We start from the raw sequence: 111,196 nt of genomic DNA, 5'->3' as shown, positions 1-111,196 counted from the left end.
CGCAGGGCTGGCGCATGGTGGTGCACCACGCCAGCCCCGGCACGCAAGGCGAGGTGCAGGAGATCGAGCAGCCTCCCAAGGTGCTGCATTGAAGGTCAAATAGCGTGGAAACCCTTGTTTCAATTGCCTGAACAGCTATGCATTACGTAGCGCCACGCTGGCTGCCCGGCGGTAACCTGCAGACCATCTGGCCGGCACTGTACGCCCGCCGGGTGTCGGGCCCATTGCCGGTCTACCGCCGCGAGCGCTGGAGCACGCCGGACGCCGATTTCATTGACGTGGACTGGCTGGAGGATACGGCCCCCACGCCCCCCGAGGGGGCTGGCCTTGCTGGGGGCGACCCGACGCGGCGGCCGCAAGCGTCCTGCACAACGGCGGCCGGCGCCCGACCGCTGCTGGTGCTGTTCCACGGCCTGGAAGGCTCCTCGGCCAGCCACTATGCCCAGGCCTTTGCCGGCTACGCCCGCGAGCTGCGCATGGCGTATGCGGTGCCGCACTTTCGTGGCTGCAGTGGTGAGATCAACCTGGGGCCCCGCGCCTACCACTCGGGCGACTTTGAGGAAATTGGCTGGGTGCTGCAGCGCCTGCGCCAGGCGCACCGTGGCCCCATCGTCGCCGTGGGCGTGTCGCTGGGCGGCAATGCGCTCCTGCGCTGGGCGCAGGAGATGGGCGATGCGGCCGCGCGCACCGTCAGCGCGGTGGCCGCCATCAGTGCGCCCATCGACCTGGCCGCTGGCGGCCATGCCATCGGCCGGGGCTTCAACCGGCTGGTCTACACCCGCATGTTCCTGCAGACCATGAAGCCCAAGGCGCTGCAAAAACTCGCCCAACACCCCGGCTTGTTCGATCGTGCGGCGCTGCTGGCCGCCCGGGACCTCTACGCCTTCGACAACGTGTTCACCGCGCCCCTGCATGGCTTCAGGAACACGGAAGACTACTGGCGCCGGGCTTCGGCCAAACCCCATTTGCACCGCATCCGCGTCCCGGCGCTGGTGGTCAATGCCCGCAACGATCCCTTCGTGCCGGCCGGCTGTCTGCCCTTGCAGCACGAGGCCGGCACGCACGTCACGCTGTGGCAGCCGGCGCACGGCGGCCATGTCGGCTTCCCGCAGGGGCGCTGGCCCGGCCATGTGCGCGCCCTGCCCGACACGGTCGGCCGCTGGCTGCTGCAGCATGTCTCTCCTTCATTGAAAGAACACCATGGATGACATCGTTCGACAGGCCATGGCCAAATGGCCCAACGTGCCCGATTGCTACGGCTGGCTGGGGCTGGATGCGCGGGGCAACTGGTTCATGCGCGACGACCCGGTGCAGGCGCTGGGCGCCTTTGCCAGCGGGCGCCCCGGCGCCAAAGGGTCCCAGCTGCGCCACGAGAAGCTGATTGACTTCATCCAGCGCAACTATGGCCGGGACGACCAGGGGTGCTGGTACTTCCAGAACGGGCCCCAGCGCGTGTATGTGGAGCTGGAGGCCACGCCCTGGGTGTGGCGGGTACAACCCGACTTCTCGCTGCACGCCCACACCGGGCAGGCCACCACGTGCACGGCCTGCCTGATGGACGAAGCCGGCTGGCTCTACCTGGAGACCCCGCTGGGCCTGGGCCTGGTCCACACGCAGGACGTGGGGCAGGCTGCGCTGGCGGTGGAGTCCGGCGCCTGGACGGTGCAGGAAGTCCGCCGCGAGGACCTGCCAGCCCGCTACGGCTATGTGCCCAGTCCGGCAGGGTTGCGAGCGGCGACGCTACAAAAACAGTAGCTATCTGCGCAATGTTGGCGGGAGCTATGCACTGTTTTTAGCCTGAAAAACGGGGCGGCAAGGGCCCGCAAACAGGCAATAAAAAAAAGCCGACGGTACCGTCGGCTTTTTTGGGGCTGGGGGCCAGGGCGCGCTTACTTGGCAGCGGGCTTGGTGGGCTCGGGAAACTTGGCGCCGCCAGCGTTGGCCATGTAGACCACGGCGCGGGCAATTTCAAAGTCGTCAAAATCACCGCCGCTCTGCGCGCCCATGGCGTTCTTGCCTTTCATGGCGGAATTCAACAGCGCATCAAAGCCGGTCTTGATGCGAGAGCCCCAGGCTGCGGCATCGCCGAACTTGGGCGAGCCCGCTGCACCGGTGGCGTGGCAGGCCGAGCACTGGGCCTTGAAGACCTGTTCGCCAGTCTTCATTTCGCGGTTGGCGTCACGGATTTCCACCATACCCACCTTCTGGATGCGTTCGGCCAGTGCCTTTTCCGGGTTCACGGCGCCGGCGGCGGGCTTGTTGCCCGACGTCACGGAGTACACCAGACCAATGATCACGAAAATGGGCACCACAAACGCAAAGAATGCGGCTGACAACAATTGCTTGGGGGTTTTGATGGGGCCGCTGTGTTCGCTCATGGTGTCCTCGGAATGTCTGGGGCTTTGAAACAGCGGCTGATTATAGCGGCCGGCAACCCAAACCTGCAGGAGCGGGCGCGCGCCGGCCAGCCCGTCGCGCAGCCCAAGTCCGCGATAATCCCCGCAGACTCTTCCTGTGGCTGCCAGCGGAACACCCGGCGCGCCATGCCCCCCTTTATTCCGGTGCAAAAAATGACTGCTTCCCTGTGTGCTGCCGATCTCTGGTCCGATGTGGAGGCCGTGCGCGAACGCGCGCCGCTGGTCCACAGCATTACCAACCTGGTGGTGATCAACCTCAACGCCAACGTGCTGCTGGCCGCCGGCGCCTCACCCGTCATGGCCCACGCCCACGAGGAGGTACCTGCCATGGTGGGCATTGCCCAGGCACTGGTGCTCAACATTGGCACGCTGGACCCCTACTGGGTGGACAGCATGAAGCTGGCACTCGCCGCGGCCGCACAGCGTGGCATTCCGAGCGTGCTGGACCCGGTGGGCGCGGGTGCCACACCGTACCGCAACCAGACGCTGGAGGCGCTGCTGGCGGTGGCCTCGCCCACCGTCATCCGCGGCAACGGTTCCGAGATCATGAGCACTGCTGGCGCCGCCATCCGCACGCGCGGAGTCGACAGCAGTGCCGCCGCTGGCGATGCGCTGGGTGCCGCCCAGGCGCTGGCGCAGCGCACCCAGGGCACCGTGTGTGTCAGTGGCGCGGTGGACCACATCCTGGACGCGCGCAAGCGCTGGGCCCGCCTGTCCAACGGCCACCCCTGGATGACCCGGATCACCGGCGTCGGCTGCTCGGCCACGGCCCTGGTGGGCGCGTTTTGCGCCGTGCAACCCGATGCCTGGCGCGCCACCACGGCCGCCATGGCCTATCTGGGCGTGGTCGGTGAAGTGGCGGCCGAACAGGCCCAGGCACGCGGCCTGGGCGTGGGCAGCATGGCGGTGGGCCTGCTCGACACCCTGCAGCTGCTTGACCAGGCCAGCTTCGAACAGCGGCTCAAGCTCGAAGTGGCCAGCTGGTAAAGCCGGCCTGCACAGTGAGCCGATTCAATCCCGACCTCTTGCGCCTGTACCTGGTCACCGACCAGTCGCTCACGCGTGGCCGCCCGCTGGCCGATGTGGTGGCGGCCGCGGTGCAGGGGGGCGTCACCTGCGTGCAACTGCGCGAGAAGCAGCTCGACACCCGCGCGTTTCTGGCGCAGGCGCAGGCGCTCAAGGCCCTGCTGGCGCCGCATGGCGTGCCGCTCATCATCAATGACCGCATCGACATCGCGCTGGCCTGCGGCGCCGAAGGCGTGCATCTGGGGCAAAGCGACATGCCGGTGCACGCGGCGCGCCAGCTGTTGCCGGCGCACGTGTTCATTGGCTGGTCGGTGGAGTCCATGGACGACGTGCGCGACAGTGCCGCCCTGCCGCTGGACTACCTGGGCGTGAGCCCGGTCTTTGCCACCCCCACCAAGACCGACACCAAGACGGCCTGGGGCCTGGACGGCCTGGCGCAGGTGCGCGCGGCCACGGCCTTGCCGCTGGTGGCCATTGGTGGCATCCATGCCGGCAACGCCCAGGCGGTGCTGCGCGCCGGAGCCGACAGCCTGGCGGTGGTCAGCGCCCTGTGCGCGGCCCCCGATCCCCGCGCTGCGGCCGCCGATTTGCGGGGCGTGTGCGACCGGGTGACTTCTTCTGTGGAAAAAAAGACATGACCGAATCCATTGTGGGCGGGGCGTACCGCTATGTGTATCCCCGCGTGCTGTCCATCGCCGGTTCCGACAGCGGGGGCGGCGCTGGCATCCAGGCCGACCTGAAGACCTTCGCCGCGCTGGGCTGCTATGGCATGACGGCCATCACCGCGCTCACGGCGCAAAACACGCTGGGCGTGCGTTCCATCCACGGGGTGCCGCCGCAGATGCTGCGTGACCAGATCGACGCCGTGGTGGAGGACATCGGCCTGGAAGCCGTGAAGATCGGCATGCTGCACGCGCCCGACATCGTGCAAACAGTGGCCGACGCCATCGACCGCCATGCGCTGCAGACCGTGGTGCTGGACCCGGTGATGGTGGCGACCAGCGGCGCCGTGCTGATCGACAACCCGGCCATTGCCGTGCTGGTGCGCGAACTGTTTCCCCGCGCCACCGTGGTGACGCCGAACCTGGACGAAGCCGCCCTGCTGGTCGGCCGGCCACTGGTCAGCGAGCGCGACATGGAAGCCGCCGCGCACGAACTGCTGGCCATGGGCGCCCGGGCCGTGCTGCTCAAGGGCGGGCATCTGGCGGGCGATGGGGTGAGTGATTTGTTGCTGACGTCCTCCAGTGCGTCGCACTGGATGCGCGCGAGCCGCATCGCCACGAACAACACCCATGGCACGGGTTGCACCTTGTCGTCGGCCATTGCCGCGCATCTGGCCTTGGGGGCATCGCTGCTGGAGGCGGTGCAGGCCGCGCGCGCCTTTGTGCGCGGCGCGCTGGAAGCGGGAGCCGAGGTGCGTACCGGTGGCGGGGGCGGCCCCCTGAACCACGGCTACGCGCCGGTCGCCATGCGGCTTAAGCCGCTGCGTTGACACCTTCCGGGGTCGCCTGCCCGCGCGTGAGCCGTGCCAGCACCCAGGTCAGTACCAGGGTCGGCAAGGCGGAGCCCCAATCGGGCGCGAATTGGGCGCACAGGTGGTAGCAGGCAATGCCCAGCAGCCAGATGGCCACGGCACTGGCGTTCACCTTGCGGGCGCTGACCAGCGCCACCACGTTGGGCTGGCCCGCTAGGCGCGCCAGAATCACGCCGTAGAGCGGCACGAACACCGAACTCAGCATCAGCAAGAAGGGCTCCAGGCTGTGCATGGGCAGCACCAGCGCTAGGGCGGTGCACAGCACGGCCAGCGCCATGCCCCAGCCGCGCACGCCCCAGCGGGGCTGCAGGCTGTGGCCGGCCACCGCACCCGAGTAGAGGTCGCCGTAGGCGTTGTCCACCTCGTCCACCAGGATCAGCCCCAGTGCAATCAGGCCTCCCTGGGCGAGCAGCAGGGCCGCCACCAGGTCGGTGCTGGGGGTGGTGAGCGCCACCAGAACACCCAGCGCGTAGCACCAGATGTTGGCCACGGCGTAGCCCAACCAGGTGCCGCGCAGCGCACTGCTGCCGCTGCGTCCATGGCGGGCGAAGTCGGCCACCAGCGGCAGCCACGAGACGGGCATGGCCATCACCAGGTCCAGCGCCGACAGAGTGCTCATGCCGCCTTCGCCGGGGCGGTTCCACAACGCGGCCAGCCCCTGGGCGTCGGCCTTGGCCAGGAACTGCCAGCTCAGCCACAGCAGCGACAGCATGACCAGCGGCAGCCCGTAGCGGCCGATGAACTGGCGCACCAGTTTCACCATGGAGCCGGACAGCAGGGCCAGCAGCACCCCGCCCCACAGCACGGTGGCCAGCAGCGGCCAGGTATCGCCGGCAAAGTGGCCGGACTGGCGGGCAATGGCGACCGTGCCGTCCCGCATGATCACCAGTTCGAACGTGGTCCAGCCAATGAGCTGCACGATGTTGAGCAGCACCGGCAGGCGCGCAAAGTGGCTGCCGTAGGTGGCATGCATCAACCCGGCGCTCGACAGGCCGCTGTCGCAGCCGATGCGCGCAGTCCAGGCCAGCAGGCCGGCGCCGAGCACCGAGCCGGCCACGATGACGGCCAGCGCGGCCTGGGCGCCCAGCGCGGGCACCAGGTAGGCGCCAACCTGTATGACCAGCAGGCCCACGCCCAGGCTGAGCCACAAGGCCGCATGGTCGCGCCAGCCAAAGAGCCGGTCGCTGGCGGGTAGGGGGGTGAGGGCGGTGTTGGCGGTGCTGCCGCCGGTATAAGATGGAATGCTCATGGGCCGAATTGCTCAGTAAGGCAGGTCGGCCGGTCGAGAGTGCGGGCAGCGGCGGCTGCGCCGGACTCTGGAACATGCTTCCCTGCGCGAGGATTACCTCTATCAGGTTCAAAGGGACTTTCTCAGTCGCTGCCCCATGCACATTGCACGGAACAGCAACACCCCTAGCGGAGGCGTTCTTGCGAACACCGAATTCGGTTGGTGCGGCTGGCGGGGATCGAACCCACGACCCTTGGCTTCGGAGGCCAATACTCTATCCACTGAGCTACAGCCGCACTCGCTGAAAACAGCGACAGCGCGTATTTTCGCATATCTCCACGCAGGGGCTGTTTTACGGTGCGCACGCCCCGGTCACGCGCCGCCTGCGCAGGCATCCGGGCTCACCGTCATCCAGCGCAGAGATGCTACGGATTTGATAGCTGTCTGCGCAATGATGGCAGGGCGTCTTGGTCTATCGGGCTGGATTTTTGACGACCTCTGTGGCACGGGGCAGCACCGCGTGTCGCGGTCTGTGGCCGGGTTGAGGGGGGATTGGATGACAGCAATATGTCAAAATATGTCAAAATGTGTTTAAATAAATCGAAATTTGCGATCCCCAGACTAGTTGTTGAACACCATGAAAAGTACCGCCAGGAAAGTTGAAAAAACTTTTTGCACCACACGCGAGGCTGGCCAGTTGCTGGGCGTGTCCGTTGGCACGGCGCAGTTGTGGGTGGAAAACGGGCTCCTCAGTGCCTGGAAAACGCCCGGCGGCCACCGCCGTGTGACGCGCGAATCGGTTGAAAAGCTGCTGCGCTCCAAGAGCGAGGCGCCGCCCGCCGCCCCCGCCGCGCGGAGGGAGGTGATCCGGCGCCTGAAGGTGCTGGTGGTGGAGGACGACACCAACCTGCTGCGCCTCTACGAAACCACGTTGGCCCTGTGGCCCATGTCGCCCGAAGTAATCGTGGCCACCAACGGCATCAATGCGCTGTTGCTGATCGAGCGCGAGAACCCCGACCTGCTGATCGTCGATCTCAAGATCCCCGGCATTGACGGATTTGAAATGCTCAAGATCCTGCAAAGCACGCCACGTTACGCACACATGGCCCTGGCGGTGGTCAGCGGGCTGGATGCCGACGAGATTGCGCGCCGGGGTGGCGTGCCGCCGGGCGTCTTTGTGCTGCCCAAGCCGGTTCCGTTCACGCGGCTGCTGGGCATTGCCATGGACATCGAGGAGCGCAAACTTGCCACGGTGGGTGGGGAGGCCGCATGAATCTGGAACTCGACATGCGCCTGGTCGAGCAGATGGTCGAAGGGGTCATCCAGCTCAACCCGGACGGGCTGGTCACCGATTTCAACCGGGCCGCCCGGCCCTGGATCCGCCTGTGCCTGGCGGCAGCGCCCAAACTCCAGCAGCTGATCCGCCAGGTGGCCGACGGCTCGCTCAAGGCCCCGGTGGCAGTGGACATAGGCACGCTCCCGGATGCCGGAGCCGTGGCCATTCACCTGTGCAAGCGTGAGCCCAAAGGCTATGTCCTTTTTGTCACGCCGGTGCAACCGTCGGCCGCCCCGCCGGCACTGGAGGAACGCGACGCCGACTTCTTCCGGTTGCTGGACCAGGAAACGCGCCATGAATTGAGTGTGTTGCGCGACCAGCTTGCCGGCGCGCAACGGGGCGAGCCGGCGCGGGACGATGCCGTGCGGCAGGCCACCGACCGGGTGAGCCGCCTGCTGGTGGCGTTTGACCAGCTGGCCCAGTTGCACCAGATCGACGCCTTCAACCAGGGAGCCCGCCTGTCGCTGCCGACCCTGATTGAAGACGTCTTGCAGGAAATGCCCCGCCAGAAGTGCGATTACCGGGTCCGCACGGAGCCCGCAAGCTCGCCGCAGGCCACCGGCGTGCTGTACGGCGATGCCAACTGGCTCAAGTGCGCGCTGAGAAGCCTTCTGGAGGGCTTGGGGGACAGCGCCCCGCTCCATAGCCAGATTGAATTGCGGGTGCGCCAGAACGGCGGCTATACCGTGTTGAGCAGCCATTTCTTCCACGCCGCGGGAGCCGGCCGGGCGCAGGCCGGTGCGGCAACGGGCGCCAGCACCATCCTGCGGCTGGATGCCGGTATCCGGACGCAGATTTGCCGGCGCATCCTGGAGCTGCACGGCGGGCGCTTGTCCGTCACCCATACCGGCACCGCACTGGAAGGCGGGCAGGGCGAGGGCATCGAGTCGTTCGACCTGGTGTTGCCCATCAGTGCCCCGGGTCAGGCCGGCAGTCTGGCCGCGTGTGCGAATTGCCCGGCGGGCAAGCAGGCCGAAAAGTACGCACAGGACCTCGCGTTTCTCATACCGAACCCACCGGCCAATTCCAATGTATCGGACGCAGAGATGGAGCTGCTGGCGCAGATATCAGCGAGCAGTCCGGCCCCCCAACAGAACCCGAAGAGCTCGACATGAAAAAAATTCTCATCGTGGATGACCACCCGGACATCCGGCGCCTGCTTTCCATCACCCTCAGCCGGGAGTACGACCTGGCCGAAGCCAGTGACGGAACCAGTGCGCTGGAAGCGTGCCGAACCCACCGGCCGCAAGCCGTGCTGCTCGACATCATGATGCCCGGAGAGATCGATGGCCTGCAGGTCCTGCAGGCCGTCCGGGCCGATCCCGAACTCAAGAACACCCTGGTGGCCATCATCACGGCGCGGGGGCAGGCCGCGGACTACCGGCTCGGGCAGGACCTGGGCGCGGACGCATATTTCATCAAGCCATTCAGCCCGCTGCAGGTGGTGAGTTGGCTTCGGGAGAAACTGAAATGACCAGCATTGTTTCACCGCGGCTGGCGTCCGACGCGCAAGCGGCCGCGGCGCCGGTCGTCCACGACGAGTCTTCCCTGCAGCGGCAGCTGGCCCAGTATGCGGAAGACTTCCAGGAGCTTGTCGGGCGCCACCACGACCTGGCGCGCCGCCACGAAAAGCTGAAGGCCTCCCATGCCCAGCTGGCGCAGGCGCGCGAGGTTCTGGGGACCCTGAATCCGACGTCCCACGAACTGTGCCTGGTGATCAACCGCCACGGGGAAATCCTGCACGCCACCGATGCGGCACGCGCCCTGTTCCTGCTGGACAAGGGCACGGTCTGGCAGCTTCAGCAGGTGGTCGCGCCGTTCCACCTGGGACACCTGGAAATCATGCTTTCGGGCCTGGCTGATGGCAGCCACAGCCCGGCCTTTGAACAGGCCCAGTATTTTCTCTATCCGGGTGGCGATCCGGCCAGGGCGCGCCTGTTTGCGGTCAGCTGCCTGTCCCTGCCGGATGGTGACAACACCTGCATGTGCTGGATCCTGCGCGACCTGTCATCGGGCGCGCAGACCGACATGGATACCGATCACATGTTCAAGCTGGTGATGCGGCGGCACCAGGGGGCGCTGGTGACCGACCCGGACGGCCAGATCATTGCGGTCGACGGCGTGTTTGCGGGCCATGCCGGCCGCGCCAGCGAGGAGCTCCTGGGCGTCATGCCCGCCATGTTCCGGGTCGGCCACGAGGACCTGATGGGCCACAGCGCGTTTTGGGACGATCTCAAGTCTCACGGCCACTGGCAGGGAGAAGTCGTGACCGTCGCTCCAAACGGCCAGTCGCTGGGCCAGTGGATGTCGGTTACGGCCATCCGGGACACAGCGGCCCAAACGGTGGCCTACATCGCGTTGCTGTCGGACCAGGACATGATGCTCAGCGCCGAGCGTTCCATGCTGGACGCCGTCTACCACGACACGCTGACCGGTTTGCCCAACCAGGCCCTGTTCCGGGATCTGGTTGAAAGAAAACTGTACGCAGCCAGCCGGACCGGCACGGGCGCCGCTTTGTTGTCCATCGCCCTGGACCGGTTGCAGTGGATCCATGACACGGAAGACCACGGCATGAGCGAAGCCGTTCTGCTGGCCGTGAGTGAGCGCCTGCAGGAGGCCATTCGCGGCTGTGACATCCTGGCCCGCACGGGCCATGACCGGTTCGCCATCCTGCTGGCCGGTCTGGAGCATGAGCCCGACCTGACCCTGATGACCTCCAGGGTCGTCAAGGCACTGTCAACCCCGATCCTGCTCAGGAAACAGAAACTGGTCATGGGCGGCAGTGTGGGCTGCGCCCGGTTTCCGCAGGATGGGAGCGATGCGCCCCAGCTGGTCGAACACGCCGACATGGCCCTGCTGCTGGCACGCAAGGAGGGCGGCAATCGCGTCCACCTGTACAGCGAGAAGGCGTATGTGCAGGGCATAGAACCGCTGCAGACGCCGCAGGCGGGCTTGCGCGGCACCTTGTAGGGCGGATACATACATGGCACCCCCCTGTCCGATTTTCGGCCTTCTGCACGCTCCGCGTGCGGCGGAGGGCATGCGTTGATGTTCGAGGTCAGCCGCACTGCGCTGGTGCTGCTGGTGGCCCTGCCGGTATTCCTGTTGCTGGTGATCGCCGGCGCGCTGTGGTTTCACACCCGGCGCCTGAAGGAGGAGCTGGCGCAGCGCCAACGCATCTCGAACGAATTGCGGATCAGCGAAGAGCGCTGGGAGATTGCCTGCGAGGGCTCCAACGAGGTCATCTGGGACTGGAACGGAGGGGCTGACGACCTCTACATTTCCGCGCGTCTGATGAGCATGCTGGGGTACGAAAGCAGCACCCCCATCGTGTCGTTCAAGCTCTGGGTCAAACTCATACACCCGGACGACGTGGACCGGATCAGCCACCAGTTTCTGCTGCATCTGCGCCGGGAGACGGATTTCTTTCAGACCGAACTGCGGCTGCGTTGCTACGACCACAGTTACCGCTGCTTCCAGATTCGCGGGCGTGCGCGCCACGACCACACGGGCAAGGTCATCCGCATGGCCGGGTCGGCCACCGATATCACGGAACAGCAGTTCATCCGGGCCCAGGTGAAAGACCGCACCGAGCAGCTGGATGCCATTTTTTCCCTGAGCACGGACGCCTTCGTGACCTTTGACCAGCAGTTGCGGGTGAAGTATGTCAATCCGGCGTTCCAGCAGCTCACCGGCATGGCGCCGGAGACGGTCCTGGGGCTGACGGACGAGGCGCTGGGTGAAAAGATCAACGCGCTGTGTGTGTCAACACGACCCTTCCCGGGTATGCAGGCCCTGCGGGCATTGGCCATATCACCCGGCAAGATCGGCGGTGAGCTGATTGAGCTGGTGTTCCCGACTCGATGCATCCTGCACGTCAGCCTGAACACCAACAGCGCGGTCACGGTGTCGCAAATCCTGTATCTGCGCGATGTGACCCATGCGGTCATCGTGGAGGACATGAAATCGGAGTTCCTGTCGACGGCGGCGCACGAACTGCGCACGCCCATGGCCAACATACTGGGTTTTGCCGAGCTGCTGGCGACCCGCGAATTCGAGGAAAGAGAACGCAAGGAGTTCCAGAACATCATTCTGGCCCAGTCCCAGCGGATGGCCACCATCCTGGATGAACTGCTGGACCTGGCCCGCATCGAGGCCCGCAAGGGCAAGGACTTTGTCTTTACCCGCGTGAACCTGAAGTCGCTGGTGCAGGAGATTGCCGACAGTTTCAACCTGCCGGAGGGGCGCTCGGCACCCGTCATTTCCCTGCCCGACCTGTACTGCAAGGCGGACCAGGGCAAGGCGCGGCAAACCATCCTCAACGTGCTCTCCAACGCCTACAAATACTCGCCGACCAGCAGCGCGGTACAGATCTACCAGGCGGAACCGGCGGTCACCAACAACCGTCCGCTGGTGGGCATCGTGATCCGGGACCATGGCATCGGCATCGAGAAGCAGCATCTGCCGCGGGTTTTTGAACGCTTCTACCGGGTGGATACCTCGGGCAGCACGCCGGGCACGGGTCTGGGCATGAGCATTGTCAAGGAGCTCATGGGCAATCTGGGCGGTGAGGTGCTGATCGACAGCACACCGGGAAAAGGAACTTCGGTCACGCTGCTGTTTCCCCTGTACGGCGACAAGGAAATCCGGCAAGCCCTGCCGGCTTAACACACAGGCTGCAAATCTATGGATCTGTTTCCCAATACCAAACCCCAGGCCGTGATGCTGGACAACCCCGGCGCCCGTCTGGCGTGGGTGCCGTCGCTGTTGCGGGACGTGTGTGCCATCTCCGTGGTGCACGATGAAGACCACCTGCTGCAATCGGCGCGCGAGCGACGGCCGCTGGACCTGGTGCTGCTCAGCGCCGACCCGGAGGACGGCAACGCGTGCGAGCTGTGCCGCCAGCTGAAATGTTCGATGACGACCTCGAATATTCCGGTCCTGCTGTTTGGTGGCGGGCGCACCGCCGAGGAGGAACTCCAGGGCTTCCAGAGCGGGGCCAACGAATACATTCCGCTGCCCATCCACCCGGAAATCTTCAAGGCCCGCGTCAAGGTGCAACTGGCCCACCACTCCAGCGTGCACCTGGTGCGCATGATCAACGAGCGGCTGGAGGAAGTGGTCGACCACCGGTCGGAGGAAATTGCCATCACCCAGCACGCCACCATGCTGGCGATGACCTCGCTGGCCCAGACGCGCGACTTCGAAACCGGCAACCACATCCGCCGCACGCAGCAGTATGTGCGCGCCCTGGGGGTGCACCTGAAGAGTCACCCGCGGTTTTCCCGTTTCCTGACGGCGCACAACATCGAGCTGCTGTACAAGTCAGCCCCCCTGCACGACATCGGCAAGGTGGGCATCCCGGACCGCATCCTGCTCAAGCCCGGGCGGTTCGAGCCGGACGAGATGGAAATCATGAAGACGCACACCACGCTGGGGCGCGACGCCATCGAATACGCCGAGAACCTGCTCGGATGCAAGCTGGATTTTTTCTCCATCGCCAAGGAAATTGCCTATTCCCACCAGGAGAAGTGGGACGGCACGGGTTACCCGCAGGGGTTGGCCGGCGAGGCCATCCCGATTTCTGCCCGTCTGATGGCCCTGGCAGATGTCTACGACGCCGTCATCAGCCGGCGCGTGTACAAGAACGGTATGTCCCACGAAAAGGCGGTGGAGATCATCCTGGCGGGCAAGGGGCGGCACTTCGACCCCGACGTGGTGGATGCCTTCCTGGCCATCGCCAACGAGTTCCGCGATATTGCCGAGCGTTTCGCGGACTCCGACCTCGATATCGCCAAGAAGGCGGAGTACATGGCCATGGCCGCGGCTACCTGAGGGCCGGCACGCCCGCCACCTCCACCAGACAGTCGTAAAACGTGGGGCCCTGGCCCATGTCGGTCAGCGCCTGGCTGGTGAGCTGGTTGACATTGGTGCCGGCCAGTCCCAGCTTGCGCCACCATACGCCCAGGCCGTTGACCACGCCGGGGCGGGCGCGTGCGGACACCACGGCCTTGCAGCGGTACTCGCCGCGCCGGTTGAATACCCGCACCACGTCGCCGGACTGGATGGCCCGGACCTGGGCGTCGCTGGCGTGCATCTCCAGGATGGGCTCACCCTCGCTCTCCTGCAGACTCGCCACGTTGACAAAGCTGGAGTTGAGGAAGTTGCGCGCCGGTGGCGAGATCATGGCCAGCGGGTACGCGGCCGACGTGCCAGCGGCTTCATGGTTGGGGACATAGCTGGGCAGGGCGTCGAGCCCCTGGGCCTGCAGGCGCGTGCTGAAAAATTCGCAACGCCCTGACGGAGTAGGAAAGCCGCCCTGTGCGAACGGCGCTTCGGGCAGGGACTGGGGGGCAAAGCCCTGGCGCAGCAAAAGTTCAAAGTCGACCGACGCGCCAAATGCGGCGCGGCATAGAGCTTCGTCCGTTTCCGCAAAGCAGGGGTCGGTCAGCCCCATGTGGGCGGCCAGTTCCCGAAAGATCTGCGTGTTGGGCTTGGCCTCGCCCCGCGGAGCGATGGCCGGGCGGTTCAGCAGTACATCGGTGTGGCCGTAACTGGTGTGGATGTCCCAGTGCTCCAGCTGGGTGGTGGCGGGCAGGATGTAGTCGGCGTAGTCGGCCGTATCGGTCTGGAAGTGTTCCAGCACCACAGTGAACAGGTCTTCGCGGGCGAAGCCGGCGGCCACCTTGGCGGATTCGGGCGCCACGGCCACCGGGTTGCTGTCGTACACCACCAGGGCCTCAATGGCCGGTCCCCAAGCGGGGGAGGCCGGGCGCAGCAGATCGTCGCCGATGGTGACCATGTTGACAGTGCGCGGCATGCGCCCGGCCAGCAGGTCCGGACGCTGCAGCGCCGTCTTGTCGGGTGCGAAACTGCCGGAGCTCGACAGCAGGAGTCCACCAGCACGGTGGCGCCAGGCGCCGATCAGGGCCGGCAGGCAGGCCACGGCACGGACTGCGTTGCCCCCGCCGTGCACGCGTTGCATGCCGTAGTTCAGGCGGATGGCGGCGGGCTCCCCGCGCTGCTGGCAGGCGCCGTAGTCCCGTGCCAGCGAGGTGATCTGTTCCACGGAAATGCCGCACACGGCGGCGGCACGGGCGGGAGGCCACTGCAGTGCGTGCTCCCGCAGGGCGTCCCAGCCCAGGGTGTGGCGCTCCAGGTAATCGTGGTCGAGCCAGTCGTGCACGATGAGCTCGTGCATCACCGCCAGGGCCAGTGCGGCGTCGGTGCCGGGCAGCAGCGCAATGTGCTCATGGCACTTGTCGGCCGTCTCCGATTTGCGCGGGTCGATGCAGATCAGCTTGGCGCCGTTGCGCTTGGCAAGCTGGGCGTAGCGCCAGAAATGCAGGTTGCTGGTGATGGAGTTGCTGCCCCAGATCAGGATGAGCTTGGCTTCGGCAAAGAATTCCACCCGCATGCCCACCTTGCCGCCCAGGGTCTGGGCGAGCCCCTCGCCGCCGGCGGTGGCGCAGATGGAGCGGTGGAGAAAAGACGCCCCCAGCGCGTGGAAGAAACGCGAGGCCATGCTCTCGCTCTGCACCAGTCCCATGGTGCCGGCGTAGCTGTAGGGCTGGATGGCCTGCGCGGCGTCCGGACCCCGGGCGGCAATGGCGCCCAGCCGGCGGGCGATGTCGGTCAGCGCCGCTTCCCAACTGACGCGCTCGAACTGCCCCGACCCCTTGGGGCCCGTGCGCTTGAGGGGGTGCAGGACGCGCTCAGGATGGTAGGTGCGCTCGGGGTAGCGTGACACCTTGGTGCACAGCACGCCACCGGTGTGGGGGTGGGCCGGATTGCCGGCGACCCGGATGGCGACGCCGTCCTGCACAGTGGTCACCAGCGAGCAGGTGTCGGGGCAATCGTGGGGGCAGGCACCCAGGACCTCCCGGGGGGCTCCAGACGCTGAAGTCGGGTTTGAGTCATGCATGGCAGCAATGGTAAAGCCTGCAGCGCAATAATGTGGCATGAAACCGATAGCCATGAACCTGATTGAGGCCATTGTGGCCGCGGCGCCCGAAATGGCCGCGATCCGCCGCGACCTGCACGCACACCCCGAGCTGTGTTTCCAGGAAACGCGCACGGCCGACGTGGTCGCCAGCCGGCTCGCGCAGTGGGGCATCCCGGTGCACCGCGGCTTGGGGACCACCGGGGTGGTGGGCGTGGTCAAGGCCGGTACCTCGGACCGTGCCATTGCCCTGCGGGCCGACATGGACGCGCTGCCGATGCAGGAGTTCAATACCTTCGCCCACGCCAGTCAGCACACCGGCAAGATGCACGCCTGCGGCCATGATGGCCACACCGCCATGTTGCTGGCCGCCGCGCAGTACTTGTCCACCCACCGCCATTTCGACGGTACGGTCTACCTGGTCTTCCAGCCGGCAGAGGAAGGCGGCGGCGGTGCCCGCGAAATGATCAAGGACGGCCTGTTCGAGAAGTTCCCGGTCCAGGCGGTGTTCGGCATGCACAACTGGCCGGGCGGTGAAGCGGGCCAGTTCGCCGCCAGCGCCGGGCCGGTGATGGCGTCCAGCAACGAGTTCACCATCACCCTGCGTGGCAAGGGCGGGCATGCCGCCATGCCCCATACGGTGCAAGACCCGGTGCCCGTGGCCTGCCAGATGGTGCAGGCCTTCCAGACCATCGTCAGTCGCAACCTCAAGCCTATTGATGCCGGTGTGGTGTCCGTCACCATGATCCATGCGGGCGAGGCCACCAATGTCGTTCCCGACAGCTGCGAGTTGCGCGGCACGGTGCGCACCTTCACGCTGGACGTGCTGGACCTGATTGAGCAGCGCATGCGGGAGATCGCGCAGCACACCGCCGCCGCATTTGGCATGGTGTGCGAATTCGAGTTCGTGCGCAACTACCCGCCCACCATCAATTCAGAGTCGGCGGTGGAGGTGGCGCGGCGCGTGATGGCCGGCATTGTGGGCGAAGCCCGCGTGCGGGAGCAGGAGCCCACCATGGGGGCCGAAGACTTTGCCTACATGCTGCAGGCAAAACCGGGCTGCTACGGTTTCATTTTCAATGGCGACGGGGCGCACCGCACCCGTGGCCACGGCGGGGGCCCCTGCACACTGCACAACCCCAGTTACGACTTCAACGACCAGCTGATTCCGCTGGGAGCCACCTATTGGGTGCGTCTGGCCGAGACCTGGCTGGCGCCGGTCGCCGCGTAAGCCGGTTCAGCGGGCAAACCGGCGCGCGGCCAGTTGCAGCAGGCCGTCAAAGATCAGGTTATCCACCAGCTCGAACGGCCCCACCATGCTGGGGGCCATCTTCCAGCCGGCGCCGCCGGTCATGATGCATTTGGGATCGGCCCCACAGTGGGCGCGCACATGCTGCACCATGCGCTCCACCGCGCCGGCAATGGCGTAGGTGCCGCCGCTGGTCAAGGCATCGCTGGTGTTGGTGGGGAATTCCCGCACTTCGCCGGTGGGAACGTGCAGGCCGGCGGTGCCCGATTCGAGGGCACGCAGCATGATGCCGTGCCCGGGCAGGATCAGGCCGCCCAGAAATTTGCCTTCGGCACTGACGGCTTCCACGGTCACGGCCGTGCCGACCATCACCACCACCATGGGGCGGGGTGCGCCCTGCGACAGCATGCGGTGGTAGGCGCCGATCATGGCCACCCAGCGGTCCGCACCCAGGCGGGTGGGGTGGTCGTAGCCGTTGCGCAGGCCGGCCTCGGCTTCGCTGGCCACTACCCATTGCGGTGCCACGTCCCACAGTTCCATCTGTTCCTGCAGGCGGCGTTTCACGGCGTCGCCGGCCACTACGCACCCCAGCATGTGGGTCGGGGCGCGCAGGCTGCCCCAGGCGCCTTCGGCCAGCTTGTCGATGTTCTCCAGGAACTCCGCGCCCTGGGCCAGCAGGGCGGCCTCGGGGTGGGGGGATGCGTACTGCGCCCACTTCAGGCGCGTGTTGCCAATATCCAGGGCCAGAAAAGTCATGCCCGATTATCCCTGTCGCCATGGCAGGCCGCGCATGCGCCAGCCGCCCTTGTTGCCGCGGTGCGCGTGCGTGTCGGGGTCGCCTTCAAACCCTTCCAGGATGTTGTAGGCCTCCAGGCCCAGTTCCGTGGCGCGCCTGGCAGCGGCCACCGAGCGCACACCGCTGCGGCATAACAGCACGACTTTCTTGCCGGCGGGCACGGCGGCGCGGAGGCCGGCGTCGAAATCGGGGTTCATCGCCATGCCGGGCCACTGCTTCCAGGCTAGTGCCACGGCGCCCGGCACAAAGCCGACCCACTCGCGTTCGGCATCGGTGCGCACATCCACCAGCACGGCGTCCCCGGCCTGCCACCACGCATACGCCAGCGCCGCCGGCACATCGCCGGCGTAGCCGGTGGCGGCCTGCACGGTGGGCGTCTGGCCTTCGTGGGCGTCGTGGCGCAGGCCCGACAGCCGGTTGGCCGGCACGGCTTCGTCGATGCGCCGGGGTTTGGGCAGGTTCAGCGCCTGCATGGTGGCGATGAATTCGGCCAGCGTCTTGCCGGCCACTCGGCTGTTGCTGCTCTTCTCCGCCCCGATGCTGGAGTGGGTGCGGCCATGGTAATCATGGCCCGGCCATACCGTGGTGGCGTCGGGCAGGGTAAAGAGAACCTGCGTGAGGCTGTGGTACATCGCCTCGGCGCTGCCCGACTGGAAATCGGTGCGGCCGCAGCCATTGATGAGCAGGGTGTCGCCGGTGAACACGTGGTTGCGCCACAGGTAGCTCATGCTGCCGGCGGTGTGCCCGGGCGTGTGCAGCGCCGTGAGCACTTCGGAGCCGAAGCGCAGGGTGTCGCCGTCGGCCAGCTGCACGGCGGCGGTGTCGATGCCGCAGGCCCGGGGGGCTGCGGTTCTGGCGCCGGTATGTTCGGCCAGCTGAGCCGCGCTGGTGATGTGGTCGGCGTGGGCGTGGGTCTCGACGGCCCACAGCAGCCGCAGCCCGTATTGGCGCAGGACGGAGAGGTCGCGCTCAAGCTGCTCGTCGACCGGGTCAATGATCAGGGCGTCGCGCGTGGTTTCATCAAAGAGCACGTAGGTGAAGGTGCTCGACGCCGGGTCAAAAAGCTGTATCGGTTGCATGGCATCCTCGCTGGAACGGCCTTGACTGTAAAGGATTTGGCCGGCGTAAGCCGGCGTTGGGCTAAATGGTTTAAAGTTGACGTTTACGTAAACGTCAACCGCGCAGGCCTGCGTGGTGAAGCAAAGGAGACGCCATGACCGACCTGTCCGCTGAATTCAAGGCCCTGGCCAACTACCGGCCCACGCACAAGGTGCGTTTTGTCACCGCCGCCAGCCTGTTTGACGGGCACGACGCGGCCATCAACATCATGCGCCGCATCCTGCAGGGCATGGGGGCCGAGGTCATCCACCTGGGCCACAACCGCAGCGTGGACGAAGTGGTCACCGCCGCCCTGCAGGAGGATGCCCAGGGCATTGCCATCAGCTCCTACCAGGGCGGGCACGTGGAGTACTTCAAGTACATGGTGGACCTGCTCAAGGCCCGTGGCGGCGCGCACATTCAAGTGTTCGGCGGTGGCGGTGGCGTGATCGTGCCCAGCGAGATTGCCGATTTGCAGGCCTATGGGGTAAGCCGCATCTACAGCCCGGAAGACGGGCAGCGCATGGGCCTGGCCGGCATGATCGGCGAAATGGTGATGCGTTGCGACCGGGACCTGACCCCGCTGGCGCCCAGCACGGTCGATGCCATCGTGGGGCAGACCCCGCAGGCGTGGCGCGCGCTGGCGCAACTCATCACGGGGCTGGAGGCCCTGGGGGCGCAGCACCCGCTGAGTCCCGTGCTGCGCGCACAGGCGGCGGGCAAGAAGATTCCGGTCCTGGGCATCACGGGAACCGGCGGTGCGGGCAAATCCTCGCTGACGGATGAATTGATCCGCCGTCTGCGCCTGGACCAGGGCGACCGCCTGCGGGTTGCGGTCATCAGCATCGACCCGTCCCGACGCAAGAGCGGTGGCGCCTTGCTGGGTGACCGTATCCGCATGAATGCCATTGGTCCGTGGGCGCAGACCCCACGCACCGGCGCCGACGACAACGGCCAGCGCATCTTCATGCGCAGCCTGGCCACCCGGGACTTCGGTTCCGAAATCAGTGCTGCCCTGCCCGATGTCATTGCCGCCTGCAAGGTGGCGGGCTTTGACGCGATCGTGGTGGAAACCTCGGGCATCGGTCAGGGCGACGCGGCCATCGTGCCGCTGGTGGACGTGCCGCTGTACGTGATGACCCCCGAGTTCGGTGCCGCCAGCCAGCTGGAAAAGATCGACATGCTCGACTTTGCCGAGTTCGTGGCCATCAACAAGTTCGACCGCAAGGGCGCCAGCGATGCGCTGCGCGATGTCTCCAAGCAGGTGCAGCGCAACAAGGAGGCCTTCACCACCCCGCCCGACCAGATGCCGGTGTTCGGCACCATGGCCGCGCGCTTCAACGACGACGGCGCGACCGCCCTGTACCAGGCCCTGCTGCCACGGCTGCAGGAGCTGGGTCTGCCCGTCAGCGGCCCGGGGCAGTTGCCCGTGGTGTCCGTGCGCCACAGCAGCAACCAGACGCCGGTGGTGCCCGCGGCCCGCACCCGTTACCTGGCTGAAATCAGCGACACCGTGCGCGGCTACAAGACCCGTGCCCGCGCTCAGGCGCGGCTGGCCCGCGAGATTCAGCAACTGCGCGCATCCGGGCGCATGCTGCAGGCGTCGGATGCCGCGCAGGCGGGTGCCGTGGAGGCACTGGACGGCCTGGCCGCGCAGCGCGAGCAGAACCTGGGCACCGCCGAACGCCATTTGCTGACCCAGTGGCCCGCCATGCAGCAGGCTTACGCTGGCGCAGAGTACGTGGTGAAAATCCGCGACAAGGAAATCCGCACCGCGCTCACCACCCAGTCCCTGAGCGGCACGACCATCCGCAAGGTGGCGCTGCCCACCTACGAGGACCACGGTGAAATCCTGAAGTGGCTGATGCTCGACAACGTGCCTGGCAGCTACCCCTACACCGCCGGCACCTTCGCCTTCAAGCGCGAAAACGAAGACCCCACGCGCATGTTCGCCGGCGAGGGCGATGCCTTCCGCACCAACCGCCGCTTCAAGCTGCTCTCCAGCGGCATGGAGGCCAAGCGCCTGTCCACGGCCTTCGACTCGGTCACGCTCTATGGCAACGACCCCGACCCGCGGCCGGACATCTACGGCAAGGTCGGCAACTCGGGCGTCTCCATTGCCACGCTGGATGACCTCAAGGTGCTGTACAGCGGCTTCGACCTGTGCCACCCCGCCACCAGCGTGTCCATGACCATCAACGGCCCGGCGCCGAGCATCCTGGCCATGTTCATGAACGCGGCCATCGACCAGAACCTGGAGAAGTTCCAGGCCGACAACGGCCGCGAACCCACGGACACCGAGACCGCCAAGATCAAGGAGTGGGTGCTGGCCAATGTGCGCGGCACGGTGCAGGCCGACATCCTGAAAGAAGACCAGGGCCAGAACACCTGCATCTTCTCCACGGAGTTTTCACTGAAGGTGATGGGCGACATTGCCGAATACTTTGTGCACCACAACGTGCGCAACTTCTACTCGGTGTCCATCAGCGGCTACCACATTGCCGAGGCCGGTGCCAACCCCATCAGCCAACTCGCGTTCACGCTGTCCAATGGCTTCACGCTGGTGGAGGCGTATCTGGCGCGCGGCATGCACATTGACGACTTTGCACCCAACCTGAGCTTCTTCTTCAGCAACGGCATGGACCCCGAATACACCGTGATGGGCCGCGTGGCGCGGCGCATCTGGGCCGTGGCCATGAAAGAGAAATACGGCGCCAACGAGCGCAGCCAGAAGCTCAAATACCACATCCAGACCTCGGGCCGCTCACTGCACGCGCAGGAGATCCAGTTCAACGACATCCGCACCACGCTGCAGGCGCTGATCGCCATCTACGACAACTGCAACAGCCTGCACACCAACGCGTTCGATGAGGCCATCACCACGCCGACCGAAGACTCGGTGCGCCGTGCCATGGCCATCCAGCTCATCATCAACCGCGAGTGGGGCCTGGCCAAGAACGAAAACCCCAACCAGGGTGCCTTCATCATCGAAGAGCTGACCGAGCTGGTGGAAGAAGCCGTGCTGTCCGAGTTCACGGCCATTGCCGACCGCGGTGGCGTGCTGGGGGCGATGGAGACCGGCTACCAGCGCGGCAAGATTCAGGACGAGAGCATGACCTACGAGATGCTCAAGCACACCGGCGAGCTGCCCATCATCGGCGTCAACACCTTCCGCAATCCGCATGGTGACGCCGTGCTGGACAAGCTGGAGCTGGCCCGCTCGACCGATGAGGAAAAGCAGAGCCAGTTGCAGCGCCTGGCCGACTTCCATGCCCGCCATGCCAGCGCATCGCCCGCCGCGCTCAAGCGCCTGCAGCAGGCTGTCATCGACAACCAGAACGTGTTCGAGGTGCTGATGGACGCCGTGCGGGTGTGCTCGCTGGGTCAGATCACCAATGCCCTGTTCGAGGTGGGTGGCCAGTACCGACGTAACATGTAAGGGGCTCGTCGCCAGTTCCGCGGCTGTGCTGGTGTTGCTCCTGAAAAAGGAGCAAGCTGCGCAGCCTTATTGAGGGCTGGCGAGCAATTTCTCCAATAATTTGACCAACCTGCCATCGTTGGGCGTGGTCAGACTGGAAAAACTGTCCACGGCTTGGCCCGAGCGGTCCACCACGTACTTGTAGAAGTTCCACTTCGGTGTGGTTCCGGTGGCGCGGGCCAGTTCCACGTAGAGGGCATTGGCGTTGTCGCCGCGCACGTCGGATTTGGCGAACATGGGAAACTTCACGCCGTAGGTGTTGAAGCAGAAGTCGGCAATCTCTCTGGACGAGCCGGGCTCCTGGCTGCCGAACTGGTTGCTGGGGAAGCCCAGCACCACCAGCCCCTTGCCTTGAAAACGGGCGTAGAGCTGCTCCAGCCCTTCGTACTGGCTGGTAAAGCCGCAGTAGCTGGCCGTATTCACCACCAGCAGCACTTTGCCGGTGTACTGGCACAGGTTCTGCGGCGCATCGTCCTGCAGGCGCGGGAAGGTGTGGCGCAGCAAGGCGGGGCAGGCTGGGGCTGCCGCGGCAGGGGGCTGTGCGGGCGCCGCAGCGGGTTTCGGATCGGCCGCCTGGGCGGCACTGGCCCAGGTCAGGCAGGCGCACAGGGCCAGTGCCAGGGCAGGTCGTTTGCTGAGGGTGGAGCGGTGTTGCATGCCTCCAGTGTCGTGCGATGCCGATAACCCTCGGGGCAGTGGGTGTAGCGGGTTGGCCTGCCTCGCTGCGCGCCGGGCCAGCCCTGTTTCTTGATGTGAATCAAGATTTTGGGCGGTAAAAACGGACCATTTTGGCGGCTGGCGACTAAAATTTCCCTATCTTTCATGTGGGTAATGGCTATGGCAAAGCGGATTCCGGTAGCTCTGGCTGCCGTGGTGGTTTCGGTGTTCGTCAGTTTCTCGGCATCCGCACAGGTGGCCAAGAGCCATGCGACGGCCAATGTGGACCTGAGTGCCCGCCTCAAGGAAGTGGAGGGCAACCCCCGCCAGTTCGAAGCCAGCTACAAGGCCGGCTCCAAGGTGGCCGCGTTTTGCGCCAACTGCCATGGCGACGGCGGCAACAGCGTCAAGCCCGACATCCCCAACTTGGCGGGCCAGAACCCCTCGTACCTGCTGGAGCAGATGCACCAGTTCGCCGATGGCCGGCGCCGCAACGACTTCATGGAACGCCTGATTCGGGCGCTGAACCCGGACGAAAAGATCGGCATGGTCGTCTTCTATGCCAAGCAGGAAGTCATTCACAAGCCGGTGGCCGACACCGCACTGGTCAACAAGGGCCGGGAGTACTACGGCAAGATCTGCTTCCGCTGCCATGGCGACGACGGCCGCGGCAACGAGAAGATTGCGCGCATCGCCGGTCAGCAGCCGAACTACCTGAACCTCACGCTCAAGCGCTACCGCGACGGCTCCAGCATCCGCCAGGACGCCCTGATGGCGGCCAACACGCGCCAGATGTCGGACGCCGACATTGCGGCCGTGGTGGCTTACGTCTCGTCCATGAAGTAAGCGGCCTTAGCCGCCTCAGCGCTCGGGGCGCCGCCACAGCCAGATGGCGGTGACCAGCATCACGCCCGGCACCCCCAGCTTGGCCGCCAGGGGCGCGGCCGACAGCGCAATCACCACGGTGCTGACCACCATCATGCTGGAGGCAAACCACTTGGCACGCCGGGGCACGGCGCCGTGCGCGCGCCAGCGGTGGATGGGCGGCCCCAGCCGGGGGTGGGCCAGCAGCCAGCGCTCCAGCCGGGGCCAACCGTGGCCGCCGGCCCAGGCCGCCACCAGCAGGAACGGCACCGTGGGCAAGCCGGGCAGCACGACACCGATGCCGGCTAGCACCACGCACAGCAAGGCCAGCGCCCGCCAGGCCAGCAGGACCAGATGGCGGTGCCAGGCAGTGCGGTTGCGTGCAGGTGAATGCTTGTCCATGGGTGTTACGCGGCGGTGGCCTGACGCACGGCGTGTTCCCACTGCGCCATGCGCTCCAGCGCCTGGCTGCGGGCCAGGGTGGGGTGGAAGGTGCGCTCCGCACGCCACTGGGCGCTGAGTTCGTCGGTGCCGGCATACAGTCCGGTGGACAGGCCGGCCAGGTAGGCCGCCCCCAGCGCCGTGGTTTCGATGACCGCCGGGCGCACCACCGGCAGGCCTAGCAGGTCGGCCTGGAACTGCATCAGCAAGTCGTTGGAGCAGGCGCCGCCATCCACCCGCAGTTCGCTCACCGGCCGCCCGCCGTGAGCCACGGCATCGCGGCCCATGGCGTCGAGCAGGGCGGCGCTCTGGAACGCAATGCTCTCCAGCGCCGCACGGGCAATGTGGGCCACCGTGGTGCCCCGCGTGATGCCTGTGATGGTGCCCCGGGCCTCCGGGTTCCAGTAGGGCGCGCCCAGCCCGGTGAAGGCCGGAACCATCATCACGCCGCCGGCGTCCGGCACGCTCTGGGCCAGGGCCTGAACCTCGCCGCTGGCCTGTATGGCGCGCAGTCCGTCGCGCAGCCACTGCACCACCGCGCCCCCGACGAACACGCTGCCTTCGATGGCGAATTCCGGCGTGTGCCCCGGCTGGGCCGCGCTGGTGGTGAGCAGGCCGTTGTGCGAGGTCAGGAAGCGCTTGCCGGAGTGCATCAGCATGAAGCAGCCGGTCCCGTAGGTGTTCTTGGCCATGCCTTCAGTAAAGCAGGCCTGGCCAAACAGGGCGCTCTGCTGGTCGCCGGCCACACCGCCTATGCGCAGGGCCGTGCCCAGCAGGCCGGGCTGCACGCTGCCAAAGTCGGCGCTGGACGGACGCACCTGCGGCAGCAGGCTGGCGGGGATGTCCAGCAGCTGCAGCAACTCGCTGTCCCACTGGTTGGTGTGCACGTTGAACAGCAGGGTACGCGAGGCGTTGCTCACATCGGTGGCGTGCACGGCCTGGGCGCGCGTGCACTCGTCGCTGCCACCGGTGAGCTGCCACACCAGCCAGCTGTCCACCGTGCCAAAGGCCAGCTCGCCGGCTTCGGCCTGGGCCCGAGCGCCGGGAACGTGGTCCAGCAGCCACTGCAGCTTGGTGCCCGAGAAATAGGCATCCACCAGCAGACCGGTTTTGGCCTGGATCGTTGCAGCTTTGCCCTCAGCGCGCAGCTGCACACAGGCGGGCTCGGCGCGCCGGTCCTGCCAGACGATGGCGTTGTGGATAGGTTGCCCGGTCTTGCGGTTCCATACCACCGTGGTCTCGCGCTGGTTGGCAATGCCGATGGCGTGGATGTCGCGCGGGCTGAGCTGTGCCTTGGCCAGTGCCTCGCGGGCGGTGGCCAATTGCGTACGCCAGATGTCTAGCGGATCGTGCTCCACCCAGCCGGGCCGCGGGTAAATTTGCGGCAACTCCTGTTGGGCCATGGCGACGATGTGGCCATGCGGATCAAACACGATGCTGCGTGAACTGGAGGTGCCCTGGTCAAGTGCCAGCAGGTACGTCATGGGATGAATTCCAAAAAAGAGGGGCCTTAATCCAGGCAGATGTGCAGGCGCACGCCCGCATCGTCGAGCAGCGCAGGAAAGGGTTCGGTCGGCATTGTGTCGGTGAACAGGCGGTCGATCTGGCGCAGGGTGGCAGCCTCCACCATGGCGGGGCGGTTGAACTTGCTGGAATCCGCTGCCAGCCAGACTTCGCGCGCCTGTTCGATGATGGTCTGCGTTACCTTCACTTCGCGGAAATCGTAGTCACGCAGAGAACCGTCGGACTCGATGCCCGAGATGCCGATTAGCGCAATGTCCACCTTGAACTGGCGGATGAAGTCCACCGCCGCTTCGCCCACAATGCCGCGGTCGCGCGGGCGTACCACGCCTCCGGTCACGATCACCTCAAAGCCAGGGTTGCGACTCAGGATGGCGGCCACGTTCAGGTTGTTGGTGATGATGCGCAGCCCGGTGTGGTGCAGCAAGGCTTCGGCAATGGCCTCGGTGGTGGTGCCAATATTGAGAATCAGCGAGCAGTCGTTAGGCACCTGCAGTGCCACCGCCCGGGCAATGCGTGCCTTGCCCTTGGCGTGCAGGCCCTGACGCTGGGTGTGGGCGAGGTTCTCGGTGGTGGAGCTAGGCGTCCGCACCCCGCCGTGAAAGCGCGTCAACGTGCCGGCTTCAGCCAGACGCTGCACATCGCGGCGTACGGTCTGCAAGGTGACTGACAACTCCTCGGCCAGCTGCTCCACGGTGACCGAACCACGGGCACGCACCACATCGATCAGCTTGAGTTGGCGGGGATTGAAGTTCATGGCGGGCGCGTCTTTGTCGGGGGTGAGTGACTGTAAATCGAAACAAAAGGAATTCATTAAGGGAAAACCATAATCAAAAAAGAAACCAAAAGAACAACAATAGAAAGATAACGAATTGTCTTGAGCCTCCCAAGAGGTCGGCAAACGCTGAAAGGTTGTGTGATGCAGATGGTATTGGATGGCGTCGGCAAGAGAGTCGGCGCCGAGACCTGGCTTCATTCCATGGGGCTGACTTTGCAAAGTGGCGCGGTGACGGTGCTGCTGGGCGCGACGCAGGCCGGTAAGACCAGTCTGATGCGCATCATGGCTGGGCTGGATGCGCCTACCCAGGGGCGCGTGCTGGTCAACGGGCAAGATGTGACCGGCGTCCCGGTGCGCAAGCGCGAAGTGTCCATGGTGTACCAGCAGTTCATCAACTACCCGTCCATGACGGTGGCGCGCAATATTGCGTCGCCCTTGCTGTTGCGAAAAGAAGCGAACATTGAACAGCGCGTGCGCGAAATTGCCAAGCGGCTGCACATTGACATGTTTCTGGAGCGCCTGCCGGCCGAACTGTCAGGCGGCCAGCAGCAGCGTGTGGCATTGGCGCGCGCGCTGGTCAAGCAGGCACCGTTGATGCTGCTGGATGAACCCTTGGTGAACCTGGATTACAAGCTGCGCGAAGAGTTGCGCGAGGAACTCTGCTCCCTGTTTGCTGCGGGTGAATCCACTGTGGTGTATGCCACCACCGAGCCGGGCGAGGCTTTGTTGATGGGTGGCTATACGGCGGTGATGGACCAGGGGGATCTGCTGCAGTATGGCCCTACGGCCGAGGTGTTTCACCGTCCCCTGTCCTTGCGCGTGGCACGGGCTTTCAGCGATCCGCCGATGAATCTGCTGCTGGCTGAACGGTCCGTCCAGGGCGTACGTCTGCGTGGCGGACCCGAGTGTCCGACGCAGGCCTGGCCACACGCCGCCGATACCGGGGCTACGGAGGTCACGCTGGGCTTGCGTGCCAGTGCGTTGCGGGTGCAGGCCCGGGCCGGAGATGTCGTCTTGCGTGGGCGTGTGGAGCTGGCCGAAATTTCCGGCTCGGACACCTTTGTGCACGTGCATACCGCCGTGGGCGAGTTGGTAGCCCAGCTCACCGGGGTGCACTACTTTGGTCTAGGTACAACGATTGAGCTGTACTTCAGCCCGGCCCAGGTCTATCTATTCGACGCAACTGGAGCCTTGCAAGTGGCGCCCGCACGACCCAAAGGACACTGAGATGGCCCGTATAGAACTTGACTTGGCCCATGCCTACCGGCCCAACCCGGCCGAAGACAGTGACTACGCCCTGCTGCCATTGAACATGACGTTTGAAGATGGCGGCGCCTACGCCCTGCTCGGACCCTCGGGCTGCGGCAAAACTACCATGCTCAACATCATGTCGGGTCTGTTGGTTCCGTCTCACGGCAAGGTGCTGTTTGATGGGCAGGACGTGACCAGTCACAGTCCGCAGGAGCGCAACATTGCGCAGGTGTTCCAGTTCCCGGTGATTTACGACACTATGACCGTGGCCGAGAATCTGGCGTTTCCGCTGCGCAACCGCAAGGTGCCACACGAGCAGATTCAGAAGCGCGTGGGCGAGATCGCTGAGATGCTGGACATGAGCGGCCAGTTGAACCAGCGTGCAGCAGGCCTTTCGGCGGATGCCAAGCAGAAAATTTCTCTGGGCCGCGGACTGGTCCGCCCGGACGTGTCGGCGGTGCTGTTTGATGAGCCGCTCACGGTGATTGATCCGCACCTGAAGTGGCAGTTGCGCCGCAAGCTCAAGCAGATCCACCATGAACTCAAGCTCACCCTGATCTACGTCACCCATGACCAGGTGGAGGCACTGACCTTCGCCGACCAGGTGGTGGTGATGACGCGCGGTCGCGCCGTACAAGTTGGGCCGGCCGACGCTTTGTTTGAGTGGCCTCAGCACACGTTTGTGGGGCACTTCATTGGTTCGCCAGGTATGAACTTTTTACCCGCCGAAGTGGTGCAGTCCAGTCTGTCGGTGGCCGGGCAGGCACTGGTGATGCCTGATACCTTGCATCTGCCAACTGGTCCATTGCAGCTGGGTATACGGCCCGAATACGTGGGTGTGAACCCGCAAGCGACCCTGGGTGCGGTGCCGGCCCGGGTGAGCAAGCTGCAGGATATTGGTACCCACCTGATGTTGACTGCCCACGTTGATGGACACACCGTCAAGGCCCGACTGAGCCCCGATGTAGCCGATCTGCAAGAGGGCGCCACGGTGTGGTTGCAACTGCTGAGCTCCCACACCTGCTTTTATAAAAACGAGGAATTGGTGCCATGAGCGTCATCAACAAACCGGTGAACCAGAAAGCCTGGTTCCTGATCCTGCCCGTCATCCTGTGCGTGGCGTTCTCGGCCATTGTGCCGCTGATGACCGTGGTCAACTACTCGGTGCAGGACATCATCTCGCCGGAGCGGCGTGTGTTTGTCGGCACCGAATGGTTTGTGGCCGTCATGCGCGACGAAGAACTGCACGGCGCGTTGTTGCGCCAAATCGTGTTCTCGCTGGCGGTGCTGGCGGTGGAAATTCCGCTGGGCATTCTGCTGGCCCTGTCCATGCCGGCCCAGGGCTGGAAGTCCTCGGCCGTTCTGGTGCTGGTGGCGCTGTCGCTGCTGATTCCATGGAACGTGGTAGGCACCATCTGGCAGATCTTTGGGCGCAGTGATATTGGCCTCTTTGGCGTGATGCTGCACCGCATGGGCTTTGACTACAGCTACACCGGCAACGCCACCCACGCCTGGCTCACGGTGCTGTTGATGGATATCTGGCACTGGACACCTTTGGTGGCGCTGCTGGGCTTTGCCGGCCTGCGCAGCATTCCCGATGCCTACTACCAGGCCGCTCGGATTGACGGGGCTTCCAAGTTTGCGGTGTTTCGCTACATCCAGTTGCCCAAGATGCGCGGTGTGCTGGTGATCGCTGTGCTGCTGCGTTTCATGGACAGCTTCATGATCTACACCGAGCCCTTTGTGCTCACTGGCGGCGGCCCCGGCAATGCCACCACCTTCCTGAGCCAGTACCTCACCCAAAAAGCGGTCGGTCAGTTCGATCTGGGTCCGGCCGCGGCCTTCTCGCTGATTTACTTTTTGATCATTTTGTTGATGTGTTTCATTCTCTACAACTGGATGCAAAGCGTAGGCACCCATTCTGCCGAGGAGACTGGTCATGCATGAAAACCGCTTCCACAAGCGCTCCATTTTTCTGGGCCTGTACCTGGTGTTTGCGTTGCTGCCCATCTACTGGATGGTCAACATGAGCTTCAAGACCAACGAAGAGATTCTGTCGAGTTTTTCTTTTTTTCCGCAGCATTTCACCTGGGCCAACTACGGAATCATCTTTACCGATCCGTCCTGGTATTCGGGCTATATCAACTCCTTGATCTACGTGGCAATCAACACCGTCATTTCGGTCACGGTGGCCCTGCCGGCAGCCTATGCCTTCTCGCGCTACCGCTTTCTGGGTGACAAGCATGTCTTCTTCTGGCTGCTGACCAACCGCATGACGCCACCGGCCGTGTTTTTGCTGCCCTTCTTCCAGCTTTATTCCACCGTGGGTTTGATGGACACGCACATTGCCGTGGCGCTGGCGCATCTGCTGTTCAACGTGCCTTTGGCGGTGTGGATTTTGGAGGGTTTCATGGGTGGAATTCCGCGTGAGATTGACGAGACCGCCTACATCGACGGCTACACCTTCCCCCGCTTCTTCCTCACGGTGTTTCTGCCTCTGATCAAAGCCGGTGTGGGCGTGGCGGCCTTCTTCTGCTTCATGTTCAGCTGGGTGGAACTGCTGTTGGCGCGCACGCTCACCAGTGTCAACGCCAAGCCCATTGTGGCCACTATGACGCGTACCGTGTCGGCCTCGGGCATGGACTGGGCCACGCTGGCAGCAGCAGGGGCTTTGACCATTGTGCCGGGTGCCATCGTCATCTGGTTTGTGCGCCACTACATCGCGAAGGGTTTCGCGATGGGTCGTGTTTAAGGAGTTCGCAATGCTGGAATGGATGGCTTGGACCTTGCCGGTCGCCGTGTTTTTTATCTCCATCGTGTTGATGCTGGCGGGCATGACCGTCTGGGAAATTCGCTCGCCCACGGTGGAACGCAAGGGTTTCCTGCCCATGAAGACCACGCGGGGGGACCGCCTGTTTGTGGGGCTGCTGGCGGCGGCCTACACGAATCTGATTTTTGTTGGCGTCAGCGGCCGACTGGCAGAACTGCTCAGTCTGGACAGCGAGCCATCCGTATGGATCAGCTTTGTGCTCTCCATGGGACTCTTGGCCCTGGTCATGGGTAAAGGCTGATGTTCAAACGGGAATTCGGCTCATCCATTCCCCGGAGCCGGACACCTTTTACTAAAACCGGGGATGTGCACTTGAGGAGACACGCTATGAAGATGCGGTACACAGCGATTGCGCTGGCAGCGGCTCTGGCTGCTGGGCAGTTCGCTCATGCTGGAGAAGCTGAGGCCAAGAAATGGATCGACAATGAATTTCAGCCTTCGACGCTTTCGAAAGACAAGCAGATGGCCGAGATGAAGTGGTTCATGGACGCAGCCAAGAAGTTGCAGGCCAAGGGAGTGAAGGAAATCTCAGTGGTGTCCGAGACCATCACTACGCACGAGTACGAGTCCAAAACGCTGGCCAAGGCGTTCGAAGAGATCACCGGCATCAAGGTCAAGCATGACATCATCCAGGAAGGCGATGTGGTCGAGAAGCTGCAGACCTCCATGCAATCGGGCAAGAGCATCTACGATGGCTGGATTTCCGACTCTGACCTGATTGGAACCCACTATCGCTACGGCAAAATTCTGTCACTCACCGAATACATGAAGGGCGCCGGAAAAGAGTTCACCAATCCTGGCCTGGATCTGAAAGACTTCATCGGCACCAGCTTCACCACGGCCCCTGACGGCCAGCTGTACCAGTTGCCTGACCAGCAGTTTGCGAACCTGTACTGGTTCCGCGCCGACCTGTTTGCCCGCAAGGACCTGCAGGACAAGTTCAAAGCCAAGTACGGCTACGAACTGGGCGTGCCGCTGAACTGGAGTGCCTATGAAGACATTGCCGAGTTCTTCACTAATGACGTGAAGATGATCGATGGCAAACCGATCTACGGCCACATGGACTACGGCAAAAAAGACCCCTCGCTGGGCTGGCGCTTTACCGATGCCTGGTTGTCCATGGCCGGTACGGCCGACGTGGGCATTCCCAACGGCATGCCGGTGGACGAGTGGGGCATTCGCGTTGCGGCGGACAAGTGCACGCCGGTGGGCGCGTCCGTGTCACGCGGTGGTGCCACCAACTCGCCCGCAGCCGTGTACGCACTGACCAAGTACGTGGACTGGATGAAGAAGTACGCGCCCAAGGAAGCCTCTGGCATGACCTTCGGTGAGGCCGGTCCGGTGCCTGCGCAAGGCCAGATCGCCCAGCAAATCTTCTGGTACACCGCCTTTACTGCCGACATGATCAAACAAGGTCTGCCGGTGGTGAATGCCGATGGCACACCCAAGTGGCGCATGGCCCCGGGACCCAACGGGCCCTACTGGAAGCAGGGCATGCAAAACGGCTACCAGGACGTGGGCTCCTGGACCTTCTTCAAGAACCACGATGCGGACAAGACCGCTGCCGCCTGGTTGTACGCACAGTTCATCACGGCCAAGACCGTTTCGGCCAAGAAGAGCGCCGTGGGGCTGACCTTCATCCGGGACAGCGACATCCGCCACGAGTACTTCACCAAAAATGCAGCCAAGTACGGCGGTTTGATCGAGTTTTACCGCAGTCCGGCCCGCGTGGCCTGGACACCCACCGGCAACAACGTGCCCGACTACCCCAAGCTGGCGCAGCTCTGGTGGAAAAACGTGGCGGTGGCGGTGACGGGTGAGAAAACCCCGCAAGCCGCCATGGACAACCTGGCGGAAGAGATGGATCAGGTCATGGGCCGTCTGGAGCGTGCGGGCATGGCGCATTGCGCACCCAAGCTCAATGCCAAGAGCGATCCCTCCAAGTGGCTGAGTAACAAGGGTGCACCGTGGACCAAGCTGGCCAACGAAAAACCCCAAGGCCAAACCGTCAACTACGACAAGTTGCTGCAAGCCTGGAAGGACGGCAAAGTCCGCTGAGCGCTTTTGCTGGAGTGTGTGAAAAGCCAGTTGCCGTACGTGCGGCAACTGGCTGCAACAGACCGGTGCGCCAGCAGGTGTTGGCGCACTGCTTGAAACGGTCGGTATCGGACCGAGGGAGCGCGCTGCAAGCCGCACAGGAAAATGAGTGAAATTTCAGAACCTCTTTTGACACAACGCGCCAGGCTGCTGGAGCAACTGGCCCTACCCCACCCGTACGACCTGGCGGTGATCGGTGGCGGCGCCACCGGCCTGGGCGTGGCGCTGGACGCGGCCTTGCGGGGCCTGCGCGTGGTGCTGGTGGAGTCGCACGACTTTGCCAAGGGCACGTCTTCACGCGCCACCAAGCTGGTGCACGGTGGCGTGCGCTACCTGGCGCAGGGCAACATCGCCCTGGTGCGCGAAGCCCTGCACGAGCGCACCCGCCTGCTGCACAACGCGCCCCACCTGGCGCAGCCCCTGCCATTCGTCATGCCGTCCTACCACTGGTGGGAGTCGCCCTTCTATGGTGTGGGCCTGAAGGCCTACGATGTGCTGGCGGGCAAGGCCGGGTTGGGTCCCACCGAGTTCCTCGGCCCTGCCCGGACCCGCGCCTGCCTGACCACGGTCAACCCGCAGCATTTATGCGGTGGCGTGAAGTACTGGGACGGCCAGTTCGACGACGCCCGTCTGGCGCTGGTGCTGGCCCGCAGCGCCGCCGAGCAGGGGGCGCTGCTGGTGAACTACTGCGAGGCGGTGGACCTGATCCATGCGGCCGACCGGGTGGTGGGTGTGCGCTGCCGTGACAGCGAAACCGGCGCCCCCATCGACATTCAGGCCCGCTGCGTGGTCAACGCCACCGGGGTGTGGGTGGATGCCCTGCGTGCGCGCGACGGCGCGGCGTGCGGCCGGGCGAGCACGCCTATCGTTGCACCCAGCCAGGGCGTGCACTTGGTGGTGGACCGCGAATTTTTACCCGGTGACCACGCCTTGCTGGTGCCCAAGACGGCCGATGGCCGGGTGTTGTTTGCCGTGCCGTGGCTGGGCAAGGTCATTCTGGGAACCACCGATACACCCCGCCACGACCTCGCACGCGAGCCGGAGCCGTTTGCCGACGAGGTGGCGTTCATCCTGAATGAATCTGCCCGCTACCTGCAGCGCGCGCCACAGCGGGGCGATGTACGCAGTATCTGGGTGGGCCTGCGCCCGCTGGTCCGGCCGGCGGAGGACGACGGCGCCAGCACCCAGGGCATCAGCCGCGAGCACACGGTGGCGGTCAGCGCCTCGGGGCTGGTCACGGTGACGGGGGGCAAGTGGACGACTTACCGGGCCATGGCCGAAGACGTGCTGGAGACATGCCAGGCGTCGGGTTTGCTGCCCACGCTGTCCGCAGCCCGTACCGCCGGGCACCGCCTGGTGGGGGCACCGCCGGTGGGTGCGGAGTGCATCCGCATCAGCGAGCCGCCGGGAGCGCATTTGTATGGGAAGGAGCGCGTCTGGCTGGAGCAATTGCCCGGCAATACCCACTGGCTGGCGCCGCACGTGAGCGAAGCCATGGTGCGCTTTGCGGCGCGCTATGAATATGCGCGCACGGTGGAAGACGTTCTGGCGCGGCGCAGCCGGCTGCTGTTTCTGGACGCTGCGCAAGCCGCGCAGGCGGCGCCGGCAGTGGCTGCCGTGCTGGCCGACGAGCTGGGCATACCAGTGCCGGTGGCTGACTTTCTGGCGCTGGCCCAGCGTTACCAGACCCTGCCCTGAGGCGGTCAGGGCGCGGACACGCTATTGTTTTGATAGCTGTCTACGCGCATTCCACGGCGCCTGTCGCCTGAAATGCAGGGTAAAACGGGGGGCTCAGTTGAGCAGGTAGGCGTCGGCCTGGGCTTCCAGGTCTTCGGCATCGATGGCGGCGTCGTAGGCGGCGCGGCTGGCCAGGGCTTCGGCGGTGAACGGAATCAGGGGCTTGTCCAGTGGGCGCAGCTTGTGGCGGCGCAGGCCGCGCAGCTGCTGCGAGCGTTCCATGGTCTGCAGAACCAGCTCGGGTTCCATCATCAGGCTGAAGGGGTTCAGGGACAGGGCAGTGTGGGTCATGGTGCGTCTCCGGTGAAATCGGTGCGCTGCAAGATGCATTGGCGCTTGAGACAACTGTAGCCACCCGGCACAGGAACTGGAGTCGGCAAAGGGATGGAAACCGCGTAGGAATTTGCCTTACAGGGCGGGCCCCGTCCGCGGGGCTCGCGCCTTACTGGTCGGTCAGCGACAGCAGGCGAACCTTGACGCTCTTGCCCTTGACCTTGCCGGCGTTGAGCTTGGCGCAGGCCTGGGCGGCCACGTCGCGGGCCACGGCCACAAAGGTGCAGAACTCGGTGACCTGGATCTTGCCGATCTGCTCGCGCGTGTAGGCTGGCCCCCCTTCGGTGCTGGTCAGCGCGCCCAGCACGTCGCCGGGGCGGATTTTCTCCTTGCGTCCGCCCAGAATCTGCAGCGTCACCATGGGGGGCTGCAACGGCCCCGTGCCGGTGGGAGTCAGTTCATCCAGCTTGAACCAGACCGAGGGACTGCCCTGGTACTGTTCGATCTTGCCCACGGCACCCATCTCGTTCATGGACGCCAGGCTCAGGGCCAGGCCCGATGCCCCGGCGCGCCCGGTGCGGCCGATGCGGTGCACGTGCACTTCGGGGTCGGGCGTGATGTCGACGTTGATCACCGCTTCGAGCTGGGTGATGTCCAGCCCGCGCGAGGCCACGTCGGTGGCCACCAGCACCGAGCAGCTGCGGTTGGCAAACTGCGCCAGCACCTGATCGCGCTCGCGCTGCTCCAGTTCGCCGTACAGCGCCAGGGCGTAGAAGCCCTCGGCCTGCAACAGGGTCACCAGGTCCTTGCATTGCTGCTTAGTGTTGCAGAAGGCCAGTGTGCTCACCGGGCGGAAATGGCGCAGCAGGGCCCCCACAGTCTGCAGCCGGTTGCTGCGGGTGACTTCATAGAAGCGTTGCTCGATCAGGCGCTCGGTCTTCGGGGGCGCCACTTCCACGCGCTGGGGTTCGCGCATGAACTGGCGCGCCAGTTTCTCGATGCCTTCGGGGTAGGTGGCCGAGAACAGCAGCGTCTGCCGCGCAGGCGGGCACTGCCGCGCCACGGTGGCGATGTCGTCGAAGAAGCCCATGTCCAGCATGCGGTCGGCCTCGTCCAGCACCAGGGTGTTCAGGCCTTCGAGCGTCAGGTAGCCGCGCTCCAGGTGGTCCATGATGCGCCCCGGCGTGCCCACCACGATGTGGGCGCCGTTCTCCAGGCTGGCGCGCTGGCCGCGCAGCGCAATGCCGCCGCACAGGGTGATGACCTTGATGTTGTCCTGCGCGCGCGCCAGGCGGCGGATTTCCACCGCCACCTGGTCGGCCAGTTCGCGCGTGGGGCACAGTACCATGGCCTGCACGGCAAACCAGCGCGGGTTGAGCTTGGCGAGCAGGGCCAGGGCAAAGGCGGCGGTCTTGCCGCTGCCGGTCTGGGCCTGGGCGATCAGGTCCTTGCCGGCCAGGGCCACGGGCAGGCTGGCGGCCTGGATGGGCGTCATCTCCTGGTAGCCCAGCTGCTGCAGGTTGGCCAGCGTGGCGGGGGTGAGGGGGAGGTTGGCGAAAGCAGTCATGCCCCGATTATCGGCGCAGGCACTGCGAGGCCTGGCTCACCCGCGGCCTGCGGATTTATAGTAGGTGGCGCCCACCCGTCTTCGCGTGCGACGCAAAAGTGACTACATTCACGAGAGCCGTATCTTCAAAAAGGGAGCGTACGCCATGCGTATCCATCATTTCTTCGTTTCGGCGATCGCGGTTGCCGCTGTATGGGGCGGCGCCGTTCATGCGCAGTCCTTTGAGGCCCCCAAGTTGGACATCGGTGACAAATGGACCTACTCCTACGAGGACATGGGCGAGCATCGAGAGCCTTACACCTACACGAACCAGGTATTCAAAGCCGATGGTGAGTCGGGCTGGATGTACGGCGAATCGCAAGCCCCCCAACCCTGGCGAAAATCCTGGGTCATGCGCTATGACTTCCAACGCGGTGGCGTCACGGAGTTCTTCGAATACAACGCCCCCAGTCAGCGCAATCCCCATCCCGTGCAGCCCGGGTATCGCTACAGCGAGCGTCTGGCCATGGATGATGACATTCAGTATCCGCTGTTTGTGGGCAAGACGTACAACGTGGATTGGCCCTCCGTCGACGGCAGCAGCGCGTTCCAGTTTGATGTCACCGTGGAATCGTTTGAGAAGGTCACCACGCCGGCAGGGCAGTTCGATGCCTACAAGCTGAAGTTTGTCGGGCATTGGCAACTGGTAGCCGGTACGCAGAGCTATACCGGCTCGGCCAGGCGGGTATCGTGGGTTGCGCCTGCGGTGAAACGCATCGTGCGCACGGAGTACCAGGATCGCAGTATTTACAACAACCTTCTCAACCGATCGGTGGAAGAGCTGGTGAAGTGGGAGCCCAAGGCGCCCGTTCCGGCTGGTCTTCAGTAATTCCCATGAAACAAAAACTCGCCTACTTCGTACTCTCCTCCGCCCTGCTGGTGGCGGGCTGCGGCACCACGGTGGTCAACCCGGTGACCGGCCAGGCCGAACGCACCGTGATGGACGAGGCCACCGAAGTGGCCGAAGGCCAGAAAGCCCACCAGCAGGTGCTGCAGGAATATGGCGCCTACCCCGACCCGGCGGTGCAGGCCTACGTCAACACCCTGGGCCAGAAGCTGGCCGCCCAGTCGCACCGCAAGCAGCTGCAGTGGCACTTCACCGTGCTCGACAGCCCGGAGATCAACGCCTTTGCCCTGCCCGGGGGCTTTGTCTATGTCACCCGCGGCCTCATGGCCTATGTGGACAGCGAGGCCGATCTGGCTGGCGTGGTGGGCCACGAGATTGGCCACGTCACCGCGCGCCACGGCGCGCAGCGCGCCACTAGCGAGCAGAACGCCGGCCTGGGCGTGCTGGCGGCCACCGTGCTGGGCGCGGTGCTGGAGAGCCAGGGCCTGAGCGGCGCGGGCCAGCTGGCCGGGCAGGTGTCGCAATCGGTGGCGGCGGGCTACATTGCCTCCTACGGACGCGAGCAGGAGCTGCAGGCCGACGGGTTGGGGGCCGAGTACCTGGCGCGCAACAACTTCGACCCGCACCACATGGTGGACGTGATCACCGTGCTCAAGAACCAGGAGCGCTTTGCAGCCGACCAGGCCCGGGCCGAGGGGTTGCCCCCGCCGGCCCAGGGCGGCTGGCTGGCGTCGCACCCGTCCAACGACCAGCGCCTGCAGGCCATCACCCAGCTGGCCAACCAGTACAACAAGGGCAACTACAGCGACGAGGGGCGCGCCCGGTATCTCAAGGCCATCCAGGGGCTGGCCTTTGGCGAGAGCGCCGACCAGGGCCTGAGCCGCGGACACAACTTCTACCATGTGCCGCTGGGCATTGCACTGACCGCGCCGGCGGGCTGGCATTTCCAGAACACGGCCGACCAGCTGGCACTCGTCAACACCGCGCGCGACGCCATGCTGGTGCTGCGGCTGGTGCCGGCCCAGGCGGGCCGCGACCCGGCAGCCATCATCCGCACCCTGCTCAAGCCCACGCAGGGCCGTACCGAAGGGGCGGTGATCAACGGCCTGCAGGCCACCCGTTTTTCGGGCGGGCGCCAGAACGCGCAAGGGCAGGTGCAGCCGATCGAGGCCACGGTGATCAGCGGTCCGGGCAACAACACCTACCTGCTGCAGTGGGGCGCGCGTGACGCGGCGGCGCTGCAGCGCGCGCGCACGGCCTTGCGCACGGCCGAGGAGAGTTTTCGGGCCATGACGGCGCAGGACCGCAGCGCGGCGCGGCCCTGGGTGATCAAGACGGTGGCCTACCCCAAGGGCGGCTTTGCCGAGCTGGCCCGCAGTTCGCCAGTGGAAGCCCCGGAGGCGCAGCTGCGCCTGATGAACGGCTACTACGGCGGCGGCGAGCCCGCGCCGGGGCAATTGGTCAAGGTGGTGGCGCCCCGCTAGCCGCTAGCCGCCAGCGGGAGCCGGCGGGTCAGTTGCGGGCGTGGCTGATCTGCAGCGTGTCCACCCCGTCGAGCTGGCGCAGCTGGCGCGACAGATCAAACAGGGAGTTGGGCTGGGGGTGGCTCTTGTTGGCCACCATCACGAAACGCCAGGTGGTGGTGGCGGCGTTGGCAATATTGAGCGAGCCCTCGGCCATGAAGAAGCCCCAGTGCTGCAGCGTGGTCTTGAGTTCCGCCTCGCTGGGTTCAAAGCCGGCCTTGAAGCTCAGCGTGACGCCCATGGCGTGGCGCGACGGCAGCAGCGCCTCCAGCTTGGGGCCCCACATCATCAGCGACGCCGACAGCAGCGCCAGCAGGACGGCGGCGACAAAGAAGCCGAGCCCCACCAGCACCCCGATGGCCGACGATGCCCAGATGGACGCCGCCGTGGTCAGGCCGTTGATGTTCAGGCCCTGTTTCATGATGACGCCGGCGCCCAGAAAGCCCACGCCGGTCACGATGCCCTGCACCACCCGGGTCGGGTCCACCGGCGCCATGCCGGGGGCCGCGCCGCCCCACCAGAAGCCGGGGTAGCCAGCGAACACGGTCAGGGCCGCCGAGGCCATGCAGACCAGGCCGTAGGTGCGCATGCCGGCGGCGCGCCCGTGGTAGGAGCGCTCGTATCCCACCAGCAGGCCCAGCAGCAGCGCCCCCAGCAGGTTGATGAAAATCAGGAAGTTCACTTCCATGACGGGCAGCGACCAGAACGCACTGATGTAGGTCGGACTCAACGGGGTCATGGTGGTTCTTTCAATAAAAATAGCCGTCAGTGCCGGTGGCGCCGGCGCTGACAGCTATCCATGGTAGACCAGTTTGAAAGCGGTCTAGCGGTAAAACAGGGAGGGCAGCCACATGGTCAGTGGCGGCCACAGCGCGGCGATCAGCAGGTCCAGCAGCGCCACCAGCACCAGCGGCATCACGGCCCGTGAAATCTTGCCCAAGGTGACGCCGGCAATGCTGCAACTCACGAACAGGCAGATGCCCACCGGGGGCGTCAGCATGCCGATGGCCAGGTTCACCACCACCAGCACGCCAAATTGCACCGGGTCCACCTGCATCTGCGGCGTCAGCACGGCCAGCACCGGCACCAGCAGCAACAGGGCGGCAGTCGTCTCCATGACGCAGCCCACCACCAGCAGCATGGCCATCACCAGCAGCAGCAGGCCCACGGGTGGCAGCGACAGCGAGTTGACGAACACATCGAGCAGCTGGGCCGCTTGCTGCATGGCCAGCAGCCAGCCAAAGATCTTGGCCATGGCGATGATGAACAGGATGCCGCCCGCAGCCACCTGGGAACGGACGATGAGGCCTGGCAGGTCTTTCCAGGCCAGCTCGCGGTTGATGACCGTTCCCACCAGCAGGGCATAGAACACGGCCAGCGCGGCGGCTTCGGTCACCGTCACCACGCCCGACAGAATGCCCCCCAGCACTACCACGGGCGCTCCCATGGACCAGATGGCGGCCTTGCCGGTTGCGGCTACCTTGCGCCAGCTGAAGGGCTCGCGCTCGCCATAGCCCTTGTGCCAGGCAATGGTGACCGCCACGATGATGAAGGACAGCCCGAGCAGCACGCCCACCAGCATGCCGCCGGCAAACAGCTGCGAGATCGAAATGTTGGTCATGAAGCCGAAGATGACCATGGGAATCGAGGGCGGAATGATGATGCCGATCGAGCCTCCGGCGGCCACCACGGCGGCGGCAAACGCGGGCGGGTAGCCCTGGCGGATCATGGCCGGAATCACCACCGCGCCGATGGCCGCCGTGTCGGCCGCTGCCGAGCCGGAAATGCCGGCGATGATCATCGACGCCACGATGGCCGCCGCCGCCAGCCCGCCGGGCGCCCAGCCCACCAGGCTGTTGCAGAAGTCGATCAGGCGCCGTGAGATGCCACCGACTTCCATGATGGAGCCGGCAATCATGAACAAGGGCACGGCCAGCAGGTCAAAGGAGTCGACGCCGGAGAACAGCTGCTGGACCACGGTCTGGCCCAGCGCGGCCAGGGTGACGGTGTCCGGGAATACGCCGGGCGTGACGATCAGCCCGATGGCGGGCAAGCCGATGGCCAGCGCAATGGGCAGGCCCAGCGCCATCAGCAGGAACATCAGGGTGAACAGCAGGACGATGATCATGGTGTCGCCGCCTTGGGTTTGGTCATGTCAGCCAGGATGTGCAGCAGGAAGATCAGGCCCGATAGCGGTACCGCGGCGATGGGCAACGACATGGGCATCTGCACGGCGGTGGAGGTCTGATCCCAGGCGTTCACGGTGTAGATGGTGCCGAACCAGGTGATCAGTCCGAAGCAGCCCAAGGTCAGCAGCTGCAGGCCGCGCACGATGATCTGCTCCACCAGCCGTCCGAAGCGCGCGCCGAAGCCGGCCAGACCAATGAAATGGGCCCGCTTGTAGGCCACGGTGGCGCCGAGAAACGTAGTGGCGACCAGCAGGTAGCGGCCGACCTCTTCCGACCAGCTCAGCGATTCGCCCAGGTAGCGCGCCAGTACCTGCACAAACAGGATGAGTGAAATGGCGACGCCGGCCACCAGCAGGACTTTTTCCACCAGGCCATTGACCCGTTCGCTGACGGACTGCAGCTGTTGATTGAGACGCATGGGTGCTCCAAAAAAAATCGGCGTGACGACAGGCGCCACGCCGGGGGTGTTCACCAACCGTTTATTTGACGGTCTTGCGGATCTCGTCGACGATTTTCTTGGTGTCGCCACTCAGGGACGCGTAGACCGGTTCGGTCTTGGCGCGGAAAGCGGCCAGGTTGGGGTTCTCGACCACCTGCATGCCAGCGGCCTTCAGTGCGGCCAGCTGGCTGGCTTCGTTGTCGCGCACATAGCGGCGGCCGGCCAGGGAGGCTGCCTTGGCCGCCTCCATGAACGCCTTGCGGTCAGCGGCGGGCAACTTGTCCATGAAGGGCTTGCTGCCCACGAACACCAGCGCCGAGTACACGTGGCGGGTGATGGAGAGGTACTTCTGGCCCGCGTCGTTGAGCTTGCCTGCGGAGATCACGGAGATCGGGTTCTCCTGGCCATCGAGCACGCCCTGCTGCAACTGGGTGGTGATGGGCCAGGCCATGGGCGTCGGGTTGGCGCCAATGGCGCGCCAGATGGCCAGGTGGGTTGGCGACTCCATGGTGCGGATCTTCATGCCCTTGAGGTCCTCGGGGCCGTTGACGGCGTGCTTGGAGTTGGTGACGTTGCGAAAGCCGTTGTCCAGGAAGTGCATGCCCACCAGACCCGCCTTGTCAAAGCGCTTGAGCAGGTCCTGGCCGATGGGGCCGTCCAGCACCTTGTCCGACGCTTCGTAGGAGCTGAACAGGAACGGCATTTCCAGGGCCTTGATCTCGGGCACAAAGGCTTCGACCGGGCCGGTGGTGCACACGCTCATCTGCACGGTGCCCAGCTGGAGCTGCTGCAGGACCTGGGTCTCGCTGCCCAGTGCGGCAGAGTGGTGCACGATGACGTCGTATTTGCCGGGCAGGGCCTTGTCGAGTTCTTCCTTGAACTTCTGCGCTGCCACGGTGTGCACAAAGGTCGGGCCGGTGACGACGCCGATGTTCACTTTCTCGGCGGCAAGGGCGGGCAGGCCCAGCAGAAGGCCGACGGCGCAGACGACGCTGGTGACGGTGCGGGAAATGGGTTTCATTGTGTCTCCTCAGATAGGTGGCGCAGTGGCGGGGGCCACGGCGTGGAACAGGTGTTTCTGGAATCGCGTTCCATCATACCGTTCGCTGCGCCCAACAAAAAACCCCGCCAGCCGGAAGGCCACGGGGTTTGAGGGTCTTGCGTCAGCTATTGTTTTGATAGCTGTCTGCGCAAATACTACGGGGCTTTTAGCCCCGTTTGTGCAAGAAATTACGCCAGCAGGGCATTCACCCGCTTGACGTAGGCGGCCGGATCGGCGGGCAGGCCGCCTTCGGCCAGCAGGGCCTGGTCGAACAGGATGTGGGCCAGGTCGTGGAAATGCACCGAACCGTCGAGCTTCTTCACCAGCGGGTGCTCGGCGTTGACTTCCAGCACCGGCTTCACGTCGGGCGCAGCCTGCCCGGCCTGCTTGAGCATGCGCGCCAGCTGCGTGCTCATGCCGTGGTCCTGCACCACCAGGCAGGCAGGACTGTCGACCAGACGGGTGGTCACGCGCACGTCTTCGGCCTTGTCCTTCAGTGCTTCCTTGAGCTTGGCCAGCAGCGGCTTGAAGGCTTCGGCAGCCTCTTCGGCGGCCTTCTTCTCGGCTTCGTCCTGCAGCTTGCCCAGATCGACTGCGCCCTTGGCGACAGACTGCAGCGGCGTGCCGTCGAAGTCGTGCAGGTAGTTCAGCGCCCACTCGTCCACGCGGTCGGTCATCAAGAGGACCTCGATGCCCTTCTTCTTGAACACTTCCAGCTGCGGGCTGTTCTTGGCGGCCGCCAGGGTGTCGGCGGTGATGTAGTAGATGGCCTCCTGGCCTTCCTTCATGCGCGCCTTGTAGTCGGCAAAGGACACGCTCACGGTGTCGGTGGTGCTGCTGGCAAAGCGCAGCAGCTTGGCCAGGCGCTCCTTGTTGCCGAAGTCTTCGCCCAGGCCTTCTTTCAGCACGGCGCCAAATTCAGCGTAGAACTTGCTGTATTTGCCGGCGTTCTTTTCTGCCTCGGCCTTGTCTTCGGCGCTGAGCACGTCGGTGACGCCGTCTGAGGACTTGGCAGCCCCTTCGGTAGCGGCGGCCGGCAACTGGTCGTGCTTGGCCAGGTCTTCCAGCATGCCCAGCACGCGCTTGGTGCAGCCTTCGCGGATGGCTTTGACGTCACGGCTCTCCTGCAGCAACTCGCGGCTCACGTTCAGCGGCAGGTCGGCGGAGTCGACCACACCCTTCACGAAGCGCAGGTAGGTTGGCAGCAGCGCCTCGGCGTCGTCCATGATGAACACACGCTTGACGTACAGCTTCACGCCGGCCGACTTCTCGCGGTTGTACAGGTCCATGGGCGCCTTGCCGGGGATGTACAGCAGCTGCGTGTATTCGGTGCTGCCTTCCACGCGGTTGTGCGTGTGGGCCAGGGGCGCTTCGAAGTCGTGGCTGATCTGCTTGTAGAAGTCGTCGTACTGCTCCTGCGTGACGTCCTTCTTGGCGCGCGCCCAGATGGCGTTGGCCTTGTTGACGGTTTCCCACTCGCCCGTCTTGACCATGGCGCCGGGCTGGCGGCCGCCGTTTTCGTCGGAGGGGTTGATCAGCTCGCCGTCTTTCCACTCTTCCTTTTCCATCTGGATGGGCAGGCTGATGTGGTCGGAGTACTTGGCGATGATGCCCTTGACCTTCCAGCTCTGGGTGTAGTCCAGGGCGTCTTCGCGCAGGTGCAGGATGACGCTGGTGCCGCGCGCCGCCCGGGTGATGGTTTCGACCTCGAAGTCGCCCGAGCCACCGCTGACCCAGCGCACGCCTTCGGTCTCTTTCATGCCAGCACGGCGCGATTCCACGGTGATCTTGTCGGCCACGATGAAGCCGGAGTAGAAGCCCACGCCGAACTGGCCGATGAGGTTGGAGTCGGCCTTCTGGTCGCCGCTCAACTTGCTCACAAAGTCCTTGGTGCCGCTCTTGGCGATGGTGCCCAGGTGGTCAATGGCTTCTTGGGCGCTCATGCCGATGCCGTTGTCGGTGATGGTCAGGGTCTTGGCGTCCTTGTCGAAGGTGACCCGGACCTTCAGTTCGGGATCGTTCTCGTACAGGCCGCCGTCGTTGATGGCTTCAAAACGCAGTTTGTCGCAGGCGTCCGACGCGTTGGAGACCAGTTCGCGCAGGAAAATTTCCTTGTTGGAGTACAGCGAGTGCGTCACCAGGTGCAGCAGCTGCGCGACTTCGGCCTGAAAGGAAAGGGTTTGTTTGGTCATGATGCGAAAACACTTGTAAAAAATAGGAAAACTGCCCAAGCTTCTCGGCAGGTGCCGTCAATCGAGCGACAGCGGCATCCCCCGAGATGGGGTTCGTGGATGGTATTTCAACCCTTTGCACGACTGGAGCACGACATGCAAAATTCCAAAAAGTGGGCAGCCGAGTTTATCGGCACGTTCTGGCTGACTTTGGGCGGGTGTGGCAGCGCGGTACTGGCGGCCGCCTTTCCCGGTGTGGGAATCGGCTTGTTGGGCGTGTCCCTGGCGTTTGGTCTGACCGTGGTCACGGGCGCCTACGCCCTGGGCCCGATTTCGGGCGGCCACTTCAATCCGGCCGTGTCCGTCGGGCTGGTGGTGGGCAAGCGGTTCTCCGCCGCGGAGCTACCCGGCTACATCGTCTCCCAGGTGCTGGGCGCGGTGGCCGCCGCCGCCGTGCTGTACCTCATTGTTTCCGGCAAGGCCGACTTCAACGGCGTGGGCGGCTTTGCCAGCAATGGCTACGGTGCCCGTTCGCCGGGCCAGTTCGGCATGCTGTCGGTGCTGGTGTGCGAAGTGGTGATGACGGCCATCTTCCTGGTGGTCATCCTGGGCGCTACCGCCAAGCGGGCTGCCGGCGGTTTTGGGGGCCTAGCCATCGGCCTGTGCCTGACGCTGATCCACCTGGTGTCCATCCCGGTGTCCAACACCTCGGTCAACCCGGCGCGCAGTACCGGGCCGGCCCTGTTTGCGCAGAATGGCGCCCTGGGGGACCTGTGGCTGTTCTGGGTGGCGCCCATTGCCGGCGCGGTGCTGGGCGCCGTGGTCTACAACCTGCTGCTGGCGGACGAGTAGGCGCGCCCCCGCCCCGGCGGGCGGAAGGGCCCGTCAGGTGGCCGGTTGCGCGCCCAGCCAGGCCAGCAGCTGCTGTGTCACCGCAGCGCTGCTGAGCAACTCCATGTGGTGGGTGCGGTAGGCAATCCACTGCGCGTCGGGGGCAAACGCCAGTTGGCGCCGCGGGTCGGGGTGCTGGCCCAGTGCGCTGGGCAGGGGTACCAGGCCGTCGCCGATCACGCGCTCGGCCAGCGGGCTGCGCTTGGCGGCCGCGGTGGCGGCAATGGCGTAGCAGGCTACGCCCTCGGGCAAGGGCAGGGGTTGGCGGCTGTCGGGCTGGCGGCGGAAGCGGTCGCGGCCGACCCAGTCTGCATCCAGCACGTGGCCGTAGCGCAGGTCGGTGATGCCGGCGCTGCGCAATTGCCCCAGCTTGGCCAGCGGCCGGGTGTAGGGCGTGCTGCCCAGGATCGTGTCCACCCAGTTGCCGGCCCGCTCCAGCGGCGCGCCGTGGTGGGGCGTGCCCAGGAACACGATGTTTTTCAGGTGCTGCGGCCAGCGCAGGCCGTCCTGGCGGGCGTAGTGCCAGGCGCTGCGCGTGACCAGTCCGCCCATGCTGTGGGCCAGCACGCTGAGCTCCTGCACCGAAACGGGCCACTGGGCCAGCAGCTGTTCCAGCTGGGCCGCCAGGGCATGGCCGTTTTCGGAGGTGTGCAGACCGGTGTTGTAGCGCACGTAGACGGGGGTGTAGCCCAGCGCGGCGGCCAGCGCGGCGCCGTGGTCCACGCCGGGCGCCTGGTCGCCCTGGGGGTGGGTGTGCCACTGCAGGTCGTTCATGCACAGGCCGTGGATCAGCAGCAGGATCTTGCCGGTGGCCCCGGGCAGCGCCACGGGGGCAGGGGCGTCCAGCACCTTTCCCTGGCAACGCAGGGTCATGGGCGTGGCCAGCGGGTTGTGGTGGGCCGCCAGGTGGTCGCCCATGACGCCGTTGAGGGCGGCCAGAATGGCTTCGCGTTGGGGCGACTCGGCGGGCGCATCCAGAGCCGATTCCAGCAGGGGTTCGAGTTTGGCAAAGGTGGCGTCCAGCCCCTTGCCCACCCACTGCGTGACGCCGTGCAGGGTGCGGTACACCAGCCCGGTAAGGCCGCGGGCCTGCCCTGGCCCGCCATCGGGCACGCCCAGGCTGCTCCAGACCGACTGGTGAACGCCTTCGGCCATGCGGGCCACGCCCTGGGTGGCCTGGGTGGCCAGCTGGGCCACGGCACGCAGGTCGGACGGGCGCAGGTGCTTGAGGGATTTGGCGGGCATGGCGGCTTGGGGACGCCGGGTCAGAAGCGCTCGTGCGGCTGCAGGTAGCGCCACTGACCCAGTGGCAGGTTGCCCAGCATCACGTTGCCCACGCGCACGCGCTTGAGGCCCACGACCTTGAGGCCCACCAGTTCGCACATGCGGCGGATCTGGCGCTTCTTGCCTTCGGTGAGCACAAAGCGCAGTTGCTCGGGGTTCTGCCATTCCACCTTGGCGGGCTTGAGGGGCTGGTTGTCCAGGCTCAGGCCGTGGCGCAGCAGCCTGAGTTTGTCGGCGGGAAAGACCGACTGCACGTCGCTGGTGATGGGGTCGTCATCGTCAATGCGCATGAGCTGTTGCGCCTTGCCGCCGTAGGTGGCGGCGGGCGAGGTCGCCGCGGCCGGGTTCTCCACGCCGGTGTAGGCCACGCGCACCAGGTATTCCTTTTCCATCACCGAGTCTTCGCCAATGAGCTGGCGCGCCACGCGGCCGTCCTGCGTCAGCACCAGCAGGCCGGTGGAGTCGATGTCCAGCCGGCCGGCTGGCACCAGGCTCTTGAGCTGGCTGGGGTGGAAGAAGAAGCGGGCGTTGTCCTCGGCCCAGCGGTTTTGCGGCTGCACCAGGGTGATGGCCGGCAGGTGGCCGTCTTCGGCCTGGCCGCTGACAAGACCCAGCGGCTTGTTGATGAGGATCGTGACCTGGTTGGCCTGCGCGCCCTTGGCCTGCTGGGTGACTTCGATGCGGGCGTCGGGGGCAATCTGCATGCCCATCTCGGCCACTTTGCCGTTGACCTTGACCCAACCCTTGGCGATCCAGTCGTCGGCCTCGCGGCGCGAGGCCATGCCCAGCTCGGCCATGCGCTTGTTCAGGCGCATGGTGCCGTTGGGCCCCATGGCCGCGGTGTTGGTCTGCCCCGCAGGAATGGGGGCACGGGTGGCCGGTGCACGGCCGGGGGGCGGTGCGGCGCGGCGGAAGGCGGGCGGCGGCTTGCCGTTGTCGGAAGGGGTGTTCATCTGCTATATCTTTTGTAGCTGCTTGCGCACATTTTACGGGGGCTTCAGGTCAATTAGATACCTGAATTGTCCGTGCATACCGCCTGGGTGGGCCGGGCTGGTGCCCGGGGGGGGCTTTACGTTAACGCCGTGGCGGGTAGGCGCGTTCCGTGGCAATCACGCATGGCGACTGCGCCCGCAAACCCCGTCACCGGACTTTAGGGATGAACTGGCGGTTTTGTTTCTATTGGGGAAGGCAATCCGGGCTCAAAGTGCTGCCTTGGAAGGCGTCTTGTCCAGATCATAAAGTTTGCACGGCGGAGCATTTGCGGCGCGACCTTTTTCACAGGCCTCCAGCGCCAGTTTGTCTGCCACTTCCTGGCTTCCGCTACCGTAGTCATTTCTCCAGCGCACCGTGCCCGCCGCGGTTTTGGAATAGGCTATTGCTCGAAAAGTTGGTTTGAATCTCGTTGACTCGACTGCACTGATGAAGTTCTGCGAAAACGTGCCATCAGCCAAGTCACTCGGGACGGGCAGCAAGGCTCTGTACGACGGGATGCCGTCAAACGCATTTTTGGGCTTTGAATAATCAATAGCCTTGTCCGTTGCTGCTTGAAGCAACTCCCCCCACTGCTGAAGTTTCTGCACGAACTTCTTGCGGCTCGGTGAGGACTCCAGTGCATCTGGGTTATTCCAGTCTTCCGCTGAAGTCTCACGAAAGCCCAGCAACTCTGCATTCAATCCAAGACCAAGGGTGTATAAACGTCCCCCGATGCGGGTTTGAATAACCTTCACGGAAAAATAAGTCCCCAGGCGGGTTCCGGCCTGGACGCTATGTGCGTCAATGGTCAGGCAGTTGTCGTCGTAACCTCTTCCCTTGTTGATGGCCACCATGTGTATGCCTGCACAAGGGCTGCCGGATACATATTTGCCACCACCAGCTCCAGCGATATCTGTCGTCAGGTTCAAAAACGCAAACCAATCGCCGTTGGGTTCCTTTTGTTCCAGTATGACCGTGCCATACGTTGTCGATGTGGCATCACGCAAGGTATTTGATTCTCTTGATGTCACACTCGCCAACTTCCAGTTTTCACTACCCGTAAATATCGGGTAATCACCCATGGTGGTTCCATTCACAAATGCAGATCCCTTGACGAAATCAGCCGGGGTCCTGTCTGTGAAAAGGTCTCCGGAGTTGGACTCCATGGACAGCGTTGCAAGTACCAACGCGACAACCATTCGCAGCAGACTTTGATTTTTTTTCATATCGATGATGTATTGATTGTTCTTGCGCGAACGCTTCCCTTGCCTTTGGCCGACGCGCGCAGTTCAAAAATTCTCGTGCATGTAGCCCCGTCTGCCTATCCCCCGATTGGGTGAGTTCTGCAAAATATTCGGCAGCCGTGACTTCTATGTGCCGGCAGTCTCGCCCAGCCAGCGGCAATGCAAGGCATTCGATATTGCTATAAAAACAGTAGCTACCTACGAAGTATTTACGAGGGCTAGAGGCGGGTTTATTTTGTAAATACGTGGCTGCGCAGCGCCGGCAGGTCCAACACGCGCAGGCCGCCGTATTCCACGCGGATGGAGCCCTGCTCTGCCAGCGTGGTCAGGGCTTCGTTCACACGCTGGCGCGACAGGCCCACCAGGTAGGCCAGCTCCTGCTGGGTGATGCGCAGCACCTCGCCCACGCCGGGGTAGAGCACGGGGTTGAACAGGGTGGCCAGGCTGCGGGCGACGCGGATGTCGGGGTTGGTCATGCGGTCGATCTCGCGCGCGGCAATGAACTGGCCCAGGCGTTCGTTGAGCTGGTTCATGATGAAGCGGTTGAAACCGATGGAGTGGTCCAGCAGCCAGTGGAAGGTGTCCACGTGCAGCCCGGCGACGTGGCTGTTGCGCAGTGGCTGGATGTTGTAGCGGTAAGCCTCGCGCTTGAGGGCGGTGCCTTCGCCAAACCAACCGCCGGGGGGCACGCCGGTGAAGGTCATGGTCTGCCCGTGCTCGTTGTCGCTGCTCATCTTGAGCAGACCGTCCACCACGCCAAACCAGTAGGTGGCCGGGCGGCCCATGCGGCAGACGTATTCGCCCGGGCTGGCCTCGGCAATTTTCAGGTCCGCCACGGCGCGTTCGCGTTCCTGTGGCGCCAGCAGATGGATCCATGGAATGGCGTCGAGTTCTCCGGCCGTCAGGGCGCGGCGGCGTTGGTGGAGCGAAGAGTCGAGGGGCATGGGGCTGTGCGTTGTAAGGTGGGTGAAAGTGCAGGGAAAACACCTACCGAGAAAGGCTTCAATTGTCGTCCGAATGACAACTTGGCGTCAAATGCCAAGTCAATAATTGCAACCATACAAAGCCCTGTTACACAAGTCCAGGGCTACGCAAAGGTGACAAGGAACCGGAATGCAAACGACTTTCCCGCGACTACTTCTGAAGCACGCCAACGAGCGCCCGGATGCGCCCGCCATGCGCGAGAAGGAATACGGCATCTGGCAGTCGCTGTCCTGGGCGGACCTGGCGACCATGGTGCAGCAGCTGGCCGCCGGCCTGCACCAGGCCGGTCTGCGCCGCGGTGAGCACATGGTGGTGGTGGGGGCCAACCGGCCGCGCCTGTACGCCACCATGCTGGCGGTGCAGTCGCTGGGTGCCATCCCCGTGCCGCTGTACCAGGACGCCGCCGCTGCCGAGTGCGTGTTCCCCATCAACAACGCCGAAGTGCGCTTTGCCTTCGCCGAAGACCAGGAGCAGGTGGACAAGCTGCTCGAAATCCGCGAGGCCTGCCCGCAGCTCGCGCACATCTACTTTGACGACCCGCGCGGCCTGCGCAAGTACGACGAGCCCGGCTTGGCCGCGCTGGACGAGTTGCAGGGTGCCGGACGCGCCTTCTTGGCCGTGCACCCCGATTTTTATGCCAGCCAGGTGAACCAGGCCCAGCCCGACGACGTGGGGGCCATGTTCTTCACCTCGGGTACCACGGGCAACCCCAAGGGGGTGGTGCACACCCACAACTCGCTGCTGAACCGGGCGCGGGTGGGCGCCGAATTCGACCGCCTGACCCATGCCGAAGAGGTGCTGGCCTACCTGCCGCCGGCCTGGATCGGCCAGAACATCTTCAGCTACGCCCAGTGGCTGGCCTGCGGCTATGTGGTGAACTGTCCGGAGTCGGCGGCCACGGTCACCATCGACCTGAAGGAAATCGGCCCGACCTACTATTTCGCCCCGCCCCGGATTTTTGAAGGCCTGCTGACCAGCGTGATGATCCGCATGGAAGACGCCGGCGCCCTCAAGCGCGGCATGTTTCATTATTTCATGCGGGTGGCCAAGCGCGTTGGCCCGGCGCTGATGGACGGCAAATCGGTGTCGGCCCTGGACCGCGCCCTGTATGCGCTGGGCAACTTCATGGTGTACGGCCCGCTGCGCAACAACCTGGGCATGAGCCGCGTGCGCGTGGCCTACACGGCGGGTGAGGCCATTGGCCCGGACCTGTTCAGTTTCTTCCGCTCCATCGGCATCAACCTCAAGCAGCTCTACGGCTCCACCGAGACCGCCGTGTTCGTCTGCCTGCAGCCCGACCACGAGGCGCGCGCCGACACGGTGGGTGTGCCCTGCGACGGCGTGGAGATCAAGGTTGCCGACAACGGCGAGATCCTGATCAAGTCGCCCGGTCTGCTCAAGGAGTACTACAAGAACCCCACGGCCACGGCCGAGGTGCTGACGACCGATGGCTGGTACCACTCCAGCGACGCCGGCTTCATCGATAACCACGGCCACCTCAAGATCATCGACCGCGTGAAGGACGTGGGCCGCATCAAGGGCGGCGCCAACGACGGCGCCATGTTCGCGCCCAAGTACGTGGAGAACAAGCTCAAGTTCTTCCAGCACATCAAGGAAGTGGTGGCCTATGGCGATGGCCGCGACCAGGTGTGCGTGTTCATCAACATCGACTTCGACGCCGTGGGCAACTGGGCCGAGCGGCGCAACCTGCCGTATGCGGGCTATACCGATCTGGCGCAGAAGCCCGAGGTCTACCAGCTCATCAAGGAGTGCGTGGAGCAGGTCAACGCCGACCTCAGCGTGGACGCCCTGCTGGCAGGCAGCCAGGTCAGCCGCTTCCTGGTGCTGCACAAGGAGCTGGACGCCGACGACGGCGAGCTCACCCGCACCAACAAGGTCCGTCGCGGCTTCATCGCCGAGCGCTATAACGTGCTGGTGGACGCGCTGTACAGCGGAAAAACCTCGCAATTCATTGAAACCCAGGTCAAGTTCGAAGACGGGCGCACCGGCAGCGTGAGCGCCACGTTGAAGATTGACGACGCAAAGACCTTTGCCCCCGTGAAGGCCGCAGCATGAGCAAAAAAATCGGCGACGTCATCCTGGACGTCAAGAACATCTCCCTGAGTTTCGGCGGCGTCAAGGCGTTGACCGACATCTCCTTCAACGTGCGCGAGCACGAAGTGCGCGCCATCATCGGCCCCAACGGTGCGGGCAAGAGCTCCATGCTCAACTGCATCAACGGTGTGTACACGCCGCAGCAGGGCTCCATCACCTTCCGCGGCCAGTCATTCAAGCACATGGACAGTCACCAGGTGGCCACCATGGGCATCGGCCGCACCTTCCAGAACCTGGCGCTGTTCAAGGGCATGAGCGTGCTGGACAACATCATGTCCGGGCGCAACCTCAAGATCAAGAGCAACATCTTCCTGCAGGCCTTGCGCGTGGGGCCGGCCGAACGCGAGGAAATCCGCCACCGCGAGGCGGTGGAGCGCATCATCGACTTCCTGGAAATCCAGGCCTACCGCAAGACGCCGGTGGGGCAGCTGCCCTACGGCCTGCAGAAACGGGTGGACCTGGGCCGCGCCCTGGCGATGGAGCCGCAGGTTCTGCTGCTGGACGAGCCCATGGCCGGCATGAACGTGGAAGAGAAGCAGGACATGTGCCGCTTCGTGCTGGACGTGAACGACGAGTTCGGTACCACCGTGGTGCTGATCGAGCACGACATGGGTGTGGTGATGGATATCTCCGACCGCGTGGTGGTGCTGGACTACGGCAAGAAGATTGGCGATGGCACGCCCGATGAAGTGCGCAACAACGAAGACGTGATCAGCGCCTACCTCGGCACCAGCCACTAAGGAACAAGAACATGGCATTTTTTCTGGAAACACTGTTTGGCGGCCTGATGGTCGGCATGCTGTATTCGCTGGTGGCACTGGGTTTTGTGCTGATTTTCAAAGCCTCGGGCGTGTTCAACTTCGCGCAGGGCGCCATGGTGCTGTTTGCCGCGCTGGCGATGGCGCGCTTTGCCGAATGGATTCCCCAATGGACGGGCGTGCAGGACCCGGTGGTGGTGAATGTGGCCGCGTTCGTGATTGCCGGTGCGGTGATGTTTGCGGTCGCCTGGGTGATCGAGCGGCTGGTGCTGCGCCATCTGGTCAACCAGGAAGGCACGACGCTGCTGATGGCCACGCTGGGCATCACCTATTTCCTGGAGGGACTGGGCCAGACCATCTTTGGCAGCAGCATCTACTCCATCGACATCGGCATGCCGAAGGATCCGGTGATGATTCTGGAGAGCACCTTTGCCGGCGGCATCCTGATCAACAAGGAAGACCTGTACGCCGCCATCATCGCCGCCGTGCTGGTGGCGCTGCTGAGCGTGTTCTTCCAGAAGACAGCCACCGGCCGCGCCCTGCGTGCCGTGGCCGACGACCACCAGGCGGCGCAAAGCATCGGCATTCCGCTTAACCATATCTGGGTCATCGTGTGGTGCGTGGCCGGTGTGGTGGCGCTGGTGGCCGGGATGATCTGGGGCTCCAAGCTGGGCGTGCAGTTCTCGCTGACCACGGTCGCCATGCGTGCGCTACCTGTGGTCATCCTGGGCGGGCTGACCTCGGTGCCCGGCGCCATTGTGGGCGGCCTGATCATCGGCGTGGGCGAGAAGCTGTCCGAGGTGTACATCGGCCCCATGGTGGGTGGCGGCATCGAAATCTGGTTTGCCTATGTGCTGGCCCTGGGCTTCCTGCTGATCCGTCCGCAAGGTTTGTTCGGCGAGAAGATCATTGATCGCGTTTGAGTAAAAAAATATGTTCTACAGAGAAAACGGCCAGTTCAAGACCAATTACCGGGCGGACCAGCAGATCTTCCCCATTGCGCAGGACCGCGTGGCAGTGTTCGTGCTGCTGGCCTGTGCGTTCGTGGCGGTTCCCCTGCTGGCCAGCGACTACATGTTCCGCGCCATCCTGATTCCGTTCCTGATCTTTTCGCTGGCCGCCATCGGAGTGAACATCCTGGTGGGGTACTGCGGCCAGATTTCGCTGGGTTCGGGCGCCTTCATGGCGGTGGGCGCCTATTCGGCCTACAACTTCTTCGTGCGTGTGGACGGCATGCCCCTGCTCGTGGCGCTGATCCTGGGCGGGGTGTGCGCCATGCTGTTTGGCGTGGTGTTCGGTCTACCCAGTTTGCGCGTCAAGGGCCTGTACCTGGCGGTGGCCACGCTGGCGGCCCAGTTCTTTTCCGACTGGATGTTCCTGCGCATCCAATGGTTCACCAACAACTCGACCTCCGGCTCGGTGTCGGTTTCCGACCTGCAGGTGTTCGGCCTGTCGCTGGAGAGCCCGCTCAGCAAGTACCTGTTCTGCCTGGTGTTGCTGGCGGTGATTGCCCTGCTGGCCAAGAACCTGGTGCGCGGTGCCGTGGGTCGGGAGTGGATGGCCATCCGCGACATGGACGTGGCGGCCGCCGTGATCGGTATCCGGCCCATGTACGCCAAGTTGAGCGCGTTTGCGGTCAGTTCCTTCATCGTCGGCGTGGCCGGCGCCTTGTGGGCCTTCATCTACCTGGGCGCGTGGGAGCCGGCGGCCTTCTCGGTGGACCAGTCGTTTCGCCTGCTGTTCATGGTGATCCTGGGCGGCATGGGCTCCATCATGGGCAGTTTCTTCGGCGCGGCCTTCATCGTGGTGCTGCCCATTGCGTTGAGCCAGTTCCTGCCGGCGCTGGCCGGACTGTTCGGCGTGGAGATTTCCACGGCGGGTGTATCGCATGCCGAGTTGATGGTGTTTGGCGGCCTGATTGTCTGGTTCCTGATCGTGGAGCCGCACGGCATGGCCAAGCTCTGGTCTACGGGCAAGCAGAAATTGCGTTTGTGGCCGTTCCCGCACTGAGCGGGGGTGACCGGTTTTCGGGGTGTGTGCTTTTTGATTATTAAGGAGACAACAATGAAAGTTCGTAATGTGATTCTGGCAGTGGCCGCTGTGGCGGCCGGCGTATCGGTCATGTCGACCAGCGCGTTTGCCCAGGCCAAGGAACAGTTTTTTCCGCTGCTGTCCTACCGCACGGGTCCCTATGCACCCAACGGTGTGCCATGGGCCAACGGCAAGCAGGACTACCTCAAGATGGTCAACGCCCGTGATGGCGGCATCAACGGCGTGAAGATCACGTTTGAAGAGTGCGAGACCGGCTATGCCACGGACCGTGGCGTGGAGTGCTATGAGCGCCTCAAGAGCCGCCCCGGCGTGTCGCTGTTTGACCCCCAGGCCACCGGCATCACCTTTGCGCTGACCGAAAAAGTGCCCCACGACAAGGTGCCGCTGATCACGCTGGGCTACGGTCTTTCCGTGGCGCAGGACGGCATGGCCTTCAAGTGGAACTTCCCGATGATGGGCAGCTACTGGACCGGCGCCGACATCCTGATCCAGTACCTGGGCAAGAAGGAAGGCGGACTCGACAAGCTCAAGGGCAAGAAGATCACGCTGGTGTACCACGACTCTCCGTTCGGCAAGGAACCCATTCCGCTGCTGCAGGAGCGCGCCCGCATGCATGGCTTTGACCTGCAGCTGATCCCCGTGACGGCACCTGGTGTGGAGCAGAAATCGGCCTGGCTGCAAGTGCGCCAGAGCAAGCCGGACTACGTGCTGCTGTGGGGCTGGGGTGTGATGAACTCCACCGCCCTGAAGGAAGCCCAGGCAACCGGCTATCCGCGTGAAAAGATGTACGGCGTGTGGTGGGCTGGTGCCGAGCCGGACGTGAAGGACGTGGGCGAAGGTGCCAAGGGCTACAACGCGCTGGCGCTCAACACTTCGGGCCAGGAACCCAAGGTGATCCAGGACATCCTGAAATACGTGCACGCCAAGGGTCAGGGAACCGGACCCAAGGACGAAGTGGGCCAGGTGCTGTATACCCGCGGCGCGATCATCGGGATGCTGGGCGTGGAAGCCGTGCGCCGTGCGCAGGAACGTTTCGGCAAGGGCAAGGTCATGACGGGCGAGCAGGTGCGCTGGGGCCTGGAAAACCTGAACCTGGACCAGAAGCGTCTGGATGCGCTGGGCTTCACGGGCGTCATGCGTCCCCTGTCCACCTCCTGCTCGGACCACATGGGCTCCACCTGGGCCCGCGTGCAGACCTGGGACGGCAAGAAGTGGAACTTCAGTTCCGACTTCATCCAGGCTGACGAGCAGATCCTCAAGCCCATGATCAAGGCCGGTGCCGACAAGTACCTGGCCGACAAGAAGATGACACGCCGCCCCGGGACCGATTGCCAGTCCTGATCGCTGACGTGTAACTAAGCCGGTGGCTCTTCGGAGCCACCAAACGACAGGGCGCCGGGCACGGCGCCAGACGCCCTGTCGTTTGGACCACGAGAACCCACTATGGAACCATCCACCACTACCACCCCTTCGGCGCCCGCAGCGGCGCGCAACATTGTTCTCAACGTCAATGGCATTGAGGTCATTTACAACCACGTCATCCTGGTGCTCAAGGGGGTTTCGCTGCAGGTGCCGGAGGGCGGCATTGTGGCCATCCTGGGGGGCAACGGCGCGGGCAAGACAACCACCTTGCGGGCGATCTCCAATCTGCTGGCCGGCGAGCGCGGCGAGGTCACCAAGGGCTCCATTGAATTGCGGGGCGAACGCATCGAAAACCTCTCGCCGGCCGACCTGGTGCGCCGCGGGGTGGTCCAGGTGATGGAGGGGCGGCACTGTTTCGCCCACCTGACCATTGAGGAAAACCTGCTGACCGGCAGCTACACCCGCACGAGCCGGGCCGAAGTGGCCGCCAACCTGGAGAAGGTGTACGCCTACTTCCCGCGGCTCAAGACCCGGCGCACCAGCCAGGCGGCCTACACGTCGGGCGGCGAGCAGCAGATGTGCGCCATTGGCCGCGCGTTGATGGCCAACCCCAGCATGGTGCTGCTCGACGAGCCGTCCATGGGCCTGGCGCCGCAGATTGTGGAGGAGGTGTTCGAGATCGTGAAGGACCTCAACGCCAAAGAAAAGGTCACGTTCCTGCTGGCCGAGCAGAACACCAATATGGCCCTGAAATATGCCGACTACGGCTACATCATGGAATCCGGACGGGTGGTGATGGATGGCGCCGCGGAAGATCTGCGCAGCAATGAAGACGTGAAAGAGTTTTACCTTGGTGTGGGCGGCGGCGAGCGCAAGAGCTTCAAGGATGTGAAGAGCTACAAGCGCCGCAAGCGCTGGTTGGCGTGAAGGACCAATACCCGATGTCTGCATCCCCTTTTTACGACGCACTGGAAGTGCGCCCCCCCGTCCAGCGCGAAGCGGCCCTGATGGCAGCGCTGGCACCCCAGGTGGCCCACGCCAAGGCGTCTTCGGCCGCATTCGCCGACCTGTTGGGCGGTGTCAACCCGGCCACGGTGGTCGACCGCGCGGCCCTGGCCCGTCTGCCGGTGATCCGCAAGACCGAACTGCAGGAGCGCCAGCAGGCGGCCCGCAGCCGGGCGGCGGGCGCCGTGGCATCCGGTGACGTGTTCGGCGGTTTCAGCGCCATCGGCTTCGGCGCTGCCATGCCCCGGGTGTTTTCCAGCCCGGGGCCGATCTACGAACCCGAGAGCACCACGCGCGACTACTGGCGCATGGCCCGGGCCATGTACGCCGCCGGCTTTCGCCCTGGGGAGCTCATCCACAACTGCTTCAGCTACCACTTTGTGCCGGCCGGCTCCATGATGGAAACCGGCGCCCACGCCATGGGGTGCACGGTGTTCCCGGGAGGCACGGGGCAGACGGAGCAGCAGGTGCAGGCCATGGCCGAACTCCAGCCCGCGGGCTACATCGGCACGCCCAGTTTTCTCAAGCTCATCGTGGAAAAGGCCGCCGAGATGCAGGTGCCCCTGCCCACCGTGACCAAGGCACTTCTGTCGGCCGAGGCCTTTCCGCCCTCGCTGCGCGACTGGTTCGCCGCCCGCGGTATCGCTGGTTACCAGTGCTATGGCACGGCCGACCTGGGCCTGATTGCCTATGAAACCGCGGCGCGTGAAGGCCTGGTGCTGGACGAGTCCGTGGTGGTGGAAATCGTGCGTCCCGGAACCGGTGATCCGGTGGCCGATGGCGAGGTCGGCGAGCTGGTGGTCACCACTCTGAATCCGAGTTACCCGCTCATCCGCTTTGGTACCGGGGACCTGTCGGCCGTGCTGCCCGGAACCTGCCCGACGGGGCGCACCAACACCCGTATCAAGGGTTGGCTGGGGCGGGCCGACCAGACCACCAAGGTCCGTGGCATGTTTGTCCACCCCAAGCAGGTGGCCGACATTGCCAAGCGGTTTCCTGAGGTGGCCCGCGCCCGTCTGGTGGTCAGCGGCGAGATGGCCAACGACGTGATGACCTTGCAGGTGGAAGCCGCGTCGGCCCCCGAGGGGCTGGCGGCGCGGATTGGCGACGCCATCCGCGAGGTGACCAAGTTGCGGGGGCAGGTGGAAATTCGCCAACCCGGCAGTCTGCCCAACGACGGCAAAGTCATCGAGGACGCCCGTAGCTACAAGTAGGCAGCCGGGCCAGGGGATTCACACGCCCCAGACGACCTCTTTGTCGGCCCGGTGGCAGCGCTGCAGCATTTCGATAAAGGGCACCGCACGCTGGCGCAGCGAGACGCCCTCCAGCTGCGGCGAGGCTTCGCCGGCCTCCTGGGCTTCCTGCAGCTGGCGTTGCCGCAGGGCTTCGTCCTGCGCGACGGCCGCCTCCAGCGCCTCAATGGCCGCCGGCATGTCCTGCGGCAGCAAGATGCCCGGGCCCGGTGGGGCATCATGGTTCCGGCCAATGATCTTCAGGATCTGGCGCCCGTTGGGCTCCAGCATGATGAGGTCGCCGGTGACCTTGGACTTGAATTTGTACAGCATGGGTGGTGCGCAGGGTGACGTGGCCGAAGAGGTTTTATGATGCGTTTGAGTATGAACCAAACCCCCTGAATTTTCAGACAGCAGGAGCAACCCGTTGGCCAATCTTCACATTCGACGCGAACATTCCCTGGGCCTGGCGGCGGCCCGCAAGATTGCGTTTGCCTGGGCCGAGCACGTAGAAAGCGAATTCGGCATGGCCTGTGTGTACAAGGAGGGTGGGGCGGCGGACGAGGTCGTTTTCACCCGCTCCGGCGTGAACGGCACCCTGCACGTCACCGCCGACCACTTTGATCTGGATGCCAAGCTGGGTTTCCTGCTGGGGGCTTTCAAGGACCGGATCGAGGCGGAAATCGTCAAGAACCTGGACGACCTGCTGGCCCCCAAGGCCGCCGGCAAGAAAGGGTCTGCCAAAAAACAATAGCACCCGCAGGTGCTATTGTTTTGCTAGCTGCCTGCGCAGGCAGCATAAGGGATTGCTGGCTATTTAGCTCAAAGATTCGATGAGGTCGATGTACTGCTGCATCGCCGCTTCGCTGCTGGTGCCCTGAAAACCGTTCCAGGCGTCCCACTTGGCGCGTCCCACCATGTCGGCGAAACCGGGTTTCTTCTCCGTGTTGTCGCCGGCGCTGGCCTGCTTGTACAGCCCGTAAATCTTGAGCAGCGTGCCATTGTCGGGACGCTCGGTCAGGTTTTTCGAGTTGGCAACGGCGGCTTCGAATTTGGCTTTCAGATCGGTCATGGGGTTCTCCGTGAAGGGGGGGGCAAACTCGGACCCAGGGCGGATATCCCGCCCGCTTGGGTGTTTACCATATATCTTAAGCTGCGTTTTACCTGCAGAATAGGTTGAACAACCCAGGGCGGAGCATTCCCCGGCTGCGGGTTGGCACATCGTTTGTACTTGTTTTGGAGCCCAGATGGTTACCCGAGTCATTGTGAAGAAAGCCGCCAAAACAGCCAAGAAGCGGGTTGCCGCGCGTGTCGCCCCGCTGGCCCCCAAAGCCCGCAAGGCGGCCCAGGCCACCCGCAGCGCCACCCAGGCGCTGCAGAAGAACGTGGCCGATGTGCTGGTCGGAACGCTGGGCTTGCATGGGGAGCGCATGAGCAAGGTCGATACGGCCTGGCTGCGCATGGATACCCCTTCCAACCTGATGATGATTGTGGGTGTGTGGGTGATCAAGCCCGGCATCAGCTACGAGGCCTTGAGCCAGCGCGTCCAGGAACGCATGCTCAAATATCCGCGCTTTGTGCAGTTCGCGGAGGAAGACGCTGCCGGGGCGACCTGGGTCAAGGACCCGACGTTCAACATTGCCAACCACCTGGTGGTGGAGAAGCTGGCCCCCAAGCCGGCCGGGCACGAGCAGGAAGCCCTGCAGGAGCGTCTGGCGGAACTGGCGATGCGGCCGCTGGACAAGCGGCGTCCGCTCTGGCAGTTTCATCTGGTGGAGCATTACAAGGGCGGTTCTGCCCTGATGGTGCGCATTCACCACTGCATTGCCGATGGCATTGCCCTGATCTCCGTCACGCAGTCGCTGGTGGATGGTGGTGCGCAGCCTCCGGTGCGTGCACCCCGGGAGGCGGTGGGTGGCGCCGAGGACTGGGTGGCCGACGCCCTGCTCAAGCCCTTTACCAACATGACGGTCAAGGCGCTGTCGGCCGCGGGCGAAGGTGCGGTCCAGTCCCTGGGGTTGCTGATGGAGCCACAAAAGGGAATGGAAAAGGGCATGCACGGATCGGTCGATGTGGCCAAACTGGCCTACCAGGCCGTTAGTGACCTGGCCGCGCTGGCGCTCATGGCGGATGATTCGCCGACGCGGCTCAAGGGCACTCCGGGTCACGCCAAGCGGGTGGCGTGGTGTCCGCCAATTCCGCTGGATGAAGTCAAGGCAGTGGGCAAGGCCCTGAATTGCTCCATCAACGACGTGCTGCTCAGCTGCGTGGCCGGAGCCATTGGTGGCTACCTGCGGGCGCAGGGCGACGACGTCACGGGCAAGGAGGTGCGCGCCATGGTGCCGGTGAACCTGCGGTCGCTGGACCAGGCGTACATGCTGGGCAACCAGTTCGGGCTGGCGCCCCTGGTATTGCCCATCGGGCTGGACAACCCGGTGGAGCGGCTATACGAAGTGCGGCGACGCATGCTGGCGCTCAAGGGAAGCATGCAGCCCTTGTTGGCTTTCGGGCTGGTGGCGGTTGCCGGGCTGCTGGTCAAGCCACTGCAGGACGCCATGCTCGGCCTGTTCTCGCGCAAGACCACGGCGGTGATGACCAATGTGCCCGGGCCGCGGGAGAAGTTGAAGATTTGCGGCTCCACGATCGAGGAGAACCTGTTCTGGGTGCCGCAAAGCGGCACGGTCGGGCTGGGTGTCTCCATCCTGAGCTACGGTGGCGGTGTGCAGTTTGGCCTGGTGTCGGACTCCACCCTGTGCCCGGACCCGCAAAACATCATCAACCGCTTTGAACCGGAGTTTGCCAAGCTGTCGGTAGTGACCCTGATGCTGCCCTGGGGCGAATAAGCCCGTCGCGGTCTCAGGCGGCCAGCTCGGCCTGCGCCATCATCACATCCAGCCGCTGCGTGGCGTCCAGTGCCGGCGTGGCTGCGGCCTGCTCGTACAGGCGGGTGGCTTCTGCCATGCGAGGTTCGCCTTCGAGCATGGTCAGGGCGTTGGCGTATTCGACCATGGCAATAGCCGACCCGGGGGTGAGGCGAAGCGCCTGCTGGAAGCAGTGCAGGCTGGTGTCCTTCTTGGCGCCGTAGGTCATGTGGGCAATCAGGGCGCCCACCTTGTCGATGACTTCGGCGTGGAAGGCTCCCAGTGCGACATGGGCATCGGCGTGGCGGGGCTGCAGGTGCAAGACGGTCTCCAGGGCGGATTTGACGCGGGTGCCGAGCCCCTGCGCCAGCGCCTTGGCCACACTGATGCACTGGCTGTAGCGGCCCAGGGCATAGGCCTGCCAGTAAAACGCATTGGCATTGCCGGGCTCCGCGGCCGCCTGCTCCGCGGCCCGCTTGGCCACCTGCAGGAACAAGTCGAGCCGGGTCTGCTCCCGGGGTTCCAGGTAGTTGGCGTACATGCAGGTTGCCTTGTTGGCTACGGTGATGCCAGCGGGGCCGGCTTGCAGCGCGGTCTCCACGGCCTGCTGGAACGCGCCCTGGTGGAACAGGGCCCAGGCAGACAGGACCCTGGCATCCCGGGGCAAGGGCTCCAGGTCGCCGGCATGCAGGCGACTCCAGTGTGTGGCTACGCTGGCGACGTCAAACGGGTAGTCGCCCGCGTGGACGAAGGTGTTCCATGGCGCCATGGCGGCGGTCTCCTCTGTGTGCTTCGGTGGTCGCCTGCCGTGCCGTGGGGCGTGGTGGCAACTCTGTTTGCTTTCAAGGTATCACAGGTGTCTTGTACGCGCCTGACAACTGCAACAAATGGGTGCGTTGCGCAGTTTCCAGGTAGGGAACCAGCAGGTTCAGGACATGATGCGCGCCCCGCATCAGGGCCGCCTGTGCGCTGGCGGGCTCCAGCGCGTTGCGCGGGTCCTTCACGTATTCAAAGCTCAGCCAGTAGGTCAGCACGACTACCATGCTGGTGGCGGTTGCTTCGACTTCGCGGGAGTCGATGTGGATGGCGCCCGAGCGGCTCATGCCGTCCAGCAGCGCCTTGACCGAACGGGTCTTGTTCTTGAGCACCCACTGGAAGTGGGTTTCCAGCCGGCGGTTTTTGCTCAGCAAGTCGTTGAGGTCGCGGTAGAGGAAACGGTACTGCCAGATCAACTCAAACAGGGTGTGCATGAAGAACCAGGCATCTTCCACGTCGCGCACGCCATCGCTGGCGTTGAGCAGTTCATTGAGCGCGGCTTCATAGCGGTCGAACAGGGAGTTGATCAGCTCATCCTTGGCCGGGTAGTGGTAATACAGGTTGCCGGGGCTGATGCCGAGTTCGGCAGAGATCAGGGTGGTCGAAACGTTGGGCTCGCCAAACCGGTTGAACAGTTCCAGCGTGACTTCCAGAATGCGTTCGGCCGTGCGTCGGGGAGCTTTCTTGACCATGGGCGGCTCAGTGGGGCTGTGCGTGGGTGGCGGTCTTTACCGCGTCGCCCAGGTCGTCCATCACCTCCTGCAGGCGCGAGATGGCCTGCCCGATCCGGGTGGGCGACTTGGCAGGGGCGGACAGATGGCGTTTGGGATCGTCCAGAACGTCATGGTTCAGGCTGATGCCATGGCGTGCCAGCTTGGCCGACAGACCGGTCTTGCGTGAACGCAGCATCTGGCGTGTCTGCTGGTAGGCGTGTTCAGCCAGGTGGCGGCGTTGGGCATAGCTGAAGGTATTGGCCAGGTACAGCTCCGGGTCGCGATGGTCCGGCTCGATCAGGATGATGTCGGTGTGCGGGTAGCCGTGGTGGTAATGCTTCATGCCCAGTTCCATGCGGGAGTGGATCATGGAACGGAAGGTCTGGCTGAGCACGGCGGGCAGGCCGCCATCGACAATGCGTGGAATTTCGCGCTTGTTGGCCGGCAGCCCCCGCTGCATGACCTTGGCCACCTGCGGAGACGTGGCATCAAATGGCACCAGGGGGTTGAGGCAGATCATCAAATCCACGCCATCCTCCAGGGCCACGGAGGCGTGCATGGTTTTTTTCAGGGCGCCATCCACGTAATACTGGTCATCAATTTCCACTGGCGGAAACAGGCCGGGCAGGGCGGAGCTGGCCTGTACCGCCTGGGAGATGGGCACATGGTCCCAGCCAGGGCGGCCGAAGGGGGCGGCTTCACCGCTGTCCAGGTTGGTCGCAACCAGGGTGAGCTGGGTCTTGAGCTTGCGAAAGTCGTTGGTGCGCCCGTCCCGGCTGAACAGCCGTGCCAGCTGGGTATCGATTTGCTGATTGGAAAAAACGCCCGTGGGCAGCCCGGGACTCAGGTGTTCCAGCGCGTTCATCAGCGATTTGCGGCCAGATGCCAGATGCCACAAGGCGGAGACGACCAAACCGGGCAGCATGATGCCGCGGCGGGCAAATTCGCTGTACGCGGGTTCCATCAACCAGGAGGGGTCGAAGGTTTCCGAGGGTTCACTGTCGTTTTCGATAAAGGAAGCGCACAGTTCACGTGGCGACATGCCATTGGCCAGCGCAGCGGCGATGAAGCCGCCAGCGGAGACTCCGACGTAGTGGTGCAGCTTGGTGAAATCCAGTCCGTTCAGGGACTCTTCCAGCGCACACATGGCGCCGACTTCGTAAATCGCGCCCAAGGGGCCGCCGCCCGCCAGTGCCAGGGCGATTTTGGGAGGGGCTTCCGCGGGGGCCTTCATGGATGCGAAGTGTAGAGTGCCATGTGGATCTGTATTGCTGCAATGCAACAAACCAAGGTGCGTTGACCGCGCGCTGCGGCTGGAATGGCGCCCACATGGTCCAAGGGACGCCACTGCGCCCCTGTCCCGTGCGGATCGCCGGGGTGCTTACTCGGCTTGTTCCGGCGCTACCGCCTTGGTTGCTCCGGACCGCGTGGTCTTGCGGGCCGGTGCTGCACGCTTGGGCGCCGCCTTGGCGGATTTACGGGCTGGCGTTGCCTTGGCCTTGGGGGCGGCGGGCTTGGTGGCAGGGGCTTTGGCAGAGAGTTTCTGGACGGCCTTGTTCAACTCGTCAATGCGGTCGATGAGGGCGTTGACATCTTTGGCGGAGGGAACGCCCAGTTTGTTCAGGGCCTTGGCCACGCGTTCCTCAAAAATATTTTCCAGCTTGTCCCACTGGCCTGATGCCTTGGCAGAAATGTCGGTTGCCATGGTGGACATCTTGTTGGTGGCCTCGGAAATTTTCTCTTCAGCTGCCGCCTGAGTCTTGCGCTGGATGCTGATGCCTTCCTTGACCAGGGATTCAAAGGCTTTGGACCCTTCTGCCTGGGCTCGCGTGAAAGCACCCAAGCCGGCCTGCCAAATCTGCTGTGCCGAATCCTTGACAGAGCCAGACAGTTGGGCGCCAGTTGCTTTGGTGGTGCCGGATTTTTTTTTGAGTTTGGTGACCATGGGGAGCTCCAGGAAAAATAGGGTTGTTCACTTGGACGCGGATATGACACGCCACTGCAATTCTCTACTCTACGCGCAGTAGGGGTTCGTGTTTAGGTGGGCTTTACTAACTTGTTGCGGCCCCTGTGGGGCCGCCTTTTTGCAGCGAAGGTGTGCGGGTTTACGCTGAACATGCGTCCTCATAATCTGGGTAAGAATGCTTCCCTTAATGGGAGTGTGTATGCAGTATTTTGTTACCGGTGCCACCGGCTTTATTGGTAAACGGCTCGTCAAGAAACTGCTGGAGCGCAAAGGCGCTGTGGTCCATTTTCTGCTCCGTCAGGAGAGCGCCGCAAAGGTCGATGACCTGCGTGTTTTCTGGGGGCTCAACGATGCCCGAAGTGCCGCACGTGCGGTTCCCGTTTTCGGCGATCTGACCAGCAAAAAACTCGGCATGAGTGCCGACGTGATCAAAGGGCTGAAGGGCCAGATTGACCATTTCTACCACCTCGCCGCGGTGTATGACCTGGGTGCCGACGAAGAGAGCCAGATTGCCGTCAACATCGAAGGCACGCGCAATACGGTGGAACTGGCCAAGGCCCTGGACGCCGGGCACTTCCACCACGTCTCCAGTATCGCGGCAGCCGGTTTGTACGAAGGGGTTTTCCGCGAGGACATGTTCGAAGAGGCCGAGAACTACGACCACCCCTATTTCATGACCAAGCACGAGAGTGAAAAAATCGTGCGCAAGGAGTGCAAGGTGCCGTGGTCGGTTTATCGACCCGCCATGGTGGTCGGCGATAGCCGCACGGGCGAGATGGACAAGATTGACGGCCCCTATTACTTCTTCAAGCTCATCCAGCGCATGCGCCAACTGCTGCCGCCCTGGATGCCAGCCATCGGCCTGGAGGGTGGGCGCATCAATATCGTGCCGGTGGATTTTGTGGTCGACGCCCTGAACGCCATTAGTCACAAGACGGGCATCAACAAGCAGTGCTATCACTTGGTGGACCCGGTCGGTTACCGCGTGGGCGACGTGCTGGATATCTTTGGCAAGGCCGCGCATGCGCCGCGGATGAACCTGTTTGTCAACGCGGCGCTGCTGGGGTTCATTCCCCGCAGTGTCACCAAGAGCCTGATGGCGCTGGCGCCGGTGCGCCGCGTGCGCAACGCCATCATGAAAGACCTGAGCCTGCCCGAAGACATGCTCACGTTTGTGAACTACCCCACCCGCTTTGACTGTCGCGGTGCACAGGCCATGCTCAAGGGCACGGGCGTGGAGTGTCCCAATCTGAAAGACTATGCATGGCGCCTGTGGGACTACTGGGAGCGCCACCTGGACCCGGATCTGCACATCGACCGTTCGCTCAAGGGCACGGTTGCCGGCAAAGTGGTGCTGGTGACGGGTGGCTCATCCGGGATCGGTCTGGCCGCAGCACACAAGTTTGCCGAAGCGGGAGCCATTACCCTGATATGCGGCCGCGACGTGGACAAGCTGGAGGAAGCCTGCAAGGAGGCCAAGGCCAAGGGGTACCGTTTTCTGGCCTATCCGGCGGATATTGCCGACATGGCCGATTGCGACCGTTTTGTAAAACAGGTCATTGACGATCATGGCGGTGTGGACTTCCTGGTCAACAATGCCGGCCGCTCCATTCGCCGCGCCATCGAGGGTAGCTATGACCGTTTCCATGACTACGAGCGCACCATGCAGCTCAACTATTTTGGCTGCCTGCGCGTCACCATGGGTTTTTTGCCGGGCATGGTCACCAAAAAGAAGGGGCATGTGGTCAATATCAGCTCGATTGGCGTGCTGACCAATGCACCCCGTTTCAGTGCCTATGTGGCTTCCAAAGCCGCGCTGGACGCCTGGACGCGCTGCGCCTCCAGCGAATTTGCCGACCAGGGCATCTCGTTCACCACCATCAACATGCCGCTGGTGCGTACCCCCATGATTGCGCCGACCAACCTCTACAACAACGTGCCCACGCTGTCTCCCGAGCAGGCCGCCGACATGGTGGCGCAGGCTTGCATCTTCAAGCCGGTGCGCATTGCCACCCGGCTGGGCATCACGGGGCAGCTGATGCATGCCCTGGTGCCACGCATTGCGCAGATTGCCATGAACACCAGCTTCCGCATGTTCCCCGACTCCACGGCTGCCAAGGGGCAGAAGCCGGGTGAGAAGCCGGTGAAGCAGCAACTGTCCGCCGAAGCCATTGCCATGCAGCAGATGATGCGGGGGATTCATTTCTGAGGTGTGCGGCAGGCGTGTTGCATAGGGCGTGATGGCTGCGTGAGAGTGAGGCTGCAACTTACAATGCGGCCATGCGCTCGACACCCCACCATCCTGCATGATCTATCCCGTCATCCTCTGTGGCGGCAGCGGTACCCGTCTGTGGCCGCTGTCACGCAAGGCTTTTCCGAAGCAATTCATCCCCTTGTTGGGTGGAAAGTCATTGCTGCAGCTCACGCTGGAGCGCGTCATGCCCCTGTTGCAGGGGGCTACTGACGGCATTACCTGCGTGTCGTCTGAAGAACACCGCTTTTTAGTCGCGGAGGCTGCAGCAGAAGCGGGTGTAGCTGTGCGCCAGATTCTGGAGCCGCAGCCTAAAAATACGGCTGCCGCTATGGCGTTGGCAGCCTTGGCTGCGCCCGAGGATGCGTTGTTGCTGTTTTGTCCAGCAGATCACCATATTCCCGATACGCAAGCCTTTGTGGATATGGTACGCGGAGCAGTGCCGGCCGCTCAAGCCGGGCGGCTGGTGACCTTCGGCGTCATGCCCAGTTTTCCCAGTACTGCCTACGGCTACATTCAAAAGGGGGCGCCAGAGGAGTGTGGGGGGGTTTCGGCCGCGCGGTTCGTGGAAAAACCCACCCAGGAGCGGGCGCTGGAACTCCTCGCTAGTGGCCAGTATCTGTGGAACGCAGGTATTTTCCTGGCGCATGCGCAGACCTTGCTCGACGCGTTGCAAACGCACGCTCCTGATATTCTGGAAGTCTGTCGCCTTGCCATGCGCCTCCCCCAGCAGGACGGTTCTTTTACCCGACCGGATGCGCAGGATTTTTCCGGTTGCCGTAGTCAGTCTATTGATTACGCGGTGATGGAACGAGCGGCCAACGTGGCCGTGTTCCCATTTTCTGGGGTCTGGAGTGACGTCGGTAGCTGGAACGCAGTGGCTGATTTGTCACCGCCTGATAACAGCGGAAACCGTTCTGGCGGTGATCCGCAGTGTGCACACCATATCAACGACAGCGACACCTTTATCCATGCTGCGGGTCAACGCCCTGTGGTGGCCTTGGGCACCAAAAACTTGTTGATCATAGACACGCCGGATGCCTTGCTGGTGGCGGATACCGGGCATGCCGAGGAGGTCAAAGAGGTGGTGGCACGATTGGAGTCACTGGACGCTTCGCAGGCAGTGCAGCACCGCCGCGTGGCGCGTCCTTGGGGGTGGTACGACAGTGTGGATGTGGGACCGCGCCACCAAGTGAAGCGCATTACGGTCAAGCTTGGGGCATCGCTGTCATTGCAAAGACACCAGCATCGAGCCGAGCACTGGGTGGTGGTGAGTGGAGTTGCAGAAGTGATTAATGGCGATCAAATGCTGGTATTGCATGAAAATCAAAGCACATTTATTCCTCAGGGGCAGGTGCATCGATTAACAAATGCTGGGAATACGCCGCTTGAAATTATTGAAGTGCAGAGCGGAACCTATCTGGGCGAAGATGATATTGAGCGGATGACAGATAGTTATGGCAGGCGATGATCTGCCAGTGGGTACTGCTTTGTACGATGCGGATATATTGTCATACTGAAAATTTGGAGTATTGGGATATAACAAATGACTGCGGCGTAATTGGTGTTTTAGATAAAACAAGGTACTTTCATGAGCAATTTGATTGAAATTCAGGTCCAAATCCAAAAGCTGCAGAAACAGGCATCCGAGATCAAGGCCAAGGAGTTTGACAGGACCGTGCAGGACATCCTAGCGAAAATGACGGCCTTTGGAATTACGGTCAAGGATCTGCAGGCTGCGTCCGGTAGCCCGCGCAAGGGCCGCGGCCGTCCTGCTGCAGCTGGTAAAGCCGTAGGAACCAAGGCCAAGAAGAAGGCTGCAGGAGTTTCGGTGGCGGCCAAATACCGCGGCCCTAACGGCGAAACGTGGAGTGGCCGCGGCCTGACGCCCCGCTGGCTGGCAACGCTGTTGGCCCAGGGGCAAACAAAAGAAGCGTTTGCAATCAAATCCTGATGCAGACCAAGAGCGTCTGATGCAGGACAGGGTTCTGGCTTGGCCGCGTGCGGCCAAGCGCTTGGTGGTGGTTTCGCTGGACGTGTGCCTGGCGTTGCTGGCCACATGGGTGGCGTTTTCCTTGCGACTGGATACGCCAAACTGGCCCACGGGCGCGCAGTGGTGGGTGTATGGTCTGGCGCCGGTGCTCGCCGTGCCGGTGTTTGTGCAATTCGGTCTGTACCGGGCCATTTTCCGCTATACCGGTCAGGCCGCGTTGATGGCGACGGCCAAGGCCATTGCCGTCTATGCGGCGCTGTTGCTGGCGATTTTGCTGTGGCGGCAATGGCCAGGTGTGCCGCGTAGCTTGGGTATCCTGCAGCCCCTTGTTTTTTTTCTGCTGGTAGGGGCCAGTCGTGCGTTTGCACGTTTCTGGTTGGCGGATCTGGATCGGGCACGTAACCAAACAGAAGGCCGACTGCTCATTTATGGGGCGGGAACGGCCGGTGTACAAACGGCGTCTGCGCTAGGGGTCTCCGGTCAATTCGACTTGCTGGGTTTCGTGGATGATGACGCGGACAAAATTGGCCGCAACATCAACCGGGTTCGGGTCTATGGTCGCGATGAAGTGGCGGGGCTGGTTGCGCGTCTGGGCGTAACGGACATCCTTCTGGCGCTGCCTAGTGCTTCACGCGAGCGGCGCAACAGCATCATTCAAAGTCTGCGTTCACTGCCGGTGCATATCCGCACCTTGCCGGGCATGGCGGATCTGGCCAGCGGACGCGTAACGGTACAGGATCTCAAGGAACTGGATATTGAAGACCTGTTGGGTCGTGATCCGGTCCCTCCCGATACTGAACTGCTTGCGCGCAATTTGGCCGACAAAGTGGTTCTGGTTACCGGTGCTGGCGGCAGTATTGGGAGCGAGTTGTGCCGGCAAATTCTGGCCGAGCGACCACGCCAGCTTTTGCTGCTGGACCATGGTGAATTCAACCTGTACAGCATTCACCAGGAACTGGAGGGGCTGTGTACGGCGGGGGAGTATGGCGTTGCATTGGTCCCGCTGTTGGGCAGCGTGACCAATCCAGTTCGTTTGCGGGAAATCTTCCACACCTACCGTCCCCATACGGTGTACCACGCGGCGGCGTACAAGCACGTGCCCATGGTGGAATCCAACCCTTCCGAGGGCATTGCCAACAATGTGTTTGGCACCCTGAACGTGGCGCAGGCCGCGATGGACAGCGGCGTGGCCCACTTCATCCTGATTTCCACAGACAAGGCCGTGCGACCAACTAACGTCATGGGAGCCAGCAAGCGCATGGCCGAGTTGGTCTTGCAGGCGTTGGCGTCACAGTCGGGGTCATCAGCGGGAACGTGCTTTGGCATGGTCCGGTTTGGCAACGTGCTGGGCTCCAGCGGCAGCGTCGTGCCATTGTTCCGCCGTCAACTGGCCGCGGGCGGGCCGTTGACGGTCACTCACGCCGAAGTCACACGCTATTTCATGACCATTCCGGAGGCCGCCCAACTGGTGCTGCAGGCTGGGGCCATGGCCCGTGGGGGAGAGGTGTTTGTGCTTGATATGGGCGAGCCGGTCCGGATTGTGGATTTGGCCCGGCGCATGGTGGAACTGTCCGGCATGTCGGTGCGCGACGATGCCAATCCCACTGGTGATGTGACCATCGCCATCACGGGGTTGCGACCGGGCGAGAAGCTGTATGAAGAGCTACTGATTGGCGACAACCCCACGTCCACAGCCCATCCGCGCATCATGAAAGCGCACGAGAGCTATCTGGAGTGGCCCGAATTGGAACAGCAACTGGAAATACTGCGCCACGCCGCAGGAACCGGTGATGTCGGGCAGATCAAGGCCGTGCTGCAGCATTGTGTGCACGGGTATACGGGGGCGCTCGACGCGTCTGCGTGACCCGCTGTGTCCAGGCTTTCCTGCATGTCACGCGTCGGTCGCATCGCTGCCACTGTCGCTGCTGTTCTTCAGGGTTAGTGCCAGCTGGTAAAGCGCGTTGCGGGGTTCGCCGCTGATATCGGCCGCCAGCTTGACGGCCGTTTTCAAGGGGAGCTGCTCCAGCAAAAGTTTCAGAACCCGGGTGTCGGGTCCGGCCGCAGCGGTGCAAGGTGCCGGGTGTAGCACCAGGGCAAATTCGCCGCGCAGGCGGTTGGCGTCCTGTGCGAACCAGGCGGCCAGATTTTCTGCTGTCACCGTAGCAACTTCTTCGAACTGCTTGGTCAGTTCGCGTCCGACGGTGACCTTGCGCGCTCCGAGTACCGCCAGCGCCTGGGCCAGCGCTTCGATGCGGTGCGGTGCTTCCAGCAGCACCACGGCACGCTCCTGCGTCATCAGCGACTGCACGGCCCTGTCACGCTCGGTGGCCTTGGAGGATAAGAATCCGATGAACACAAACCCGCCGGTGTGCGCGCTGTCCTCGGTAATGCCAGCTACCGACAGCAAAGTGATCACGCTGCTGGGGCCGGGCAGGGGCATGGCCCGCAAGCCCTGCGCGTGCACGGTGGCGACCAGGCGCGCACCCGGATCGCTCACCCCCGGTGTTCCGGCGTCGCTGACATACGCCACACGCCTGCCCTGGCGCAACTGCTCCACCACGGTCTGGGCGGCCTGCGCCTCGTTGTGCTGATGCACGGCAATGAGTTGGTTGGCGCCTTTGTCGATGCCGTAGGCTCGCAGCAGGGACTGGGTGTGGCGGGTGTCCTCACAAGCGATGGCATCGACCAGGCCCAGCACGTGCAGTGCCCGCAGGCTGATGTCGGCCAGATTGCCAATGGGGGTGGCCACTACGTAGAGCGTGCCTTGCGGATAATGCTGTCCAGAAGCGGCCTCGGCGGAGGCGGCAAGGACCGAGGTAAATAAAGCGCTCACATGGGGTTCCTTCCATTCAAACCAGCACAACCCGCCACGACCAAGCAGGTGGGCGACGCTGCAGAAGACGACGCATTGCGGTTTCTGCAGGGGCAGGGTTTGCGCCTGCTGGTGCGCAATTATCGGACGCCCGGGCGGGGCGGCGGTGAAATCGACCTCATCATGCGCGCACCGGACGGCACCACCGTGTTTGTGGAAGTGCGAAAACGGGCCTCCGTTCGCCAGGGCGGCGCGGCCGCGAGCGTGGGCAGCGTGAAGCAGCGCCGCATTGTCTTTGCGGCACGCCATTACTTGATGCGCTTGCCCGCCCTGCCGCCGTGTCGGTTTGATGTCGTGGTGGTTGAGCCGCAGGGCCTGCAGTGGTTGCAGGCGGCTTTTGATGCCGCCTGACCGTAACGGTCTGTAAAGTGATGTCGCAAGCCGAACCCGCCGTGCGCCATGGACATTGGTGGCGCGGTATCATGCCACCCATGCTGGAACAACGAATTCAACAACACTTCATAGACAGTGCGGACCTGAAGTACCAGGCCGCGCAAGTCCTGAGCAAACCCATTGCCGCGGCCGTGCAGGCCATGCTGGCCTGCGTCACCAGCGGGGGCAAGGTGCTGGCGTGTGGCAATGGCGGATCGGCCGCCGACGCCCAGCACTTCGCGGCCGAATTTGTGGGTCGTTTTGAGCGTGAGCGCCCCGAGCTGGGCGCCATTGCGCTCACCACCGACAGCTCCATCCTGACGGCCATTGCCAACGACTACGATTTCAACGTGGTGTTTTCCCGCCAAGTGCGGGCATTGGGCTCGCCGGGGGATGTGCTGCTGGCCATTTCCACCAGCGGCAACTCGGCCAACGTGCTGGCTGCCATTGAAGCCGCGCACGAGCGCGAGATGGTAGTGGTGGGGTTGACTGGCCGCAATGGCGGCAAGATGGCGCAGGTGCTGCGCGACACCGATGTGCATATCTGCGTACCGCACGAGCGCACGGCACGCATTCAGGAAGTGCACCTTTTGACCTTGCATTGCCTCTGCGATGGCGTCGATGCCCAGTTGTTGGGCGAACAGGAAACACCAACATGAATATGCCGTTTCGTCGTACGGGCCTGACCCTGCTGGTGCTGGCCAGCACCCTGGGCACGCTGACCGCGTGCATGCCCCTGATGATGGGGGGCGCGGTCGTGGGGGGCATGGTTGCCACCGATCGCCGCACCTCGGGAACGGTGCTGGAGGATGAAGGCATCGAAATCCGTGCCAAAAGCCGTATCGGCGACAGTCTGGGAGATCGTGGCCACGTCAACGTCACCAGCTACAACCGCCAGCTTCTGATCACCGGCGAGGTCCCCTCGGCGCAGGACAAGCAGCTGGTGGAGCAGGTGGCCGCGGGCGTGGACAACGTGCGCAACATCGTGAACGAATTGGCGGTCATGGGCAACACCACGTTCACACAGCGCTCGTCTGATGCCCTGGTGACCAGCCGGGTCAAGGCCAACCTGGTGGACGCCAAAGACCTGTTTGCCAATGCCTTCAAGATCACCACCGAGCGCGGAACAACCTATGTGATGGGACGCGTGACGCAGCGCGAGGCCAAGCGGGCCACCGAGGTCATCAGCGGAACCTCGGGCGTGCTGCGCGTGGTACGCATGCTGGAGTACATCAGCGAAGACGAACTGGCGCGCACGCTGCCGCAGCCCTCTGCCGAGACGCCTGAGTCCTCGGCCCGGGTCAAGAACTGAAAAACGGCCCTCGGGCCGTTTTTTTTGCCAGAGTCGGTGCGCCGTTAACGCAACCGCTTGATCAGGCTGGAGGTATCCCAGCGCTGGCCACCCATGTGCTGCACGTCAGCGTAGAACTGGTCCACCAGGGCCGTGACTGGCAGGCGTGCGCCATTGCGCTTGGCCTCGTCCAGCACCAGTCCCAGATCCTTGCGCATCCAGTCGACCGCAAAGCCAAAATCGAACTTGTCGGCCACCATGGTCTTGCCGCGGTTGTCCAGTTGCCAGCTTTGTGCGGCACCCTTGCCGATCACATCGAGCACCTGGTTCATGTCCAGCCCCGCCTGCTGACCGAAGGCGATGGCTTCACTCAAGCCCTGCACCAGACCGGCGATGCAGATCTGGTTGACCATCTTGGCGAGCTGGCCGGCGCCATTCTCCCCCAGCAGGGTGAAGGCGCGCGAGAAGGCCATGGCCACGGGCTTGGCGGTGTCGAAGGCGGCACTGTCGCCGCCGCACATCACCGTCAGCATGCCATTCTGTGCGCCGGCCTGGCCGCCAGACACCGGGGCATCGATAAAGCGCAACCCCATGTGCTGCGCGGTGGCTCCCAGCTCGCGGGCCACGCTGGCCGAGGCCGTGGTGTGGTCCACAAAGAGGGCGCCGGGCTTCATGCCGGCAAAGGCGCCATCGGGTCCCAGCGTCACGCTGCGCAAGTCGTCATCATTGCCGACGCAGCAAAACACGATGTCGGCATTGTGGGCTGCCAGACGCGGTGTCGCGGCGTGGGAGTTGGCGGTGTTTTGGCCGCCAGGCGCCGTGAATTCTGCGCACCACGCTACAGATTTTGCAGCAGTCCGGTTGTACACGGTCACTCGGTGGCCGGCGCGGGCCAGGTGGCCGGCCATGGGGTAGCCCATGACCCCCAGCCCGAGAAAGGTCACGGTGACAGGGGGGGAGGCTTCGTAGGTTTTTGGGTTGATGCTGGACATGGCTTACATGATGGCAAAGTTTTCGGTCCCGGCGCTGAGGTCGGTGGAGCGGCCGCGCTGGCTGTTGAGCTTGATCTGCAGGCGCAGGTCGTTCAGCGAGTCGGCGTTGCGCAGCGCGTCCTCGTAGGTGATGGCGTTGGCTTCGTAAAGGTCAAACAGCGCCTGGTCGAAGGTTTGCATGCCCGCCTGGCGGCTTTTCTTCATGATCTCCTTCACCTCGGACACCTCGCCCTTGAAGATCAGGTCGGAGATCAACGGGGAGTTGATCATCACCTCCACGGCGGCGACGCGGCCCTTGCCGTCCTGCTTGGGGATCAGGCGCTGGGATACCAGGGCCCGCAGATTGAGCGACAGGTCCATCAGCAGCTGCGAGCGCCGCTCTTCCGGGAAGAAGTTGATGATGCGGTCCAGCGCCTGGTTGGCGCTGTTGGCGTGCAGCGTGGCCAGGCACAGGTGGCCGGTTTCTGCGAAAGCCACGGCGTGCTCCATGGTTTCGCGGTCGCGGATTTCGCCCATCAGGATCACATCGGGGGCCTGGCGCAGCGTGTTCTTCAGTGCCGCTTCCCAGCTGTCGGTGTCCAGTCCCACCTCGCGCTGCGTGACCACGCAGTTCTTGTGCATGTGCACAAACTCCACCGGGTCTTCGATGGTGATGATGTGGCCGAAGGAGTTTTCGTTGCGCCAGTCCACCATGGCCGCCAGGGTGGTGGATTTGCCCGAGCCGGTGGCGCCGACCATGATGCACAGGCCGCGCTTGGACTGTGAAATTTCCTTGAGCACCTGGGGCACCCCCAGGCTGTCGATGGTGGGAAGTGCCGCGGGAATCACCCGCAGCACCATGCCGACCTTGCCCTGCTGGACGAAGGCGTTGACCCGGAAGCGCCCAATGCCGGGCGGCGAAATGGCGAAATTGCTTTCCTTCGTGCGCTCGAACTCGGCCACCTGCTTGTCGTTCATGATGGAACGGGCCAGCGCCAGCGTGTGCACGGCGTTCAGGGGCTGGGGTGATACCTTGGTCACCTTGCCGTCGACCTTGATGGCGGGGGGGAAGTCGCCGGTGATGAACAGGTCGCTGCCGTTGCGGCTGACCATCAGCTTGAGCAGGTCGTTGATGAATTTCGTGGCTTGATCGCGCTCCATGAGAGCACCTCCTTAGGAGTAAAACGTGGGGGCAAGTTCTGGCGCCGGGCCGCCCCAAGCCAAAACGGCCCCCCCGGGGGGCAGAGAGTTACACGCAGTGAACGAACGTGGGGGCAACATGTTTAGCCGGGGAAGTTCTCCGGAATCTTGGCCTTGCTGCGGGCCTCCGCCGGGCTGATGATGTTGCGCTTGACCAAGTCGGTGAGATTCTGGTCCAGCGTCTGCATGCCCACGCTGTTGCCGGTCTGGATGGACGAGTACATCTGCGCCACCTTGGCCTCGCGGATCAGGTTGCGGATGGCGCTGGTGCCCAGCATGATCTCGTGTGCCGCCACGCGGCCCTGGCCGTCCTTGGTCTTGCACAGGGTCTGTGAGATCACCGCCTGCAGTGACTCCGACAGCATGGCCCGCACCATTTCCTTCTCGTCAGCCGGAAACACGTCGATGATCCGGTCAATGGTTTTGGCGGCGCTGGAGGTGTGCAGCGTGCCGAACACCAGGTGGCCGGTTTCGGCCGCCGTCATGGCCAGGCGGATGGTTTCCAGGTCGCGCATTTCGCCCACCAGGATGCAGTCCGGGTCTTCGCGCAGGGCCGAGCGCAGGGCGGCGGCAAAGCTCAGGGTGTGCGGGCCTACCTCGCGCTGGTTGACCAGGCATTTCTTGGACTCGTGCACAAACTCGATCGGGTCTTCCACCGTCAGGATGTGGCCGAATTCGGTTTCGTTGAGGTAGTTCACCATGGCCGCCAGCGTGGTGGACTTGCCCGAACCCGTGGGGCCGGTCACCAGCACCATGCCGCGGGGCTTGAGGGCCAGGTCGGCAAAGATCTTGGGGGCGTTGAGTTGCTCCAGGGACAGGATCTTGCTGGGAATGGTCCGGAACACGGCGCCGGCGCCGCGGTTGTGGTTGAAGGCGTTGACCCGAAAGCGTGCCAGGCCGTCAATCTCGAACGAAAAGTCGATCTCCAGAAACTCCTCGAAGTGCTTGCGTTGCCCGTCGTTCATGATGTCGTACACCATGGCATGCACCTGTTTGTGGTCCAGCGCTTCCACGTTGATGCGGCGCACATCGCCGTGGACCCGGATCATGGGTGGCAGACCAGCCGAGAGGTGCAAATCCGATGCTTTGTTCTTGACGCTGAAGGCCAGCAATTGGGTAATGTCCACGTAGTCCTCGTTCGGTTGGTCGTTGTTTGTTACGCTTCGTAGATTATGACCATGATTGCCGACAATCTTTCCCGGGTGCGCACGCGTCTGGCGCAGGCCTGTGCCCAAGCCGGGCGCGACGCGGGCGCCGTCACGCTGCTGGCGGTTTCCAAGACTTTTGGCGCCGATGCGGTGGTGCAGGCCCATGCTGCCGGGCAGACCGCGTTTGGCGAAAACTACATCCAGGAAGCGGTGGACAAGATCGCTGCGCTGGCCCATTTGCCGCTGGAGTGGCATTGCATAGGCCCCATCCAGAGCAACAAGACGCGGCTGGTGGCGGAGCACTTCGACTGGGTGCACACCATCGAGCGGCTCAAGATCGCCCAGCGCTTGAGCGAGCAGCGTCCGGCGCAACTGGCGCCGCTGCAGGTGTGCATCCAGGTCAATGTGGACGGTGGTGCCACCAAGTCTGGCGTGGCGCCGGCCGAAGCCCTGGCGCTGGCCCAGGCCGTGGCCGCGCTGCCCCGGTTGCGCTTGCGCGGCCTGATGTGCATTCCCGAACCTGCTCCTGATTTTGTAGCTGCCTGCGCAGTGTTTACGGGGGCAAAAGCGTTATTTGATGCCATAAATGAAGCCGGCGTGCGGCTGGACACCCTGTCCATGGGCATGAGCAACGACCTGGAAGCCGCCGTGGCCTCGGGCAGCACCCTGGTTCGTGTGGGCAGCGCCATTTTTGGTGCCCGCAGCTACCCCGCCACGGCTACTTAGGTGCCGGCGGCGGCGCGATGGCGCCGCAGTTGGCGCCCAGCCAGCGGCCGTGGGCCTGCAGGTCCAATTTTTCCGGCTGGCCGTTGACCACCGTGGTGGCCGCCATCTGCACGGTGTACGCCTCGGGGCTGACGAAGGTCACCTGGCCTTCGCCCCGGCTGGGCGGCTGGGTGCATACGAACGCAAACGGCATGCGGTTGCCCACGCGCGGGCTGCGGGTGTAGGTGCAGTCGCCCTGCTGGGCCGCTACTGCATTGCGTTCCACCATGTCCTGCGTCATGCAGGTGGTGAGGGCCGTGCCGCCGCCGGGTGTGCTGGTCAGTTGCACGCCCTGCCTGGCCATCATGTCGCGCATGATCCGGGCCTGGTCGGGCGGCAGGTTGGCCAGTTGTTTCTGCGCTTCGGCCAGGGCGCGGGCGGTCTCGCCGGAGCCGCCCTGGATCTGGCTGGTGATTTCCCACAGGCCGGGCTTGAGGGTCTGGGCGCCCAGGCCGGTGGCGGTGATCGACAAGAGCAGGGCGCCCAGGCAGGTGTGCCGTTTCATGGAGTCTCCTGGTATGTGGCGTTACATTCTTTTACCAATTTGTTCCCGGTGTGGGTGGCGCATGCGGCGTTCAGGCGACAAGCCCGGCCGCACACCGGGCGTGCGGCTACGCGGCGCGGGGCTTCACCCGTGAGGCCACCAGCTTGGCGTTGTTGCGGGCCTCTTCCACCGTGGTGGCAAAGGCCAGCGCCACGCCCATGCGGCGTTTGACAAAGCTTTCGGGCTTGCCGAACAGGCGCAGGTCCGAGTTGGGTACGCGCAGCGCATCGGCCACGCCGTCGAACACAATGCCCTGCGCATCCACGCCGCCGTAGATCACGGCGCTGGCGCCGGGGCTGCGCAGCGCGGTGTTCACCGGCAAGCCCAGAATGGCGCGGGCGTGCAGCTCAAACTCGCTTTGAACCTGCGTGCACAGGGTGACCAGGCCGGTGTCGTGCGGGCGCGGTGACACTTCGCTGAACCACACCTGGTCGCCCTTGATGAACAACTCCACGCCAAAGATGCCCAGTCCGGTGGACTGGCCGTCCAGACCCAGACCGAGGTTGTCGGTCACGGCCTTGGAAATGTCGCGCGCGCGCTGCAGTGCTGCCGGGTGCATGGGGTGGGGTTGCCAGCTCTCCACGTAGTCGCCGCTGACCTGGAGATGCCCAATGGGCTCGCAGAACTGGGTTTCCACCGCGCCGCTGGCGCCCTTGGCGCGCACGGTCAGCAGGGTGATTTCGTAGTCGAAGTCGATGAAGCCTTCCACGATGATGCGGCCGTGGCTCACCCGCCCGCCGGCCATGGCGTAGTCCCAGGCCGCGCGCACATCGGCCGGGCCGTTGATCCGGCTCTGGCCCTTGCCCGAGCTGCTCATCACCGGCTTGACGATGCAGGGGTAGCCAATGCCGCCATCGATGGCGGCCTGCAGTTCGGCCAGCGAATCACAGAACTGGTACGGACTGGTGGGCAGCCCCAGGGTTTCGGCGGCCAGGCGGCGAATGCCCTCGCGGTCCATGGTCAGGCGCGCTGCGCGCGCCGTGGGGATGACGCGCACGGTGCCGGCAGCTTCCAGCTGCTCCAGCATGGGGGTGGCAATGGCCTCGATCTCGGGCACCACCAGATCGGGTCTTTCCTGCTCGATCAGGGCCTGGAGCTGGGCCGGGTCGCTCATGGTGATGGTGCGCGCATGGTGGGCCACCTGCTGGCCGGGCGCGTGGTCGTAGCGGTCCACGGCGATGGTTTCCACGCCCAGGCGCTGCAGGGCGATCATGACTTCCTTGCCCAACTCGCCACTGCCCAGCAGCATGACTTTGGTGGCTTGGGGCGACAGGGGGGTGCCGAGGGTGGTCATTGCAAAAAGCTCCGTCAGAGTTGAAAAAAGGAGGAGGGCGCCGGCCGGGCCGACTTGCGCATCAAGGTGCTCTTGCCAAAGAGCGAGGCCATCAGGTCCACCGCCACTTCGGCGGTGCGATTGCGCTCGTCCAGCGCGGGGTTGAGTTCCACCACGTCCAGCGAGCCCAGGCGGCCCGTGTCGGCAATCATCTCCACGCACAGTTGGGCCTCGCGGTAGTTGGGGCCGCCGCGCACGGTGGTGCCTACGCCGGGGGCGATGGCCGGATCGAGGAAGTCCACGTCAAAGCTCACGTGCAGGTGGGTGTTGGCGTCCACCAGCGCCAGTGCCAGTTCCATGGCGGCGCGCATGCCCATCTCGTCGATGTAGCGCATGTCAAACACCTCCAGATCCCGCTCGTGCACCAGGCGTTTTTCGCCTTCGTCCACGCTGCGGATGCCGATCTGGCGGATCCATTTGGTCTGCAGGGCGGGCACCTGGCCGCTCAGGCCGACCAGTTCCGGCGGACCCAGGCCGCACAGGCAGGCGACCGGCATGCCGTGGAGATTGCCGCTGGGTGTGAGGGTGTTGGTGTTGAAGTCGGCATGGGCGTCCAGCCAGAGCACGCGCAGCTTCTTGCCGGCTTCGCGGCAGTGGCGGGCCACGGCGCTGATGGAGCCGATGCCCAGGCTGTGGTCGCCGCCCAGCAATACGGGCAGGCGTCCCTGGGTCAGCTCCTGGTAGACGGCGTTGTGCACCGCCTGGTTCCACGCCGTGACTTCGGCCAGATGGCGGTAGCCGTTCACGGGCGCCAGCCAGGGGTTGCCGGGGCCGCTCAGGTTGCCGCGGTCCACTACCTCCAGCCCGTGGCTGGCCAGCACCGTGGCCACGTGGGCGACACGCAGTGCCTCGGGGCCCATGCTGGCACCGCGGGTGCCCGCGCCCACGTCGGTGGGAGCGCCAATGAGACTGAGGAGGGAATTCATGCCTCCATTGTGGAGCAGACCGACGCCGGTTGCCGGGCGCTTCGTCTGTATCGGGGTGGAGCGCTCAGGCGGGATGGACCTTCATGGTGAAAACTCGCACCGCCCGCTGCAGCGTGCTGCTTCGGGCCGCCAGCGCTTCACAGGCGGTCGTGGACTGGCGCACCAGCTCGGCGTTCTGCTGGGTGACGCCGTCGAGCAGCTGCATGGCTTGACTGATCTGCAGCACGCCCAGGGATTGCTCCTGGGTGGCGTGGGTGATTTCGTTCAGGCGGGTGGTGACCCGCTGGACCGAATCCACCGCGGTGCGGATGGTGGCCGCAGCGCTGGTTACGGTCTGCGTGCCTTCCATCACCTCCTGTGCCGAACGCTGGATCAGTTCCCGGATCTGCAGTGCGGCATCGGAGCTGCGGCGTGCCAGTGCGCGCACCTCGCTAGCCACCACGCCGAAGCCGCGTCCGTGCTCGCCGGCATGGGAGGCCTCCACGGCGGCATTGAGTGCCAGCAGGTTGGTCTGGAAAGCCAGCTTCTCGATCACGCCAATGATTTCGGTGATGCGCTCCGAAGACGACTGGATGCGGTGCATGGACTGTGCGACACGGTCCACGGCCTCCCCTCCCTGTGTGGCTTCGGTGCTGGCGCTGCTGCTCAGGCTCGACAGCTCCTGCACCGTGTCGGCGGTCTGCTTCACCGTGCCGGCGATCTGCTCGGAAGAGGTCGAGGTTTGCTCGACGCCGCTGGCCTGGGAGTCGGTGCGGCCGGCCAGTTCGATGCTGCCCTGGTGGATGGCCTGTGTGGCCTGCGTTACGCCCACCACTTCGGCACGCACATCGGCGACGATGGCGCGCATGTTGAGGTTGATCAGCCACAACCGGCGCATCAGTGAGGACAACGGGCTGGTGGCGTCGTAGGTGATCTGGCCATCGAGGTTGCAGCCCGCCACCTCGCCGGCCAGTTGCTGGGCTTTTTCCAGGGGCTGCGTCACCGTGCGCACGAACCACGCCATGAAGGCGCCGGCGCCGCACAGCCCGGACAGCACTTGCAGCAGCTGGACGGTGCGTGGGTCGTACCCCGGCAGCAGCACGGCTGGCAGCAGGGTCAGCGCCAGCGCCAGACCGACGCCGATACTGGCGCGCTGGGTCAGGGTCAGCCGGTGCAGCTTGCCCAGCGCGTTGCGCCAACCCACGGGCCGCAGGTTGCCGGCGTGCAGGCGGAAGGTCGCCCGCCCCGATTGGCGTTGCGCCGCAATCCGGGCGTACAGGGCCTCGGCGGCCGCAATCTGCTCGCGGGTGGGCTTGAGCCGAACCGACATGTAGGCCTTGGGCTTGCCGCCGTCCATGACTGGCGTCACGTTGGCGCAGACCCAGTAGTGGTCGCCATTCTTGCGCCGGTTCTTGACGATGCCGCTCCAGGGCCGTCCGCGCCCGACGGTGGACCACAAGTCTTTGAAGGCCTCGGGTGGCACGTCGGGGTGGCGCACGATGTCGTGGGGCTGGCCCAGCAGTTCGGCGTAATCGAAACCGCTGGCGAGCACGAAGGCCTGGTTGCAATGGGTGATGCGGCCGGTCGTGTCGGTGGTGGACACTAGGGTTTCCCCATCCGGCAGTTCGTATTCTTGTTGCGTGACAGGCAGGTTGAGTTTCATGTGAAAAATGGATCCGTCCAGCGTTCGCGCCAGGGCGACTGGCGTGTGCTTTTTTGTGTGTAGTGGACTGTAGAACGGCGGCCGGCGCGTGCGTGTGACAGGCAGGACAACTGTTGATATACGTCAAGCCAAAACCGTGCCGAAATTCTCGCTCGCGCTAGGTTTTCAACAGATCGCTCAATCCGTTCACCAACTCATCGGCCAGGGGGCGCAATTCCCGGAGCTGCGCCAGGGCCTGGCCCTGCTGCCCCTGGATGCACAGTGCCATGAGCTCCTGCCCTATGGCGTGGATGCGTTCGTGCAGGGCATGCAGGCGCCGGATCTCCGGGTGCTTGCCAAAGCGCAGCTGCCCTTCGCCTGCGTACCAGCGGCTGAAGTGGCAGTCGCGGGTTTCCACGACGGGTGGGGTGCTGCGTTCACCGGCCAGGAAGGCCTCTACCGATTGCATCCAGTACCGGTGGTGCAACTCGGTGAGCAGCACGATCAGCTCGTCCGGATTCAGGGAACGCGCCTGCCGTGCCGTCCATGCCGCGTCGGGTTGCCAGGTGGCGACCCAGGCGGGCAGCGCGTGGGCCGGCATGGGGTGGGCGATGCCGAAGCCCTGCGCCAGCTCACAGCCCAGGGCCAGCAGCAGTTCGGCGTGGATGCCGGTTTCCACCCCCTCGGCAATCACCTGGCGACCGAATGCCCGGGCCAGGCCGATGACGCTTTCCACGATGGACAGGTCGTCCGGGTCGTTGAGCATGTCGCGCACAAAGGTCCGGTCGATCTTGAGCACTTCGGCCGGCAGGTGCTTGAGGTAGGTCAGTGACGAGTAGCCAGTGCCGAAGTCGTCCAGTGCAAAGTGCACGCCCATGGCGCGGCAGGTGCGCATGGTTTCGGAAACCTGGGCAATGTCTTCCATGGCGCTGGTTTCCAGCACTTCGAGCTCCAGTTGGCTCGCGCTGACCTCCGGGTGGGCGCGCAGCAGGTCCTGCAGGCGCAGCACGAAATCGCCCTGTTGCAATTGCCGCGCGCCGATGTTGACGCTGACCCGCATGTCCAGCCCCGTGGCCCGCCACGCGGCGATCTGGGTCAGTGCCGTGGCGATCACCCACTCGCCCAGCTCCACGCTGAGCGGGAGGTTCTCGATGATGGGCAGAAAGGCATCGGGTGGAAGCAGGCCGCGTTCGGGGTGGTTCCAGCGGATCAGGGCCTCGGTGCCCATGACCTCGCCGGTCTTCATGTTCACCTTGGGCTGGTAATGCAACACGAATTCGTTCCGTTCCAGCGCCTGGCGTATGTGCTCCAGGCTCTCGCGCTGGGTTTGCACGGCCGTGTCCTGGTCCACATCGAACAGGTGGTAGCGGTTCTTGCCCATCTGCTTGGCCAGGTACATGGCCTGGTCGGCATGGCGCAGCAGCAGGTCGGCGTCGGCCTGGTCTTGCGGATACACCGTCACGCCGATGCTGGCGGATACCTGCAGCACGGCAGCCGTGGCCGTGACCGGCGTTGCGGCGGCCTGCAGCAGCCGCTTGAGCACCGGCTCGCAATCCTGGCCGTTCTCCAGATCCACCAGCACAGCCACGAACTCGTCGCCGCCGATGCGCGCCAGGGTGTCGCCTTCCCGCAGGGCCTCCTTCATGCGCTGCGCGACGGCAATAAGCAGTTCGTCGCCGGCATCGTGGCCGTGCTTGTCGTTCACGGCTTTGAAGCCGTCCAGGTCCAGGTACACCACCGCCAGCGACTGGGCGCGCCGCTGGCACTGGGCCATGGCCAGCAGCAGGCGGTCGGCCAGCAGAACGCGGTTGGGCAGGTTGGTCAACGCGTCGTAGTGGGCGATGTGCTCCAGCTGCTTCTGGTGCTCCTTGATGGAGGTGATGTCCGTGAACAGGGCCACGTAGTTCTGCGTCACGCCGGTCGGGTCCCGCAGGGCACTGATGGTGATCATCTCGGCGTACAGCTCGCCGTTCTTGCGCCGGTTCCAGGCCTCCCCATGCCAGTGGCCCTTGTGGGTGAGGTCGTGCCACATGGCGGCATAAAACTCCGGTCCCTGGCGGCCCGACTGCAGCATGCGCGGGTTCTGCCCCAGCGCCTCTTCGCGGCTGTATCCGGTGATGTGGGTGAAGGTGTCGTTGACCTCCAGAATGGTGCCCGCAGCATCGGTGATGGTGATGCCCTCGCGGGCATGGGTGAACACGCTGGCCGCGAGCTGCAGGCGCGCTTCGGCCAGGGTCCGGTCAATAGCCAGCGCCGTGAGACGCGCTTCGTATTCGATCAGCTGCAGGTCCGTGGCTGTGGGTGTACAGGGCCGGTGGTGGTAGACGGAGAAGGTGCCCAGCAATTTGCCCTGTGCCGAGAAAATCGGCTGTGACCAGCAGGCGTGCAGCCCGGCCTGGTGGGCCGCGTCCAGAAAAGGCGCCCAGGCGTCCAGGCTGGCAAGGGTCTCGTTCAGGACGCCCGCCCCAGCTGGAACCGACATGCCGGAGGGGCCGATGCCCTGGCCCACGGCCAGGCTGTCGAGCGCCTGGCGGAAGAAGCCGGGCAGGCTGGGCGCGGCGCCGTGGTGCAGGCGCTTGCCTTCGTTGTCCACCACCAGAATGCTGCACAGCATGCTGGGGTTGACGCTTTCCACGTTGCGGGCGATGGCGTCGAGCACGCGGGGGAGCGGAACTTCGTCGGCCAGCATCTGCAGCACCTGGTTACGGTGGTGCTCCTGCAACTCGGCCCGTTTGCGCTCGGCAATGTCTGCCTGGGTTCCCGACATGCGCATGGGCCGATCGTCTGCAGTCCATTCCACCACCCGCCCGCGGTTGAGCACCCAGATCCAGTCGCTGTTCTTCTTGCGCACCCGCAGTTCGCACTTGTAGTTGGTTTCCTGGTGGGTGAAGCAGCGCTCCACCCGCTCCCGGGATGCGTCGGCGTCGTCGGGGTGAATCATGCCCATCCAGGTGTCGATGGTGAAGGGTTCCAGCTCCGCCAGGGTGTAACCGAGGATCTCCGCCCACCGCTCGTTGAGGGCGATTTCACCGGTCTGCACATTCCACTCCCAGGTGCCGATATCGGTGCCCCAGATGATTTCGGAGACCCGCTGGCTCTGCTGGCGGTGTTGCGCCCGGCTGCGCCGCAGCAGGGTGTTTTGCATGAACAGCCAGGTGCCGCCGGCAAACAGCACCAGAAACAGCGCGCCCAGCAGTGCAATGATCCAGTTGGTGTAGCGGCTCCATAGGTCTGCCATGGTGAATTCGGGCGTGCCCTCGAAAGGCGGCATCCGCAAGCGGCGCAGTACCGTTTCCACGGTGCCATAGTCGGCGGGCGTGGTGAAACCCTGGATGCCGGCGCCCCGCATGGCCGGGCTGCCGCCGGATAGCGAGAGCAGGGCCACGGCCAGGCGGCGGGCCAATTGGGCGTCGACCGTCGGTGTCACCACCACCGGCCACTCCGGGTAGAGCAGGGTGGAGCGGACAAAGGGAAAGCCCGGTGTCGATTGGGGGTGGATGATCTTCAGGCGGTCCATGGACAGCTTGCCCTCGCGCACCAGGGCCTCCAGCACGCCACTGCGCACGAAACCCACGCTGGCGCGGCCCGCCAGAACGGCCGCCACCGGAAGGTCCTGCGGCATGCCGGTAACGACCAGCCGGTCCGGGTCGGGCAGCGGCAGGCCTGCTTCCAGCATTTCAAAGGCTTGCATCTGGTAGCCGCCCAGGAAGTCGGTGCTGGTGATGGCAATGCGCTGGTGCACGATGTCGGCCAGCGTGTTGATGCCAGAGGCATCGGCGCGGGTGAAGATGACGCCACTGAAGGCCGACAGGCCTTCCCCGTTCTCCTCGGTGATCTGGGTGGCAATCGGTGCCGACAGGCCATAGCGGTTCTGCAGCACGATGAAGTGTCCCGGCGTGGTGAACACCACGTCCACCGCAGATTGCGCAACCGCTGTCTCCAGTTCCGGCAGGTCATATACCGTCAGCAGCACGCGCCGGCCGAGCGTGGTTTCCAGGTAGTTCGCCAGGGGTTGCCATTGGGCGGTTGCCTGGGCCTTGGGGCGAAAGGCCAGCACGCCAAACCGCAGGGGTTCCTTGGCGGAAGCCGCCAGGGCGGACGCAGTGAGCAGCCACAGCAGCAGCACGGCCGCGACGAGCCGTTTCATGGGGCTATCCAGTACACGCGTGCGGGCTCCATCGGGAGGGGGTCAGAAGCGGGGCAACTCCGGATGTGCCAGCCGTCCGCCGCGGACCAGCATCTTGCCGTACTCGGCACAGCGCTGCAGCGTGGGGATCACCTTGCCCGGGTTGAGCAGTTCCTTGGTGTCGAAGGCGCGCTTGATGCCAAACATCTGGGCGTTCTCTTCCGGGCTGAACTGCACGCACATGGAGTTGAGCTTTTCCACGCCCACGCCGTGCTCGCCGGTGACCGTGCCGCCCATGGCCACGCTGGTCTCCAGGATGTCGGCGCCAAACAGCTCGCAGCGGCGCAGCTGGTCGGGGTCGTTGGCATCGAACAGGATGAGCGGGTGCAGGTTACCGTCCCCCGCGTGAAACACATTGGCGCAGCGCAACTGGTATTTCTTCTCCATCTCCTGGATGGCGAGCAGGATGTCGGCCAGGCGCTTGCGCGGTATGGTGGAGTCCATGCACATGTAGTCGGGGCTGATGCGCCCGCTGGCCGGGAAGGCATTCTTGCGCCCGCTCCAGAAACGCAGGCGTTCGGCCTCGTTCTGGCTCACGGCGATGGCCGTGGCGCCGTGGTGGCGCAGCACCTCGCTCATGCGGCCAATCTCCTCCTCCACTTCCTCGGGCGTACCGTCGCTTTCGCACAGCAAAATGGCCTCGGCGTTCAGGTCGTAGCCGGCATGCACGAAGTCTTCCACGGCGGCCGTCATGGGCTTGTCCATCATCTCCAGGCCGGCCGGAATGATGCCGGCGGCAATCACGGCGGCGACGGCATCGCCGGCCTTGCGGACATCGTCGAAGCTGGCCATGATGCAGCGCGCCAGCAGGGGCTTGGGAATCAGCCGCACGGTCACTTCGGTGGTGATGGCCAGCATGCCCTCGCTGCCGATCACCATGCTGAGCAGGTCGTACCCGGCGTTGTCCAGCGCGTCCGCGCCAAATTCAATGGGTTCGCCTTCGATGGTGAAGCCGCGCACCTTGAGCACGTTGTGCAGTGTCAGTCCGTACTTCAGGCAATGCACACCGCCCGAGTTTTCGGCCACGTTGCCGCCAATGGTGCAGGCAATCTGGCTGGAGGGATCGGGGGCGTAGTACAGGCCGAGGGGTGATGCCGCCTCGCTGATAGCCAGGTTGCGCACGCCGCACTGCACGGTGGCGGTGCGGCTGCGCGGGTCGATCTGCACGATCTGGTTGAAGCGCGCCAGCGACAGCGTCACGCCCATGGCGTGGGGCATGGCGCCACCGCTCAGTCCGGTGCCGGCGCCGCGGGCCACCACCGGCACGCCCATGGCGTGGCAGGTGCGCAGCACGGCGGCGACCTGCGCCTCGGTTTCGGGCAAGGCCACCACCAGCGGACGCTGGCGGTAGGCGGTCAGGCCGTCGCATTCATAGGGCGTGGTGTCTTCCCGGTTCCACAGGAGCGCATCGGTTGGTAAATGGGCGGACAGAGCCCGTACAACCTGCGCTTGAAGCTCTGTTTTTTGTAGCGCATGGGTTTCCGGGGCGTGTGCAGAGACGTTCATACCGCCACTTTACGGCAAACCACGGGGGTGTGGCGGAAAGAAACTGAGCAAACGCGGTGGAATTTCCGGGTTTTGCATATGGCTTCTCTATAATCCGCCCGCATTCATCCAGCCCTTCAACCTCACCGGGAACTGCCGTGTCCGACTCCCTCGCGGTATTGCCGCAGTACCTTCTCCCCAAGCGGGCCCTGACCGTCCTGGCCGGCAAAGTGGCCGCCGCCCGCGGCGGGCGCTGGACCACCGCCCTCATCCGCTGGTTTGTGCAGCGTTACCAGGTCAACATGGCCGAGGCGGCCAACCCCGATATTGCCAGCTACGCCAGCTTCAACGCGTTCTTCACCCGCCCCCTGAAGGAAGGAGCCCGGCCGCTGGCGCAGACCCCCTGGATTTGCCCCGTGGACGGCGCTATCAGCCAGTTCGGCCGCATTGAGCGCGACCAGATCTTCCAGGCCAAGGGCCACCAGTACTCCACCACCGCGTTGGTGGGGGGCGATGCGACGCTGGCGGCGCAGTTCCAGGATGGCCACTTTGCCACCCTGTACCTCAGTCCCCGGGACTACCACCGCATCCACATGCCCTGCGACGGTGTCCTGCGGCGCATGATTTATGTGCCCGGCGATCTGTTCTCGGTGAATCCGACCACGGCCCGTGGCGTGCCAGGGCTGTTTGCCCGCAACGAGCGCGTGGTGTGCGTGTTTGACTCGGCGGCGGGGCCCTTCGTGCTGACGCTGGTGGGCGCCACCATCGTGGGCAGCATGGCCACGGTGTGGCACGGTGTTGTCAACCCGCCGCGTGCCGGGCAGATCCAGGAATGGCATTACGACGACGGCGCCGTGTCCTTGCGCCAGGGCGACGAAATGGGCCGCTTCCTGCTGGGCTCCACCGTGGTGATGCTGTTCCCCAAGGGGCCTATGGCCTTCAACCCGGCTTGGGCCGCAGCCAAGCCCATCCGCCTGGGCGAAGCGATGGCCAGCGCCGAATCGCCTACTTGAAGATCACGGTCTTGTGGCCGTTGAGCAGCACGCGGTGCTCGCTGTGCCACTTGACGGCGCGCGCCAGCACCTGACTTTCGGTGTCACGGCCCTGCGTTGTCAGGTCTTCCACGGTTTTGCTGTGGTCCACGCGGGCCACGTCCTGCTCGATGATGGGACCTTCGTCCAGGTCGGCCGTCACATAGTGGGCCGTCGCACCAATCAGCTTCACGCCCCGGTCATGGGCCTGGTAGTAGGGCTTGGCGCCCTTGAAGCTGGGCAGGAAGGAGTGGTGGATGTTGATGGCGCGCCCCGCCAGCTTACGGCAGAAGTCGTCGCTCAGGATCTGCATGTAGCGCGCCAGGACGACCAGCTCGGCACCTTCGGTTTCGATGATTTCAAACTGCCGGGCCTCGACTTGTTCCTTGTTGTCCTTGTTGACCGCAATGTGGTGGAAGGGTACGTTGTAGCTGGCGGCCAGCTGGTAGAACTCGCGGTGGTTGGAAATGATGGCGCGGATGTCCACCGGCAACAGCCCGCTTTTCCAGCGGAACAGCAGGTCGTTGAGGCAATGGCCCTCCTTGCTGACCAGCAGCACAGTGCGCATGGGCTGCGCCGTGGCGTGCAGGCTCCAGTGCATCTGGAAGGGCGCCGCGAAGCGTTCCAGCTCGGTGCGCAGGTCGGCGTGCGTGAGTTGCGCGCAGCTGAACTGCACCCGCATGAAGAAGAGGCCGGTGTCCGGGTCGTTGTACTGCGCGGCTTCTTCAATGTTGCCGCTGCGCTCCAGCAGGAAGCCGGATACCGCGTGGACCAGTCCCAGGCGGTCCGGGCAGGAGAGGGTCAGGATGTAAGTCGTACTCATGGTGCGCCCATTGTCGCAGCATGAGGCGCAGCCGGGCTGCGCGCCACGGCTTTTTCCGGGGTCAGGCCACGGAAGGGTCGGTCGCCATGTTGTCAAATTTCTTGAAATACTGGCGGGCCATGGCAACCAGCTGGCCGTCGGTTGGGTGGTCGGTGGAGACGGAGTCCACAATGCCGGCCGCCAGTGCCGCCTGGTTTGTGGCGACCCAGTCGCGGAACTGGTTGCGGGCCAGGCCGGGGCCGGTCAGCAGGACCTCACGGGTGCCGGCCAACGCCTTGGCAATCTCGGTGAAGTAGGCCGCGTTGTCTTCGGCCTTGCCCTGGTGCTTATGGTGGCTGCGCGACTTGATGCGCTGGGCTTCGATGTGTTCGCGGTCAAACATCAGCACGTGGGCTTCGGAATGGTCCATCCAGACGACGGCGTGAAAAGTACTCATGTCAGGCTTTCAGCAAGTTGGGAAAAAAATAAGAAGGGAATCAGGCGCGGTGGTGTTCCAGCTTTTCCTGGCACGGGATGCAGCGTGGCGCGTCCGGCGTGGCCTGCAGGCGCGCTGGGGGAATCGTGACACCGCAGTCGGTGCACTCGCCGTAGGTGCCGGCTTCAATGCGGGCCAGTGCGGCGTCGATGGCGTCCAGCTCGGCTGTTTCGCGTTCACCCAGGGCGAACTCCAGTTCCCGCGCGCTGGCCACCTGGGCGGTGGAGTCTTCCGGGCGGCCAAAGTGGTCGGCGGCAACCTCCGCGCGACCGACGACCCCGCCCCGCTGCTCGGCAATCTGCGCGAGCAAGGCGGCACGCATGCCCAGCAACTGCTGCTGGTAAGGGGTGGCTTGTTGTTTGTTCATCGGGTCAACTCCTTCATATGGTTTCATGATGCGCCCTTGCGGGCTGCTCGTCATTGACATACGTCAAGACGGTCGGGCACTTCCAGCGTTCGGGCTCCGCTGCGGTAGCGCCTGCAGCTGCGCACAATAGTCTTTTTCCGCCGCCGGCGGCGGCGTGGGCCAGGACTGGTCAAAATTTGCTATGGTTTCAGGAGCTGTCGACGCAGTATTGGCGTAGAGAAGCAGCGTTTTTGCCCTGAAATCAGGGGGCAGGTGCTGCGGCACGCCTAGTGTGGCGTCGACATGGCCGCTGCCGGCCAGCAGCAGAACGGTTTTGCCGGGGACGGCGGCGGCGGTGAGGGTGTGCGCCATGGCCACGTCGCGGGCAATCTGGACGCGGGTCATGGGCGTGATCTGGCTTTCTGGCAGCAGGCCGCAGTGGCCGATGCGGATGCGCTGCTGCTGTGCCTTGAGTGCCGGGCCGCGCAGCAGGGCGTCGAGCGTGGTGTTGTTCAGGGCCGCGGTGCGTTGTGCGGGAGTCAGGTTGGCGCCGCGCACCGGCACGCCGGCGCGCACGGCAGCCATCACGGCCGGGCCGTAGGCGGCCCAGTTCCAGGTAGCGTCATCCCACTGGAGTGCGGCACGGACGGCGCTTTCGCTGGCGCCGGGTTCCAGCGCATCGGTGGACCGGCCTTGCTCGGCCATTTCCAGTGCGACGGCCGCCAGCTGGCCCTTGGCCGCCAGCGCGCTGACCAACTCGCGGTGCAGCTGCTGATGGGCTGGGGTATCGTGCTGCTCGCCGACCAGCAGGGCGTCGGCCGGAAGCAGGGTTTCCAGTCGGGCCTGCAACGCAGGCGTCAGGAGCGGGGCTGCGCAAGCGCCCAGGATCACAACGCCCGACAGGCAAACCCAGGTGGCCACGCGGCGGAGCATGGCCACGGGTTCAGTGCACCAGCACCGGGTTTTGTGCCAGCTCGGCGTATTGCTCCAGGGTGTCCTCGACTTCTTCCTGGGTGGGCGTATTGACCTGCCAGGCCATGATGTGCTGCTGGAACAGCTCGGCCCAGGAGCCATCCAGGTACACCTCTTTGCCCGTGCGTTTGTCCACAATCTCAAAACCGTGGCGTGCCAGCATGGGAACTCCCTCGGGGTGTTGCACCGTCTTGAGGGTGCTCACCACCGTCGAGCCATCCGCCTCGGCGTTGGCCAGCATGTGGGTGACCGAATAGGTGTCTGAGTCGTAGAGCGTGTGCATGGTGATCAATGATAGGGCTTATGGCCCAGTTGGGCGCAATATCGCCGAATTCAAGGGATGGCGCTGCCCTCGGCTGGGGGCCGGCATATCAGTACTGCGGCAGGTGGTCGCCCAGCCACCGCTGGTCGGCCACGTCTCCGTTGGCTTCCGTGATGCGGATGCGCACGGGCATATAGGCCAGGCCGGGCGCCAGCCAGACTTCGGCCTTGCTACCGTACTCGCTGCTGGGGTTGCGCCACAGCTTGAGGGCGTTGAGCTCCATGTTGGGCAGGGTCAGTTTTTCCAGGGCGCCCACGGTAAATACCCAGGTTTCGGACGACCGGGGTCCCACCGCCTGGAAGGTCAGCTGGCTGCCTTCGGGAAAGTCGCGCGGAGCGCCACCCAGCATGGCGGCCAGCTGGATCAGCACGCTGAGTTGGTCCTGTGCGCCGGGCAGCAGCGGCGCGTCCGGGGTGTTGGCACTGAACGTGATTTTGTTCTTGGCACGTTCAAAGTGAGCCGCCACTTCGCTACGGAATTTGTCGCCAAAACGGGTGGGTTCCAGCCCGTGCGCGGTGAGTTCGCCGGTACTGGTCTGTATGCGTGCGCCCAGCAGAAAGTGGCTGACCTCCATGCGGGCGTTGTAGGTGCTGCCGTCCTGCTGCCAGTTCAGGTTGCCATTGAGCGAGAACGGAACCCCCCGGGTTTTGCCGCGGATGTCGTACGGCAGCTGCATGGACCCCGGAATGGCATAGCTGTGCACGGCCTGGGCCGCCGGCGCCTTGGGGGCTCCGGGCGGGGGCACCTGGGCGGCTGCGACGTCAACGGCATCGGTGTGATCGACCTTGGTCTGCGCTGCTGCAGGCGTGGTGTCGTCGGCCGGCGGCGCGGCGTCGGGTTCGGTCACCAAGCGGGATGTCGGGCCGGCAGGCGCCGGTGCAGGGGCCGCATGGGCGCGCGCTGCGGCTGTGGCTGCGGGAGGCACCGGCGGGGGTGCGGCAGGCACGGTGATGGTGCGGGTGATGAAGGGGAGGTCGGACGGACTGTCCGGGCTGGCATGGGAGGCCAGGTTGAGGGGCGCGCTGTGCAGCAGCGCCCAGTGGGCCAGAACCACGCCCACCGTCAGGAGTAGCAGGCCACGCACGGGGCGCCGGCGCTTGGCGGGCGGCTGAGGGGAGGACGGCGGGTGGGCGGGCAGCATGGGGGGGAGCGTACGGGGGCAATCCCGGTATAACGGTTCCAGTTTAAATCAGAGCGACAATTCCGCCATGAAACTTGCAACTTACAAAGACGGTTCCCGCGATGGCCAACTGGTGGTCGTCTCCCGGGACCTCGGTCAGGCCCATTACGCTTCGGGCATCGCCAACCGCCTGCAGCAGGTTCTGGATGACTGGAACTACCTGTCGCCCCAGCTGCAGGACCTGTACAACGCCCTTAACAGCGGGCACGCCCGCCACGCCTTCCCCTTCGATCCGCGCCAGTGCATGGCGCCCTTGCCGCGCGCCTACCAATGGGTGGGTTCGGTGGCCTATGGCAGCCACGCCGAGCTGGTGTATCCGGCCACGGAGGCCTCCGGGGCTGCGGGAGGCTCTGCCGACCCACTGCTATACCAGGGCGCCAGTGACGCCCTGGCCGGGCCGTGCGACGCCATTGCCTGCGCCAGCGAAGAACTGGGAGTGGACTTTGAAGCCCAGCTGGCGGTGGTGAGCAGCGATTTGCCCGTCGGCTGCCCGGCAGATCGGGCACTGGAGGGCATCCGCCTGGTAATGCTGGCCAATGCCGTGAGTCTGCGTGCCCTGTCACCGGCCGAGCAGGCGCGGGGTTTCGGCCCGCTGGGTAGCAAACCCGTTACCGCATTCAGCCCGGTGGCCGTCACCCCCGACGAACTGGGCGAGGCCTGGACGCGGGGGCGGGTGCAACTGACCCTGCACAGCACTTGGAACGGCCGTAAGGTCGGCCTGTGTGACGCGGGGGCGGACATGACCCACCCCTTCGGCAAGCTCCTGGCCCACCTGTGCAGAACCCGCCCGGTGCGCGCCGGCTCCATCGTCGGCTCCGGGGCGGTGAGCAACCAGGGCGTGACCACCAAGGGGAGCACGGACTGGCCCAAGGGCTACAACTGCATCGCCGAGAAGCGCGCCATGGAAACCCTGCAGGACGGCAAACCCAGTACCGACTACCTGCGCTGGGGCGACACCATCCGTATCGAGATGAAGGGGCGCGACGGCCACAGCATTTTTGGCGCCATCGAGCAGGAAGTCGTCGCCCCGGCGGGCCGGGACGCCTAGCCCCGTGCCAGCTGCAGGACAAACGTCTTGGCGCCGCGCAGCATCATCTCGATAGCCACGGACACCAGGACCAGCCCCATGAGCCGCTCGACGGCCACCACCAGCCGGGTTCCGATGACGCGCTGAATGCGCTCGGCGGAAACCAGCACGATGGCGCTGATGAGCATGGTCACGCACAGTGCCCCGATCCACTCCATGCGGCGATCGGGCTGCTGCGACACCAGCAGCAGTACGGTGGCCAGGGCCGAGGGGCCAGCCACCGCCGGCACCGCCAGGGGCACGATCAGGGGTTCCTCCAGGATTTCTCCTTCTGCCGGGGCCGGCGGAGGGAACACCATGCGCAGGGCGATCAGGAACAGGATCACGCCGCCGCCGATCTGCAGCGACAGCTCGCTGAGGTTCATCACCCGCAGGAAGCTGTCGCCCACGAACATGAACGCCAGCAGCAGGGCAAAGGCGATCAGGATCTCGCGCAGGATCACTCGCGCGCGCCGTTCGGGGGCCACGTGCTTGAGGGCGTTGGCAAAAATGGGGATGTTGCCAATGGGGTCGGTAATGAGCACCAGCAGGATGGTGGCAGACGCGAAGGTGTAATTCATCATGGGGGCATGTCCTGTGGGGCGCGGCGTCCGGGCTGCGCAGGCGCAGTCGGGGCAACGCCGACAAAAGAACCCGGTCATTTGCTCTAGCGCAAAGCACCGCGGGTTGGCGGGATGATAATGCGGCCCATGCAAACCCTGCGCCATTTCACGTTCGTCACCCGCCTTGTGCTGGTGTGGTTCGTGCTGTCGCTGGGGGTCGCCGTGGCCTCGCCCATCATCAAGCCGCAGGATATCCTGCTGGTTTGCACGGGTGCCGGCGCGATGAAGGTGCTGGTCAAGGCCGATGACGGCAGCACCAGCGATCTGGGCAGCAAGACCATGGACTGCCCGCTGTGCACGCCCATGACCGCACTGCTGTCGCCCGCCTCGCATGCGGCCCTGGGGCCTGCCCAGCCGCTGTCGTATGCCCTGCAGGACATTGCCGCGGTGCACGACGCGGCGCGCGCCGCTGCGCCGCTGCCGGCGCGCGGCCCTCCTTCTCTCTGAACTATCAAATTCATAGCGCCTGACGCCGTATTTGCGGCGGTTTTGGGCCTTTTGCTTGGTATTTTGGAGTTTCCATGCGCAGACATCGCATTGCCCTGGCGTTGGCCGTGGCGTCCCCTGGCATTGGGCCGGTGTGGGCTCAGGTCGCTGCCCCGCAGCCGTTACCGGCAACCAGTGTGACGGCCGACGCCCCGGTCAAGTCGCTGGGCATGGTGACTGTCAACAGCGGCCAGCCGACCTCGCTGCCGACCCAGATCCCGACCACCATTGAAGGCGTGACGCGGGAGCAGATCGAAGAAACGATCAACGCCACCGACGCCGAAGACGCGCTGAAGTACTTCCCCAGCTTGCTGGTGCGCCGCCGCTACATCGGCGACTACAACCACGCCGTGCTGTCCAGCCGCGCGTCGGGCACGGGCAACAGCACCCGTTCGGCGGTGTACGCCGACGGCATTCTCCTGTCCAACTACCTGGGCAACGGCGCCACCTATGCGCCCCGCTGGGGCATGGTGACTCCCGAAGAGATCGAGCGGGTGGACGTGATGTATGGCCCCTTTTCTGCCGCCTACCCGGGCAATTCGGTGGGCGCGGTGGTGGAATATGTGACGCGCATGCCCACCGCACTGGAAGGCCATGTGAAGGTTTCGGTCTTTCAGCAACCCTTCAGTCTGTACAACACCAGTGAGACCTACAGCGGCAACCAGGCCAGTGTTTCGCTGGGCAGCAAGAGCGGCGACTGGTCGTGGTGGATCAACGCCAACCGCACGGACAGTGCGGGCCAGCCGCTGGTCATTGCCACCAAGGCCACAACCGCGACCGTTGCCGGCCCCTCGCTGGGGGCGGTCAGCGGTGCAATCGGCGGCCTGGACAAGACCAATGTGCCCTGGTACATCCTGGGCACCAGCACCCAGTACCACACCGTCCAGAACCACGAGAAACTCAAGCTGGCCTACGACTTTTCATCCACGGTGCGGGCCAGCTACACCCTGGGGTACTGGAACAACAACGCAGAAGGAAACCCGGTCTCCTACCTGAAAGATGCTGCGGGCAATGCCGTCTATGGCGGCAAGCGCACCATCAACGGTCAGATCTACCAGATCGACGGTTCGTTCAATGCGTCCCGCGAAAGCCTGGAGCATTTCATGCACGGCCTGTCGGTCAAGAGCCATACCAAGGGCGTGTGGGACTGGGAGGTGGCCGCCAGCCTGTACGACTACGCCCGCGACCTCAACCATGCCACTACGGTCAATGCCGCATCCACGCTCAGCGGTGGGGCGGGAACCGGCGCCACCGTCACCGACCAAAAGGGCACCGGCTGGACGGCGGTGGCCGCCAAGGGGACCTGGCGACCGCAAGGCATGCAGGGCGCGCACATTGCCGACATGGGTTTCCAGCAGGAAAACTACCGCCTGCGCATCCTCAAGTCCAACACGGTGGGCGAGTGGATGACGGGTGAAGCCGGCACGCTCAGCTCCGACGTGGGTGGCAAAACCCAGCTGCAAAGCGTGTACGGGCAGGACACCTGGACGTTTGCGCCGCGCTGGAAGACGGTGCTGGGTGCCCGGGTGGAGCGCTGGAGTGCCAGCGGCGGCTACACCCAGACCGCCACCAGCGCCCTGACCTACGCCGACCGCAGTGAAACCTACCTGTCACCCAAGGCCGCCGTGGCGTTCCAGGCCACGGCAGACACGACGCTGAAAGTATCGGCCGGGCGCGCCGTGCGCATGCCCACGGTACAGGAGCTGTATGGCGCGACCAGCGGCACCTTGACGGTGGTAAACGACCCGGATCTCAAACCGGAGAAATCGTGGACCACCGAGTTGTCGGCGGAAAAGGACCTGGGCAACGCGGTGGTGCGCGTGACCCTGTTCCAGGAAAACGTGCGCGACTCCATCTACGCCGAATCGCTCAGCACCACCGTCACCCGCATCACCAATGTGGACGCCATCAACACCACCGGGCTGGAAATCGCCTTCCAGGGCACGGACAACCTGATCCGCGGTCTGGACCTCTCCGGCAGCATCACCTACGCCGATTCGCGCATTGTGGAAAACGCCGGCTATGTGACCACTCCCGGCGACACCATCGGCAAGCTCCAGCCCCGTGTGCCGCTGTGGCGTGCCTCGGCCCTGGCCAACTACCGCTGGAATGGCCAGTTCAACACCTCCATCGGGGTGCGCTACAGCGGCGACCAGTATTCCACCCTCAACAACGCCGACGTGAACGGCTTTGCCTACACCGCCGCCAGCCGCTTTCTGGTCGTGGATGTGCGCGCGCGCTATGCCTTCAGCCCCAAGTTGGTGGCGGCCCTCGGTATCGACAACCTGACCAACGAGGAGTACTGGAATTACCACCCGTATCCCAAGCGCACGCTGGTTGCCGAACTGACCTACGATTTTTAACCCAAGGACGTTTCCATGAAATTCACTATCAAATCCATAGCTGCCTGCGCACTGTCCATGGCGGCTGGCGCCTCTTTTTCCCATGTTGTGCTGCAGGATGGCGCCGCCGCGGCCGGCACCAGCTACCGCGCGGTGCTGCGCGTGGGGCATGGCTGTGACAGCTCTGCCACCACGGGCCTGCGGGTCACCATTCCTGCCGGGTTCAATGGCGCTCAGCCCATGCCCAAGCCGGGCTGGACGGTGGTCACCAAAGTCGGCAAGCTGGCCGCCCCCTACGAGAGCCACGGCAAGACCTATACCGAGGGGGTGCTGGAAATCACCTGGACTGCCAATGGCCCCGAGAATGCCCTGCCGGCGGCCTATTACGATGAATTCGTGCTGCGGGGCACCACACCGGCCAAACCCGGACCGATCTGGTTCCCGGTGGTGCAAAGCTGCGAGAAGGGCGTCAACGCCTGGGTGGATGTGCCGGCTTCGGGCAACTCCACCAAAGGTCTTAAATCGCCGGCAGCGCTGTTGGAGGTGCTCGACATCCAGGCCGCTGGCGAGCATGCGCACTGAAACCATTTTTTAACCAAGGAAGACCCATGAAACTCAAAACTATCGCTGCCATCCTCGCGCTGTCCGCCGGCACCCTGTATGCCCAGACCGTGGACATCAAGGACGCCTGGGCCCGCGCCACCGTCCAAGGCCAGACGGCCACCGGCGCCTTCATGAAACTCACAGCCAAGGAAGGCAGCAAACTGGTGGCCGTCTCCAGCCCCGTTGCAGGCGTGGCGGAGGTGCATGAGATGAAGATGGACGGTGGCGTCATGAAAATGCGCGCCGTGCAAGGCGGGCTGGACTTGCCTGTGGGCAAGGCCGTGGAGCTCAAGCCCGGCGGCTACCACGTGATGTTGATGGACCTGAAGGTGGCCCTGCAGAAGGACACCACCATCCCCATGACCCTGGTGTTCAAGGACGCCAAGGGCGTCGAGACCCGCAGCGAACTCAAGGTTCCGGTGTCGGCAACGGCGCCCGCCAGTGCCGCTGACATGGGTCACGGCATGCACGGCAAGCCCTGAGCCGGCGCCTTTCGCAGGTCATGACAGCCACCCGATTCCACGCATTGCTGCACCGCCCCTGGGTGGTGTGGCTGGCCGTGTGGGTCGGTTCCCTGAGCGCGCTGGTTCCCACGGTGTCGCACGCCGTGGCGCACGGGCACCGCGCTTCCTGGATTGAAATCTGCACCTCCAGCGGACCGCGCACCGTGGCCGTCGAGGCGCCTGCCCGGCAGGAGCCGGCCCAGTTCCTGGACCACTGCCCGTTCTGTCTGCAGGGGCTGGAGCGGGCGGCACCGCCACCGCCGCCACCCCTCTTTTCCTTTCTGGATGCGGGCCGGCAGCAGCCGTGCCCGGGCGACCTGGATCGGGGCCACTGCGGCACGCCGGCCCTGGCGCCACCGGCGCGGGGACCCCCGCTTTTCGTCTGAACCTTGTACATGGAGTGCGCGTTCCGGCCCGTGTGGCGGTTCGCGCCCTTGGCCCGTGGGGGCCGCCGAACAGGATTTTTGACGGAGAGAGAAATGCAGGAAGAAGTACTTTTATTGGACCTCCCGGCCCGGCAGGATGTGGACGCAACGGGCGCGGCAGATACGCCCTGTACGCAGTGCAAGTCCCGGGGACTGTGCTGGCCGAGTGACCTCGACCCTGGCGCGCTGGAGCGTGTGGGCCGCGCGGTTCTGGCGCGCCGAACCGTCAAGCAGGGGGAGGTGCTGATCCACCAGGGCGAGCGCTTTCAGAACGTCTATGCCATCCAGTCGGGGTTTTTCAAGACGGTGGTCATTTCCAGCGACGGGCGCGAGCAGATCACGGGCTTCCAGATGACGGGTGAGTTCGTCGGGCTGGACGGGATCGAGCGGGACCAGCACAGCTGTGCCGCCGTGGCGCTGGAGGATTCCGAAGTTTGTGCGCTGCCGTTTGTGCGCCTGGAGGCGCTGGCCCGCGAGATGGACGTCCTGCAGCGCCATCTGCACCGGGTGCTGAGCCAGGACATCGTGGTCAAGAGCAACGCCATGCTGCTGCTCAGCAGCATCCGTGGCGACAAGCGGCTGGCCAGCGTCCTGATCAACCTCGCGCAGCGTCTGCACGCACGCGGGTTCCCCGCCACCGAGCTGGACCTGCGGATGACACGCATGGACCTGAGCAATTTCGTGTGCCTCAAGTACGAGACCGTCAGCCGCATCCTGTCCCAGCTGGTGGCCGATGGCATCCTGGAAATCAGGCGGCGCCATGTGCGCATCCTGGACCACGCGGCGCTGACGCAACTGGCCAGCTTGCAGGCGCGGGGGAGCGTGCCGCGCACCGTGCCGTAGACGGCCCGTGCAGCGGGGACGGCGGTGGCCAGATGTCTGGCGTTGGAGTAAGCTGCCAACTGTTCAGAGTTGACCACCTCCACGGGAGCGAGCATGAGTGACGCAGACACTACCGGATTCGGAAAATTTGTGCCGGGCTTCGATTTTTTGCAGAACCTGGCCAAAGGGGCCACCAGCAATATTCCGCAAATGCCCAACCTCGGCAACTGGGTTGCTCCCACGTTGAGCGTGGAGGAGCTCGAAAAACGCATTGAAGAACTCAAGGCGGTGCATTTCTGGCTGGAGCAGAACTCGCGCGCCCTGGGTGCCACCATCCAGGCGCTGGAGGTGCAGAAGATGACGCTGGCCACCCTCAAAGGCATGAATTTCAACATTGGTGACGTGGCCAATGCCCTGAAGCTGAAGGCGGCCGAATCGGTGCAATCGGGGGTGCAGCGTGTCACCGAGCGGGCGGCGTCCACGGCCAAGACCCTCTCGGACGTGGCTACGGGTGGCGCCCGGGTAGCGGCCAAGGTGGGCAAGGGTGGAAAAGCCGCCGCCACGGGCAGCGCGCTGGTGGATCCCCTGCAGTTGTGGGGCGCACTGACCCAGCAATTCCAGCAGATCGCCGCCGGTGCATTGAAAGAAGCGGGCACCAAGACCGCCATGGACGTCACCCGGAACATGGCAACCGGGCTGGCCAAGGAGGCGTTGAAATCGGCTTCGGCCGCGGGCAAGAAGGCCGTGACCAAACGGCGTGCGGCTGCCACCAAGCCGGCGGCCCGCAAGACCCCGCGCAGCCGTTAGGCCCCAGGGCCGGATTGCAGGCGGTGGCGGAATGAAGCGCTTTCCTTACGCACATGCCACGCATCCGCAGTGGCCCATGGCCGCCGCCCTGGTGCTGGCGCAGCTGCGGGCCCAGATGGCCTTGCCGGGGTATGCCGAGACTCCCACACTGGCATTGCTGTACCTGACCGACCACTATGCCGATGCGGCCCGCGACATCCTGGAGTACCTGGAGTCCGAATTGCCCCTGGTGACCGATTGGTCGGGCACCGTGGGGGTGGGCATCGTGTCCAACAACGTGGAGTACTGGGACGAGCCGGCCATGGCCGTCATGCTGTTGGAGCTGCCCAGTGACCAGTACCGCGTGTTTTCCGGCGTTGCCCCGCTGGGGCTGGGTTTTGAGGCCCATACCGCCCTGGTGCATGCGGACGCCGATACGGCGGACCTGGGGGAGCTGGTTGCAGAGTTGGCGGCCCGCACCGAGTCGGGCTACCTGTTTGGAGGCGTCTCCAGCAGCCGCACGCAGGGCCTGCAGTTCGCCGTGGGGGGCGACGGCAACATCAAGGGCCACGGTGCGGCCGGCGGCGTCTTCAGTGGCGGCCTCAGCGGTGTGGCATTTGGGCCGGAGGTGGGGCTGGTTTCGCGCGTGACCCAGGGGTGCATGCCGGTTGCCCCGGCGCGCACCGTCAGTGCAGCGGACCGCAACGTGGTGCTGTCTCTCGATGGGCGGCCCGCGCTGGACGTGATGCTGCAGGACCTTGCCATTTCGCTGGAGGCGCCGCAGCAAGCCCTGGACGTGGTGCGCGCCACGCTGGTGGGGCTGGTGCAGCCACCGCAGGCCACGGGTGGCGGGGATGCGGGGGGCAAGGCCCCCCAAGCGGTTGCCGCGGTGGCCGCGCACCCGGTGGCGGTGCGCCAGACGGGCAATTTCGGGGACGATGTGGTGGTGCGCCACATCATCGGGCTTGATCCCGCCCGCCGTGGCATTGCCGTGGCCGATCACGTGGAGGCGGGGGCGCAACTGGTGTTTTGCCAGCGCAATGTGCAGGCGGCCCGGGCCGACCTGACCCGCATCTGTGCAGAAATCCGCGACGAGCTGGAACCCCCGGAGTGGGCAGCGGAGTCGACACAGCGCATTGCCGGTGCGGTGTATGTGAGTTGCACCGGCCGCGGTGGCCCCCATTTCGGCGGCCCCAGCGCGGAGCTGCAACTGGTGCGCCGGGTTCTGGGCGATGTGCCCCTGGTGGGGTTCTTTGCCGGGGGTGAGATTGCTCACCGGCATCTGTATGGCTACACCGGCGTCCTGACGGTTTTTGTCGGGAACGCTTAGGCCGGACGGAGCGCCATACCCGTGGCGCGTAAAATCGGGTCAATGAAACGTGTTATTTGTGCGCTGCGACTGGCCGTGCGGGCCGGGCCGCGGGCACTGCTGCTGGCGGTTCTCGTCAGCGGTTTGTCTCCCCTTGCGGCGCAGGCCGCCGACGCCTGGACTTTTGGTGTGCTGTCCCAGCGCAATGCGGTGCTCACGGCCCGATACTGGAACCCGATCTTTGATTACGTGCGGAGCAAAACCGGGGTGGTTCTGGAGCTCAAAGTGGCCCGCAGCGCGCCGGAGTCCAATGCGGCCACGGCGCAGGGCGCGTACGACTTCGTCTATTCCAATGCCCTCTTCCAGCCCCGGATGGCGCAGGCCAACTACCAGGTGATCTTGCGCCCCAACGACGACGCCATTACCGGACAGATCGTCACCCTGGAAAACTCCTCCATCCAGACCTTGCACGCGTTGCGTGGCCAACCGGTGGGCTTCCCGTCGCGGGAAGCGTTCGTGGGCTATGCCGTGCCGATGGACGCCCTATTGCGCCAGGGCATCGCGGTGGTGCCGGTGTACGGCGGCAACCAGGAAGGCATCATGGCTCAGCTCAAGGCCGGGCGCGTGGTGGCCGCCGGCGTCAACGGCCAGCTCATGCAGAGCTTTGCTGCACGGGAAGGCATGTCTTACCGCGTGCTGTGGGAGTCGCCCGCCTTTCTCAACCTGCCCATTGCGGTGCATCCCCGCGTGCCCAAGGCGGTGGTAGATGCCGTTCGGCAGGCCGTAGACGGCATGGATTCGGATGCCGAGGGCCTGCGGGTGCTGGAGGCGACGGCGCGCGTGATTGGTCAGAAGCCCCCTTACGGTTTCCGCATGAGCAGTCCCGCAGACTACCGCAGCTATCGGGATTTCTACCGGCACACCGTGCTCAAGGAAGGGCACTGAGCATGGCCGTCCTGCGCACGCGGTGGGGGCGGCTGCCCCTGATGGCCCGGTTGCTGACCACCACCGGGATGGTCCTGTTTCTGGCCGGAGCGGCCATGCTGCTGGTCGCGGCGCGACACGACGCGGCGCAAGTCCGGGCGGACCTGAAGTCTGCGCTGGCCCTGGAACTGCGCATTTTGCCGTCGGCATTGGCCGAAGTGGTCGTGATCGGGGACTTTGCCGCCCTGCAGCGGACGCTGGACCGCTACGTGCCCGGGCAGTTGATCCTGTCGGCGGAGTTCCGGGACGTTACGGGGGCCCGCGTGCATGCCGAGGACGTGCGACCACTGCCGCAATCGCCCGGCTGGTTTGTGCGCTGGTTCGGCTTTCCTGAAATTTCGGGCAGCACGCCGGTCGTGGTCGGGGGGCGTGTGTATGGCGAGCTGACCCTGACCCTGACCGGCCAGGTGCTGGCGGACCGGTCCTGGGCGCGCCTGCAAGACCAGTTTGCGCTCCTGTTGCTGGCCATCCTGCTGAACTTTGCGGGCATCTGGCTGGTCTTGCGCTCGGGGCTGGCGCCGCTCAAGCAGCTGGAAATCCGGGCCAACGCCATGGCGGCCGGTCATCTGGATACCAACCTGACGCTGCGCGGCAGCCCGGAAATCCGGAACCTGACGCGGGCCCTGGACCGCATGGCCAAGAGCATGCTGGCCGCGCAGAACGATTTGCAGAGCACGCTCCATGCCATCCCCGATGTGCTGTTCGAGATGGGGCTGGATGGGCGCTACCACACCATCCAGTCGCCGCGCGGGGCGGTGATGACGGTGGCGACGGAGGCCTTGCTGGGCAAGCGGGTGTCCGACGTGTTTGCGCCGGAGGTTGCCGCCATTGTGCTGGGCGCCTTGCAGGAGGCCAACGAACACGGCTATTGCATGGGGCGCCAGCTGGAGGTGACCCGGGGTGACACGCGCAAGTGGTTTGAATTGTCGGTGGCCCGCAAGAAGGACCGTCCGGAAGACGGGCCGCGCTTCGTGGTCTTGTCGCGAGACATCAGCGAGCGCAAGCAGGCGGAAGTCCGCCTCCAGCTCTGGGCCAGCGTGTTCACTCACGCCCGCGAGGCCATCATGATCACCGATACCCGTGGCACCATCGTCGAGGTGAACGACACGTTCAGCCGCATTACCGGGTTCGCCCGGAGCGAGGCCATCGGGCAGAGTCCGCGCATCCTGCAGTCGGGCCGTCAGCCCAAGGAGTTCTACGCCGCCATGTGGCATGACCTCACGACCAAGGACCATTGGTACGGCGAAGTCTGGAACCGGCGCAAGAACGGCGAGGTGTATGCGGAGATGCTCAACATCGGTTCGGTGCGCGATGCCAACGGGACGACGCAAAACTACGTGGCCCTGTTCACGGACATCACCTCGATGAAGGAGCACGCGCAGCAGCTCGATCACATCGCCCACTACGACGTGCTGACCAGCTTGCCCAACCGCCGGTTATTGGCCGATCGCCTGCAGCAGGCGCTGGTGCAGAGCCAGCGGCGCAAGCATTCGCTGGCGGTGGTTTTCCTGGATCTGGATGGTTTCAAGGCTGTGAACGACACCTACGGCCACAACGTCGGGGATGAGCTGCTGATCGTGCTGGCTCAGCGCCTGAAGGCCGTCCTGCGGGAGGGCGACACGCTGGCCCGTATCGGTGGCGACGAGTTCGTGGCCGTCCTGACCGACCTGGTGCACACGCAGGATTGCGAGCCGGTGCTGGAACGCCTGCTGCAGGCGGCCGCCGCCTCCGTGACGGTGGGGGACGCGACGATGCAGGTTTCCACCAGCATGGGCGTGACGTTCTATCCCCAGGACGGGGTCGATGCCGACCTGCTGATGCGCCAGGCGGACCAGGCCATGTATGCCGCCAAGCAGGCGGGCCGCAACCGCTACCACCTGTTTGACGTTGCCCACGATGCGGCGGTGAAGATCCAGCGCGAGAGCCTGGAGCACATCCGCCAGGCGCTGGAGCGGCGTGAGTTCGTGCTGTATTACCAGCCGAAGGTGAACATGAAGACCGGCGAAGTCACCGGTGCGGAAGCGCTGATCCGCTGGCAGCATCCCGAGCGGGGGCTGCTGGCCCCGGCGACGTTCCTGCCCATCATCGAGGACCATCCGTTCAGCGTGGAACTCGGCGAATGGGTGATTGCCACGGCGCTGGCACAGATGAGCCAGTGGAGCCAGTCCGGCCAGCGGGTGGCTGTGAGCGTCAACATCGGGGGACGCCAGTTGCAGCAGACGGGTTTCGTGGAACGCCTGCGCGAGTTGCTGGCGGCCCACCCGGAAGTTCCCCGCCACAGCCTGGAGCTCGAAATCCTGGAGACCAGCGTGCTGGAAGACATGGCGGAGGTTTCCGAAATCATGCACGCCTGCCGCGCCGCGGGGGTGCGCTTTGCGCTGGATGATTTCGGCACCGGCTATTCCTCGCTCACCTACCTCAAGCACTTGCCGGCCGAGCTGCTCAAGATCGACCAGAGCTTTGTGCGCCACATGCTGGGCAACCCCGATGACCTGGCCATCGTCAAGGGTGTTATCGGGCTGGCCACAGCGTTTGGCCGCGAGGTGATTGCCGAAGGCGTGGAGTCGGCGGCCCACGGTGAGCGCCTGCTGGCGCTGGGTTGCGAAATGGCGCAGGGTTATGGCATCGCCCGCCCCATGCCCGCGGCGGATTTTCCCGACTGGATGGCGCGCTGGCGCAGCGCCGCCAACTGGGAAGCCTGAGCTACACGCCGCGCGCGCGATCGGCCTTGAACTGCTGGCGGAAAGCGCCAAAGGTGCCGGCATCCAGCGCTTCGCGCACCTCGCGCATCAGGTTCAGGTAGTAGTGCAGGTTGTGCACGGTGGCCAGCATGGGGCCCAGCATCTCGCCGCAGCGGTCCAGGTGGTGCAGGTAGGCACGGGAGAACCCCTCGCGCCCGCCCTGGTCCCACGAAACACCCGAGGTTCCGGCGCAGGCATAGCAGGTGCAGCTGGCGTCCAGCGGCTGGTGGTCGGTCTTGTGGCGCGCGTTGCGGATCTTCAGGTCGCCATAGCGGGTGAACAGCGTGCCGTTGCGCGCGTTGCGCGTGGGCATGACGCAGTCGAACATGTCCACGCCCTCGGCCACGCCCTGCACCAGGTCCTCGGGCGTGCCCACGCCCATCAGGTAGCGCGGCTTGTGGGCCGGCAGGCGGTGCGGCGTGTGCGCCATGATGCGGTTCATCTCGTCCTTGGGCTCGCCCACGCTCACGCCACCGACGGCGTAGCCGGGGAAGTCCATCTCGACCAAGGCTTCGAGTGATTCCTGGCGCAGGTTCTCGAACATGCCGCCCTGCACGATGCCGAACAGCGCATTCGGGTTCTCCAGCTTAGTGAACTCGGCCTGGCAGCGCCTGGCCCAGCGCAGCGAGAGCTCCATGGACTGGCGCGCCTCGCTCTCGGTAGTGATGTGGCCCTTGGTGTCGTAGGGCGTGCACTCGTCGAACTGCATGACGATGTCGCTGTTGAGCACGGTCTGGATCTGCATGCTGATCTCGGGGGTCAAAAACAGCTTGTCGCCGTTGACCGGCGAGGCAAAGCGCACGCCTTCCTCGCTGATCTTGCGCATCTCGCCCAGGCTCCAGACCTGGAAGCCGCCCGAGTCAGTCAGGATGGGCTTGTTCCACTTCTCGAAGCCGTGCAGGCCGCCAAAGCTGGCCATCACGTCCAGGCCCGGGCGCATCCACAGGTGAAAGGTGTTGCCCAGGATGATCTGCGCGCCCATGTCCTCCAGACTGCGCGGCATCACGCCCTTGACCGTGCCGTAGGTGCCCACCGGCATGAAGATGGGCGTCTGCACCACGCCGTGGTTGAGCGTGAGGGTGCCGCGGCGGGCGTGGCTGGTGGGGTCGGTTTTCAGGAGGTCAAATTGCAGCATGGGGAGATTCCGAGGGAGTGGGGCATTGTACGAAGCCCGTCCGCCAGGGCTGCGGTGGCCGGTCGCGCCGCTCAGGCCAGCGTTGTGAGCAGCCCGGCGGCCAGGGCCAGCAGGGTGCAGCCGGTCAGGCCGTCCAGCATGCGCCAGGCCACCGGGCGCACGAACAGGGGCTGGAGCCAGCGCGCGCCGTAACCCAGTGCCACAAACCAGCACAGGCTGGCCGCCACCACGCCCCCTAGGTACGCGCCCTGGAGCGGCCCCGGCTGGCGTGCGCCCATGGAGCCGATCAGCAGCACCGTGTCCAGGTACACGTGCGGGTTCAGCAGGGTCAACGCTGCCAGTTGCGCCAGCACCAGCGGCCGGGTGTGCGTCGGGTTGTGGCCCACCGTGGCGTGGGAGCCGCCCTGCCATGCCCGGCGCAAGGCCAGGCCGCCGTAGGCCAGCAGAAACAGGGCGCCGGCGGCGGCCATTCCGTGGGCCCAGCGGGGTGAGCCGGCTACCAGTGCGGCCATGCCGGCCATGCCCAGCGCCGTCAGCACGGCGTCGGCCGAGGCGCAAAACAGCACACACATGCCCACGTACTGGCGCTGCAGCCCCTGGCGCAGCACAAACAGGTTTTGCGCCCCGATGGCGGCGATCAGGGACAGGCTGAGCAGAAAACCGCCCGCCAGGGTGGAGAGGGGGGCTGAAACGGTGGGAAATGTGGGCATGGACCGCAAGCATGCGCGTTGTGCTCAAATTAGGCCAGTTAACTTTGCTAAGTATTATTAAGGATTACTACATGCTGGACTACCCCAGTCTGGAAGCCCTGGCCGCCGTGGTGCGGGAAGGCAGCTTTGAGCGCGCGGCGCAGGCGCTGCATGTCACGCCCTCGGCCATCTCGCAGCGCGTCAAGCTGCTGGAAGAGCGGCTGGGCCGGGTGCTGGTGTTGCGCAGTCAACCCTGCGCGGCCACCGAGGCCGGGCGCCAGCTGTGCCGCCATGTGGAGCAGGTGGGTCTGCTGGAGCATGGCCTGCGCCAGGCGCTGCCGGGGGTGCTGCCCGAGCCGGATGCAGGCGAGCGGGCTACCCTGCGCGTGGCGGTGAACGCCGACAGTCTGGGTGGCTGGTTCATGGAGGCGGCCCGGCGCTTTACGGAGGGTGGCACCGAGCTGCTGGACATCAGCCTGGACGACCAGGACCACACCGCGCAATGGCTGCGCAGCGGCGAGGTGCTGGCGGCGGTCACGGCCACGCCCAAGCCGGTGCAGGGCTGCAACAGCGTGGCCTTGGGGCACATGGCCTACGTGGCGGCGGCCAGCCCGGCCTATGTGCAGCGCCACTTTGCAAAAGGGGTAGACCGGCAGAGCCTGGCGCATGCGCCCGTGCTGGTCTTCAACCAGAAGGATCTGCTGCAAAAGCAGTGGCTGGATCAGCACTTCGGCGCGGGCCTCAAGCCGCCGCGCCACTGGTTTCCGGCCACCCAGGCGTTTATCGATGCCGGCCTGGCGGGCATTGGCTGGGGCATGCACCCGGTGGAGCTGGTGGCGCCCCACCTGGCCTGCGGCACCCTGGTGGCTTTGCGTCCCGATGCGACGCTGGATGTGGCGCTGCACTGGCAGCATGTGCGGGTGGCGCTACCGGCCTTGCAGCGCCTGACGCGGGATGTGTGCGCGGCGGCGCGGGCGATCCAGCGGGTACCCGGGGCCTGAGCCGGGAATCAGGCCGGTCGGGGCGCGCGCGCCAGCAACATGGCGTCGCCGTAGCTGAAGAAGCGGTACTGGCGTTCTATGGCCGTGCGATAGAGCGCCATGATGTGGTCGTAACCGGCAAAGGCGCTGACCAGCATCATCAGGCTGCTCTTGGGCAGGTGGAAGTTGGTGACCAGTACGTCAATCAGCTTGAACTCGAACCCGGGCGTGATGAAGATGCGCGTGTCGCCCCGGGCCACGCCGCTGTGCGCCCAGCTCTCCAGCGTGCGGACCGTGGTGGTGCCCACGGCCACCACGCGCCCGCCGCGGGCGCGGCAGTCGGCAATGGCCTGCTGGGTGGCGGCCGGCACTTCGTACCACTCGCTGTGCATCTGGTGCTCGGCCAGGTTCTCCGTCTTGACCGGCTGGAAGGTGCCGGCGCCCACATGCAGCGTCACATGGGCGCGCTGTACCCCCATGGCATCGAGTTGGGCCAGCAGGGTTTCGTCAAAGTGCAGGGCCGCCGTGGGGGCGGCCACGGCGCCGGGGTGCTTGGCAAACACCGTCTGGTAGCGCAACGCATCTTCGGGCGAGTCGGTGTGGGTGATGTAGGGCGGCAGCGGCACGTGGCCGTGGGTCTCCATCAGGGTGTAGGGGTCGTCGCCCGCGTCGTTGGCGAGCACAAAGCGGAACAGGGGGCCGTCGGCGTCCGGCCAGCGCCCCAGCAGGGTGGCGCTCAGGCCGTCGGCGTGGCCGGGGGCGCAGACCAGCTTCACGGTGGCGCCCACCTCGGGTTTCTTGCTCACGCGCATGTGGGCCGCTACCTGGTTGCCGCCCAGCACGCGTTCGATCAGCAGTTCGACCTTGCCGCCGCTGGCCTTCTCGCCAAACAGGCGGGCGTTGAGCACCTTGGTGTCGTTGAACACCAGCAGGTCGCCGGCCCGGAGCAGGCCGGGCAGTTCGCGGAAGACGCGGTCCACCGGCGGGTTGACGGTGCCATCCAGCAGGCGCGAGCCGCTGCGCTCGGGGGCGGGGTGCTGGGCGATGAGGGCCTCGGGCAGGGCGAAATCGAAATCGCTCAGCGTGTAGGGGGTGGTGACGGTGTTGGTGACCGCCAGGGATGCAGGTGTGGACATAGTGCTTGAGGGTTGAACAAACCCGTACCAAGGGTGAAAGAACGGGCAGAATTGTCCCATGCCGCACAGCACCGCCCTTGCCACCCCCGCACCAGCCGCCAAGCCCGAGCCCAAGAGCCCGGCGCAGAAGGCGCTGGAGAAGCTGGGGCTCAAGCGTGACATCGACCTGGCCTTGCACCTGCCCCTGCGCTACGAGGACGAGACCCGCATCACCCGGCTGCGCGATGCCCGCGAGGGCGACACCATCCAGATTGAGGCGGTGGTGACGGCCTGCGAGGTGAGTTTTCGGCCGCGGCGTCAGCTTATCGTCACGGTGGACGACGGCACCGACACCTGCACCCTGCGTTTCTTCAGTTTCTACCCCTCGCAGCAGAAGGCGCTGGCGGTGGGCAACCGCATCCGGGCGCGGGGCGAGGCCAAGGGCGGTTTCCTGGGCTGGACCATGCTGCACCCCAGTTTCCGTACCGCTGGTGGCGAGCTGCCCACCGCGCTGACGCCGGTCTACCCCACGGTGGCCGGCTTGCCGCAGCCCTACCTGCGCAAGGCGGTGCAGGCGGGGCTGGCGCGGGCCGAACTGTCGGACACCTTTGCGCCGGGCGACCTCAGTGTGCTGGACAAGGGCCTGGGGCACCACCCCCTGTGGACCCTGCGCCAGGCGCTGCTGTTCTTGCACCACCCAACGCCCGACGTGTCGCTGGACACGCTCTCGGACCACAGCCACCCGGCGTGGCAACGGCTCAAGGCCGAGGAATTGCTGGCGCAGCAGCTGTCGCAGCTGCAGTCACGGCGGGCACGGGCGTCCCTGCGGGCGCCGACACTCGCCATGGCGTTCCCGGAGCCGGTGGGCTCGCTGCACAACCGCCTGCTGGCCACCTTGCCGTTTGCCCTGACGGCGGCGCAGCGCCGGGTCAGCGCGGAAATTGCCAACGACATGGCCCGCCACGTGCCCATGCACCGCCTGCTGCAGGGCGATGTGGGCGCGGGCAAAACCGTGGTGGCTGCGTTGGCCGCCGCCATCTGCATGGACGCCGGCTGGCAGTGCGCGCTCATGGCGCCCACCGAAATCCTGGCCGAACAGCACTTTCGCAAGCTGCTGGGCTGGCTGGAGCCGCTGGACATCACCACCGCCTGGCTCACCGGCACGCAAAAAACGAAGGAGCGCCGAGCCGCGCTGGCGCTCATCGAGAGCGGCGAGGCCAAGCTGGTGGTGGGCACGCACGCCGTCATCCAGGACAAGGTGCACTTCAAGAACCTGGCGCTGGCCATCATCGACGAGCAGCACCGCTTTGGCGTGGCCCAGCGCCTGGCGCTGCGCGGCAAGCTGCGCCACGAAGCCATGGAGCCGCACCTGCTGATGATGACGGCCACCCCCATTCCGCGCACGCTGGCCATGAGCTACTACGCCGATCTGGATGTCTCCACTTTGGACGAACTGCCCCCGGGGCGCACGCCCATCGTGACCAAGGTCGTGAACGACGCCCGGCGCGACGAGGTGGTGGAGCGCATCCGCGCCCAGATTGCGCAGGGGCGGCAGGTCTACTGGGTCTGCCCGCTGATCGAGGAAAGCGAGGCGCTGGACCTGACCAACGCCACCCAGACCCACGCCGAGCTGAGTGAGGCCGTGCGCGACGTGCCCACGGCCAGCGGTGCGCTGGCCCAGGTGGGCTTGCTGCACTCGCGCATGCCAGCGGACGAAAAGAAAGCGGTGATGGCCGCGTTCACCCAGGGCCACATGGCCGTGCTGGTGAGCACCACGGTGATTGAAGTGGGCGTGGACGTGCCCAACGCCTCGCTGATGGTCATTGAGCACGCCGAGCGTTTTGGCCTGAGCCAG

At 64.8% G+C, this 111,196-nt stretch carries 102 protein-coding genes, 1 tRNA gene, 1 pseudogene and 1 riboswitch (2 of these 105 running past the window's edge); of the genes and pseudogenes, 56 read left to right on the top strand and 48 right to left on the bottom strand.

Annotation, left to right across the window (positions count from 1 at the left end):
* The 3 genes in view from AC1Q5W_RS08785 to AC1Q5W_RS08775 are tightly spaced (at most 45 nt apart) and all read left to right on the top strand, a layout consistent with a single transcriptional unit that may run on beyond the window.
* Positions 1–92 carry the final stretch of a YybH family protein gene (locus tag AC1Q5W_RS08785; protein ID WP_492644753.1) on the top strand. It extends 361 nt beyond the left edge of the window, so only the last 92 of its 453 coding nucleotides appear in the window; its start codon lies beyond the left edge, outside the window; the stop codon is at positions 90–92.
* 45 nt (positions 93–137) lie between these two features.
* A complete protein-coding gene (locus AC1Q5W_RS08780; RefSeq protein WP_492644754.1) occupies positions 138–1,208 on the top strand; it encodes a YheT family hydrolase in 1,071 nt (356 codons plus the stop codon).
* On the top strand, positions 1,201–1,755 hold the full coding sequence (locus tag AC1Q5W_RS08775) for a DUF2946 family protein (RefSeq protein ID WP_492644755.1): 555 nt from the start codon (positions 1,201–1,203) through the stop codon (positions 1,753–1,755). The genes AC1Q5W_RS08780 and AC1Q5W_RS08775 overlap by 8 nt, the downstream gene beginning before the upstream one ends.
* A gap of 134 nt (positions 1,756–1,889) precedes the next feature.
* On the opposite strand, the gene AC1Q5W_RS08770 is transcribed toward AC1Q5W_RS08775, so the two are convergent.
* Positions 1,890–2,378: a c-type cytochrome gene (locus AC1Q5W_RS08770; RefSeq protein ID WP_492644756.1), complete on the bottom strand. Its 489-nt coding sequence runs from the start codon at positions 2,376–2,378 to the stop codon at positions 1,890–1,892.
* Positions 2,379–2,570: 192 nt separating this feature from the next.
* On the opposite strand from AC1Q5W_RS08770, the gene thiM reads away from it, so the two are divergent.
* The 3 genes from thiM to thiD are packed head-to-tail and all read left to right on the top strand — an operon-like array spanning position 2,571 to position 4,935.
* Entirely contained in the window at positions 2,571–3,404 is an 834-nt protein-coding gene (gene thiM, locus AC1Q5W_RS08765) for a hydroxyethylthiazole kinase (protein WP_492644757.1), read from the top strand.
* Positions 3,405–3,418: 14 nt separating this feature from the next.
* Positions 3,419–4,081 carry a thiamine phosphate synthase gene (thiE, locus tag AC1Q5W_RS08760; RefSeq protein ID WP_492644758.1) on the top strand — a complete coding sequence of 221 codons (663 nt, stop codon included), beginning with the start codon at positions 3,419–3,421 and terminating at the stop codon, positions 4,079–4,081.
* Positions 4,078–4,935 carry a bifunctional hydroxymethylpyrimidine kinase/phosphomethylpyrimidine kinase gene (gene thiD, locus AC1Q5W_RS08755; protein WP_492644759.1) on the top strand — a complete coding sequence of 286 codons (858 nt, stop codon included), beginning with the start codon at positions 4,078–4,080 and terminating at the stop codon, positions 4,933–4,935. Before thiE ends, thiD begins: the two co-directional genes overlap by 4 nt.
* On the opposite strand, the gene AC1Q5W_RS08750 is transcribed toward thiD, so the two are convergent.
* Positions 4,919–6,226 (bottom strand): purine-cytosine permease family protein, encoded by a 1,308-nt coding sequence (locus tag AC1Q5W_RS08750; RefSeq protein ID WP_492644760.1) that lies wholly within the window; start codon positions 6,224–6,226, stop codon positions 4,919–4,921. The two genes, thiD and AC1Q5W_RS08750, sit on opposite strands and share 17 nt — an antisense overlap.
* Before the next feature lie 62 nt (positions 6,227–6,288).
* A riboswitch (TPP riboswitch) is annotated at positions 6,289–6,402 on the bottom strand.
* Positions 6,403–6,425: 23 nt separating this feature from the next.
* Positions 6,426–6,501, bottom strand: a tRNA-Arg gene (locus AC1Q5W_RS08745).
* Positions 6,502–6,842: 341 nt separating this feature from the next.
* Here AC1Q5W_RS08745 and AC1Q5W_RS08740 point away from each other — a divergent pair.
* The 6 genes from AC1Q5W_RS08740 (at position 6,843) to AC1Q5W_RS08715 (ending at position 13,376) form a co-directional block, all read left to right on the top strand.
* Positions 6,843–7,478, top strand: coding sequence for a response regulator (locus AC1Q5W_RS08740; protein ID WP_492644761.1), 636 nt, complete (start codon positions 6,843–6,845; stop codon positions 7,476–7,478).
* Complete coding sequence (locus tag AC1Q5W_RS08735) at positions 7,475–8,656, top strand: ATP-binding protein (RefSeq protein ID WP_492644762.1); 1,182 nt, start codon at positions 7,475–7,477, stop codon at positions 8,654–8,656. Before AC1Q5W_RS08740 ends, AC1Q5W_RS08735 begins: the two co-directional genes overlap by 4 nt.
* Entirely contained in the window at positions 8,653–9,015 is a 363-nt protein-coding gene (locus tag AC1Q5W_RS08730; protein WP_492644763.1) for a response regulator transcription factor, read from the top strand. The genes AC1Q5W_RS08735 and AC1Q5W_RS08730 overlap by 4 nt, the downstream gene beginning before the upstream one ends.
* Complete coding sequence (locus AC1Q5W_RS08725) at positions 9,012–10,511, top strand: diguanylate cyclase domain-containing protein (protein ID WP_492644764.1); 1,500 nt, start codon at positions 9,012–9,014, stop codon at positions 10,509–10,511. Before AC1Q5W_RS08730 ends, AC1Q5W_RS08725 begins: the two co-directional genes overlap by 4 nt.
* A 78-nt stretch (positions 10,512–10,589) precedes the next feature.
* The gene (locus tag AC1Q5W_RS08720; RefSeq protein WP_492644765.1) at positions 10,590–12,209 is read left to right on the top strand and encodes a sensor histidine kinase; all 1,620 of its coding nucleotides are present in this window, start codon (positions 10,590–10,592) and stop codon (positions 12,207–12,209) included.
* An 18-nt stretch (positions 12,210–12,227) separates the two neighbouring features.
* Complete coding sequence (locus tag AC1Q5W_RS08715; RefSeq protein ID WP_492644766.1) at positions 12,228–13,376, top strand: HD domain-containing phosphohydrolase; 1,149 nt, start codon at positions 12,228–12,230, stop codon at positions 13,374–13,376.
* On the opposite strand, the gene AC1Q5W_RS08710 is transcribed toward AC1Q5W_RS08715, so the two are convergent.
* Positions 13,369–15,465: a molybdopterin-containing oxidoreductase family protein gene (locus AC1Q5W_RS08710; protein WP_492644767.1), complete on the bottom strand. Its 2,097-nt coding sequence runs from the start codon at positions 15,463–15,465 to the stop codon at positions 13,369–13,371. The two genes, AC1Q5W_RS08715 and AC1Q5W_RS08710, sit on opposite strands and share 8 nt — an antisense overlap.
* A gap of 52 nt (positions 15,466–15,517) precedes the next feature.
* On the opposite strand from AC1Q5W_RS08710, the gene AC1Q5W_RS08705 reads away from it, so the two are divergent.
* Complete coding sequence (locus AC1Q5W_RS08705; RefSeq protein ID WP_492646151.1) at positions 15,518–16,714, top strand: M20 aminoacylase family protein; 1,197 nt, start codon at positions 15,518–15,520, stop codon at positions 16,712–16,714.
* A gap of 6 nt (positions 16,715–16,720) precedes the next feature.
* On the opposite strand, the gene AC1Q5W_RS08700 is transcribed toward AC1Q5W_RS08705, so the two are convergent.
* From AC1Q5W_RS08700 to AC1Q5W_RS08690, 3 genes and pseudogenes are all read right to left on the bottom strand, one after another.
* Positions 16,721–17,488 carry a type III pantothenate kinase gene (locus AC1Q5W_RS08700; RefSeq protein ID WP_492644768.1) on the bottom strand — a complete coding sequence of 256 codons (768 nt, stop codon included), beginning with the start codon at positions 17,486–17,488 and terminating at the stop codon, positions 16,721–16,723.
* Between the two features lie 6 nt (positions 17,489–17,494).
* Positions 17,495–17,932 (bottom strand): rhodanese-like domain-containing protein, encoded by a 438-nt coding sequence (locus AC1Q5W_RS08695; protein ID WP_492646152.1) that lies wholly within the window; start codon positions 17,930–17,932, stop codon positions 17,495–17,497.
* A pseudogene (locus AC1Q5W_RS08690) lies at positions 17,927–18,607 on the bottom strand (MBL fold metallo-hydrolase); the annotation flags it as partial. The pseudogene AC1Q5W_RS08690 and the gene AC1Q5W_RS08695, both read right to left, overlap by 6 nt.
* Before the next feature lie 134 nt (positions 18,608–18,741).
* Between AC1Q5W_RS08690 and icmF the strand changes: the two are divergent.
* Positions 18,742–22,065 (top strand): fused isobutyryl-CoA mutase/GTPase IcmF, encoded by a 3,324-nt coding sequence (gene icmF, locus AC1Q5W_RS08685; protein WP_492644769.1) that lies wholly within the window; start codon positions 18,742–18,744, stop codon positions 22,063–22,065.
* A gap of 66 nt (positions 22,066–22,131) precedes the next feature.
* Here the strand turns inward: icmF and AC1Q5W_RS08680 are convergent, their stop codons facing one another.
* Positions 22,132–22,761 (bottom strand): glutathione peroxidase, encoded by a 630-nt coding sequence (locus AC1Q5W_RS08680; RefSeq protein WP_492644770.1) that lies wholly within the window; start codon positions 22,759–22,761, stop codon positions 22,132–22,134.
* A 180-nt stretch (positions 22,762–22,941) separates the two neighbouring features.
* Between AC1Q5W_RS08680 and AC1Q5W_RS08675 the strand changes: the two genes are divergently transcribed.
* A complete protein-coding gene (locus AC1Q5W_RS08675; protein ID WP_492644771.1) occupies positions 22,942–23,607 on the top strand; it encodes a c-type cytochrome in 666 nt (221 codons plus the stop codon).
* Positions 23,608–23,622: 15 nt separating this feature from the next.
* On the opposite strand, the gene AC1Q5W_RS08670 is transcribed toward AC1Q5W_RS08675, so the two are convergent.
* Genes AC1Q5W_RS08670 through AC1Q5W_RS08660 form a run of 3 tightly spaced genes read right to left on the bottom strand, consistent with a single transcriptional unit; the run spans position 23,623 to position 26,344 of the window.
* Entirely contained in the window at positions 23,623–24,027 is a 405-nt protein-coding gene (locus AC1Q5W_RS08670; RefSeq protein ID WP_492644772.1) for a YbaN family protein, read from the bottom strand.
* 5 nt (positions 24,028–24,032) lie between these two features.
* Positions 24,033–25,550: a glycerol kinase GlpK gene (gene glpK, locus AC1Q5W_RS08665; RefSeq protein ID WP_492644773.1), complete on the bottom strand. Its 1,518-nt coding sequence runs from the start codon at positions 25,548–25,550 to the stop codon at positions 24,033–24,035.
* Positions 25,551–25,576: 26 nt separating this feature from the next.
* Complete coding sequence (locus AC1Q5W_RS08660; RefSeq protein WP_492644774.1) at positions 25,577–26,344, bottom strand: DeoR/GlpR family DNA-binding transcription regulator; 768 nt, start codon at positions 26,342–26,344, stop codon at positions 25,577–25,579.
* A gap of 162 nt (positions 26,345–26,506) precedes the next feature.
* On the opposite strand from AC1Q5W_RS08660, the gene AC1Q5W_RS08655 reads away from it, so the two are divergent.
* The 7 genes from AC1Q5W_RS08655 (at position 26,507) to AC1Q5W_RS08625 (ending at position 34,241) form a co-directional block, all read left to right on the top strand.
* A complete protein-coding gene (locus AC1Q5W_RS08655; protein WP_492644775.1) occupies positions 26,507–27,592 on the top strand; it encodes an ABC transporter ATP-binding protein in 1,086 nt (361 codons plus the stop codon).
* 1 nt (position 27,593) lies between these two features.
* The gene (locus AC1Q5W_RS08650) at positions 27,594–28,670 is read left to right on the top strand and encodes an ABC transporter ATP-binding protein (RefSeq protein WP_492644776.1); all 1,077 of its coding nucleotides are present in this window, start codon (positions 27,594–27,596) and stop codon (positions 28,668–28,670) included.
* Positions 28,667–29,563, top strand: coding sequence for a carbohydrate ABC transporter permease (locus AC1Q5W_RS08645; RefSeq protein ID WP_492644777.1), 897 nt, complete (start codon positions 28,667–28,669; stop codon positions 29,561–29,563). Before AC1Q5W_RS08650 ends, AC1Q5W_RS08645 begins: the two co-directional genes overlap by 4 nt.
* A complete protein-coding gene (locus tag AC1Q5W_RS08640) occupies positions 29,556–30,368 on the top strand; it encodes a carbohydrate ABC transporter permease (protein ID WP_492644778.1) in 813 nt (270 codons plus the stop codon). The genes AC1Q5W_RS08645 and AC1Q5W_RS08640 overlap by 8 nt, the downstream gene beginning before the upstream one ends.
* A gap of 10 nt (positions 30,369–30,378) precedes the next feature.
* Entirely contained in the window at positions 30,379–30,687 is a 309-nt protein-coding gene (locus tag AC1Q5W_RS08635; protein ID WP_492644779.1) for a DUF2160 domain-containing protein, read from the top strand.
* An 86-nt stretch (positions 30,688–30,773) separates the two neighbouring features.
* Positions 30,774–32,504: an ABC transporter substrate-binding protein gene (locus tag AC1Q5W_RS08630; RefSeq protein ID WP_492644780.1), complete on the top strand. Its 1,731-nt coding sequence runs from the start codon at positions 30,774–30,776 to the stop codon at positions 32,502–32,504.
* Positions 32,505–32,648: 144 nt separating this feature from the next.
* Positions 32,649–34,241 (top strand): glycerol-3-phosphate dehydrogenase/oxidase, encoded by a 1,593-nt coding sequence (locus AC1Q5W_RS08625; RefSeq protein WP_492644781.1) that lies wholly within the window; start codon positions 32,649–32,651, stop codon positions 34,239–34,241.
* A 93-nt stretch (positions 34,242–34,334) separates the two neighbouring features.
* Here AC1Q5W_RS08625 and AC1Q5W_RS08620 read toward each other — a convergent pair whose 3' ends face one another.
* Positions 34,335–34,571: a hypothetical protein gene (locus AC1Q5W_RS08620; protein ID WP_492644782.1), complete on the bottom strand. Its 237-nt coding sequence runs from the start codon at positions 34,569–34,571 to the stop codon at positions 34,335–34,337.
* A 151-nt stretch (positions 34,572–34,722) separates the two neighbouring features.
* Positions 34,723–36,120, bottom strand: coding sequence for an ATP-dependent RNA helicase DbpA (dbpA, locus tag AC1Q5W_RS08615; RefSeq protein ID WP_492644783.1), 1,398 nt, complete (start codon positions 36,118–36,120; stop codon positions 34,723–34,725).
* Between the two features lie 145 nt (positions 36,121–36,265).
* Between dbpA and AC1Q5W_RS08610 the strand changes: the two genes are divergently transcribed.
* Positions 36,266–36,988, top strand: coding sequence for a hypothetical protein (locus AC1Q5W_RS08610; RefSeq protein WP_492644784.1), 723 nt, complete (start codon positions 36,266–36,268; stop codon positions 36,986–36,988).
* Positions 36,989–36,993: 5 nt separating this feature from the next.
* Entirely contained in the window at positions 36,994–38,490 is a 1,497-nt protein-coding gene (locus AC1Q5W_RS08605; protein ID WP_492644785.1) for a M48 family metalloprotease, read from the top strand.
* 28 nt (positions 38,491–38,518) lie between these two features.
* Here AC1Q5W_RS08605 and AC1Q5W_RS08600 read toward each other — a convergent pair whose 3' ends face one another.
* From AC1Q5W_RS08600 to htpG, 5 genes are all read right to left on the bottom strand, one after another.
* Positions 38,519–39,268 (bottom strand): MgtC/SapB family protein, encoded by a 750-nt coding sequence (locus tag AC1Q5W_RS08600; protein ID WP_492644786.1) that lies wholly within the window; start codon positions 39,266–39,268, stop codon positions 38,519–38,521.
* An 84-nt stretch (positions 39,269–39,352) separates the two neighbouring features.
* Entirely contained in the window at positions 39,353–40,657 is a 1,305-nt protein-coding gene (locus AC1Q5W_RS08595) for a TRAP transporter large permease (protein ID WP_492644787.1), read from the bottom strand.
* A complete protein-coding gene (locus AC1Q5W_RS08590) occupies positions 40,654–41,136 on the bottom strand; it encodes a TRAP transporter small permease (RefSeq protein WP_492644788.1) in 483 nt (160 codons plus the stop codon). Before AC1Q5W_RS08590 ends, AC1Q5W_RS08595 begins: the two co-directional genes overlap by 4 nt.
* 61 nt (positions 41,137–41,197) lie before the next feature.
* The gene (locus AC1Q5W_RS08585) at positions 41,198–42,178 is read right to left on the bottom strand and encodes a DctP family TRAP transporter solute-binding subunit (RefSeq protein WP_492644789.1); all 981 of its coding nucleotides are present in this window, start codon (positions 42,176–42,178) and stop codon (positions 41,198–41,200) included.
* Between the two features lie 209 nt (positions 42,179–42,387).
* Positions 42,388–44,391 carry a molecular chaperone HtpG gene (htpG, locus tag AC1Q5W_RS08580; RefSeq protein WP_492644790.1) on the bottom strand — a complete coding sequence of 668 codons (2,004 nt, stop codon included), beginning with the start codon at positions 44,389–44,391 and terminating at the stop codon, positions 42,388–42,390.
* Positions 44,392–44,526: 135 nt separating this feature from the next.
* Here htpG and aqpZ point away from each other — a divergent pair, with 135 nt between their 5' ends.
* On the top strand, positions 44,527–45,222 hold the full coding sequence (gene aqpZ / locus AC1Q5W_RS08575; protein WP_492644791.1) for an aquaporin Z: 696 nt from the start codon (positions 44,527–44,529) through the stop codon (positions 45,220–45,222).
* Between the two features lie 33 nt (positions 45,223–45,255).
* Here the strand turns inward: aqpZ and AC1Q5W_RS08570 are convergent, their stop codons facing one another.
* The 4 genes from AC1Q5W_RS08570 to AC1Q5W_RS08555 form a co-directional block, all read right to left on the bottom strand.
* Positions 45,256–46,506, bottom strand: coding sequence for an esterase/lipase family protein (locus AC1Q5W_RS08570; RefSeq protein WP_492644792.1), 1,251 nt, complete (start codon positions 46,504–46,506; stop codon positions 45,256–45,258).
* 20 nt (positions 46,507–46,526) lie between these two features.
* Entirely contained in the window at positions 46,527–47,498 is a 972-nt protein-coding gene (locus AC1Q5W_RS08565; protein WP_492644793.1) for a pseudouridine synthase, read from the bottom strand.
* A 246-nt stretch (positions 47,499–47,744) separates the two neighbouring features.
* On the bottom strand, positions 47,745–48,743 hold the full coding sequence (locus AC1Q5W_RS08560; protein WP_492644794.1) for a hypothetical protein: 999 nt from the start codon (positions 48,741–48,743) through the stop codon (positions 47,745–47,747).
* A 248-nt stretch (positions 48,744–48,991) separates the two neighbouring features.
* Entirely contained in the window at positions 48,992–49,705 is a 714-nt protein-coding gene (locus AC1Q5W_RS08555) for a Crp/Fnr family transcriptional regulator (protein WP_492644795.1), read from the bottom strand.
* A 169-nt stretch (positions 49,706–49,874) separates the two neighbouring features.
* On the opposite strand from AC1Q5W_RS08555, the gene AC1Q5W_RS08550 reads away from it, so the two are divergent.
* The 7 genes from AC1Q5W_RS08550 (at position 49,875) to AC1Q5W_RS08520 (ending at position 58,251) form a co-directional block, all read left to right on the top strand.
* Positions 49,875–51,821 (top strand): AMP-dependent synthetase/ligase, encoded by a 1,947-nt coding sequence (locus tag AC1Q5W_RS08550; protein ID WP_492644796.1) that lies wholly within the window; start codon positions 49,875–49,877, stop codon positions 51,819–51,821.
* On the top strand, positions 51,818–52,600 hold the full coding sequence (locus tag AC1Q5W_RS08545) for an ABC transporter ATP-binding protein (RefSeq protein ID WP_492644797.1): 783 nt from the start codon (positions 51,818–51,820) through the stop codon (positions 52,598–52,600). Before AC1Q5W_RS08550 ends, AC1Q5W_RS08545 begins: the two co-directional genes overlap by 4 nt.
* Before the next feature lie 11 nt (positions 52,601–52,611).
* A complete protein-coding gene (locus tag AC1Q5W_RS08540; RefSeq protein ID WP_492644798.1) occupies positions 52,612–53,541 on the top strand; it encodes a branched-chain amino acid ABC transporter permease in 930 nt (309 codons plus the stop codon).
* A 10-nt stretch (positions 53,542–53,551) separates the two neighbouring features.
* Positions 53,552–54,628, top strand: coding sequence for a branched-chain amino acid ABC transporter permease (locus AC1Q5W_RS08535; RefSeq protein ID WP_492644799.1), 1,077 nt, complete (start codon positions 53,552–53,554; stop codon positions 54,626–54,628).
* 54 nt (positions 54,629–54,682) lie between these two features.
* Positions 54,683–56,011 (top strand): ABC transporter substrate-binding protein, encoded by a 1,329-nt coding sequence (locus AC1Q5W_RS08530; RefSeq protein WP_492644800.1) that lies wholly within the window; start codon positions 54,683–54,685, stop codon positions 56,009–56,011.
* Positions 56,012–56,113: 102 nt separating this feature from the next.
* A complete protein-coding gene (locus AC1Q5W_RS08525) occupies positions 56,114–56,959 on the top strand; it encodes an ABC transporter ATP-binding protein (protein ID WP_492644801.1) in 846 nt (281 codons plus the stop codon).
* A 14-nt stretch (positions 56,960–56,973) separates the two neighbouring features.
* Entirely contained in the window at positions 56,974–58,251 is a 1,278-nt protein-coding gene (locus AC1Q5W_RS08520) for a phenylacetate--CoA ligase family protein (protein WP_492644802.1), read from the top strand.
* Between the two features lie 18 nt (positions 58,252–58,269).
* On the opposite strand, the gene AC1Q5W_RS08515 is transcribed toward AC1Q5W_RS08520, so the two are convergent.
* Positions 58,270–58,602, bottom strand: coding sequence for a DUF1840 domain-containing protein (locus AC1Q5W_RS08515; protein ID WP_492644803.1), 333 nt, complete (start codon positions 58,600–58,602; stop codon positions 58,270–58,272).
* A gap of 94 nt (positions 58,603–58,696) precedes the next feature.
* On the opposite strand from AC1Q5W_RS08515, the gene AC1Q5W_RS08510 reads away from it, so the two are divergent.
* Positions 58,697–59,023 (top strand): polyhydroxyalkanoic acid system family protein, encoded by a 327-nt coding sequence (locus AC1Q5W_RS08510; protein WP_492644804.1) that lies wholly within the window; start codon positions 58,697–58,699, stop codon positions 59,021–59,023.
* A gap of 63 nt (positions 59,024–59,086) precedes the next feature.
* Here the strand turns inward: AC1Q5W_RS08510 and AC1Q5W_RS08505 are convergent, their stop codons facing one another.
* A complete protein-coding gene (locus tag AC1Q5W_RS08505) occupies positions 59,087–59,341 on the bottom strand; it encodes an acyl-CoA-binding protein (RefSeq protein ID WP_492644805.1) in 255 nt (84 codons plus the stop codon).
* A 175-nt stretch (positions 59,342–59,516) separates the two neighbouring features.
* Here AC1Q5W_RS08505 and AC1Q5W_RS08500 point away from each other — a divergent pair, with 175 nt between their 5' ends.
* A complete protein-coding gene (locus tag AC1Q5W_RS08500) occupies positions 59,517–61,112 on the top strand; it encodes a wax ester/triacylglycerol synthase family O-acyltransferase (RefSeq protein ID WP_492644806.1) in 1,596 nt (531 codons plus the stop codon).
* A gap of 13 nt (positions 61,113–61,125) precedes the next feature.
* Here AC1Q5W_RS08500 and AC1Q5W_RS08495 read toward each other — a convergent pair whose 3' ends face one another.
* The 4 genes from AC1Q5W_RS08495 to AC1Q5W_RS08480 form a co-directional block, all read right to left on the bottom strand.
* Positions 61,126–61,899 (bottom strand): hypothetical protein, encoded by a 774-nt coding sequence (locus tag AC1Q5W_RS08495; RefSeq protein WP_492644807.1) that lies wholly within the window; start codon positions 61,897–61,899, stop codon positions 61,126–61,128.
* 73 nt (positions 61,900–61,972) lie between these two features.
* Complete coding sequence (locus AC1Q5W_RS08490) at positions 61,973–62,638, bottom strand: TetR/AcrR family transcriptional regulator (protein WP_492644808.1); 666 nt, start codon at positions 62,636–62,638, stop codon at positions 61,973–61,975.
* 7 nt (positions 62,639–62,645) lie between these two features.
* On the bottom strand, positions 62,646–63,893 hold the full coding sequence (locus AC1Q5W_RS08485) for a patatin-like phospholipase family protein (RefSeq protein WP_492644809.1): 1,248 nt from the start codon (positions 63,891–63,893) through the stop codon (positions 62,646–62,648).
* 147 nt (positions 63,894–64,040) lie between these two features.
* On the bottom strand, positions 64,041–64,604 hold the full coding sequence (locus AC1Q5W_RS08480) for a phasin family protein (RefSeq protein WP_492644810.1): 564 nt from the start codon (positions 64,602–64,604) through the stop codon (positions 64,041–64,043).
* Between the two features lie 220 nt (positions 64,605–64,824).
* Here AC1Q5W_RS08480 and AC1Q5W_RS08475 point away from each other — a divergent pair, with 220 nt between their 5' ends.
* The 4 genes from AC1Q5W_RS08475 (at position 64,825) to AC1Q5W_RS08460 (ending at position 70,733) form a co-directional block, all read left to right on the top strand.
* The gene (locus tag AC1Q5W_RS08475) at positions 64,825–66,834 is read left to right on the top strand and encodes an SDR family oxidoreductase (RefSeq protein WP_492644811.1); all 2,010 of its coding nucleotides are present in this window, start codon (positions 64,825–64,827) and stop codon (positions 66,832–66,834) included.
* Positions 66,835–66,931: 97 nt separating this feature from the next.
* Entirely contained in the window at positions 66,932–68,347 is a 1,416-nt protein-coding gene (locus AC1Q5W_RS08470) for a mannose-1-phosphate guanylyltransferase/mannose-6-phosphate isomerase (protein WP_492644812.1), read from the top strand.
* Positions 68,348–68,467: 120 nt separating this feature from the next.
* A complete protein-coding gene (locus tag AC1Q5W_RS08465) occupies positions 68,468–68,830 on the top strand; it encodes an H-NS histone family protein (RefSeq protein ID WP_492644813.1) in 363 nt (120 codons plus the stop codon).
* A 19-nt stretch (positions 68,831–68,849) separates the two neighbouring features.
* Positions 68,850–70,733 carry a polysaccharide biosynthesis protein gene (locus AC1Q5W_RS08460; RefSeq protein ID WP_492644814.1) on the top strand — a complete coding sequence of 628 codons (1,884 nt, stop codon included), beginning with the start codon at positions 68,850–68,852 and terminating at the stop codon, positions 70,731–70,733.
* A 27-nt stretch (positions 70,734–70,760) separates the two neighbouring features.
* Here AC1Q5W_RS08460 and rsmI read toward each other — a convergent pair whose 3' ends face one another.
* Complete coding sequence (rsmI, locus tag AC1Q5W_RS08455) at positions 70,761–71,702, bottom strand: 16S rRNA (cytidine(1402)-2'-O)-methyltransferase (RefSeq protein ID WP_492644815.1); 942 nt, start codon at positions 71,700–71,702, stop codon at positions 70,761–70,763.
* On the opposite strand from rsmI, the gene AC1Q5W_RS08450 reads away from it, so the two are divergent.
* The 3 genes from AC1Q5W_RS08450 to AC1Q5W_RS08440 all read left to right on the top strand — a co-directional run bounded on the left by AC1Q5W_RS08450 (position 71,703) and on the right by AC1Q5W_RS08440 (position 73,425).
* Positions 71,703–72,092, top strand: a complete 390-nt coding sequence (locus AC1Q5W_RS08450) for a YraN family protein (RefSeq protein ID WP_492644816.1) — start codon at positions 71,703–71,705, stop codon at positions 72,090–72,092.
* Between the two features lie 80 nt (positions 72,093–72,172).
* Positions 72,173–72,772: a phosphoheptose isomerase gene (locus AC1Q5W_RS08445; protein WP_492644817.1), complete on the top strand. Its 600-nt coding sequence runs from the start codon at positions 72,173–72,175 to the stop codon at positions 72,770–72,772.
* The gene (locus AC1Q5W_RS08440; protein WP_492644818.1) at positions 72,769–73,425 is read left to right on the top strand and encodes a BON domain-containing protein; all 657 of its coding nucleotides are present in this window, start codon (positions 72,769–72,771) and stop codon (positions 73,423–73,425) included. The genes AC1Q5W_RS08445 and AC1Q5W_RS08440 overlap by 4 nt, the downstream gene beginning before the upstream one ends.
* A gap of 44 nt (positions 73,426–73,469) precedes the next feature.
* On the opposite strand, the gene AC1Q5W_RS08435 is transcribed toward AC1Q5W_RS08440, so the two are convergent.
* From AC1Q5W_RS08435 to AC1Q5W_RS08425, 3 genes are all read right to left on the bottom strand, one after another.
* Complete coding sequence (locus AC1Q5W_RS08435) at positions 73,470–74,396, bottom strand: NAD(P)-dependent oxidoreductase (RefSeq protein WP_492644819.1); 927 nt, start codon at positions 74,394–74,396, stop codon at positions 73,470–73,472.
* A 3-nt stretch (positions 74,397–74,399) separates the two neighbouring features.
* On the bottom strand, positions 74,400–75,536 hold the full coding sequence (locus AC1Q5W_RS08430) for a PilT/PilU family type 4a pilus ATPase (protein WP_492644820.1): 1,137 nt from the start codon (positions 75,534–75,536) through the stop codon (positions 74,400–74,402).
* A 122-nt stretch (positions 75,537–75,658) separates the two neighbouring features.
* Positions 75,659–76,702: a type IV pilus twitching motility protein PilT gene (locus AC1Q5W_RS08425; RefSeq protein ID WP_492644821.1), complete on the bottom strand. Its 1,044-nt coding sequence runs from the start codon at positions 76,700–76,702 to the stop codon at positions 75,659–75,661.
* A 45-nt stretch (positions 76,703–76,747) separates the two neighbouring features.
* On the opposite strand from AC1Q5W_RS08425, the gene AC1Q5W_RS08420 reads away from it, so the two are divergent.
* The gene (locus AC1Q5W_RS08420; protein WP_492644822.1) at positions 76,748–77,449 is read left to right on the top strand and encodes a YggS family pyridoxal phosphate-dependent enzyme; all 702 of its coding nucleotides are present in this window, start codon (positions 76,748–76,750) and stop codon (positions 77,447–77,449) included.
* Here AC1Q5W_RS08420 and AC1Q5W_RS08415 read toward each other — a convergent pair.
* From AC1Q5W_RS08415 to AC1Q5W_RS08390, 6 genes are all read right to left on the bottom strand, one after another.
* Complete coding sequence (locus tag AC1Q5W_RS08415; RefSeq protein ID WP_492644823.1) at positions 77,442–77,993, bottom strand: DUF3617 domain-containing protein; 552 nt, start codon at positions 77,991–77,993, stop codon at positions 77,442–77,444. The genes AC1Q5W_RS08420 and AC1Q5W_RS08415 overlap by 8 nt on opposite strands.
* 106 nt (positions 77,994–78,099) lie before the next feature.
* Complete coding sequence (purT, locus tag AC1Q5W_RS08410; RefSeq protein WP_492644824.1) at positions 78,100–79,326, bottom strand: formate-dependent phosphoribosylglycinamide formyltransferase; 1,227 nt, start codon at positions 79,324–79,326, stop codon at positions 78,100–78,102.
* Positions 79,327–79,340: 14 nt separating this feature from the next.
* Entirely contained in the window at positions 79,341–80,291 is a 951-nt protein-coding gene (gene rocF, locus AC1Q5W_RS08405) for an arginase (RefSeq protein WP_492644825.1), read from the bottom strand.
* A 64-nt stretch (positions 80,292–80,355) separates the two neighbouring features.
* Complete coding sequence (locus tag AC1Q5W_RS08400; RefSeq protein ID WP_492644826.1) at positions 80,356–81,933, bottom strand: methyl-accepting chemotaxis protein; 1,578 nt, start codon at positions 81,931–81,933, stop codon at positions 80,356–80,358.
* A gap of 157 nt (positions 81,934–82,090) precedes the next feature.
* Entirely contained in the window at positions 82,091–86,059 is a 3,969-nt protein-coding gene (locus tag AC1Q5W_RS08395) for an EAL domain-containing protein (RefSeq protein ID WP_492644827.1), read from the bottom strand.
* Between the two features lie 42 nt (positions 86,060–86,101).
* Positions 86,102–87,604, bottom strand: coding sequence for an FAD-linked oxidase C-terminal domain-containing protein (locus AC1Q5W_RS08390; protein ID WP_492644828.1), 1,503 nt, complete (start codon positions 87,602–87,604; stop codon positions 86,102–86,104).
* A 137-nt stretch (positions 87,605–87,741) separates the two neighbouring features.
* Here AC1Q5W_RS08390 and asd point away from each other — a divergent pair, with 137 nt between their 5' ends.
* A complete protein-coding gene (gene asd, locus AC1Q5W_RS08385) occupies positions 87,742–88,596 on the top strand; it encodes an archaetidylserine decarboxylase (protein WP_492644829.1) in 855 nt (284 codons plus the stop codon).
* On the opposite strand, the gene purU is transcribed toward asd, so the two are convergent.
* The 6 genes from purU to AC1Q5W_RS08355 form a co-directional block, all read right to left on the bottom strand.
* The gene (purU, locus tag AC1Q5W_RS08380; protein ID WP_492644830.1) at positions 88,589–89,437 is read right to left on the bottom strand and encodes a formyltetrahydrofolate deformylase; all 849 of its coding nucleotides are present in this window, start codon (positions 89,435–89,437) and stop codon (positions 88,589–88,591) included. The two genes, asd and purU, sit on opposite strands and share 8 nt — an antisense overlap.
* Before the next feature lie 61 nt (positions 89,438–89,498).
* Complete coding sequence (locus tag AC1Q5W_RS08375) at positions 89,499–89,873, bottom strand: hypothetical protein (protein ID WP_492644831.1); 375 nt, start codon at positions 89,871–89,873, stop codon at positions 89,499–89,501.
* 40 nt (positions 89,874–89,913) lie between these two features.
* Entirely contained in the window at positions 89,914–90,279 is a 366-nt protein-coding gene (locus AC1Q5W_RS08370; RefSeq protein ID WP_492644832.1) for a TraR/DksA family transcriptional regulator, read from the bottom strand.
* Positions 90,280–90,342: 63 nt separating this feature from the next.
* The gene (locus AC1Q5W_RS08365; RefSeq protein WP_492646153.1) at positions 90,343–91,191 is read right to left on the bottom strand and encodes a ChaN family lipoprotein; all 849 of its coding nucleotides are present in this window, start codon (positions 91,189–91,191) and stop codon (positions 90,343–90,345) included.
* A 10-nt stretch (positions 91,192–91,201) separates the two neighbouring features.
* Positions 91,202–91,513 (bottom strand): BTH_I0359 family protein, encoded by a 312-nt coding sequence (locus AC1Q5W_RS08360; RefSeq protein ID WP_492644833.1) that lies wholly within the window; start codon positions 91,511–91,513, stop codon positions 91,202–91,204.
* A gap of 88 nt (positions 91,514–91,601) precedes the next feature.
* Positions 91,602–92,693 carry a DUF3108 domain-containing protein gene (locus tag AC1Q5W_RS08355; RefSeq protein WP_492644834.1) on the bottom strand — a complete coding sequence of 364 codons (1,092 nt, stop codon included), beginning with the start codon at positions 92,691–92,693 and terminating at the stop codon, positions 91,602–91,604.
* A gap of 67 nt (positions 92,694–92,760) precedes the next feature.
* On the opposite strand from AC1Q5W_RS08355, the gene AC1Q5W_RS08350 reads away from it, so the two are divergent.
* Entirely contained in the window at positions 92,761–93,780 is a 1,020-nt protein-coding gene (locus tag AC1Q5W_RS08350) for a fumarylacetoacetate hydrolase family protein (protein WP_492644835.1), read from the top strand.
* Here the strand turns inward: AC1Q5W_RS08350 and AC1Q5W_RS08345 are convergent.
* Complete coding sequence (locus AC1Q5W_RS08345; protein WP_492646154.1) at positions 93,777–94,379, bottom strand: MarC family protein; 603 nt, start codon at positions 94,377–94,379, stop codon at positions 93,777–93,779. The genes AC1Q5W_RS08350 and AC1Q5W_RS08345 overlap by 4 nt on opposite strands.
* 129 nt (positions 94,380–94,508) lie before the next feature.
* On the opposite strand from AC1Q5W_RS08345, the gene AC1Q5W_RS08340 reads away from it, so the two are divergent.
* From AC1Q5W_RS08340 to AC1Q5W_RS08295, 10 genes are all read left to right on the top strand, one after another.
* A complete protein-coding gene (locus tag AC1Q5W_RS08340; protein ID WP_492644836.1) occupies positions 94,509–94,868 on the top strand; it encodes a DUF2946 domain-containing protein in 360 nt (119 codons plus the stop codon).
* A gap of 74 nt (positions 94,869–94,942) precedes the next feature.
* Positions 94,943–97,270 carry a TonB-dependent receptor gene (locus tag AC1Q5W_RS08335; protein WP_492644837.1) on the top strand — a complete coding sequence of 776 codons (2,328 nt, stop codon included), beginning with the start codon at positions 94,943–94,945 and terminating at the stop codon, positions 97,268–97,270.
* Positions 97,271–97,285: 15 nt separating this feature from the next.
* Positions 97,286–97,831 (top strand): YcnI family copper-binding membrane protein, encoded by a 546-nt coding sequence (locus AC1Q5W_RS08330; protein ID WP_492644838.1) that lies wholly within the window; start codon positions 97,286–97,288, stop codon positions 97,829–97,831.
* A gap of 26 nt (positions 97,832–97,857) precedes the next feature.
* Entirely contained in the window at positions 97,858–98,334 is a 477-nt protein-coding gene (locus tag AC1Q5W_RS08325) for a copper chaperone PCu(A)C (protein ID WP_492644839.1), read from the top strand.
* A gap of 20 nt (positions 98,335–98,354) precedes the next feature.
* Positions 98,355–98,741, top strand: a complete 387-nt coding sequence (locus AC1Q5W_RS08320) for a DUF2946 family protein (RefSeq protein ID WP_492644840.1) — start codon at positions 98,355–98,357, stop codon at positions 98,739–98,741.
* A 93-nt stretch (positions 98,742–98,834) separates the two neighbouring features.
* Positions 98,835–99,623 (top strand): cyclic nucleotide-binding domain-containing protein, encoded by a 789-nt coding sequence (locus tag AC1Q5W_RS08315; RefSeq protein ID WP_492644841.1) that lies wholly within the window; start codon positions 98,835–98,837, stop codon positions 99,621–99,623.
* 93 nt (positions 99,624–99,716) lie between these two features.
* Complete coding sequence (locus AC1Q5W_RS08310; RefSeq protein ID WP_492644842.1) at positions 99,717–100,409, top strand: PhaM family polyhydroxyalkanoate granule multifunctional regulatory protein; 693 nt, start codon at positions 99,717–99,719, stop codon at positions 100,407–100,409.
* A gap of 31 nt (positions 100,410–100,440) precedes the next feature.
* On the top strand, positions 100,441–101,718 hold the full coding sequence (locus AC1Q5W_RS08305) for an FIST signal transduction protein (protein WP_492644843.1): 1,278 nt from the start codon (positions 100,441–100,443) through the stop codon (positions 101,716–101,718).
* Between the two features lie 42 nt (positions 101,719–101,760).
* Positions 101,761–102,642: a phosphate/phosphite/phosphonate ABC transporter substrate-binding protein gene (locus tag AC1Q5W_RS08300; protein ID WP_492644844.1), complete on the top strand. Its 882-nt coding sequence runs from the start codon at positions 101,761–101,763 to the stop codon at positions 102,640–102,642.
* A gap of 2 nt (positions 102,643–102,644) precedes the next feature.
* Positions 102,645–105,383 (top strand): EAL domain-containing protein, encoded by a 2,739-nt coding sequence (locus AC1Q5W_RS08295; RefSeq protein WP_492644845.1) that lies wholly within the window; start codon positions 102,645–102,647, stop codon positions 105,381–105,383.
* A 1-nt stretch (position 105,384) separates the two neighbouring features.
* On the opposite strand, the gene tgt is transcribed toward AC1Q5W_RS08295, so the two are convergent.
* Together tgt and AC1Q5W_RS08285 are read right to left on the bottom strand one after the other, a co-directional pair.
* Entirely contained in the window at positions 105,385–106,557 is a 1,173-nt protein-coding gene (gene tgt, locus AC1Q5W_RS08290) for a tRNA guanosine(34) transglycosylase Tgt (RefSeq protein WP_492644846.1), read from the bottom strand.
* A gap of 71 nt (positions 106,558–106,628) precedes the next feature.
* Complete coding sequence (locus AC1Q5W_RS08285; RefSeq protein WP_492644847.1) at positions 106,629–107,267, bottom strand: LysE/ArgO family amino acid transporter; 639 nt, start codon at positions 107,265–107,267, stop codon at positions 106,629–106,631.
* Between the two features lie 71 nt (positions 107,268–107,338).
* Here AC1Q5W_RS08285 and AC1Q5W_RS08280 point away from each other — a divergent pair, with 71 nt between their 5' ends.
* Positions 107,339–108,247 (top strand): LysR family transcriptional regulator ArgP, encoded by a 909-nt coding sequence (locus tag AC1Q5W_RS08280; RefSeq protein ID WP_492644848.1) that lies wholly within the window; start codon positions 107,339–107,341, stop codon positions 108,245–108,247.
* A gap of 8 nt (positions 108,248–108,255) precedes the next feature.
* On the opposite strand, the gene queA is transcribed toward AC1Q5W_RS08280, so the two are convergent.
* Entirely contained in the window at positions 108,256–109,362 is a 1,107-nt protein-coding gene (gene queA, locus AC1Q5W_RS08275) for a tRNA preQ1(34) S-adenosylmethionine ribosyltransferase-isomerase QueA (protein ID WP_492644849.1), read from the bottom strand.
* A gap of 58 nt (positions 109,363–109,420) precedes the next feature.
* On the opposite strand from queA, the gene recG reads away from it, so the two are divergent.
* Positions 109,421–111,196: the 5' portion of an ATP-dependent DNA helicase RecG gene (gene recG, locus AC1Q5W_RS08270; RefSeq protein WP_492644850.1), read on the top strand. It continues 363 nt past the right edge of the window; the window shows 1,776 of its 2,139 coding nt (coding positions 1–1,776); the start codon lies at positions 109,421–109,423; its stop codon lies off the right edge, out of view.

The sequence above is a fragment of the Rhodoferax sp. MLSD5-FHT05B10 genome (assembly GCF_058793415.1).
The sequence above is the reverse complement of the archived record's forward strand: the minus strand, read 5'-3'. Positions and strand labels throughout refer to the sequence as shown.

Bases quoted from the DNA above. Each gene is read 5' to 3' on its own strand.
- AC1Q5W_RS08340 (WP_492644836.1), top strand. From the start codon at position 94,509: ATGCAAACCCTGCGCCATTTCACGTTCGTCACCCGCCTTGTGCTGGTG.
- AC1Q5W_RS08655 (WP_492644775.1), top strand. From the start codon at position 26,507: ATGCAGATGGTATTGGATGGCGTCGGCAAGAGAGTCGGCGCCGAGACC.
- AC1Q5W_RS08315 (WP_492644841.1), top strand. From the start codon at position 98,835: ATGCAGGAAGAAGTACTTTTATTGGACCTCCCGGCCCGGCAGGATGTG.
- AC1Q5W_RS08460 (WP_492644814.1), top strand. From the start codon at position 68,850: ATGCAGGACAGGGTTCTGGCTTGGCCGCGTGCGGCCAAGCGCTTGGTG.
- rocF (WP_492644825.1), bottom strand. From the start codon at position 80,291: ATGAATTCCCTCCTCAGTCTCATTGGCGCTCCCACCGACGTGGGCGCG.
- AC1Q5W_RS08770 (WP_492644756.1), bottom strand. From the start codon at position 2,378: ATGAGCGAACACAGCGGCCCCATCAAAACCCCCAAGCAATTGTTGTCA.
- purU (WP_492644830.1), bottom strand. From the start codon at position 89,437: ATGAGTACGACTTACATCCTGACCCTCTCCTGCCCGGACCGCCTGGGA.
- AC1Q5W_RS08335 (WP_492644837.1), top strand. From the start codon at position 94,943: ATGCGCAGACATCGCATTGCCCTGGCGTTGGCCGTGGCGTCCCCTGGC.
- AC1Q5W_RS08545 (WP_492644797.1), top strand. From the start codon at position 51,818: ATGAGCAAAAAAATCGGCGACGTCATCCTGGACGTCAAGAACATCTCC.
- AC1Q5W_RS08355 (WP_492644834.1), bottom strand. From the start codon at position 92,693: ATGCTGCCCGCCCACCCGCCGTCCTCCCCTCAGCCGCCCGCCAAGCGC.
- AC1Q5W_RS08475 (WP_492644811.1), top strand. From the start codon at position 64,825: ATGCAGTATTTTGTTACCGGTGCCACCGGCTTTATTGGTAAACGGCTC.
- AC1Q5W_RS08645 (WP_492644777.1), top strand. From the start codon at position 28,667: ATGAGCGTCATCAACAAACCGGTGAACCAGAAAGCCTGGTTCCTGATC.
- AC1Q5W_RS08560 (WP_492644794.1), bottom strand. From the start codon at position 48,743: ATGAAAAAAAATCAAAGTCTGCTGCGAATGGTTGTCGCGTTGGTACTT.
- AC1Q5W_RS08470 (WP_492644812.1), top strand. From the start codon at position 66,932: ATGATCTATCCCGTCATCCTCTGTGGCGGCAGCGGTACCCGTCTGTGG.
- AC1Q5W_RS08630 (WP_492644780.1), top strand. From the start codon at position 30,774: ATGAAGATGCGGTACACAGCGATTGCGCTGGCAGCGGCTCTGGCTGCT.
- AC1Q5W_RS08450 (WP_492644816.1), top strand. From the start codon at position 71,703: ATGGGGTTCCTTCCATTCAAACCAGCACAACCCGCCACGACCAAGCAG.
- AC1Q5W_RS08720 (WP_492644765.1), top strand. From the start codon at position 10,590: ATGTTCGAGGTCAGCCGCACTGCGCTGGTGCTGCTGGTGGCCCTGCCG.
- AC1Q5W_RS08285 (WP_492644847.1), bottom strand. From the start codon at position 107,267: ATGCCCACATTTCCCACCGTTTCAGCCCCCCTCTCCACCCTGGCGGGC.
- AC1Q5W_RS08495 (WP_492644807.1), bottom strand. From the start codon at position 61,899: ATGGCGCCATGGAACACCTTCGTCCACGCGGGCGACTACCCGTTTGAC.
- purT (WP_492644824.1), bottom strand. From the start codon at position 79,326: ATGACCACCCTCGGCACCCCCCTGTCGCCCCAAGCCACCAAAGTCATG.
- AC1Q5W_RS08775 (WP_492644755.1), top strand. From the start codon at position 1,201: ATGGATGACATCGTTCGACAGGCCATGGCCAAATGGCCCAACGTGCCC.
- AC1Q5W_RS08375 (WP_492644831.1), bottom strand. From the start codon at position 89,873: ATGAGTACTTTTCACGCCGTCGTCTGGATGGACCATTCCGAAGCCCAC.
- queA (WP_492644849.1), bottom strand. From the start codon at position 109,362: ATGTCCACACCTGCATCCCTGGCGGTCACCAACACCGTCACCACCCCC.
- AC1Q5W_RS08390 (WP_492644828.1), bottom strand. From the start codon at position 87,604: ATGAACGTCTCTGCACACGCCCCGGAAACCCATGCGCTACAAAAAACA.
- AC1Q5W_RS08550 (WP_492644796.1), top strand. From the start codon at position 49,875: ATGCAAACGACTTTCCCGCGACTACTTCTGAAGCACGCCAACGAGCGC.
- AC1Q5W_RS08540 (WP_492644798.1), top strand. From the start codon at position 52,612: ATGGCATTTTTTCTGGAAACACTGTTTGGCGGCCTGATGGTCGGCATG.
- AC1Q5W_RS08395 (WP_492644827.1), bottom strand. From the start codon at position 86,059: ATGAAACGGCTCGTCGCGGCCGTGCTGCTGCTGTGGCTGCTCACTGCG.
- thiD (WP_492644759.1), top strand. From the start codon at position 4,078: ATGACCGAATCCATTGTGGGCGGGGCGTACCGCTATGTGTATCCCCGC.
- AC1Q5W_RS08715 (WP_492644766.1), top strand. From the start codon at position 12,228: ATGGATCTGTTTCCCAATACCAAACCCCAGGCCGTGATGCTGGACAAC.
- AC1Q5W_RS08640 (WP_492644778.1), top strand. From the start codon at position 29,556: ATGCATGAAAACCGCTTCCACAAGCGCTCCATTTTTCTGGGCCTGTAC.
- AC1Q5W_RS08330 (WP_492644838.1), top strand. From the start codon at position 97,286: ATGAAATTCACTATCAAATCCATAGCTGCCTGCGCACTGTCCATGGCG.
- AC1Q5W_RS08735 (WP_492644762.1), top strand. From the start codon at position 7,475: ATGAATCTGGAACTCGACATGCGCCTGGTCGAGCAGATGGTCGAAGGG.
- AC1Q5W_RS08305 (WP_492644843.1), top strand. From the start codon at position 100,441: ATGAAGCGCTTTCCTTACGCACATGCCACGCATCCGCAGTGGCCCATG.
- AC1Q5W_RS08565 (WP_492644793.1), bottom strand. From the start codon at position 47,498: ATGAACACCCCTTCCGACAACGGCAAGCCGCCGCCCGCCTTCCGCCGC.
- AC1Q5W_RS08535 (WP_492644799.1), top strand. From the start codon at position 53,552: ATGTTCTACAGAGAAAACGGCCAGTTCAAGACCAATTACCGGGCGGAC.
- AC1Q5W_RS08585 (WP_492644789.1), bottom strand. From the start codon at position 42,178: ATGAAACCCATTTCCCGCACCGTCACCAGCGTCGTCTGCGCCGTCGGC.
- AC1Q5W_RS08505 (WP_492644805.1), bottom strand. From the start codon at position 59,341: ATGACCGATCTGAAAGCCAAATTCGAAGCCGCCGTTGCCAACTCGAAA.
- AC1Q5W_RS08725 (WP_492644764.1), top strand. From the start codon at position 9,012: ATGACCAGCATTGTTTCACCGCGGCTGGCGTCCGACGCGCAAGCGGCC.
- AC1Q5W_RS08415 (WP_492644823.1), bottom strand. From the start codon at position 77,993: ATGAAACGGCACACCTGCCTGGGCGCCCTGCTCTTGTCGATCACCGCC.
- AC1Q5W_RS08600 (WP_492644786.1), bottom strand. From the start codon at position 39,268: ATGACCCCGTTGAGTCCGACCTACATCAGTGCGTTCTGGTCGCTGCCC.
- AC1Q5W_RS08295 (WP_492644845.1), top strand. From the start codon at position 102,645: ATGGCCGTCCTGCGCACGCGGTGGGGGCGGCTGCCCCTGATGGCCCGG.
- AC1Q5W_RS08360 (WP_492644833.1), bottom strand. From the start codon at position 91,513: ATGCACACGCTCTACGACTCAGACACCTATTCGGTCACCCACATGCTG.
- AC1Q5W_RS08435 (WP_492644819.1), bottom strand. From the start codon at position 74,396: ATGTCCAGCATCAACCCAAAAACCTACGAAGCCTCCCCCCCTGTCACC.
- AC1Q5W_RS08660 (WP_492644774.1), bottom strand. From the start codon at position 26,344: ATGAACTTCAATCCCCGCCAACTCAAGCTGATCGATGTGGTGCGTGCC.
- AC1Q5W_RS08625 (WP_492644781.1), top strand. From the start codon at position 32,649: ATGAGTGAAATTTCAGAACCTCTTTTGACACAACGCGCCAGGCTGCTG.
- AC1Q5W_RS08370 (WP_492644832.1), bottom strand. From the start codon at position 90,279: ATGAACAAACAACAAGCCACCCCTTACCAGCAGCAGTTGCTGGGCATG.
- AC1Q5W_RS08280 (WP_492644848.1), top strand. From the start codon at position 107,339: ATGCTGGACTACCCCAGTCTGGAAGCCCTGGCCGCCGTGGTGCGGGAA.
- AC1Q5W_RS08325 (WP_492644839.1), top strand. From the start codon at position 97,858: ATGAAACTCAAAACTATCGCTGCCATCCTCGCGCTGTCCGCCGGCACC.
- AC1Q5W_RS08310 (WP_492644842.1), top strand. From the start codon at position 99,717: ATGAGTGACGCAGACACTACCGGATTCGGAAAATTTGTGCCGGGCTTC.
- AC1Q5W_RS08680 (WP_492644770.1), bottom strand. From the start codon at position 22,761: ATGCAACACCGCTCCACCCTCAGCAAACGACCTGCCCTGGCACTGGCC.
- AC1Q5W_RS08530 (WP_492644800.1), top strand. From the start codon at position 54,683: ATGAAAGTTCGTAATGTGATTCTGGCAGTGGCCGCTGTGGCGGCCGGC.
- thiM (WP_492644757.1), top strand. From the start codon at position 2,571: ATGACTGCTTCCCTGTGTGCTGCCGATCTCTGGTCCGATGTGGAGGCC.
- AC1Q5W_RS08515 (WP_492644803.1), bottom strand. From the start codon at position 58,602: ATGCTGTACAAATTCAAGTCCAAGGTCACCGGCGACCTCATCATGCTG.
- AC1Q5W_RS08670 (WP_492644772.1), bottom strand. From the start codon at position 24,027: ATGGACAAGCATTCACCTGCACGCAACCGCACTGCCTGGCACCGCCAT.
- AC1Q5W_RS08525 (WP_492644801.1), top strand. From the start codon at position 56,114: ATGGAACCATCCACCACTACCACCCCTTCGGCGCCCGCAGCGGCGCGC.
- AC1Q5W_RS08350 (WP_492644835.1), top strand. From the start codon at position 92,761: ATGAAACTTGCAACTTACAAAGACGGTTCCCGCGATGGCCAACTGGTG.
- AC1Q5W_RS08620 (WP_492644782.1), bottom strand. From the start codon at position 34,571: ATGACCCACACTGCCCTGTCCCTGAACCCCTTCAGCCTGATGATGGAA.
- AC1Q5W_RS08610 (WP_492644784.1), top strand. From the start codon at position 36,266: ATGCGTATCCATCATTTCTTCGTTTCGGCGATCGCGGTTGCCGCTGTA.
- AC1Q5W_RS08500 (WP_492644806.1), top strand. From the start codon at position 59,517: ATGGTTACCCGAGTCATTGTGAAGAAAGCCGCCAAAACAGCCAAGAAG.
- AC1Q5W_RS08675 (WP_492644771.1), top strand. From the start codon at position 22,942: ATGGCAAAGCGGATTCCGGTAGCTCTGGCTGCCGTGGTGGTTTCGGTG.
- AC1Q5W_RS08605 (WP_492644785.1), top strand. From the start codon at position 36,994: ATGAAACAAAAACTCGCCTACTTCGTACTCTCCTCCGCCCTGCTGGTG.
- AC1Q5W_RS08705 (WP_492646151.1), top strand. From the start codon at position 15,518: ATGAACCTGATTGAGGCCATTGTGGCCGCGGCGCCCGAAATGGCCGCG.
- AC1Q5W_RS08520 (WP_492644802.1), top strand. From the start codon at position 56,974: ATGTCTGCATCCCCTTTTTACGACGCACTGGAAGTGCGCCCCCCCGTC.
- AC1Q5W_RS08590 (WP_492644788.1), bottom strand. From the start codon at position 41,136: ATGCGTCTCAATCAACAGCTGCAGTCCGTCAGCGAACGGGTCAATGGC.
- AC1Q5W_RS08595 (WP_492644787.1), bottom strand. From the start codon at position 40,657: ATGATCATCGTCCTGCTGTTCACCCTGATGTTCCTGCTGATGGCGCTG.
- AC1Q5W_RS08570 (WP_492644792.1), bottom strand. From the start codon at position 46,506: ATGCCCGCCAAATCCCTCAAGCACCTGCGCCCGTCCGACCTGCGTGCC.
- AC1Q5W_RS08555 (WP_492644795.1), bottom strand. From the start codon at position 49,705: ATGCCCCTCGACTCTTCGCTCCACCAACGCCGCCGCGCCCTGACGGCC.
- AC1Q5W_RS08730 (WP_492644763.1), top strand. From the start codon at position 8,653: ATGAAAAAAATTCTCATCGTGGATGACCACCCGGACATCCGGCGCCTG.
- AC1Q5W_RS08320 (WP_492644840.1), top strand. From the start codon at position 98,355: ATGACAGCCACCCGATTCCACGCATTGCTGCACCGCCCCTGGGTGGTG.
- AC1Q5W_RS08710 (WP_492644767.1), bottom strand. From the start codon at position 15,465: ATGCATGACTCAAACCCGACTTCAGCGTCTGGAGCCCCCCGGGAGGTC.
- AC1Q5W_RS08430 (WP_492644820.1), bottom strand. From the start codon at position 75,536: ATGGAGCGCGATCAAGCCACGAAATTCATCAACGACCTGCTCAAGCTG.
- htpG (WP_492644790.1), bottom strand. From the start codon at position 44,391: ATGACCAAACAAACCCTTTCCTTTCAGGCCGAAGTCGCGCAGCTGCTG.
- tgt (WP_492644846.1), bottom strand. From the start codon at position 106,557: ATGCTGCAATTTGACCTCCTGAAAACCGACCCCACCAGCCACGCCCGC.
- AC1Q5W_RS08400 (WP_492644826.1), bottom strand. From the start codon at position 81,933: ATGAAACTCAACCTGCCTGTCACGCAACAAGAATACGAACTGCCGGAT.
- AC1Q5W_RS08345 (WP_492646154.1), bottom strand. From the start codon at position 94,379: ATGAATTACACCTTCGCGTCTGCCACCATCCTGCTGGTGCTCATTACC.
- AC1Q5W_RS08780 (WP_492644754.1), top strand. From the start codon at position 138: ATGCATTACGTAGCGCCACGCTGGCTGCCCGGCGGTAACCTGCAGACC.
- AC1Q5W_RS08740 (WP_492644761.1), top strand. From the start codon at position 6,843: ATGAAAAGTACCGCCAGGAAAGTTGAAAAAACTTTTTGCACCACACGC.
- AC1Q5W_RS08650 (WP_492644776.1), top strand. From the start codon at position 27,594: ATGGCCCGTATAGAACTTGACTTGGCCCATGCCTACCGGCCCAACCCG.
- AC1Q5W_RS08465 (WP_492644813.1), top strand. From the start codon at position 68,468: ATGAGCAATTTGATTGAAATTCAGGTCCAAATCCAAAAGCTGCAGAAA.
- AC1Q5W_RS08635 (WP_492644779.1), top strand. From the start codon at position 30,379: ATGCTGGAATGGATGGCTTGGACCTTGCCGGTCGCCGTGTTTTTTATC.
- AC1Q5W_RS08480 (WP_492644810.1), bottom strand. From the start codon at position 64,604: ATGGTCACCAAACTCAAAAAAAAATCCGGCACCACCAAAGCAACTGGC.
- aqpZ (WP_492644791.1), top strand. From the start codon at position 44,527: ATGCAAAATTCCAAAAAGTGGGCAGCCGAGTTTATCGGCACGTTCTGG.
- AC1Q5W_RS08700 (WP_492644768.1), bottom strand. From the start codon at position 17,488: ATGACTTTTCTGGCCCTGGATATTGGCAACACGCGCCTGAAGTGGGCG.
- AC1Q5W_RS08445 (WP_492644817.1), top strand. From the start codon at position 72,173: ATGCTGGAACAACGAATTCAACAACACTTCATAGACAGTGCGGACCTG.
- AC1Q5W_RS08485 (WP_492644809.1), bottom strand. From the start codon at position 63,893: ATGAAGGCCCCCGCGGAAGCCCCTCCCAAAATCGCCCTGGCACTGGCG.
- AC1Q5W_RS08750 (WP_492644760.1), bottom strand. From the start codon at position 6,226: ATGAGCATTCCATCTTATACCGGCGGCAGCACCGCCAACACCGCCCTC.
- AC1Q5W_RS08365 (WP_492646153.1), bottom strand. From the start codon at position 91,191: ATGCTCCGCCGCGTGGCCACCTGGGTTTGCCTGTCGGGCGTTGTGATC.
- dbpA (WP_492644783.1), bottom strand. From the start codon at position 36,120: ATGACTGCTTTCGCCAACCTCCCCCTCACCCCCGCCACGCTGGCCAAC.
- AC1Q5W_RS08490 (WP_492644808.1), bottom strand. From the start codon at position 62,638: ATGGTCAAGAAAGCTCCCCGACGCACGGCCGAACGCATTCTGGAAGTC.
- AC1Q5W_RS08300 (WP_492644844.1), top strand. From the start codon at position 101,761: ATGAAACGTGTTATTTGTGCGCTGCGACTGGCCGTGCGGGCCGGGCCG.
- glpK (WP_492644773.1), bottom strand. From the start codon at position 25,550: ATGACGTACCTGCTGGCACTTGACCAGGGCACCTCCAGTTCACGCAGC.
- icmF (WP_492644769.1), top strand. From the start codon at position 18,742: ATGACCGACCTGTCCGCTGAATTCAAGGCCCTGGCCAACTACCGGCCC.
- AC1Q5W_RS08420 (WP_492644822.1), top strand. From the start codon at position 76,748: ATGACCATGATTGCCGACAATCTTTCCCGGGTGCGCACGCGTCTGGCG.
- AC1Q5W_RS08440 (WP_492644818.1), top strand. From the start codon at position 72,769: ATGAATATGCCGTTTCGTCGTACGGGCCTGACCCTGCTGGTGCTGGCC.